This window comes from Novosphingobium acidiphilum DSM 19966 (assembly GCF_000429005.1).
GTDB lineage: Bacteria > Pseudomonadota > Alphaproteobacteria > Sphingomonadales > Sphingomonadaceae > Novosphingobium > Novosphingobium acidiphilum.
Map to the genome: position 1 here is coordinate 1 of NZ_AUBA01000005.1, position 115,077 is coordinate 115,077.

Annotated in this window: 102 protein-coding genes, 6 tRNA genes and 1 pseudogene (1 of these 109 only partly in view); 47 read left to right on the forward strand and 62 right to left on the reverse strand. The window is 64.2% G+C overall.

All coding sequences use genetic code 11. The annotated features are described in order from the left end of the window. Positions 1–326, reverse strand: a 326-nt coding sequence (locus tag G404_RS18210; protein WP_036520568.1) for a transposase, incomplete at its 3' end; no start/stop codon positions are given. A 93-nt stretch (positions 327–419) separates the two neighbouring features. Here G404_RS18210 and G404_RS18215 point away from each other — a divergent pair. From G404_RS18215 to G404_RS0105465, 3 genes and pseudogenes are all read left to right on the forward strand, one after another. After that, positions 420–1,097: pseudogene (locus G404_RS18215) on the forward strand (pyruvate dehydrogenase complex E1 component subunit beta); the annotation flags it as partial. A 142-nt stretch (positions 1,098–1,239) separates the two neighbouring features. Then, positions 1,240–1,650 (forward strand): hypothetical protein, encoded by a 411-nt coding sequence (locus tag G404_RS0105460; protein WP_245584407.1) that lies wholly within the window; start codon positions 1,240–1,242, stop codon positions 1,648–1,650. A 59-nt stretch (positions 1,651–1,709) separates the two neighbouring features. After that, positions 1,710–2,183 (forward strand): EF-hand domain-containing protein, encoded by a 474-nt coding sequence (locus tag G404_RS0105465; RefSeq protein ID WP_028640185.1) that lies wholly within the window; start codon positions 1,710–1,712, stop codon positions 2,181–2,183. 4 nt (positions 2,184–2,187) lie between these two features. On the opposite strand, the gene trmFO is transcribed toward G404_RS0105465, so the two are convergent. After that, positions 2,188–3,498, reverse strand: coding sequence for a methylenetetrahydrofolate--tRNA-(uracil(54)-C(5))-methyltransferase (FADH(2)-oxidizing) TrmFO (gene trmFO / locus G404_RS0105470; protein WP_028640186.1), 1,311 nt, complete (start codon positions 3,496–3,498; stop codon positions 2,188–2,190). A 65-nt stretch (positions 3,499–3,563) separates the two neighbouring features. On the opposite strand from trmFO, the gene G404_RS18220 reads away from it, so the two are divergent. After that, complete coding sequence (locus G404_RS18220) at positions 3,564–4,220, forward strand: lysoplasmalogenase family protein (RefSeq protein ID WP_156906212.1); 657 nt, start codon at positions 3,564–3,566, stop codon at positions 4,218–4,220. Here the strand turns inward: G404_RS18220 and G404_RS0105480 are convergent. Both G404_RS0105480 and gyrA read right to left on the reverse strand, forming a co-directional pair. Further along, positions 4,175–4,528 (reverse strand): DUF952 domain-containing protein, encoded by a 354-nt coding sequence (locus G404_RS0105480; RefSeq protein WP_028640187.1) that lies wholly within the window; start codon positions 4,526–4,528, stop codon positions 4,175–4,177. The genes G404_RS18220 and G404_RS0105480 overlap by 46 nt on opposite strands. Continuing rightward, complete coding sequence (gyrA, locus tag G404_RS0105485; protein ID WP_028640188.1) at positions 4,525–7,284, reverse strand: DNA gyrase subunit A; 2,760 nt, start codon at positions 7,282–7,284, stop codon at positions 4,525–4,527. The genes G404_RS0105480 and gyrA overlap by 4 nt, the downstream gene beginning before the upstream one ends. A gap of 375 nt (positions 7,285–7,659) precedes the next feature. On the opposite strand from gyrA, the gene G404_RS0105490 reads away from it, so the two are divergent. After that, complete coding sequence (locus G404_RS0105490; RefSeq protein WP_028640189.1) at positions 7,660–8,982, forward strand: hypothetical protein; 1,323 nt, start codon at positions 7,660–7,662, stop codon at positions 8,980–8,982. A 65-nt stretch (positions 8,983–9,047) separates the two neighbouring features. Here the strand turns inward: G404_RS0105490 and G404_RS0105495 are convergent, their stop codons facing one another. After that, positions 9,048–9,701 carry a carbonic anhydrase gene (locus G404_RS0105495; protein ID WP_028640190.1) on the reverse strand — a complete coding sequence of 218 codons (654 nt, stop codon included), beginning with the start codon at positions 9,699–9,701 and terminating at the stop codon, positions 9,048–9,050. Between the two features lie 112 nt (positions 9,702–9,813). Between G404_RS0105495 and lipA the strand changes: the two genes are divergently transcribed. Together lipA and G404_RS0105505 are read left to right on the forward strand one after the other, a co-directional pair. After that, positions 9,814–10,764, forward strand: coding sequence for a lipoyl synthase (gene lipA, locus G404_RS0105500; RefSeq protein ID WP_028640191.1), 951 nt, complete (start codon positions 9,814–9,816; stop codon positions 10,762–10,764). Position 10,765: 1 nt separating this feature from the next. Then, positions 10,766–11,245, forward strand: coding sequence for a type II toxin-antitoxin system RatA family toxin (locus G404_RS0105505; protein ID WP_028640192.1), 480 nt, complete (start codon positions 10,766–10,768; stop codon positions 11,243–11,245). Here G404_RS0105505 and G404_RS0105510 read toward each other — a convergent pair. From G404_RS0105510 to G404_RS0105520, 3 genes are read right to left on the reverse strand one after another with little or no spacing between them, the layout of a single operon-like run. Then, complete coding sequence (locus G404_RS0105510; RefSeq protein WP_028640193.1) at positions 11,188–11,709, reverse strand: CinA family protein; 522 nt, start codon at positions 11,707–11,709, stop codon at positions 11,188–11,190. The genes G404_RS0105505 and G404_RS0105510 overlap by 58 nt on opposite strands. Before the next feature lie 18 nt (positions 11,710–11,727). Beyond that, entirely contained in the window at positions 11,728–12,300 is a 573-nt protein-coding gene (locus G404_RS18225; protein ID WP_051280250.1) for a hypothetical protein, read from the reverse strand. Between the two features lie 14 nt (positions 12,301–12,314). Further along, complete coding sequence (locus tag G404_RS0105520; protein ID WP_036520570.1) at positions 12,315–13,484, reverse strand: bifunctional 2-C-methyl-D-erythritol 4-phosphate cytidylyltransferase/2-C-methyl-D-erythritol 2,4-cyclodiphosphate synthase; 1,170 nt, start codon at positions 13,482–13,484, stop codon at positions 12,315–12,317. Between the two features lie 81 nt (positions 13,485–13,565). Between G404_RS0105520 and dusB the strand changes: the two genes are divergently transcribed. From dusB to hflX, 7 genes are all read left to right on the forward strand, one after another. Continuing rightward, complete coding sequence (gene dusB / locus G404_RS0105525; protein WP_028640195.1) at positions 13,566–14,594, forward strand: tRNA dihydrouridine synthase DusB; 1,029 nt, start codon at positions 13,566–13,568, stop codon at positions 14,592–14,594. A 42-nt stretch (positions 14,595–14,636) separates the two neighbouring features. Beyond that, on the forward strand, positions 14,637–15,743 hold the full coding sequence (locus tag G404_RS0105530; RefSeq protein ID WP_028640196.1) for a two-component system sensor histidine kinase NtrB: 1,107 nt from the start codon (positions 14,637–14,639) through the stop codon (positions 15,741–15,743). Further along, entirely contained in the window at positions 15,740–17,170 is a 1,431-nt protein-coding gene (locus G404_RS0105535; protein ID WP_028640197.1) for a sigma 54-interacting transcriptional regulator, read from the forward strand. The genes G404_RS0105530 and G404_RS0105535 overlap by 4 nt, the downstream gene beginning before the upstream one ends. 150 nt (positions 17,171–17,320) lie before the next feature. Then, on the forward strand, positions 17,321–19,534 hold the full coding sequence (locus G404_RS18230; protein ID WP_036520607.1) for a HAMP domain-containing histidine kinase: 2,214 nt from the start codon (positions 17,321–17,323) through the stop codon (positions 19,532–19,534). 11 nt (positions 19,535–19,545) lie between these two features. After that, positions 19,546–20,937, forward strand: coding sequence for a nitrogen assimilation response regulator NtrX (ntrX, locus tag G404_RS0105545; RefSeq protein ID WP_028640198.1), 1,392 nt, complete (start codon positions 19,546–19,548; stop codon positions 20,935–20,937). A 187-nt stretch (positions 20,938–21,124) separates the two neighbouring features. Next, on the forward strand, positions 21,125–21,709 hold the full coding sequence (gene hfq, locus G404_RS18235; protein ID WP_028640199.1) for an RNA chaperone Hfq: 585 nt from the start codon (positions 21,125–21,127) through the stop codon (positions 21,707–21,709). 57 nt (positions 21,710–21,766) lie between these two features. Next, a complete protein-coding gene (gene hflX / locus G404_RS0105555; RefSeq protein ID WP_028640200.1) occupies positions 21,767–23,113 on the forward strand; it encodes a GTPase HflX in 1,347 nt (448 codons plus the stop codon). Between the two features lies 1 nt (position 23,114). On the opposite strand, the gene mazG is transcribed toward hflX, so the two are convergent. Continuing rightward, positions 23,115–23,882: a nucleoside triphosphate pyrophosphohydrolase gene (mazG, locus tag G404_RS0105560; protein ID WP_028640201.1), complete on the reverse strand. Its 768-nt coding sequence runs from the start codon at positions 23,880–23,882 to the stop codon at positions 23,115–23,117. A gap of 216 nt (positions 23,883–24,098) precedes the next feature. Between mazG and G404_RS0105565 the strand changes: the two genes are divergently transcribed. Genes G404_RS0105565 through G404_RS0105575 form a run of 3 tightly spaced genes read left to right on the forward strand, consistent with a single transcriptional unit; the run spans position 24,099 to position 25,801 of the window. Continuing rightward, complete coding sequence (locus tag G404_RS0105565; RefSeq protein WP_028640202.1) at positions 24,099–24,281, forward strand: hypothetical protein; 183 nt, start codon at positions 24,099–24,101, stop codon at positions 24,279–24,281. A 26-nt stretch (positions 24,282–24,307) separates the two neighbouring features. Beyond that, positions 24,308–24,655, forward strand: coding sequence for a hypothetical protein (locus G404_RS0105570; RefSeq protein WP_028640203.1), 348 nt, complete (start codon positions 24,308–24,310; stop codon positions 24,653–24,655). Between the two features lie 3 nt (positions 24,656–24,658). Beyond that, positions 24,659–25,801 (forward strand): glutathionylspermidine synthase family protein, encoded by a 1,143-nt coding sequence (locus G404_RS0105575; RefSeq protein WP_028640204.1) that lies wholly within the window; start codon positions 24,659–24,661, stop codon positions 25,799–25,801. Positions 25,802–25,825: 24 nt separating this feature from the next. Here G404_RS0105575 and G404_RS0105580 read toward each other — a convergent pair whose 3' ends face one another. Beyond that, positions 25,826–26,596 (reverse strand): hypothetical protein, encoded by a 771-nt coding sequence (locus G404_RS0105580; protein ID WP_028640205.1) that lies wholly within the window; start codon positions 26,594–26,596, stop codon positions 25,826–25,828. Further along, complete coding sequence (locus tag G404_RS0105585; protein ID WP_156906213.1) at positions 26,596–27,030, reverse strand: hypothetical protein; 435 nt, start codon at positions 27,028–27,030, stop codon at positions 26,596–26,598. The genes G404_RS0105580 and G404_RS0105585 overlap by 1 nt, the downstream gene beginning before the upstream one ends. Positions 27,031–27,152: 122 nt before the next feature. On the opposite strand from G404_RS0105585, the gene G404_RS19775 reads away from it, so the two are divergent. Further along, a complete protein-coding gene (locus tag G404_RS19775; protein WP_051280252.1) occupies positions 27,153–27,569 on the forward strand; it encodes a VOC family protein in 417 nt (138 codons plus the stop codon). 75 nt (positions 27,570–27,644) lie between these two features. Here the strand turns inward: G404_RS19775 and G404_RS0105595 are convergent, their stop codons facing one another. Genes G404_RS0105595 through G404_RS0105635 form a run of 9 tightly spaced genes read right to left on the reverse strand, consistent with a single transcriptional unit; the run spans position 27,645 to position 35,863 of the window. Beyond that, positions 27,645–27,866 carry a hypothetical protein gene (locus G404_RS0105595; protein WP_028640207.1) on the reverse strand — a complete coding sequence of 74 codons (222 nt, stop codon included), beginning with the start codon at positions 27,864–27,866 and terminating at the stop codon, positions 27,645–27,647. Continuing rightward, the gene (locus G404_RS0105600; protein ID WP_028640208.1) at positions 27,863–28,630 is read right to left on the reverse strand and encodes an MBL fold metallo-hydrolase; all 768 of its coding nucleotides are present in this window, start codon (positions 28,628–28,630) and stop codon (positions 27,863–27,865) included. The genes G404_RS0105595 and G404_RS0105600 overlap by 4 nt, the downstream gene beginning before the upstream one ends. Further along, on the reverse strand, positions 28,627–29,403 hold the full coding sequence (locus G404_RS0105605) for a TatD family hydrolase (RefSeq protein ID WP_028640209.1): 777 nt from the start codon (positions 29,401–29,403) through the stop codon (positions 28,627–28,629). Before G404_RS0105605 ends, G404_RS0105600 begins: the two co-directional genes overlap by 4 nt. Continuing rightward, complete coding sequence (gene metG / locus G404_RS0105610) at positions 29,403–30,980, reverse strand: methionine--tRNA ligase (RefSeq protein WP_028640210.1); 1,578 nt, start codon at positions 30,978–30,980, stop codon at positions 29,403–29,405. The genes G404_RS0105605 and metG overlap by 1 nt, the downstream gene beginning before the upstream one ends. A 37-nt stretch (positions 30,981–31,017) precedes the next feature. Then, positions 31,018–31,971: a DNA polymerase III subunit delta' gene (locus tag G404_RS0105615; RefSeq protein ID WP_028640211.1), complete on the reverse strand. Its 954-nt coding sequence runs from the start codon at positions 31,969–31,971 to the stop codon at positions 31,018–31,020. Continuing rightward, a complete protein-coding gene (gene tmk / locus G404_RS0105620) occupies positions 31,965–32,588 on the reverse strand; it encodes a dTMP kinase (protein WP_028640212.1) in 624 nt (207 codons plus the stop codon). The genes G404_RS0105615 and tmk overlap by 7 nt, the downstream gene beginning before the upstream one ends. Beyond that, positions 32,585–33,769 carry a D-alanyl-D-alanine carboxypeptidase family protein gene (locus tag G404_RS0105625; protein WP_028640213.1) on the reverse strand — a complete coding sequence of 395 codons (1,185 nt, stop codon included), beginning with the start codon at positions 33,767–33,769 and terminating at the stop codon, positions 32,585–32,587. Before G404_RS0105625 ends, tmk begins: the two co-directional genes overlap by 4 nt. 38 nt (positions 33,770–33,807) lie before the next feature. After that, positions 33,808–34,824, reverse strand: coding sequence for an SPOR domain-containing protein (locus G404_RS0105630; protein WP_028640214.1), 1,017 nt, complete (start codon positions 34,822–34,824; stop codon positions 33,808–33,810). Next, positions 34,808–35,863 (reverse strand): lytic murein transglycosylase, encoded by a 1,056-nt coding sequence (locus tag G404_RS0105635; RefSeq protein WP_084601074.1) that lies wholly within the window; start codon positions 35,861–35,863, stop codon positions 34,808–34,810. Before G404_RS0105635 ends, G404_RS0105630 begins: the two co-directional genes overlap by 17 nt. Positions 35,864–36,025: 162 nt before the next feature. Between G404_RS0105635 and G404_RS0105640 the strand changes: the two genes are divergently transcribed. Together G404_RS0105640 and G404_RS0105645 are read left to right on the forward strand one after the other, a co-directional pair. Continuing rightward, positions 36,026–36,115: transfer RNA gene (locus G404_RS0105640), tRNA-Ser, on the forward strand. Positions 36,116–36,284: 169 nt separating this feature from the next. Continuing rightward, entirely contained in the window at positions 36,285–36,494 is a 210-nt protein-coding gene (locus tag G404_RS0105645) for a hypothetical protein (protein WP_028640216.1), read from the forward strand. Between the two features lie 24 nt (positions 36,495–36,518). Here G404_RS0105645 and G404_RS0105650 read toward each other — a convergent pair whose 3' ends face one another. Together G404_RS0105650 and G404_RS0105655 are read right to left on the reverse strand one after the other, a co-directional pair. Then, entirely contained in the window at positions 36,519–37,625 is a 1,107-nt protein-coding gene (locus tag G404_RS0105650) for a mandelate racemase/muconate lactonizing enzyme family protein (RefSeq protein WP_036520572.1), read from the reverse strand. After that, positions 37,625–39,247: a GMC family oxidoreductase gene (locus tag G404_RS0105655; RefSeq protein ID WP_028640218.1), complete on the reverse strand. Its 1,623-nt coding sequence runs from the start codon at positions 39,245–39,247 to the stop codon at positions 37,625–37,627. Before G404_RS0105655 ends, G404_RS0105650 begins: the two co-directional genes overlap by 1 nt. A gap of 107 nt (positions 39,248–39,354) precedes the next feature. On the opposite strand from G404_RS0105655, the gene G404_RS0105660 reads away from it, so the two are divergent. From G404_RS0105660 to G404_RS0105675, 4 genes are all read left to right on the forward strand, one after another. After that, positions 39,355–40,248 (forward strand): LysR family transcriptional regulator, encoded by an 894-nt coding sequence (locus G404_RS0105660; protein ID WP_028640219.1) that lies wholly within the window; start codon positions 39,355–39,357, stop codon positions 40,246–40,248. Positions 40,249–40,365: 117 nt separating this feature from the next. Further along, positions 40,366–42,567 (forward strand): putative bifunctional diguanylate cyclase/phosphodiesterase, encoded by a 2,202-nt coding sequence (locus G404_RS18245; RefSeq protein WP_051280253.1) that lies wholly within the window; start codon positions 40,366–40,368, stop codon positions 42,565–42,567. Between the two features lie 266 nt (positions 42,568–42,833). Beyond that, a complete protein-coding gene (locus G404_RS18250; protein WP_156906214.1) occupies positions 42,834–43,325 on the forward strand; it encodes a hypothetical protein in 492 nt (163 codons plus the stop codon). Then, positions 43,312–43,731, forward strand: a complete 420-nt coding sequence (locus tag G404_RS0105675) for a Spy/CpxP family protein refolding chaperone (RefSeq protein WP_028640220.1) — start codon at positions 43,312–43,314, stop codon at positions 43,729–43,731. The genes G404_RS18250 and G404_RS0105675 overlap by 14 nt, the downstream gene beginning before the upstream one ends. Before the next feature lie 74 nt (positions 43,732–43,805). Here the strand turns inward: G404_RS0105675 and lpdA are convergent, their stop codons facing one another. The 5 genes from lpdA to G404_RS0105700 all read right to left on the reverse strand — a co-directional run bounded on the left by lpdA (position 43,806) and on the right by G404_RS0105700 (position 50,766). After that, positions 43,806–45,218, reverse strand: a complete 1,413-nt coding sequence (lpdA, locus tag G404_RS0105680) for a dihydrolipoyl dehydrogenase (protein WP_028640221.1) — start codon at positions 45,216–45,218, stop codon at positions 43,806–43,808. 1 nt (position 45,219) lies between these two features. Further along, a complete protein-coding gene (locus tag G404_RS0105685; protein WP_051280257.1) occupies positions 45,220–45,636 on the reverse strand; it encodes an acyl-CoA thioesterase in 417 nt (138 codons plus the stop codon). 14 nt (positions 45,637–45,650) lie between these two features. Further along, a complete protein-coding gene (locus G404_RS0105690) occupies positions 45,651–46,913 on the reverse strand; it encodes a pyruvate dehydrogenase complex dihydrolipoamide acetyltransferase (RefSeq protein WP_028640223.1) in 1,263 nt (420 codons plus the stop codon). A gap of 213 nt (positions 46,914–47,126) precedes the next feature. Next, entirely contained in the window at positions 47,127–49,409 is a 2,283-nt protein-coding gene (locus G404_RS0105695; RefSeq protein ID WP_245584408.1) for a ribonuclease R family protein, read from the reverse strand. Positions 49,410–49,485: 76 nt separating this feature from the next. Further along, positions 49,486–50,766 carry a M28 family peptidase gene (locus G404_RS0105700; protein ID WP_028640225.1) on the reverse strand — a complete coding sequence of 427 codons (1,281 nt, stop codon included), beginning with the start codon at positions 50,764–50,766 and terminating at the stop codon, positions 49,486–49,488. Positions 50,767–51,028: 262 nt separating this feature from the next. Between G404_RS0105700 and G404_RS0105705 the strand changes: the two genes are divergently transcribed. Continuing rightward, positions 51,029–51,841 (forward strand): DUF2189 domain-containing protein, encoded by an 813-nt coding sequence (locus tag G404_RS0105705; protein WP_028640226.1) that lies wholly within the window; start codon positions 51,029–51,031, stop codon positions 51,839–51,841. 57 nt (positions 51,842–51,898) lie between these two features. On the opposite strand, the gene G404_RS0105710 is transcribed toward G404_RS0105705, so the two are convergent. From G404_RS0105710 to radA, 7 genes are all read right to left on the reverse strand, one after another. After that, positions 51,899–53,452 (reverse strand): aminoacyl--tRNA ligase-related protein, encoded by a 1,554-nt coding sequence (locus G404_RS0105710; protein WP_028640227.1) that lies wholly within the window; start codon positions 53,450–53,452, stop codon positions 51,899–51,901. Positions 53,453–53,500: 48 nt separating this feature from the next. Continuing rightward, positions 53,501–54,055: a polyhydroxyalkanoate synthesis repressor PhaR gene (phaR, locus tag G404_RS0105715; RefSeq protein ID WP_028640228.1), complete on the reverse strand. Its 555-nt coding sequence runs from the start codon at positions 54,053–54,055 to the stop codon at positions 53,501–53,503. A 93-nt stretch (positions 54,056–54,148) separates the two neighbouring features. Then, positions 54,149–55,195, reverse strand: a complete 1,047-nt coding sequence (locus G404_RS0105720; protein WP_028640229.1) for an alanine racemase — start codon at positions 55,193–55,195, stop codon at positions 54,149–54,151. 2 nt (positions 55,196–55,197) lie between these two features. Beyond that, positions 55,198–56,805 carry an MFS transporter gene (locus G404_RS0105725; RefSeq protein ID WP_028640230.1) on the reverse strand — a complete coding sequence of 536 codons (1,608 nt, stop codon included), beginning with the start codon at positions 56,803–56,805 and terminating at the stop codon, positions 55,198–55,200. 34 nt (positions 56,806–56,839) lie between these two features. Further along, positions 56,840–57,262: an iron-sulfur cluster assembly scaffold protein gene (locus G404_RS0105730; protein ID WP_028640231.1), complete on the reverse strand. Its 423-nt coding sequence runs from the start codon at positions 57,260–57,262 to the stop codon at positions 56,840–56,842. 10 nt (positions 57,263–57,272) lie between these two features. Beyond that, a complete protein-coding gene (locus G404_RS18255; RefSeq protein WP_084601078.1) occupies positions 57,273–57,914 on the reverse strand; it encodes a CvpA family protein in 642 nt (213 codons plus the stop codon). Positions 57,915–58,034: 120 nt separating this feature from the next. Then, positions 58,035–59,399, reverse strand: a complete 1,365-nt coding sequence (radA, locus tag G404_RS0105740) for a DNA repair protein RadA (RefSeq protein ID WP_028640232.1) — start codon at positions 59,397–59,399, stop codon at positions 58,035–58,037. A gap of 702 nt (positions 59,400–60,101) precedes the next feature. Between radA and G404_RS0105750 the strand changes: the two genes are divergently transcribed. From G404_RS0105750 to G404_RS0105775, 6 genes are all read left to right on the forward strand, one after another. Then, positions 60,102–62,855: a TonB-dependent receptor gene (locus G404_RS0105750; protein WP_156906215.1), complete on the forward strand. Its 2,754-nt coding sequence runs from the start codon at positions 60,102–60,104 to the stop codon at positions 62,853–62,855. A 140-nt stretch (positions 62,856–62,995) separates the two neighbouring features. Further along, a complete protein-coding gene (locus G404_RS0105755; RefSeq protein WP_084601058.1) occupies positions 62,996–65,050 on the forward strand; it encodes a tetratricopeptide repeat-containing sulfotransferase family protein in 2,055 nt (684 codons plus the stop codon). Positions 65,051–65,181: 131 nt separating this feature from the next. Continuing rightward, positions 65,182–67,821 carry a TonB-dependent receptor gene (locus G404_RS0105760; protein ID WP_036520621.1) on the forward strand — a complete coding sequence of 880 codons (2,640 nt, stop codon included), beginning with the start codon at positions 65,182–65,184 and terminating at the stop codon, positions 67,819–67,821. A gap of 106 nt (positions 67,822–67,927) precedes the next feature. After that, positions 67,928–69,067, forward strand: a complete 1,140-nt coding sequence (locus tag G404_RS0105765) for a TIGR03364 family FAD-dependent oxidoreductase (RefSeq protein WP_245584409.1) — start codon at positions 67,928–67,930, stop codon at positions 69,065–69,067. Then, positions 69,067–69,888 carry a phosphonoacetaldehyde hydrolase gene (gene phnX, locus G404_RS0105770; RefSeq protein ID WP_028640238.1) on the forward strand — a complete coding sequence of 274 codons (822 nt, stop codon included), beginning with the start codon at positions 69,067–69,069 and terminating at the stop codon, positions 69,886–69,888. The genes G404_RS0105765 and phnX overlap by 1 nt, the downstream gene beginning before the upstream one ends. Next, a complete protein-coding gene (locus G404_RS0105775) occupies positions 69,885–71,174 on the forward strand; it encodes a DUF5690 family protein (protein ID WP_051280258.1) in 1,290 nt (429 codons plus the stop codon). Before phnX ends, G404_RS0105775 begins: the two co-directional genes overlap by 4 nt. Positions 71,175–71,224: 50 nt before the next feature. Here G404_RS0105775 and msrA read toward each other — a convergent pair whose 3' ends face one another. The 5 genes from msrA to efp form a co-directional block, all read right to left on the reverse strand. Further along, on the reverse strand, positions 71,225–71,869 hold the full coding sequence (gene msrA, locus G404_RS0105780) for a peptide-methionine (S)-S-oxide reductase MsrA (RefSeq protein WP_036520574.1): 645 nt from the start codon (positions 71,867–71,869) through the stop codon (positions 71,225–71,227). 14 nt (positions 71,870–71,883) lie between these two features. Further along, positions 71,884–72,357, reverse strand: a complete 474-nt coding sequence (msrB, locus tag G404_RS0105785; protein WP_036520623.1) for a peptide-methionine (R)-S-oxide reductase MsrB — start codon at positions 72,355–72,357, stop codon at positions 71,884–71,886. A gap of 183 nt (positions 72,358–72,540) precedes the next feature. Continuing rightward, positions 72,541–72,624, reverse strand: a tRNA-Leu gene (locus G404_RS0105790). A 38-nt stretch (positions 72,625–72,662) separates the two neighbouring features. Further along, positions 72,663–73,487, reverse strand: coding sequence for an inositol monophosphatase family protein (locus G404_RS0105795; protein WP_028640242.1), 825 nt, complete (start codon positions 73,485–73,487; stop codon positions 72,663–72,665). 4 nt (positions 73,488–73,491) lie between these two features. Beyond that, positions 73,492–74,055, reverse strand: coding sequence for an elongation factor P (efp, locus tag G404_RS0105800; RefSeq protein ID WP_028640243.1), 564 nt, complete (start codon positions 74,053–74,055; stop codon positions 73,492–73,494). A gap of 106 nt (positions 74,056–74,161) precedes the next feature. Here efp and G404_RS18260 point away from each other — a divergent pair, with 106 nt between their 5' ends. Continuing rightward, positions 74,162–74,575: a hypothetical protein gene (locus G404_RS18260; protein ID WP_245584410.1), complete on the forward strand. Its 414-nt coding sequence runs from the start codon at positions 74,162–74,164 to the stop codon at positions 74,573–74,575. A 4-nt stretch (positions 74,576–74,579) separates the two neighbouring features. On the opposite strand, the gene thiE is transcribed toward G404_RS18260, so the two are convergent. Continuing rightward, positions 74,580–75,230, reverse strand: coding sequence for a thiamine phosphate synthase (gene thiE / locus G404_RS0105810; protein WP_028640244.1), 651 nt, complete (start codon positions 75,228–75,230; stop codon positions 74,580–74,582). Between the two features lie 120 nt (positions 75,231–75,350). Beyond that, positions 75,351–76,259: a fructose bisphosphate aldolase gene (locus G404_RS0105815; RefSeq protein ID WP_028640245.1), complete on the reverse strand. Its 909-nt coding sequence runs from the start codon at positions 76,257–76,259 to the stop codon at positions 75,351–75,353. Between the two features lie 249 nt (positions 76,260–76,508). On the opposite strand from G404_RS0105815, the gene G404_RS18265 reads away from it, so the two are divergent. After that, entirely contained in the window at positions 76,509–77,054 is a 546-nt protein-coding gene (locus G404_RS18265) for a TlpA family protein disulfide reductase (RefSeq protein ID WP_051280260.1), read from the forward strand. Here the strand turns inward: G404_RS18265 and G404_RS0105825 are convergent. From G404_RS0105825 to tkt, 3 genes are read right to left on the reverse strand one after another with little or no spacing between them, the layout of a single operon-like run. Then, positions 77,044–78,240, reverse strand: coding sequence for a phosphoglycerate kinase (locus tag G404_RS0105825; RefSeq protein WP_028640246.1), 1,197 nt, complete (start codon positions 78,238–78,240; stop codon positions 77,044–77,046). The two genes, G404_RS18265 and G404_RS0105825, sit on opposite strands and share 11 nt — an antisense overlap. Before the next feature lie 51 nt (positions 78,241–78,291). Continuing rightward, complete coding sequence (gene gap / locus G404_RS0105830) at positions 78,292–79,299, reverse strand: type I glyceraldehyde-3-phosphate dehydrogenase (protein ID WP_028640247.1); 1,008 nt, start codon at positions 79,297–79,299, stop codon at positions 78,292–78,294. A gap of 18 nt (positions 79,300–79,317) precedes the next feature. Next, complete coding sequence (gene tkt, locus G404_RS0105835) at positions 79,318–81,288, reverse strand: transketolase (RefSeq protein ID WP_028640248.1); 1,971 nt, start codon at positions 81,286–81,288, stop codon at positions 79,318–79,320. Positions 81,289–81,590: 302 nt separating this feature from the next. Here tkt and G404_RS0105840 point away from each other — a divergent pair, with 302 nt between their 5' ends. From G404_RS0105840 to G404_RS0105855, 4 genes are all read left to right on the forward strand, one after another. Beyond that, positions 81,591–81,791 carry a hypothetical protein gene (locus G404_RS0105840; RefSeq protein WP_028640249.1) on the forward strand — a complete coding sequence of 67 codons (201 nt, stop codon included), beginning with the start codon at positions 81,591–81,593 and terminating at the stop codon, positions 81,789–81,791. Continuing rightward, on the forward strand, positions 81,788–82,177 hold the full coding sequence (locus tag G404_RS0105845) for a cell division protein ZapA (RefSeq protein WP_028640250.1): 390 nt from the start codon (positions 81,788–81,790) through the stop codon (positions 82,175–82,177). The genes G404_RS0105840 and G404_RS0105845 overlap by 4 nt, the downstream gene beginning before the upstream one ends. A gap of 206 nt (positions 82,178–82,383) precedes the next feature. Next, on the forward strand, positions 82,384–83,001 hold the full coding sequence (locus G404_RS0105850) for a 5-formyltetrahydrofolate cyclo-ligase (RefSeq protein WP_028640251.1): 618 nt from the start codon (positions 82,384–82,386) through the stop codon (positions 82,999–83,001). A gap of 2 nt (positions 83,002–83,003) precedes the next feature. Next, positions 83,004–83,240: a DUF2842 domain-containing protein gene (locus G404_RS0105855; protein WP_245584411.1), complete on the forward strand. Its 237-nt coding sequence runs from the start codon at positions 83,004–83,006 to the stop codon at positions 83,238–83,240. Between the two features lie 26 nt (positions 83,241–83,266). On the opposite strand, the gene G404_RS0105860 is transcribed toward G404_RS0105855, so the two are convergent. Next, positions 83,267–83,343: transfer RNA gene (locus G404_RS0105860), tRNA-Asp, on the reverse strand. Between the two features lie 30 nt (positions 83,344–83,373). Then, positions 83,374–83,450, reverse strand: a tRNA-Asp gene (locus G404_RS0105865). 189 nt (positions 83,451–83,639) lie between these two features. Here G404_RS0105865 and G404_RS0105870 point away from each other — a divergent pair. Continuing rightward, positions 83,640–84,338: a hypothetical protein gene (locus G404_RS0105870; RefSeq protein WP_028640253.1), complete on the forward strand. Its 699-nt coding sequence runs from the start codon at positions 83,640–83,642 to the stop codon at positions 84,336–84,338. 12 nt (positions 84,339–84,350) lie between these two features. Here the strand turns inward: G404_RS0105870 and G404_RS0105875 are convergent, their stop codons facing one another. The 4 genes from G404_RS0105875 to thyA form a co-directional block, all read right to left on the reverse strand. Then, the gene (locus G404_RS0105875; RefSeq protein WP_028640254.1) at positions 84,351–85,613 is read right to left on the reverse strand and encodes a dihydrolipoamide acetyltransferase family protein; all 1,263 of its coding nucleotides are present in this window, start codon (positions 85,611–85,613) and stop codon (positions 84,351–84,353) included. A gap of 28 nt (positions 85,614–85,641) precedes the next feature. After that, positions 85,642–86,667, reverse strand: a complete 1,026-nt coding sequence (locus G404_RS0105880) for an alpha-ketoacid dehydrogenase subunit beta (protein ID WP_028640255.1) — start codon at positions 86,665–86,667, stop codon at positions 85,642–85,644. Beyond that, positions 86,664–87,977, reverse strand: coding sequence for a thiamine pyrophosphate-dependent enzyme (locus G404_RS0105885; RefSeq protein WP_245584412.1), 1,314 nt, complete (start codon positions 87,975–87,977; stop codon positions 86,664–86,666). The genes G404_RS0105880 and G404_RS0105885 overlap by 4 nt, the downstream gene beginning before the upstream one ends. A 107-nt stretch (positions 87,978–88,084) precedes the next feature. Then, entirely contained in the window at positions 88,085–89,014 is a 930-nt protein-coding gene (gene thyA / locus G404_RS0105890) for a thymidylate synthase (protein ID WP_425411618.1), read from the reverse strand. A 191-nt stretch (positions 89,015–89,205) separates the two neighbouring features. Between thyA and G404_RS0105895 the strand changes: the two genes are divergently transcribed. Next, positions 89,206–89,282: transfer RNA gene (locus G404_RS0105895), tRNA-Pro, on the forward strand. 183 nt (positions 89,283–89,465) lie between these two features. Here G404_RS0105895 and petA read toward each other — a convergent pair. The 3 genes from petA to recG all read right to left on the reverse strand — a co-directional run bounded on the left by petA (position 89,466) and on the right by recG (position 92,926). Then, positions 89,466–90,041, reverse strand: coding sequence for a ubiquinol-cytochrome c reductase iron-sulfur subunit (gene petA / locus G404_RS0105900; protein WP_036520576.1), 576 nt, complete (start codon positions 90,039–90,041; stop codon positions 89,466–89,468). A gap of 275 nt (positions 90,042–90,316) precedes the next feature. Then, entirely contained in the window at positions 90,317–90,754 is a 438-nt protein-coding gene (locus G404_RS0105905) for a DUF3429 domain-containing protein (RefSeq protein WP_028640259.1), read from the reverse strand. Positions 90,755–90,868: 114 nt separating this feature from the next. Then, a complete protein-coding gene (recG, locus tag G404_RS0105910) occupies positions 90,869–92,926 on the reverse strand; it encodes an ATP-dependent DNA helicase RecG (protein WP_028640260.1) in 2,058 nt (685 codons plus the stop codon). A gap of 128 nt (positions 92,927–93,054) precedes the next feature. On the opposite strand from recG, the gene G404_RS0105915 reads away from it, so the two are divergent. From G404_RS0105915 to G404_RS0105925, 3 genes are all read left to right on the forward strand, one after another. After that, positions 93,055–93,321, forward strand: a complete 267-nt coding sequence (locus G404_RS0105915) for an FAD assembly factor SdhE (RefSeq protein WP_028640261.1) — start codon at positions 93,055–93,057, stop codon at positions 93,319–93,321. Between the two features lie 22 nt (positions 93,322–93,343). Then, on the forward strand, positions 93,344–96,823 hold the full coding sequence (gene mfd, locus G404_RS0105920) for a transcription-repair coupling factor (protein WP_028640262.1): 3,480 nt from the start codon (positions 93,344–93,346) through the stop codon (positions 96,821–96,823). A gap of 257 nt (positions 96,824–97,080) precedes the next feature. Further along, positions 97,081–97,632, forward strand: a complete 552-nt coding sequence (locus tag G404_RS0105925) for a hypothetical protein (protein ID WP_156906216.1) — start codon at positions 97,081–97,083, stop codon at positions 97,630–97,632. Between the two features lie 59 nt (positions 97,633–97,691). On the opposite strand, the gene G404_RS0105930 is transcribed toward G404_RS0105925, so the two are convergent. Continuing rightward, complete coding sequence (locus G404_RS0105930) at positions 97,692–99,056, reverse strand: GGDEF domain-containing phosphodiesterase (RefSeq protein ID WP_245584413.1); 1,365 nt, start codon at positions 99,054–99,056, stop codon at positions 97,692–97,694. 54 nt (positions 99,057–99,110) lie between these two features. On the opposite strand from G404_RS0105930, the gene G404_RS0105935 reads away from it, so the two are divergent. The 3 genes from G404_RS0105935 (at position 99,111) to G404_RS18270 (ending at position 100,839) form a co-directional block, all read left to right on the forward strand. Further along, positions 99,111–99,893 (forward strand): NAD kinase, encoded by a 783-nt coding sequence (locus G404_RS0105935; RefSeq protein WP_028640265.1) that lies wholly within the window; start codon positions 99,111–99,113, stop codon positions 99,891–99,893. Between the two features lie 87 nt (positions 99,894–99,980). Then, a tRNA-Asn gene (locus tag G404_RS0105940) sits at positions 99,981–100,055 on the forward strand. Positions 100,056–100,233: 178 nt separating this feature from the next. Further along, positions 100,234–100,839 carry a hypothetical protein gene (locus tag G404_RS18270; protein ID WP_156906217.1) on the forward strand — a complete coding sequence of 202 codons (606 nt, stop codon included), beginning with the start codon at positions 100,234–100,236 and terminating at the stop codon, positions 100,837–100,839. 126 nt (positions 100,840–100,965) lie between these two features. Here the strand turns inward: G404_RS18270 and secA are convergent, their stop codons facing one another. The 4 genes from secA to G404_RS19785 form a co-directional block, all read right to left on the reverse strand. Then, positions 100,966–103,704, reverse strand: coding sequence for a preprotein translocase subunit SecA (gene secA, locus G404_RS0105950; RefSeq protein WP_028640266.1), 2,739 nt, complete (start codon positions 103,702–103,704; stop codon positions 100,966–100,968). Positions 103,705–103,803: 99 nt separating this feature from the next. Continuing rightward, a complete protein-coding gene (locus G404_RS0105955) occupies positions 103,804–104,064 on the reverse strand; it encodes a hypothetical protein (protein ID WP_028640267.1) in 261 nt (86 codons plus the stop codon). Between the two features lie 81 nt (positions 104,065–104,145). Then, a complete protein-coding gene (locus G404_RS19780) occupies positions 104,146–104,775 on the reverse strand; it encodes an energy transducer TonB (RefSeq protein ID WP_169719689.1) in 630 nt (209 codons plus the stop codon). Between the two features lie 58 nt (positions 104,776–104,833). After that, entirely contained in the window at positions 104,834–105,529 is a 696-nt protein-coding gene (locus G404_RS19785; protein WP_169719690.1) for an energy transducer TonB, read from the reverse strand. A gap of 115 nt (positions 105,530–105,644) precedes the next feature. On the opposite strand from G404_RS19785, the gene argJ reads away from it, so the two are divergent. After that, entirely contained in the window at positions 105,645–106,871 is a 1,227-nt protein-coding gene (gene argJ / locus G404_RS0105970; protein WP_028640268.1) for a bifunctional glutamate N-acetyltransferase/amino-acid acetyltransferase ArgJ, read from the forward strand. Positions 106,872–106,891: 20 nt separating this feature from the next. After that, entirely contained in the window at positions 106,892–107,671 is a 780-nt protein-coding gene (locus G404_RS0105975) for an inositol monophosphatase family protein (RefSeq protein WP_036520636.1), read from the forward strand. A 35-nt stretch (positions 107,672–107,706) separates the two neighbouring features. Here G404_RS0105975 and trxA read toward each other — a convergent pair whose 3' ends face one another. The 4 genes from trxA to G404_RS0105995 all read right to left on the reverse strand — a co-directional run. Beyond that, positions 107,707–108,027: a thioredoxin gene (trxA, locus tag G404_RS0105980; protein ID WP_028640270.1), complete on the reverse strand. Its 321-nt coding sequence runs from the start codon at positions 108,025–108,027 to the stop codon at positions 107,707–107,709. Positions 108,028–108,099: 72 nt separating this feature from the next. Further along, positions 108,100–111,579 (reverse strand): double-strand break repair helicase AddA, encoded by a 3,480-nt coding sequence (addA, locus tag G404_RS0105985; protein WP_028640271.1) that lies wholly within the window; start codon positions 111,577–111,579, stop codon positions 108,100–108,102. After that, a complete protein-coding gene (gene addB / locus G404_RS0105990) occupies positions 111,576–114,554 on the reverse strand; it encodes a double-strand break repair protein AddB (protein WP_028640272.1) in 2,979 nt (992 codons plus the stop codon). The genes addA and addB overlap by 4 nt, the downstream gene beginning before the upstream one ends. A gap of 4 nt (positions 114,555–114,558) precedes the next feature. After that, positions 114,559–115,077, reverse strand: the 3' portion of a protein-coding gene (locus tag G404_RS0105995; RefSeq protein WP_211230739.1) for a nucleotidyltransferase family protein. The gene runs 234 nt beyond the window's last position; 519 of the gene's 753 nt are visible here — the last part of the coding sequence; its start codon lies beyond the right edge, outside the window — the gene reads right to left on this strand; its stop codon occupies positions 114,559–114,561.

The window sequence follows — 115,077 nt, forward strand, 5'->3', positions numbered from 1 at the left end:
ATCACGGCCTGCCCACCCACGATCCAGCGCATCGCCGGGTCAGCGCCGAGCCGGTCGGCGTCGTTGACGTCCTCGTAGCCTGCGAGCCGCCCGAAGACTGATTGCCGGAACTGCGCCATCAGGCTGTGCCTGCCATTCCGACCCGTCCTGCTGTCAGTCAATATCTCCCCGGCCATCCCTGTCAGGCCCAGCGCGTCATCAAGTTCGCGAAAGGCCAGCAAGCCGGCATCCGACGTGATCCGCGATCCGTGAAACTCCAATCTCAGGCGGCGGTCAAAATCGACCCGCAAATCACCCGTTTCCGTTTCACCCGCCGGGTGCGTCATAAAATCAGCCCTCAAGACCGCCCATCATGCTGATATTGCTACACTATACCACCGAAATTGCCAGATTTTTCCATTCCAATCTGGGAAATGTGGGATTACATGTCGGGCGGACAGATGCGCTGCCCGATCGTGTTCCGCGGACCCAACGGTGCTGCGGCACGCGTGGGTGCCCAGCACAGCCAGAACTATGGCCCGTGGTATGCCGCCGTTCCCGGCCTGATCGTGATTGCACCCTATGACGCGGCCGATGCCAAGGGCCTGCTCAAGGCAGCGATCCGCAGCGAAGACCCGGAGGTGTTCCTTGAAAACGAGCTGGTCTATGGCCGCAGCTTCGACGTGCCGCAACTGGACGACTTTGTCCTGCCGATCGGCAAGGCGCGGATCGTGCGGCCCGGCACCAGCGTGACCATCGTGACGTATTCGATCGGGGTCGGCATGGCGCTGGAAGCCGCCGAAACGCTGAAGGCCGAAGGCATCGATGCCGAAATCGTCGATCTGCGCACGCTGCGCCCGCTCGACAAGGCCACCGTGCTGGAAAGCCTGTCGCGCACCAACCGCATGGTCGTGGCCGAAGAAGGCTTTCCGGTGTGCTCGATCGCGTCCGAAATCATCGCCATCGCGATGGAAGAGGGCTTTGACCATCTCGACGCGCCCGTGCTGCGCGTGTGCGACGAAGACGTGCCGCTGCCTTATGCGGCAAACCTTGAAAAGCTGGCGCTGATTACCCCTGCCAAGATCGTCGAGGCGGTGCGCAAGGTGTGTTATCGCTGATCCGGCGGCGCAGGAATGGCTGTCGCCGCCCGAACGGCTGGCGATAGCCTATGCGCCGCGCCAGGTTCGTCCGGCCTGGACCGGCTTGCTGGCGTTGGATCACCGGCTTGCCGACGCGGCACGGCCGGGCCGCGATGCGATCATGATCCAGCTGCGCCTGGCGTGGTGGCGCGATCGCCTGGGCGAACCGTGCGCGCGATGGCCAAAGGGCGAACCGCTGTTGCAGCGCCTGACCGCGTGGGACAGCGAACGCGCCGCATTGGTTGCGCTGGTCGACGGGTGGGAGGCTCAGGTTGTCGGCGAAGACGGCGGCGTGGCGCTTGAGCATGCGCGGGCAGGGGCCATCGTGGCGCTGGCACGCATGGCCGGCATCGCCCAAAGCCCGGCGATTGCCCACGCGGCCGGCGAATTCGTCAAAGGCCACGCCATAGCGATCCGCGTGCCGCGCGCATTGCGGCCGCTGATCCTGCTGCACCATTTCGAAACCACCAAAGACGCAAGCCCCTGGCGCATCATGCTGGGCGCGCTGCGCAAAGGATGGCTTGGGCGTTAACGCCAAATCGGCCTGATCTCGGGCTCGTCATCGGTCACGCCGCCGCCTATCGCTGACGGATGGATCGGATCGTCATCGGGGCGCTTGGCGCGCTGCTGCTGGTCGCGGCAGGCGTGTTCTGGTGGCAGGGGCGCGCCGCCACCGATGCGGCCCCGCCGGTGGCACACCTTGCGCCGCCACAGGCGCCGCGCAGCGGTGCCGCAGACGAGGGCCTGCCCGAGGCGGATGCCGGCGATGCAACCGGCCCCGATCTGCCCGAAGTGCCCGAGGAAACCAAAGAGCAGAAACGGTTCGACCGGCTCGACCGCGATCACGACGGCAAGATCACCATGGCCGAAATGCTCGGTCCCCGCGCAAAGGAATTCCGCAAGCTGGACACCGATGGCAACAATCTGTTGACCTTCAACGAATGGGCGGTGCGCACGATCAACCGCTTCAAGGCCGCCGATCGAGGCGGCAAGGGCTATCTGACCCGCGACGATTTTGCCACGACCCGCACCAGACCCAAAGCGCCCGCCTGCACCTGCAAATAGCGCGTCAGGCCAGCCAGGTCGTCAGATCGGCCTTGGCGCGCAGCGTATAGGCCTCTTTGCGCTGTTTTTTCTTCACGTCGGCCGGTGGCGGCGGAAACAGACCGAAATTGACATTCATCGGCTGATAGGTCTCGGCCTCTGCATCTCCGGTGACGTGGCTTAGCAGCGCGCCCAGCGCGGTGGTGCGCGGCGGCGCAGTCCATGCGCGTCCGCCCAGTTCGGCGGCCGTCATCAGCCCCGCCATCAGCCCGATCGCAGCGCTTTCGACATACCCTTCGCACCCGGTGATCTGCCCGGCAAAGCGCAGGCGCGGATCGCGCAGCAAGCGCAGCTGCCGGTCAAGCACGCGCGGGCTTTGAATGAAGGTGTTGCGGTGCAATCCGCCAAGCCGGGCAAATTCTGCATTCTGCAGTCCCGGAATGGTACGGAACAGGCGCACTTGTTCGGCGTGCTTCAGCTTGGTCTGAAACCCGACGATGTTCCACAACGTGCCCAGCTTGTTGTCCTGGCGCAATTGCACCACCGCATGGGGCCAACGCCCGGTGCGCGGATTGTCGAGCCCCACCGGCTTCATCGGTCCGAACCGCAAGGTGTCGAGCCCGCGCGCGGCCATGACTTCGATCGGCATGCAGCCTTCGAAATAGGGGGTATTGGCCTCCCATTCGCGGAATTCGGTCTTGTCGCCGTCGAGCAGTCCCTGATGAAACGCGCGGTATTGTTCCTCGTTCATCGGGCAGTTGATGTATGCGGCCTCGCCTTTGTCCCAGCGCGATGCTTTCCAGCAGATATCCATGTCGATGCTGTCGTGGTGGACGATCGGTGCGATCGCATCGAAGAACGCAAGCGCATCGGCGCCAGTGGCAGTGCCGATGGCGGTGGCGAGCGAAGGCGCGGTCAGCGGGCCTGTCGCAATGATCACGTGACCCTGGTCAGGGATCGCATCGATCCGTTCACGCACCACGGTCAGGTTGGGCAGGCTGGCCAGAGTTTCCTCGACCGCGGCCGAAAACACATCGCGATCCACCGCCAATGCCGATCCGGCGGGCACTTGCGCACGCGCTGCGGCGGCCATGATCAGGCTGTCGCAGCGGCGCATTTCGTGGTGCAGCAGGCCGACCGCGTTGCTGGTATCGTCGTCAGACCGGAACGAGTTGGAACAGACCAGTTCGGCCAGCCCCGTGCCCTGGTGCGCCGCGGTCATGTCTCCGCCCCCGCGCATTTCCGAAAGCCGCACCTGGATCCCGCGCCGGGCCAGTTGCCACGCCGCTTCTGTTCCGGCCATTCCGCCGCCGATGATGTGTACCTGATGTGTCATGAAAAGCCCTTGGCACCGGACGGTTCCGTGGGCAAGATGCACTCGGGGACGACAGGGGCGCCGATATGTCTTTTCGCAAAAATCGATGGCTGTTTGTCAGCATACTGTTCGGTATTGCATTCGCGCTGTTTGGTCCGATGGTCCCTGCCGGCCCGCTGCACATGGCGTTCAAGGGTGCGGCCGTGGCAACTTTGGCGCTGTACACGTTTGAACGCTCCACCAGTGTCAGCCGGCCTATCGGCATGGTGCTGGTGTTCGGGGCGCTGGGGGACATGCTGATCGAGATCGATCTGAGTCTGGGCGCGCTTGCCTTTCTGGCGGGGCATTGCTTTGCGTGCTGGTTCTATATCACCAACCGCCGGCGCCTGGCGTGGTATGACGGGGTCTATGTGGTGATGGTCCTGGCGGCGATCCCGGCGTTGACCAGTGTAATCCTGCCCGATCAGGCGGGGGTCCTGGCCTATTCGTTCAGCCTTGCCGCGATGGTTGCCAGCGCGTGGTGCAGCCGTTTCCGGCGTGATCTGGTGGCGCTGGGCGCGGTGCTGTTCGCGATGTCAGACCTGCTGCTGTTTGCGCATCTGGGGTTGCTGTCGGGCAAACCGTTCGTCGATCTGTTGGTCTGGCCGCTGTATTACGCCGGGCAGGCGCTGATCGCGGTGGGCGTCGTGCTGCGGGTTCAGCTGATGCTGACCGCATTGGCGGCATCGCGCGCCAGCGCCTGAACGGTCAGCACGGCTGTCATCGGGATCACGCCATAGACATGCGGGAACAGCGCGCCCCCACGTGACGGCTCCCACCGCACCAGGTCGCCCAGCACGGCCAGATCGACATGCACCACGCTCAGATCGGCCTGGCCGGCAAAATGCTTGTTCACCGTTTCGGTCAGCTGCGCTGCGGTCGACAAGTGGATATAGCCATCGGCCAGATCGACCGGCGCGCCGCTGAATTCGCCACCGGCCTGCCACTGCGCCCACTGCGGCGCGGTCAGCACCTTGTAGGCGACAGCGGGCAGGGCGGGCGACGGGCTCATTCGCCCGTCGCCTGTGCCTCATCACCATCGATGGCGGCGCCATCGACGCCTGCGTCGTCGACAGCCGTGTCATCCTCATCCGGCTCTGCCAGACGTGCGGCGCTGACCACGTGTTCGCTGTCCGAGACATTGAACAGGCGCACGCCTGCGCTGCCCCGGCCGATCACCCGCAGGCTCGACAGCGGCAGACGGATCAGCTTGGCCTGGTCGGTTACCAGCATCAGCTGGTCGGCCTGGACCGTGGGGAAACTGGCCAGAACCGGCCCGTTGCGCTCGATATTGTCGATATTGGTGATGCCCTGGCCGCCGCGCCCGGTGCGGCGGTATTCATAGGCCGACGACAGCTTGCCATAGCCGTTGGCGCAAACCGTCAGGATGAACTGTTCGTCTGCGGCCAGTGCGGCAAAGCGTTCTGCGGCGATCGTCGGTTCGCCCTCGCGTTCGGCCTTCCACGGGGCAAAGCGCAAGTATTCGTCGCGCTCTTCCTGATCGCGCAGGCCGGTGCGGTGCAGCACCGACAGCGAAATGACTTCGTCGCCGTCCTTCAGCACCATCCCGCGCACCCCGGTCGAGGTGCGGCTTTGGAATTCGCGCACATCGTCGGCGGCAAAGCGGATGGCTTTGCCCTGGCGGCTGGCCAGCAGCACGTCGTCGCCTTCGGACAACAAGGCCACGCCGATCAGGCGATCGGCATCGTTCTCTTCGAACTTCATCGCGTATTTGCCGTTCGAGGGAATGTTGGCAAAGGCGTCCATCGCGTTGCGGCGCACATTGCCGAGTGCTGTGGCAAACATCACGTCCAGCTTGCCCCATTCGGCCTCGTCTTCGGGCAGGGCCAGCACGGCGGCGATCGTTTCGCCCTGGTCAAGCGCGGGCAGCAGATTGACCACCGGGCGCCCGCGTGTAACCGCGCCGCCTTCGGGCAGGCGCCACACTTTCAGGCGATAGACTTTGCCCGCGGTCGAGAAGAACAGCACCGGGGTATGCGTGCTGGCCACGAACATCGTGCCAACGGCATCCTCTTCCTTGGTGGCCATTCCGGCACGGCCCTTGCCACCGCGGTTCTGCGCGCGGAACGTGGAAAGCGGGGTGCGCTTGATATAGCCGTCAAGCGTGATGGTCACGACCATGTCTTCACGTTCGATCAGATCTTCATCGTCGATGCCGTCGGCCGCGGCGGTGATTTCGGACACGCGCGGCGTGGCAAATTGCGCGCGTACCGCGTTCAGTTCGTCGCGCATCACGCCATACAGCTTCTGCCGGTCGGCCAGGATCGACAGGAATTCGGCAATTGCCTTGGCCAGCGTTTCCAGCTCTTCGCCGATTTCGTCGCGGCCCAGCGCGGTCAACCGGTGCAGACGCAGATCAAGGATGGCGCGCACCTGCGTTTCCGACAGGCGATAGCTGGCGGCATCGCTGGCCGCATCGTCCTCGATCGCTTCGACCAGTTTGATGTAGGACGCGATTTCGCCCATCGGCCAGTCGCGTGTCAGCAACGCTTCGCGCGCGATCGCAGGGTTGGCCGAACCGCGGATGATTTTCACCACTTCGTCCAGATTGGTAACCGCGATCACCAGCCCGAGCAGGATATGCGCGCGATCGCGCGCCTTCATCAGTTCGAACTTGGTCCGCCGCGTGATCACCTCTTCGCGGAACCGGACAAAGCTTTCGATGATGTCCTTCAGGTTCAGCGTTTCGGGCCGGCCGCCGCGAATCGCCAGCATGTTGGCCGGAAAATTTGACTGCGCCGGGGTGTTGCGCCACAACTGGTTGAGCACGACTTCGGGGGTGGCATCGCGCTTGAGGTCGATGACCACGCGCACGCCTTCGCGGTTGGATTCGTCGCGGATGTCGGCCACGCCTTCGATCCGCTTGTCCTTGGCGGCTTCGGCGATCTTTTCAACCAGGCCCGACTTGCCCACCTGATAGGGCATCGAGGTCAGCACGATCGACCGGCGCCCGCGCCCCTCTTCGACAATGTGCCGCGCGCGCATGATGATCGATCCGCGCCCTTCGGTATAGGCCTTGCGCGCGCCATGCGTGCCCAGGATCAGCGGTGCCGTCGGGAAATCGGGCGCGGGGATGATCTTGATCAGATCGTCGATGCTGATCAGCGGATCGTCCATATAGGCCAGGCAGCCGTCGATCACTTCGCCCAGGTTGTGCGGCGGGATATTGGTCGCCATGCCGACCGCAATGCCGCCGGCGCCATTGACCAGCAGATTGGGAAAGCGCGCCGGCAGCACCTGCGGTTCGTTTTCCGACCCGTCATAGTTGGCCTGAAAGTCGACCGTGTCCTTTTCGATATCGCCCAGCAGCGCATCGGCCACTTTGGCCAGACGCGCCTCGGTATAGCGCATCGAGGCTGGCGGATCGGGGTCCATCGATCCGAAGTTGCCCTGACCGTCGATCAGCGGCAGCCGCATCGACCAGTCCTGCGTCATGCGCGCCAGCGCGTCATAGATCGCGCTGTCGCCGTGCGGATGGTATTTGCCCATGCAATCGCCGACGATACGCGCCGATTTGCGATAGGGCTTGCCCGCGGTAAATCCGTTTTCGTGGCTGGTCCACAAGATGCGCCGATGCACCGGCTTCAGCCCGTCGCGCACGTCGGGCAATGCGCGGCTGACGATCACGCTCATCGCGTAATCGAGATAGCTCGACTTCATTTCATCGACGATGTCGATCCGCTGGAATTCCGGTTCGCCGGAGGGGCCAGATGCGGTGGGAACTGGGGGATTGCTGTCGTCGCTCAAGGCCTGGGCGCTTTCATGGGTGCAAAGTGTACGTCTTGCAAAGCTTCAAAACCGGCCGCGCGCCTCGACAGGGCCGAAGGGCGCGCATCCGGGATGGATCAGACCCTTGGCCCTAGACCCTCGTCCGGGCGATGGCCAGTCGGGGTTGCCGCAGATGGCGCTTTTTCCACATTTCGCTGCGCGCAAGGCAAGGCGGCGTGCGACGAAACGCCGTTCAAATGCGGTTCACCCCGTACGGCATAGCTGTCTCGTGTTGCAAAGGGCTGCAAACCGCGCCAAACGAGCGACAGAAAAACATCACGGGGACAGGAAACGGACGGGGCATAGGTGCCCGCACCGCGACAGGTCCCTTTTCCAACACGGAGATTTACGACAATGCGGGCTCATTTTGCTTCTTTCGGCCGGACGACCGTTGCCGCTGCCGCGCTCGCCATCGCGTCGCTGGTCGTCGCCGCGCCGGTGATCGCCAAGGACAAGGAAAAAGAGGCCCCCAAGGTCACCAATTCCGCCGAGTTCAGCAAAGTTGCAGGCCCGTTCCAGAAGACCTTTGGCGAAGTCCAGGCGAAAAAGGGCAAAATTGCCGATGCCGATTTCGCTGCTGCGGCGGCCGCGCTGGTTCCCGAACTGGCAAAGCTCGAGCCCAATGTGAAGTCGCCGCTCGATCGCCTGATCTTTGGCGACTGGCAGCGCCAGATCGGCACCTGGACATCGGATAACGCACTGATGACCAGGGGCCTGCAGAACATGCTCGACAGCGGCCAGTTGCAGCCCAATCTGGTTGCCACGGTCAGCGCGATGCTGGGGCAGATGGCTTATGTCGCCAAGGACTATCCCACCGCGATCAAGGTGCTGTCGCCGTTGATGGCAAACCCTGCGGTCGATGATGCGGTGCCGCAAATGCTGGCCGAATCCTATGCGTCGTCGGGCCAGCCCAAGCAGGGCCTCGATGCGCTGAAATCGGCGATTGCCGCGCGCAAGGCTGCGGGCAAAGACGCTCCGGAAGAATGGTATACCCGTGGCAATCGCATTGCCTATGCGGCCAAGCTGAACGCCGAATCGACCGAATGGGCGCTGCTGCTGGTTGCTGCGTATCCGTCGCCGATGAACTGGCTGGGCGCCACGCAGCTGGTGCGCAATGGGGCGTCGAACTTTGGCGGCCCGGAAGAACTTGATGTCAGCCGCCTGATGGATCAGACCGGCGCGCTCAAGCTTGAACCCAAATATGTCGAACGCGAATATGTCGCCTATCTGCAGGCGATCGATGCGCGTCGTTTCCCGGGTGAGGCCGTGCGCATTGCCGAACAGGGCATCGCCACCGGCGCGCTGAAGGCCGACGACACCTTCGTCAAGGATTCGCTGGCGCAGGCCCGTCCGCGCGTGGCCGCCGACAAGGCGTCGCTGCCCAGCCTGGCCAAGGAAGCGGCTGCTGCGCCCAGCGGCAAGGTTGCGGCAAACGCGGCCGACACGCTGTTGTCATATGGCGAAGCGGCGCAGGCCGACACGCTGTACACGATGGCGCTGGCCAAGGGCGGGATCGATGCCGAAAAGGATCGCGTGATGACGCGTCTGGGTATCGCCCAGATCGACGAAGGCAAATATGCCGAAGCCAAGGCCACGCTGGCCAACGTGGGTGGCCCGCGTGCCGCCATCGCACAGCTTTGGGCGATCTATGCCGACCAGAAAGCAGCCGGCAAATAATCCGGACGCGCAAGCCACAATTACACGACGGCGGCACCCCACCGGGTGCCGCCGTTTTTCGTGGGTCAGGACACCGGCTGAAATTCGCCGGTCGTTTCGTCCAGCAGATGCAGGACGCCGTCGCTTATCGCGAAAAACGCGCCCGTCAGGCGCAGCTTGCCGCGCGCTTCCTTGGTGCTGACGCAAGGGAACGTGCGCAAATTGGCAAGGCTGGTGCGCACCCCGGCCAGTTCCATTGCGCGTTCGGCAACGCGGCCGGTGGTGCCGTACTGGGCCACGACCGGCAGGCGCGCTTCGTCCAGCAAGGCAATCCAGTCGGCGATGAACCCGCCCTGGCCGGGTTCGGTGCCTTGCAGGCTTTGATTGAGGGCCGCCTGGCAACCGCCGCACATGCCGTGTCCCAGAACGATGATCTCGTCGACTTTCAGCACTTGCACCGCAAATTCCAGCGCGGCCGAAACACCGTGGTGGCCGGGTGCGTTTTCGAACGGGGGCACCATCGCCGCCACATTGCGCACGACGAACATTTCGCCCGGGTCGGTGTCAAAGATCTGCGCCGGATCGACCCTGCTGTCGGAACAGGCGATGATCATCACGCGCGGGTTTTGCCCTTCGCCCAATTCGCGCCAGCGTTCGAGCTTTGGCGTCCAGCCGTGCTGGCGAAACCGGCGATAGCCGTCGATCAGGTGGCCGAGTTCGGGGGATACGGAGTCGGTCATGGTGGATGGCACCCTCTGTCGCAGTGGGGGCTTCATGGCGGCAATGGCCCCCTTGCGCAAGTGTGACAGGCAGGGCTGGAATTTTGCGCGCCGAACGCCTATTTGCCAGCGCATGACCGTGCTTTCCAATGCGCCTGCCGCATCCGACTCTGCCGAAACCGCGCCGGTGCGCCAGCGCAAGCCCGACTGGATCCGCGTCAAGGCGCCGACCAGCAAGGGCTATGGCGAGACACGCCAGCTGATGCGCGATCTGAAGCTCAACACCGTCTGCGAAGAAGCGGCATGCCCCAATATCGGCGAATGCTGGACCAAAAAGCACGCGACGGTGATGATCCTGGGCGATGTGTGCACCCGCGCGTGCGCATTCTGCAATGTGAAGACCGGCATGCCGCGCAAGGTCGATAGCACCGAGCCCGGCCATGTGGCCGAGGCGGCGGCGCGGCTGGGGCTGCAACACATTGTCATCACCTCGGTCGATCGCGACGATCTGCCCGACGGTGGTGCAGGCCAGTTCGTCAAGGTGATCCGTGCGCTGCGCGAACAGACGCCGCACACCACCATCGAGATCCTGACCCCCGATTTCCGTGGCAAGATGGTGCCCGCGGTCGAGGCGATCGTGGCGGCCGGCCCCGATGTCTACAACCACAATCTGGAAACCGTGCCGCGGCTTTATCCGACGATCCGGCCGGGCGCGCGGTATTACGCATCGCTGCGCCTGCTTGAAGAGGTCAAGCGGCACGACCCGCGGGTGTTCACCAAGTCGGGCGTGATGCTCGGCCTGGGCGAGGCGCGGCTTGAAGTGCACCAGGTGATGGATGACATGCGTTCGGCCGGGATCGATTTCCTGACCATGGGGCAATATCTGCAGCCCACGCCCAAACACACCCCGGTGATCGAATTCGTCAATCCCAAGGCGTTTGCCGCCTATGGCGCGATCGCGCGCGCCAAAGGTTTCCTGCAAGTCGCCGCGAGCCCGCTGACCCGGTCAAGCTATCATGCGGGCGACGATTTTGCCCAGATGCGTGCCGCGCGCGAAGCGCAGCTGGCCAAGGCCGCGCGCTGACATGCCGCACATCGCCGAAACGCGCCATCTGCCCTGGTCGCCCGAACAGATGTTCGACCTGGTGGCCGATGTGAAGCGCTATGGCGAATTTCTGCCCTGGGTTGTCGGCACGCGCATCCGGTCGGACGATGGCGAGGAAATGGTTGCCGACATGCTGGTCGGATTCAGCGCCTTGCGCGAAAAGTTCACCAGCAAGGTGCACAAGCATCGCCCCGGCGCGATCACGGTTGAATACCTCGACGGGCCGATGAAGTCGCTGTCGAACACCTGGCACTTTGCACCCGACGATCGGGGCGGCTGCCGGATCGAGTTCGAATGCGATTTTGCCTTTCGCAACGCGCTGTTCGAAAAACTGGCCGGGCAATATCTCGATCGTGCGTTCCGCAAGATGGTCGGCGCGTTCGAGACGCGCGCGGCCAAGCTTTACGGCGCCGATGACCCGTCGGGCAGCAGCAGTTCCAGCGCCACCAGCGCGGCCTGACGACGCACTTCGGCGCGATCGCGCGCCTCGGCAAACAGCTGGGTTTCGGCCTGCGCGCTTTCGGGATCGTCACCGCGTCGCGCCACGGCAAACACCACCGTGCCCACAGGCTTTTGTTCGGTCCCGCCGTCGGGCCCGGCAATCCCGGTGATCGCAACCGCAATATCGGCGCGCGAATGCGCCAGCGCACCTTGCGCCATGGCCCAGGCCACAGCGACCGAAACCGCCCCGAAGGTGTCGATCAGGTCTTCCGACACGCCAAGCGTTTCGATCTTGGCTTCGTTTGAATACGTCACGAACCCGCGATCGAAGACAGCCGAACTGCCGGCTATTTCGGTAAGCGCGGCAGAAACCAGCCCGCCGGTGCAGCTTTCTGCCACCGCGACCGTGCGCCCGATGGTGCGGTTGGCAGCAATCACGCGTGCGGCCAGGCCGACCATGTCGGGGGGGAGCAGGCTATCCATGGGAAAAGGGTGTCCTTGTTACGGCTTTGGCGCGGGCAGGGTGATCGATACAGGCTCGCCAAGGCAGAACATACCATGGTTTTTGGGATTCTTGCGCTTGGTATCGCGATCAAATGCTTCGGCAAGCACGGTGATCAGTCCGGCCATGTTTTCCGGTGGCAGCGGCGCCAGCAAATGGACGGCCTGGTCCCAATTGCTGCAATCGGCGGGTTTTACCGCCTGTTTGATCATCTGCTTGGCCATACCCGCCACAAACGGCTTGAGCGCGTCATCGGGCAGGTTGCGCATCGCGGCCGGCACATTGGGGATCAGCGCGAGCGCGCCGCGCGCCGAAATCCACGCCTGGGCCTGCAGTGCACGATAACGCGCGATCAGGGCGGGCCCTTCGCTGGTCAGATAGCCTGTCGCACCAAGCGCGGGGCGGCACACTTCGCCAATGCCTTCGATCACGTCGGGCAGAACAAACAGCGCGGCATTCCTGAACTGATCGCGGGTGATGCACGTGCGCTGCTGTTCCTGCGCTTGCGCGGCAGTCGCCGTCGCCATGGCGATCAGCGCCACGATGGCAGCCATCTTGCTGTTTGCGTGCATCCCTCAGGCTCCTTTCAGGGGTTGTTCGGCTGGCCGATTACGGTGGCGATGGCCTGCGCCGCGATGCCTTCGCCGCGGCCGGTCAACCCCAGTCGTTCGGTGGTGGTGGCCTTGACGCTGACGCGATCGAGCGCGACGCCCATGATGTCGGCAAGCCTTGCCCGCATCGCGGCCTTGTGCGGGCCAATTTTCGGTGCTTCGCAAATGATCGTCACATCGACATTGGCAATGGCATGCCCCGATTGGCGGACCAGCGTCGCAGCATGGGCCAGGAACCGGTCAGACGATGCTCCTTTCCATTGCGGGTCGGTCGGCGGAAAATGATCACCGATGTCGCCTGCGGCAATTGCCCCCAGCAGCGCATCTACCAGTGCGTGGATCGCCACATCGGCGTCGCTGTGCCCTGCAAGCCCCTGCGGATGATCGATTTTCACCCCGCACAGCCACAAGTCTTCGCCATCTGTCAGACGATGCACGTCAAACCCCGACCCCGTCCGGCACATCATCGGTCTGTCCTCGAAATCGCTGGCAAAGGTCACCTTGCGCAAACGCTCGTCGCCCGAAACAAGCGCGATGGCAAGCCCTGCAGCCTCGGCCACGGTGGCATCGTCGCCTGCCTCATCGGCGTGCGGCCACGCGCGGTGCGCGGCCAGGATCGCGTCAAAGCGAAACGCCTGAGGGGTCTGGACGCGATACAGTCCGTCGCGTGGGACCGCCGCCTCGCGCAAACCGTCGCGCCCGCGCGCCACGCTGTCCACCACCGGCAGCACCGGGATCGCGCCGGGTGCATCGGCCAGCGCAGCCACCAGCCGTTCGATCACCGCTGGCGGCAGATCGGGCCGCGCGGCATCGTGGATCAACACGGGATCGGTCACCGCATGCATGGCCAGGTGGTCGAGCGCCGCCTTGACCGAAGCCTGTCGCGTGGCGCCCCCGGCCACCAGCACGATCGGGGCAAGTCCGGCCAGCGCGGTTTCGGCAATGGCGCGATAGTCTTCGGGTATGGCCACGATCAGCGGCGCTGCCCCTGCGGCCAGCAATCGTTCGACGCTGTGACGCAGCAGGGGTTTGCCGTGCCACGCCGCAAACTGCTTGGGCATCTGGCCCCCGGCGCGAAGGCCACGGCCTGCGGCAACCACGACAGCGCAAAACCGGCGCGCGAAAGGGGGAGGGGACTGGTCCATTGTCGATGCCCCTTACAAACTTGCCCTGGCGCCGACAATTGTCTAACGCGTGCCTGTTTTTTAGGCACGAGCACCCGATCCATGACCGAAGTCCCCGCACCGCCTGTTCTTGCCCCTATCCAGGTCGGCCCCGTGCGGATCGATTGCCCTGTGGTGCTGGCACCGATGACCGGTGTGTCGGACCGGCCGTTCCGCCGGATTGTGCGGCAATACGGGTCGGGGCTGAACGTGACCGAAATGATTGCCAGCCCGGCGGCCATCCGCGAAACGCGCCAGTCGATCCAGAAATGGGCGTGGGACCCGATCGAGGACCCGGTGTCGATGCAGCTTGTCGGGTGCGAACCGTCGCAGATGGCCGAGGCCGCGAAGCTGTCGGAAGATCGCGGTGCGGCGATCATCGACATCAACATGGGCTGCCCGGTGCGCAAGGTGGTCAACGGCGATGCCGGATCGGCACTGATGCGCGATGTGCCCCTGGCCGCCGCACTGATCGAGGCCACGGTCAAGGCGGTCAACGTGCCGGTGACCGTCAAGATGCGCATGGGCTGGTGCCATGACAGCCTGAACGCCCCGGAATTGGCCCGGATCGCGCAGGACCTGGGCGCGCGCATGATCACCGTGCACGGGCGCACGCGCAACCAGATGTACAAGGGTTCGGCCGACTGGAGCTTTGTGCGCCGGGTAAAAGATGCGGTGACCATCCCGGTCATCGTCAACGGCGACATCTGTTCGGTGGGTGACGTGGCCGAGGCCATTGCACAAAGCGGCGCCGATGGCGTGATGATCGGACGCGGCAGCTATGGTCGCCCGTGGTTGCTGGGTCAGGTCATGCACTGGCTGCGCACCGGCGAAGTCCTGGCCGATCCGACGATCGGCGAACAGTACGCCGTGATCGTGGCGCATTATCACGACATGCTTGACCTGTATGGTGAAGTGACCGGGGTCAACATGGCGCGCAAACACCTGGGCTGGTATACCAAGGGCCTGCACGGATCCGCCGAATTCCGCAACACGGTCAATTTCATCGACGACCATCGTGCGGTCCTGCACAGCCTGGCCGAATTCTACGCCCGGTTTGATCCGGCGGACGAACGCCGCGTGGCGGCCTGAGTGCCTGCTGCAGCCGTGACCGATCCGAACGCCCCATTCGGCATGGCGCATGACAGGCCCGACTTGCGCACGGTGATTGCCAGCCTGCCGCAGGCCCTGCTGATCTTGGCACCCGATCTGACGATCGCTTCGGTCAATCCTGCGGCGGAACACCTGGTGGGGCAGGGCGCCAGCCGCGTGCTTGGCCGATCGCTGCACCAGTTGCTGGCGTTCGAAGAACAGCTGATCATCGATCGCCTGGCAGATCGTGAAGCCCATCTGGTGGCACGCGGGTCGCTGGTGCGCATTCTGGATCAGCCGCCGCGTCAGATCGACGTGATGACCGCGCCTGTGCTGAATTTTCCCGGCTGGCAGATTGTCGTGCTGCAAGAACCCGTCGGGGTCGAGGCGCTGACCTTGGGTGCGCTTGATGAAGGCGATGGAGCGGGGGTGCGCGCACCCGAAATCCTGGCGCACGAGATCAAGAATCCGCTGGCCGGTATCCGGGGGGCGGCGCAATTGCTGCATCGCCGGCTCGATGCGGGCGACCGCGCGCTGACCGCGCTGATCACCAGCGAAGTGGACCGCATTGCCAAGCTGATCGACCAGATGCAGTCGCTCGGCCGCCGCAGCACCGAACCGGCCGTGCCGTGCAACCTGCACGAAGCCGCGCGCCACGCCCAGGCAATTCTGGCCGCGGCGCGGCCCGACAGCAGTGGCAGCGATCTGGTGATCGAAGAGGAATTTGATCCCAGCCTGCCGCCGATCAGCGCCAACCCCGATGCGCTGGTGCAAGTATTGCTGAATCTGATGGCCAATGCCCGCGATGCCTGCGCCGGGGTCGATCATCCGCGCATCATCGTGCGCACGCGCTTTGCCAGCGGCATCCAGGTGCATCATGGCTCTGGCGGCAAAGTGTTGCGTCTGCCGATCGAACTGCGCGTCAGCGACAATGGCCCCGGGATCGCCCCATCGGTGCGTGATCACATATTCGAACCGTTCGTGTCGAGCAAGAAGCACGGGCAGGGGCTGGGGCTCGCGCTCGTCCAGAAACTGGTGCGCGATATGAACGGCCGCGTCACGCACGACCGCGACGAGGGCAAGGGCATCACGCATTTTCGCCTGCATCTGCCGGTGGCAGGATCGGTGCCGACGGGGGTGCACGCATGATGCCGACAATCCTGCTGATTGAAGATGACGCCTCGATCGCCACCGTGATCACCGCGGCGCTTGCCGCCGAAGGCTATGGCGTGGCGCACAGCGACAGCATCGCCGGGCGCGACCGGCTGCTGGCCGATGGCCAATATGCGCTGATGCTGACCGATGTCATGCTGACAGATGGCGACGGTATCGAGACCCTGCCCGATGTGCGCGCGCGGTATCCGGATTTGCCGGTGATCATCCTGTCGGCCCAGAACACGCTCGACACCGCGGTCCGCGCCAGCGACACCGGCGCGTTCGAATATTTTCCCAAGCCGTTCGATCTTGACGAACTGGTCGCGGCGGTGCGGCAGGGCATCGGCCAGTCGGGCGCGGCGGCACGCGACGAGGACACCGATGCCGAGACGCAAGGCCTGCCGCTGGTCGGGCGCAGCGCGGCGATGCAGGCGGTCTATCGCATGATCACGCGCGTGTTGCGCAACGATCTGACGGTGCTGATCCTGGGCGAGTCCGGCACCGGCAAGGAACTGGTGGCCGAAGCAATCCACCAGCTGGGCAACCGTCGCGCAGGCCCGTTTGTCGCGGTCAACACCGCGGCCATTCCTCACGATCTGATCGAAAGCGAACTGTTCGGGCATGAAAAGGGTGCCTTTACCGGCGCGATTGCCCGCCAGATCGGCAAATTCGAACAGGCACGCGGCGGCACGCTGTTTCTCGACGAAATCGGCGACATGCCGGTCGAGGCGCAGACACGTCTGTTGCGCGCGTTGCAATCGGGGCGCGTGCGCCGAGTGGGCGGCAGCGATGATGTGGTGCTTGATTGCCGGATCATCGCCGCCACCAATCGCGACCTGGTGCCGTTGATCGCGGCGGGCCAGTTTCGGGAAGATCTGTATTACCGGCTGGCGGTGGTGCCGATCGCGCTGCCGCCCTTGCGCGACAGGCGCGACGACATCGAACCGCTGGCGCGCCATTTCCTGGCCATGGCCGCCGCCGAGGGTTTGCCGCGCCGCCAGTTGACTGCGGCCGGCGCAGCCTTGCTGGCGCGTCAGGCATGGCGCGGCAATGTGCGCGAACTGCGCAATCTGATCTACCGCCTGGCGCTGATGGCCCGCGACGACACCATCGATGCGGCGACGATCGAACCGATGCTGGGCAGCGATACCGCGGCACCGCAGCGGCCGGTGGATGACGAAGGGCCACAGGATCTTGCCGGTGCGCTGGACCGGTGGCTGACCGACCATGCGCCCGGACCCGGCCAGGTCTACAACGCGGCTCTGGCCGCTTTCGAACGGCCGCTGTTCCTGCATGTGCTGGGCCGCACCGCGGGCAACCAGCTGCGCGCAGCCCAAATTCTGGGGATCAATCGCAACACCTTGCGCAAACGGCTGTCGGACCTGGGAATTCATCCCGACGATCATGCAGTTCGCGGCTAAGCACGTTCGCTTCATCGCGCAAAACGGCACCGCCCTGTAAAATCTCTTGCTTTTGGGCAACAGGGGTGTTGTTTGGCGGCAACTATGGTTGGTACGCTCGCAGGTAAATTGCCCAGTCGGGCTCGGCGCTTGCCGCGCTGGTGGCGGCGGCTGCTGGTGGTTCTGCGCCGGGCCAACGTTTTCCTGTTGATCGAAACGATTGCGGCGATCGCGCTGGTGATGATGGTCACGCTCAGCGCCTATGACCTTGATCCGCAATCAACGCCGGGCAATATCCTGCTTCCGGCCAAACTGACGTCGACCCTGCTGATCGGCACGTTGGTTCCCGCGCTGACCCTGATCGTGCTGTTCGGGCGGCGTATCGCGCTCAAACGCGCCGCGCGCGATATGCTGGGCAGCAGCGGGCGGTTGCATGTGCGGCTGGTCTGGCTGTTTTCGCTGATTGCGGCGGTGCCCACGCTGCTGGTCGCGATCTTTGCCTCGCTGCTGTTCCAGCAAGGTGTGGAATTCTGGTTTTCCGACAATTCGCGCGGCATGCTGGAAAACGCCAACAGCCTGGCCAAAGGCTATTACGAAGACAAACTGCGCGACGTGGGCAAGGAAAGCCTGGCGATGGCGGGCGATATCCGCAGCTATCTGGCGCAGGCCCCGATCACCAGCCAGGAATTTGCCGAAGGCTATTCGTGGCAGGTGATCAGCCGCAAGCTCGATGAATCCGCGATTGTCGAACGGGGCGAAGATGGCGCCTTGCGGACCGCGGCGATCGTCGATCCCAACCGCAACGACGATCGCCAAAGGGTTACCGCTGCCGAAGTGCAACGCATCGCGCGCGGCGAACAGGTAGTGGTCAACGCCTCGGCCGAAAAGATCGAGGCGGTCACCACGATCGACCGGGCACGCGGCATCTATCTGTATGTGGCGCGCAATTCGGACCAACTGGCGCTGATCCAGTCGAAACGCGCCAGTTCGGTGCTGTCGGCCTATGACATGCTAACCCGTCGGGCGCGCGCGTTGCAGGTGCAGTTCAACCTGGCTCTGTTGGGCATTTCGCTGGCACTGGTCATGCTGGCGGTGTGGGCCGCCTTGCGAATTGCCGACCGGCAGGTGGCGCCGCTGATCGAGCTGGTATCTGCCGCGCGCAAAGTGGGCAGCGGCAATTTTGCGATGCGCGTGGCATCGGGCAAAGGCACCGACGAGGTCGGCATGCTGGCGCGCGCGTTCAATCGCATGACCGCGCAGCTTGAAACCCAGACACAGGCGCTGGTGCGGGTCAACGCGCAGCTTGATGTGCGGCGCGCGTTTATCGAGGCGGTGATCGAATCGATTACCGCCGGGATCATCTCGATCGACCGCGATGGCAAGATCCGCCTGATCAACAGTTCTGCCCAGAAACTGCTGGGCGATGACCGCGGCGGCAACGCGACCGGCACGGCGCTGGTCGCATTTGCCCCCCAATTTGACACCCTGTTGGCCAGCGGCGAACCCAGCGGCATCGTGCATCACGCCAAAGGCGGCGATCTGCTGACGCTGGCGGTCAAGGTTACCCAGGACGCCAACGGCCATGTGGTGACGTTCGAGGATATCACCCGCCAGCTGGTCGATCAGCGCCGCGCGGCATGGTCCGATGTGGCGCGGCGCATCGCGCACGAGATCAAAAACCCGCTGACCCCGATCCAGCTGGCCACCGAACGGCTGAAGCGACGTTATTTGCGCCAGATCACCACCGATCCCGAATTGTTCGAGGAATTGACCGCCACGATCATTCGCCAGGTGGGCGATCTGCGCAAGATGGTCGACGAATTCTCGTCGTTTGCGCGGCTGCCCAAACCGGTGTTCCGCCACGAAGATGCGGGCGAACTGGTGCGTCAGGCGATTTTCCTGCAGGAAATTGCGCATACCGCCATTGCGTTCAGCTATACCGGCCCAAGCAACGAACCGTTCGAGGCCGATCGCCACCAGTTTGGCCAGGCGATGACCAATGTGCTGAAAAATGCGGTCGAAGCGATCGAAGCGCGTGCCCGGGTGGAAGATATCGACTACAAGGGGCGCATCACGGTGAACCTTGATGCCGACGCGGCCGCGATCACCATCAGCGTCATCGACAACGGTATCGGCCTGCCGGCAGAGCGTGACCGCATTCTCGAACCCTATGTCACCACCCGCGAAAAGGGCACTGGCCTTGGCCTGGCGATCGTCAACAAGATCGTCGAGGAACACGGCGGCGAAATGGCCTTTGCCCCGGCGGGCGAAGGCGGCACGCGCATGACGATGCGTTTTGCCCGCGCCCCGCAGGCAACCCCCGGCGACACCACCGACCTGACACGAACCCAGGCGTTTGCATCCACCCCCGAAGCGATGCGTTAAAGGATTTTTGAATGGCGCTTGATATCCTGATCGTCGACGATGAACGCGACATCCGCGAACTGGTTGCGGGCGTGTTGAGCGACGAAGGCTATTCCTGCCGGGTCGCGGGCGACAGCACCGCGGCGCTGGCCGCGATCGATGAACGCCGCCCCAGTCTGGTGCTGCTCGATGTCTGGCTGCACGGCAGCCCGATGGACGGGCTCGAAGTGCTGGACGAGATCAAGAAGCGCGAACCTGCGCTGCCGGTGCTGATCTTTTCGGGTCACGGCAATATCGATACGGCGGTGTCGGCGATCAGCCGCGGCGCCATGGATTTCATCGAAAAGCCGTTTGAGGCCGAACGCCTGCTGTTGCTTGTGGAACGTGCCACCGAAACCGACCGGCTGCGTCGCGAAAACGCCCGGCTGCGCCGCGATTTCGGGATGTCGGACGAATTCACCGGCAATTCCTCGGCCGTCAACGCGGTGCGCGCCACGCTGAAGCGTGTGGCCCATACCGGCAGCCGTGTGCTGATCACCGGGCCCGCGGGATCGGGCAAGGAGGTCGCCGCGCGGCTGTTGCACAGCTGGAGCGCGCGCACCGACAATCCGTTCGTCACGGTCAATTCGGCACGGATCACGCCCGAACGGTTCGAACAGGAATTGTTCGGTGAAGAGGCCGATGGCAAACTGGTGCGGGCAGGGCTGCTCGAAATGGCCGATGGCGGCACGCTGTTTCTGGATGAAGTGGCCGACATGCCCGCCTCGAGCCAGGCGCGTATTTTGCGCGTGCTGACCGAGCAGGCGTTTGTCCGGGTGGGTGGGCACCGCCAGATCCGGGTCGATGTGCGCGTGGTATCGTCCAGTTCACGCCCGCTGGAAAAGGAAATTGCCGAACGCCGGTTTCGCGAAGACTTGTTCTACCGGCTGAATGTCGTGCCGGTGACGATCCCGCCGCTGGCCGAACGGCGCGATGACATCCCGTCGCTGATCGATCATTTCTTTGCCCGCTTTGCCAGCGAACAGGGCCTGCCGGCGCCGGGTGTGGCCTCGGAAGCGATGGCCGCGCTGCAAAGCTATGACTGGCCTGGCAATGTGCGTCAGTTGCGCAATGTCGTGGAACGCACGATGATTCTGGCGCCGCGCGGCCGGCTGGCACGGATCGAGGCGGACATGCTGCCGACCGAAATCCTCAGTACGCCGCTGGTGGGCGACAGCAACACCGCATCGCTGATGGGAGCCCCCCTGCGCGAGGCGCGCGAGAATTTCGAACGCGAATATTTGCGCGTCCAGATTCGCCGGTTTTCGGGGAACATTTCCAAGACGGCGAGCTTCATCGGCATGGAACGCTCTGCGTTGCATCGCAAACTCAAGCTGCTGGGCATGGCCGAGCGGCGCGAGGACGAAGAGGACGACGCAGGCTGAGGCGTTGCAAAGGGTGGAATGCTGAACCAGTTCGCGGTTTACGCGCGCCGGGTCTCGACGTTATAGGATGATGAATAGCGGTGTCAGAGACGGAATCGGATGAAATCCAGGTGCCGTCGCTGCGCCAGATCGCGAAGGTCCCGTGCAGGCGGGGTCCAGCCAAGACAAACAACAGGAGTCAGCCAAGATGACCGGACGCACGCTTACCGCACGGCCCCGCACCAAGGCCGAAGATGAACAGGACGCTGCCGCCGCTGCCGCCGCTGCAACACCTGCGGTGGTTGCCACGGGCCTGAAGGGCCAGAACCTTCAGGACGTGTTCCTAAATCACCTGCGCAAGAACAAGATCCCTGTGACCATGTTCCTGGTAAAAGGCGTGAAGCTGCAGGGCATCGTCACCTGGTTCGACAATTTTTCGATCCTGCTACGCCGCGATGGCCAGTCGCAGCTGGTCTACAAGCATGCGATCAGCACGATCATGCCGGGTCAGCAGCTTTCGGTTGCGCATTTCCAGGCCGGACCCGACGAGGGCAATCGCAAGCGGCTGTTGCAGGACGTGTTCCTGTCGAGCGTGCGCGATGCCGGCGTGCAGGTGACCATGTTCCTGGTCAATGGGGTCATGCTGCAGGGCAAAGTTGCTGCCTATGACCTGTTCTGCATGCTGCTTGAACGCGAAGGCTATGTGCAACTGGCCTACAAGCATGCGGTTTCGACGATTCAGCCGGCAGGGCATGTTGACCTGTCGGGCGACTGGGACGGCGAAAACGCCTGATCGTCTGGCCCCTGATCCGTTTGCCAACCCCCAGTCCGGTGCGCTAGGCGCAGCGGCATGAGTGGATTTGAATTCGGACGCAACCCCGAGGATATCAAGGGGGATGTCACGCGCGGCGCGCCCACGCTGATCGTGCTTCCCGACTTGCGCCAAAGGGGCAGCCAGGGCCTTGATGCAGAGGCCCGGCTGGAAGAGGCGCAGGGACTGGCGCTGGCTATCGGGCTGGACGTCGTCGACAGCTTTGCCCTGCCGATCCGCGCGGTGCGTCCGGCCACGCTGTTTGGCGAAGGCCAGGTCGACAAGATTGGCGTGGCCTGCGAACAATCGGGCGCCGAACTGGTGGTGGTCGATGGCGCTTTGTCGGCGATCCAGCAACGCAATCTGGAAAGCAAGCTGAGCCGGAAGGTGATCGACCGCACCGGTTTGATCCTTGAAATCTTTGGCGAACGCGCCGCAACCGCCGAAGGGCGATTGCAGGTGGAACTGGCGCATCTGGATTACCAGGCCGGGCGTCTGGTGCGATCGTGGACCCACCTTGAACGCCAGCGCGGCGGCTTTGGCTTTCTCGGTGGCCCCGGCGAAACCCAGATCGAGGCCGACCGTCGCCTGATCCGCGACCGTATGGCGCGCATCCGCCGCGAACTCGAACAAGTGCGGCGGACCCGCAGCCTGCATCGTGAACGGCGCCAGCGCGCGCCCTGGCCGGTGATTGCGCTGGTCGGTTATACCAATGCTGGCAAATCGACGCTGTTCAACCGGTTGACCGGGGCAGACGTGATGGCCGAAGATTTGCTGTTTGCCACGCTTGACCCGACAATGCGCGCGATCCGCCTGCCGGCGGTGGACAAGGCCATCCTGTCCGACACGGTCGGGTTCATTTCCGATTTGCCAACGCAGCTGGTGGCTGCGTTTCGCGCCACGCTGGAAGAAGTGACCGCGGCCGATATCATCGTCCACGTGCGCGATGTGGCCAACCCTGCCAGCGCCGAACAGAAACGCGAAGTCGAAGCGATCCTGGCCGATCTTGGCGTCAATGCCGAAGATGGCCCGCAGGTGCCGATCATCGAGGCCTGGAACAAGATCGACCTGCTGCCCCCCGACGAACGTGCCCTGCGCGATGATCTGATCGGGCAGGGCGTGCCCGACGTGCCCGCAGTGCCGATTTCCGCCGTGAACGGCGAAGGTGTCGATGTGCTGGTGGAACGGCTGGGTATCGTGCTGACCGGCGAAGCGCGGACGCTCGATCTGACCGTGCCGATGGCCGACGGGCAGAAACTGGCCTGGCTGCATGCCCATGGCGAAGTCCTGTCCGAACGTGTTTCAGAAGATGCCGCGGGACTGCCCGCATCGCGCTTGCGCGTGCGTCTGACCCCGCGCGAACTGGGCCGCTTTTACAGCCTGTAGCTTATTCGCTGCGCTTGACCGCCTGCCACAGTGCTTCTTGCGCATCGAGGTCGTGTCCGGCCAGTGTGCCGCCTGCCAGTGCCTCCATCGCGCGGAACCGCCGTTCGAATTTGGCATTGGCACGGGCCAGCGCCTCTTCGGGGGCGATGCCGTGCGCACGCACGAGATTGACCGCAGCGAACAGCATGTCGCCCGCCTCTTCCAGGCGGTGTTCGGGGGTCTCGGCCGCGGCCAGCTCGGCGGTTTCCTCCACCAGTTTGGCCGCAGGCCCGGCGGGATCGGGCCAGTCGAACCCGACCCGCGCGGCGCGTTTCTGCAGTTTTTCCGCACGCATCAATGCGGGCAGGGCCAGTGCCACGCCGTCCATGGCGCTTTGTGCGCCTTTGGCTGCGCGCTCGGCCGCCTTGGCATTTTCCCAGCGTTCCTCGCGCGATTGGCCGACATTGTCCGCGCCACCGAAGATATGCGGATGCCGCGCCTCCATCTTGTCGGAAATGGCATCGGCGACATCGGCAAAGGCAAAATGTCCCGCCTCTTGCGCCATGCGGCTGTGAAACACCACTTGCAGCAGCAGATCGCCCAGTTCTTCGCGCAACGCATCCATATCGTCGCGCGCAATCGCGTCGGCCACTTCATAGGCCTCTTCAATGGTATAAGGCGCGATCGTGGCAAAGTTCTGCGCCAGATCCCATTCGCAGCCGTGGTCGGGATCGCGCAGGGCCGCCATGATTGTCAACAGCCGTGCAAGCGGATCGGTGGTGGTGGTCATGCCGGGCCCTGTGCAATTGGTGTGTGGCGATCGCTGGCAAGGTCGACGCGATTTGGCAAGCCCGAGGGCAAAGCGATTGCGTTGCCGCTTCGCCAGATTGGTCGCATTACCGGGCATGAACGCTCATTTTGGCGGCATTTCCGGTCGAATTGCGCGTGGCATTGGGTGCATGATCGTAGGAAATCCATCCTGCCAGGCACCAGGGACGCCCCGGCCATGAACCACGCACCTGCCCAATGCAGCCAGGGACCGGTCGAACAGGTGCTGGGCCTGCTCGAACAGGCGCTGACCATCCTTGACAAACACGGCCTGCCGCTTGCTGCGGCCAAAGTAGACGAGGCACGCTGGGCCGTGCACCGCGCCAGCGGCAACGTGGCTTGTCTTTCGCGTCGGCGATAGGTTAATCTCGGTGCAAGGGGGTGCCGATGCGCAGGAAACCGGAAAGACGTTCGCTGGTCATGCTGGCAGGAGTGGCGGCAACCATGGCAGGGTGTTCATCGCATGACGATGGTCAGTGGCGTGTGTGTGCCGATGCGCAGGGACGGCGCTTGCCCGATATCGCCTGCCAGCAGAGCGGCAGCTATGGGCACGGCGGCGGAGGCGGCTGGGTGTTCATCAACCGCACGTATTCGGCGCCACCCGTGGGCCAGGTCGTAACCGGCGGCACACGCAGCGCGGCTGGCCAGGCCTATTCGGCCCCGGCCGAAGGCATTGCGCGCGGCGGTTTTGGCAGCACGGGCGAGGGCGGCGCGGGACACGGCGCCGGGGAATAGGTCATGCGCCGACAGACGATCGTACCGCGCCACGACTGGCAGGCCAAAGTCGAAGCGTTGGGGCTGATCTGGCACAGCACCGCTGGCATGCCCTATTGGGGCGAAGATGCCTGCTATACGCTGACGAGCGCCGAGATCGATGCGATTGCGGCCGCCAGCGAAGACCTTCACCAGATGTTTGTGGCCGCGGGCGACCATGTCGTGCGGCACAATCTGTTTGCGCGTTTCGGCATTCCCGACTGGTGCATACCGCTGATCGTCGATGCCTGGGAAAACGAGCCGCCCGCGCTCAACTATGGGCGGTTCGATCTGGCCTTTGATCGCAACGGTGTGCCGCGGCTGTTTGAATACAATTGCGACACGCCAACCTCGCTGGTCGAAGCGGCGGTGGTGCAATGGCACTGGAAGGAAGAGGTGTTTGCCGGGTCAGATCAGTACAACCGCATTCACGAGGCGCTGATCGAACGATGGCAGGCCATTGCACCCGGTCTGGCATCACGGCTGGTGCATTTCGCGCATGTGCCCGACACCGCGGGCGAAGACACGCTGACCACCGCCTATATGATGGACCTGGCGCGCGAGGCGGGCCTGGATGTTGCGCCGTTGGTAATGCGCGACATCGGCTGGAAAGCGGGTCCGCAGGGCGGATTTTTCGATATGGCGGCACGGCCCATTGCCACCATGTGCAAACTGTACCCCTGGGAATGGCTGGTGGCTGAAGAATTCGGCCGCAATATCGCCGCCGATCCAAGCGGCACCTGCTGGATCGAGCCGATCTGGAAAATGCTGTGGAGCAACAAGGCGATCTTGCCGATTTTGTGGCAATTATACCCCGATCATCCCAATCTGCTGGGCGCCAATTTCGACGCGCCGCCGCAGGGGCTTGACCACGTGATCAAACCGATGCTCGGGCGCGAAGGCGGCAATGTGACGATCATCAAGGACGGGCAGGTGCTCACCACCAGCGATGGGCGCTATACCGGGCCGGTAATCTATCAGGAATTTTGCGACGCACCCGATTACGACGGGCGGTTCCCGGTGCTGGGCAGCTGGATGGTCGATGGCACCTGCGTCGGGCTTGGCATCCGTGAGGGCGGCCGCATCACCACCAACCGAGACCTGTTTGTGCCGCATGTGATGGATTGACCGCGCCGCGGGCGTTTTGTCGATTCAGGGAAGACGATGACCGGACGCCACATCGATGACTGTATCGCGATCGTAATCGAGCACGCCGGGGATCGGCGGCAGGCGATCGATCAGGGCGCCGAAATAGTTGGGCATCTTGCCCGTCGCGTGAAACCGTGCGGGGGTAATCGTCACGCCCTGCAACCGATCGCCCGGCGGCACGATGCCCGGCCCTGGCGGGATCAGCGCAAAGGGGCGGTTGCCCGCCGGATTGGGCGGCAGGGGCGTGCCATCCCAATCGTCGTTCAGCCGGATGCGGCCGATATCCACCACCTGGCCCGCGCGCGCATCGAATTGCACGGTGCCAAGGCAGAAACAGGTTTCGGCGTCACCCGGCCCGCTCAGCCACATATGGCCATAGATCACGTAAGACCCGGGCCGCACCGCGATCAGATAGAGATATTGCCCATCCTGTTTGTCAAACACCGGGCCCATGGTGGTGTTGATGAAATTGTACAATTCAAGCGGCGGCAGCTGGAATTCCGCCTCGGTCAGGTCCGGGTTTTTGGATTGGGCACGCACCAGTTCAAACGCGCGGTTTGCCTCTTGCTTGGCGCGTTCGGCCTGGGTTGGAATGCGCAGGAACCGCATCTCGCTTTTCTGGGCAAGGCGGAACAGCACATAGGACAGCGTTGGATTGATCTGGACCGGCCCGCTGCCGCCGATCTGTTCGGCCTGGGCGATCTCTTGCGCCCGGGCCGTGCCTGCGGCCGATACGATGGCGGCAAGCACCGCAACGCTTTGCATCCAGCGCATTATTTCAGCTCCGGCTGCGCGGGCAAGGGGCCGGATGCGGCGCGGGCCTGCTGAATGACCATTCGCGTGCGCTCGGCCTCGGTCGGTTCCGGTTTCACCGCGTCGGAATTGAAGCTCTGCCAGATCGCCCGTGGCAGGCCATAGCGTCGATACCCCTTGTAGCCCATGCACACGCGGAGATTGGCCTTGCGCGTCATAAGCTGGCGCGATCCGCTGAACATGCCGAAATCGGTCGCCCGCGCAAAATTATCGCATTCCATGATGTCGGCCAGTGCCTGCGCAAACGACGTCTCGGTGCGATGAAAATAGAAATACTTGTCAAAATCCTGCGCGGCCGCGGCGTCGGGCGTAAATGTCAGGGAAGGGGGATCATAGGGATCGGCAGCCTGCCCCAGCGCCGGTTGCGCCAGAACGGGTATTGCGGCCAGCGCCACAATCAGACAGCATCTTGCCATATCATCCCCTGTCCCCGAATATATGCCCGCGACAACGTCGAACAACCGACACGGGAAAACAAGCGCAAATCACGCGCCCGACCAGAACGGAGCGATGCAGAATGATTCGCACGGCCATCAGCACGCTTGTCATGTGCGCCATGCCGGTCCTTGCCCATGGCGCATCCGTGCCAGCCCCGATCGTGTTCTTCGATATTGCCGGGCCAGACGCCGCCAGACAGGCGGCATTCTACCGCGCGGTGTTCGGATGGCAGATCAGGCCTGGCGGCACGGTTTCGGTGCCTGTCAGCGGTGGCAGTCTGGCAGGGGCGCTGCGGCAGGATCCGGCGGACAAGATTGTTTATCTCGGGGTCGACGATATCGACGCAACTTTGGCGCAGGTCGAGGCGCACGGCGGCAAGATCGTGCATCGCGGGTTTGCCGTCAAAGGCGTCGCGGTGCTTGGCCTGTTCACCGATCCAGCAGGCAACAGCATGGGGCTGGTCGAGATGAAGGACGGCAAGCCGGTCATTCCCTGACCATCCGGACCTCGGTTCGATAATAATGATTATGTTAAATGAAGCACGGACCGGTGCGATCCAAGCGTGCCCCCTTCACAAGCCACCGGGCTTGTAATGCTGGAACGCCAACGCGGCCGCGGCGATGATCACCGCCCATGCAACTGCCATCCACAGCAGTGCCGGCCACGCCGATCGCGGAACGCGCGACACGCGCCCCGCCATCGCTGCGATCACCAATGTCAGCGCCATGGCGATGCCCACCATGCGCACCCAGTCATCGGTGGTGAAATCGCCGAACGCGTGAAACACGGTCATACCACGCGCTCCAGCCCGTCATAGCCAGGCTCGATGTGACCAGGCAGCTCTTCACACAACGCGTGATAATCCATCGATTTATCAAGATGGGTCAGGATCGCACGCCCCGCGCGGGTGCGCTCGGCAAATTCGATCGCCATTGCCAGATGCGCATGTGTCGGATGCGGATTGCGCCGCAAGGCATCGACCACCAGCACATCGACACGGTCGAACAGCGCCACCATGTCCTCGGTAATTTCGCTGAAGTCTGTTGCGTAACCGATTGATTTTCCTCCCTGATCAAACCGATATGCGGTCGACATCGCCGGGCCGTGGGGCATTTCGCAATGGCTGATGCCGATCCCTGCAACGATCCGCACCCGATCCAGATTGTCGATGTTGCAGATCGTGGGATAGCCGTGCTGTCCGGCAAAGACATAGCCAAAGCGCATGCGCAGGCGCCGCACGGTTTCATCCGAGCCATAGGCGGCGATCGGCGCCGCACGGCCCATGCGCAAGGCGCGCAAATCGTCGATGCCGTGTGTGTGATCGGCATGGTCGTGCGTCCACAGCACCGCGTCGATCCGGCCGATGTCGGTGGCCAGCAATTGTGTGCGCAGATCGGGCGGTGTGTCGACCAGCAACCGCGCCCCGTCATCGCCTTCAACCACGATCGCCACGCGGGTGCGGCGGTTGCGTGGTTCGGCGGGATCGCATTCGCCCCAGTCGTTGCCGATGCGTGGCACCCCGGTCGATGTGCCCGATCCAAGCATGATCAGTTTCACAGTGCAGCCTTTGCAAACAGCGTGCGAAAATTGGCGCCGGTTGTCTCGGCCAGCGCCTCGACGGTGACACCGCGCAATCCGGCAACGCAGGCAAGCGTATCGGACACAAAGGCCGGTTCGCACACCTTACCGCGATGCGGTACCGGCGCCAGAAACGGCGCATCGGTTTCGACCAGCAGCCGATCTTCGGGTATTTGCGCAGCAAACACCGCCAAGTCTTTGGCAGATTTGAACGTAACGATGCCCGACAACGAAATTGTCAGGCCCAGATCAAGCACCGCCTGGCCGAAATTGGCCGAGGCGGTGAAACAGTGGATCAACGCGGGAAAGGCCCCCTTCCCCATTTCGTCGGTCAGGATTGCCAGCGTATCATCCTCGGCATCGCGGGTGTGGATGACCAGCGGCAGGCCGGTATCGCGCGCCACGCCGATATGCGTGCGAAACAACGCCTGTTGCACCTGTCGGTCCGAATGATCGTAATAATAATCGAGCCCGGTTTCACCGATCGCGACCACGCGCGGATCACGCGTCGCCTCGGCCAGAACGGCCGCACCCAGGTCGGCATGGTCGTCGGCCTCGTGCGGATGGATGCCGACACTCGCCCAGACATCGGTGTGACGATGCGCAGTGGCGATCACCGCGTCCCATTCGCTTTGACGGGTGGAGATGTTGACAAATCCACGCACGCCGCGCGCCCGTGCGCGGTTCAGGATTGCATCCTGATCCTCGACCAACCCCTTGTAATTGAGGTGACAATGCGAATCGATCAGCATCAGGCCACAGCATCCTGCAGATCGAGTTCGATCCGCGGAAAGGCGCCAACTGGTGCGCATAGGCGTTCGCCGGTGGCCACGCGGGCCCAATACCAGTCCGCCCGGGCCAGATCGGCAATGCCACGCTGGTCAACCGGAATACCAAGTTGATCCAGGATCTTGTGCGCGGTTCCAGGCACCACCGGCAGGATCGCGATGGTCAGATCGCGGATCGCCATGAACAGCGTACAAAGCACCGCGCGCATCCGGTCGGGATCGGTCTTGCGCAAGGCCCAGGGGGCCTGTTCGTCAACATAGGCGTTGCAGGCAAACACAGCGCGCATCCACGCCTCGATCCCGGCCGAGAAGTTCAGCGCGGCAAATTCGCGCGGCAATTCGTCGCGTGTCGCTTCTGCCACCAGTGCCAGCAGCGTGTCGTCTGCCTCGGTGCTGGCAAATGACGCGATCTCGCCGCCGCAGTTCTTGAAAATCATCGACAGCGTGCGCTGCACCAGGTTGCCAAAGCTGTTGGACAGTTCGGCGTTGCACCGCAACGCAATCGCCTCGGTCGAATAGGACCCGTCCTGCCCGAACGCGATTTCGCGCATCAGGAAATAGCGCAGCGGATCCACCCCGAAACGCGCCGCCAGATCAAGCGGATCGGTCACGTTGCCCAGCGACTTTGATTCCTTTTGCCCGCGATTGAGCAGGAACCCGTGGCCAAACACCGATTTGGGCAGCGGCAGCCCCGCGCTCATCAGGAACGCCGGCCAATAGACGGTGTGGAACCGCACAATGTCCTTGCCGATCAGATGAAGATCGGCCGGCCAGAAGCGTTTGAATTCCTCTGTTTCGTCGGGCCATCCCAATCCGGTCAGGTAATTGGTCAGCGCGTCGACCCAGACATACATCACGTGCGCCGGAACATCGCCCTCGTTGGCCGGCACGCGCACCCCCCAGTCAAAACTGGTGCGCGAAACCGACAGATCGCGCAGCCCGCCTTCGACAAACCGCATGATCTCGTTGCGCCGGCTTTCGGGCCGGATGAAATCGGGATTGTCGCGGTACAGCGCCAGCAGTCGTTCGCCATACTTCGACAGACGGAAAAACCAGCTTTCCTCAACGGTCCATTCAACCGGGGTGCCCTGCGGTGACAGCCTGGCTCCGCCCTCGCCCGCGATCAGTTCGCTTTCATCGTAATAGGCCTCGTCACGCACCGAGTACCAGCCTTCGTAGCGATCGAGATAGAGATCGCCGCTGGCCTGCATCCGCCGCCACAATTCCCGGGTGGCGGCATGGTGGCGCGGCTCGGACGTGCGGATGAATACGTCATGTTCAATATTCAGTCCCGCGCACATATCCTTGAAATGTTGCGCCATTTCATCGGCAAGCTGCTGCGGGGTCACGCCCAGCTCGCGCGCCTTTTGCGCCATTTTCAGACCGTGTTCGTCGGTGCCCGTCTGCAGCCGCGCATCACGCCCGACCGAACGCATGAACCGCACGATCGTGTCGGCGGCAATGGCTTCGTAGGCATGGCCGATATGCGGGCGGCCATTGGGATAGGATATCGCGGTGGTAACGTAATACGGTTCGCCCATCGGGACGGTCACTTCCTGTTTGGCGCCGATCGTGTGATCAACTCGCCCGTGCCCTAATACGCGCCACGCCTGCCAGCAAGGTACCGATTTCGAGCATAAGCAGCCCGGGATCATAGTTGTAGGTGGGCGCCTCGCGCGCCAGCACGACCAGCGCGGCATGTGCGTCGGCCAGTGCGGCGGAATCGTGGCTGCCGCCCATCGCATCCACCAGCACCATGCGCGCCGCGGTCAGCGCTGCCATCTGGCGATCGCGATCGGGTCGTTGGCCAATGATTGCCGACAGGCCTGCGCGCAATGTCATGTCGGCATCGCCCCGTGCGACGATCTGCCGCATGATCTGCCACGCCTTGCCCAGATCCTGTTCGGCAAAGGCCAGCGCCGCGCCGGGCGAACCCGAACCCACCGCAATCGCCGCCTCGCGCGTCAGCGGATCAAGCGCCGGCGCCTGCGCATCGAGGGCGCGGCCCAGATCGGCAGCCTCGAGCGTCTGAAACCGCAGCACCTGGCACCGCGAGCGAAGTGTCGGCAACAGGCGCCCGGGCTGGTGCACCACCAGCAGGAAAAATGTGCCCTGCGGGGGTTCTTCCAGGCTTTTCAGCAGGGCATTGGCCGATCCCTTTTCAAGCAGATCGGCGGCATCGATGATCACCGCGCGCCGCGAGCCCAGCGTCGGTCGGGTCACCAGCCGGCGCTGCATCGCGCGCACCTGGTCGACGCTGATATTGCGCTTGGTGGCATAGGGGCGTCCGTCGTCGCGCTTTTTCACCTCGTCTTCATTGGCGGGCAGCGGGGTCAGCCACAGGATGTCGGGGTGTTGTTCGGCGGCGGGCTGCGGCACGCCGGTCTCTGCGACCAGTTCGATGGCCGCAGCGCGGGCAAAGGCCGCTTTGCCCAGGCCTTCGCGTCCTACCAGCATCCAGGCGTGGTGCATGCGCCGACCGGCGCGCGCGGCATGCCATTCGCGCCAGACCGGCTCGTGACCGATCAACATGCGTCGATCGCTGCGATCACGCGCGCGTGCACCCGTTCGGGCGTGCCGGCTGCGTCGACCAGCGCAAAGCGATCGGGTTCGGCATCGGCATATCCGCGAAATGCGGCGGCGACGCGCGCGTGATAGGCTGCATCGCGCCCGCCGATCCGATCGCTATGCCCGCGATCGCGCGCGGCCAGGCGCTGGGTCACCAGTGCCGGATCAAGCTGCAACACCACCGTGCGGTCGGGCAGCAGGCCCTGGCTGCCGATGCGGTGAAGCGTCATCAGATCGGCATCGTCAAGCCCGCTGCCCCCGCCCTGATAGGCGCGGGTGGAATCGATATAGCGGTCGGTCAGCACCCAATCGCCACGATCGAGCGCCGGGCGGATCAGCCGCGCCACGTGATCGGCGCGCGCGGCGGCAAACAGCAACGCTTCTGCCCGCGGCCCCCAGCCTTCGCCCGTGGTGTCGAGCAGCATCGCGCGAATCGCCTCGGCACCCGCGGTGCCGCCCGGCTCGCGCGTGGTAACAACGCCGTGGCCGCGTGCGCGCAAGGCATCGGACAACAGGCGCAATTGCGTGGATTTGCCCACGCCTTCGCCGCCTTCGAGCGCGATGAACCGGCCGCGTGTCATGGTTTGAACAGGGCGGCAAAGCCGTTGCGCAGCCGGTCGAGCATCCCGCCCCTGGCAATATCGGCGCCCGCCACCAGTGGCAGCCGGGCAATCGGCTGTCCGGGCGCGCGCACGATCAGGCTGGCCACCTCTTCGCCTTTGGCAATGGGCGCGGTCAGCGGGGTTTTGTAACGCACTGCCAGCGTGTATTGCGCCGCCGCACCATGCGCCACAGTCAGGCCATAGGCCCGCGGGGTCACCAGTTCGACGCTGCGCGCGGCACCGCCCTGCACCGGTGCAACAGCGACTTTTGCGCCGGCGGCCAGGATCGGATGTTCATCCCACGCGGCAAAGCCCCATTCGGCCAATTGCCGTGACTGCTCGGTGCGCTCGATCGGGCGCGGATAACCGCCCAGCACAAACAGGACGCGCCGGTCTGCGCGAAGCACCGACCCGACAAAGCCATAGCCCGCTTCGCCGGTAAAGCCGGTCTTCACGCCATCGGCGCCAGGCGTATGACCATAAAGCGGGTTGTGATTGGCCTGCGCGATGCCGTTGAATTCACCGCGTTCATGGCCATAAAACCGGTGATAAAGATCGGGATGCCGCGTGATCAGCGCCATCGACAGCGTGGCCAGGTCGGCCGCCGAGACATACGTCTGCCCCTGATCCATCCACCCGTTGGGCGTGTTGTAATGGGTGTCGCGCAGGCCAAGCCGTCTGGCCGCATCGTTCATCATCGCCGTAAAGCCCGGCACCGATCCGGCGATCCCCTGCGCCAGCACGATACATCCGTCGTTGGCCGAAACCGTCACGATCCCGTCGAGCAGTTCGGCAACGGTGGTGTGGCTGTTTTCCCCCAGGAACATCGTGCTGCCCACGCCGTGCCACTGCCGGAATGTGGGCGAATCCATCACGAACGTCTGATCCAGCTTCAGCTTGCCCTGACTGATCAGTTCAAACGCGACATAACTGGTCATGATCTTGGTCAGCGACGCGGGCACAAACCGGCGATGCGCATCGCGCGCAAACAGCACGCGCCCCGAATTGACGTCGACCATATAGGCGGTCGGTGCGGTGATTTCGGGCATCACCGACGGATTGACCGAAGCGGCAGGCCCGCCTCGCGCCGCGACGGGTGCAAAAGAGGCGGGCGCGATCAGCGCACACAGGGCGACGGCAGACAGGAACAGACGTTTCATTCGCGGGCGTAGCAATCTTCTGGCTGGGCTGCCCCCGATCAATCGTGGTGCAGGATTATTGCCCCCGCATAGCCCGACTGTTTCGCCTTCGCCAGTGCGGCCCTTGCCTGATTGTCATCACCTGCCGGAATTCGCACCCGCCACAGCTTTCCCGCAGGTTCGACGTTGCCGCCAACCTGCTTTGCGGCCTTTTCCGCGCGTTCTTTCGATGCAAACGCAGCAACCTGCACCACCAGCGGCCTGGCGGCTGCATGCGCGGGCGGTGCGGCCGGTGCAGGCTTTGGCGGGGCCGGTTTCGCCGGGGCCGGATTGGGTGTGGCAGGCTTTGTTGTCCCAACCTTGGCTGGCGCAGGTTTGGCTGCTGCAGGTCTGGGAACAGCGGGCACAGGGGTTGGCGCCGGTGGCGGCGCGGGTGCGATGGTCCTGGCGGGCATCATCCGGGTGGTGACCTGTGGCGGTGTGCTTGACAGCGTGGCGGATGGCGGCTCGCCGGGGGTTGCAGGTGTTGCCACCACCAGCTTGCGGCGCAGTGCTGCGCGCAGGCCCGGCGGGGTTTCCATCCGGTCGGGGGCATGGCCACCACTGCGCAAAAGCGCGCGTTCGGGCTCGGGCGGATTGACGCGCCGCACGCGCACCGGCGCATCGGTGCCGGCAGGCAGGCCCAGCTGTGCCCAGGCCGCGGGCGACAGTTCGACCAGTTGTTTGCCGTTCATCGGCCCGCGCCGGTCAAGCCGGACCAGAATGGTGTGCCCGCTGTCGAGCGAAGTAACCTCGACATAACACGGCAGCGGCAGCGAATGGTGTGCGCCGCTGATGCCTGTGCCCTCGGTGCCGGCGTGGGCATAGCCGACTGCGTCGTAGTTCAGCGTGTCGGCAGGCGTATAGGTCACGCCGCCGACCGCATAGGCGTCACCCACTGTAATCGGATAGTCCGCCTCGGGCCCGGCCGATGGCGCGGCCGGCGCAGCGCGATGCGCGGCATGCGCGCCTGCGGGATACAGCGCCAGGGTGGCAAGCGCTGCCATGACAGACGCGCGGTTAGTGATGGATTTCATCGGCCAGCAATCCTACCGAAAGGGCGTAATAGTTCGAACAGTTGTAATCGAGGATAACTCGATAATTTCCGGTTAGCAGCCAGGCGGGGTGACCTGGCCCATCGGGTTCGAACAATGTCGCCTGCATGCGATCGTCGGGCCATGCTGCGTGCGCAGGCAAAATTCCGGCCGCGCGCCATTCGGCGATCGTGCGCCAGCGCGAATGGCGCATGAACACTTGCGGACAGCGCGGGCTGACCAGGCGATTGGCCATGGCGGTACGATCAAACCCTGCAGGGATGGTCACGCCGATCCCCCAGGGCTCGCCCCGCCGCCACCCCGCATCGCGGAAATAATTGGCGATCGAGGCCAGGGTATCGGCGCGGTTGGTCCAGATATCGGCCAGCCCGTCGCCATCGGCATCCTGCGCCACGCGCAAATAGACGCTTGGCAGAAACTGCGGATTGCCAAAGGCCCCGGCCCAACTGCCCTGCAATTTCGCGCGCGGCACCCCGCGATCGATCATTTTCAGCAGGGCGATGAATTCACCCGAAAACAGCGTGCGCCGCCGCCCTTCAAAGGCCAGCGATGCGATTGCGCGCGGCAGATCGTAATTGCCGGTAAAGCTGCCGAAATTGGTCTCGTGCCCCCAGATCGCCAGCACGATCGGCCCGGGCACGCCATAGCGCGCCTCGATCCCGGCAATCAGCGGACCCGACGCGGCATAGATCGCGCGTCCGCGGGCGATGCGGCCGGCATCGACGTGGGTGCGGCGATAGGGTTCGAATCGCGGCGCATAGGCAGGTGATACCCCGGGCTGTGCGCGATCGTGGTGCACCACGTCGGGATCATAGGTCAGCCCGTCGATCACCGCATGGATGGTCGCGTCGCTAACCCCTTCGGCGCGTGCGCGTTGCGCCAGCGTTTGCATGAACGCGGTAAAAGTGATGGGCGCAGCAGGCACGATGGTGCCCGCGGTGCTGGCATTCTGTGCCCGCGCGTCGGGCAATCCGGCACCCACGGCCAAGGCCAGCGCAAGGCATGTCATCAATCTGATCATGCCCAACCTTGTCGCACAGCGCTTGCCCGCTGTGAATCCCCCATCTGCGCCGGCCGACAATCCGGGACCGCATAAAAAACCCTTGCCATCGCTGTGCGCAACAGTATCGACGGCCACCTGCAAAAACAGCCCCCCTGCCGCAAAGGTGCGACGGGCTGCGATGGACAGGTGGCCGAGTGGTTTAAGGCAGCGGTCTTGAAAACCGCCGTGGGTGCAAGCTCACCGTGGGTTCGAATCCCACCCTGTCCGCCAAAATGATAGGGGCCGGCGCGTTAACGCAGGTCCCGAACCCACGCGACAACCGGCACAATCCCGCCTGATCGCAACAGATTGCGCGATTGTGCCAAGGTGCCCGGCGCCACTTGCTGACATTGATCGAGCATGGGACAATCGCACTTGCGTCAGATCAGGAGTGTTCGCGATGGGTGCGTTCGAAACGTGGGTGGATTCGGTTGCGCAGGGCGCCGCCACGATGAGCCAGCGCAACCTCAAATGGGTCGAAGCCAACGGTGGCATCGACACGCTGGTCGCGCTGGCCACCGAAAAGGGCGTGCATCTGGTCCGGCTGACCGATGACAAGGGCAATGATGTGCTTGCCGCCAGCCAAAAACCGTTTGTCACCCTTTGCTAGGCAGCGTTCGCGCTGCAGTCAGGTTCAGTCGCGTTCGGTAACCTGATAATGCGCCCGATCGAGCCAGTCGGGCGCAATTTCGACACCCCAGCCCGGCTCGTCCGTCACGTTGATGCAGCCATCCTCCACACGGAACGGATCGTTGCGGAACAGGCCGTATTGCCAGGGGTAATAGTCTTCGCGTTCGATCGAAAGTTCCAGGTATTTGCCCGCATTGGGGATCGCAGCCAGAAGATGCGCGGTGCACATCGTCACGAGTGACAGGTTGGCGCTGTGCGGGGTTACCGGAACCCCGGCGGCGCGCGCCAGTTCGACCACTTTGAGCGTGCGCCAGATCCCGCCCATGTACATGACGTCGGGCTGCACGATATCGACCGCGCGCATGTCGAGCATGCGTTTCCACACGTTCAGATCGCAATCCTGTTCGCCGCCGGTCACATCCAGATCGAGTGCTGCGGTCACTTGCGCGGTCTGTTCCAGTTCCCAATAGGGGCATGGTTCTTCGAAATGGGAAATGCCTTCCTGTTCAAGCAAACGGCCCACTTCGATCGCGCGCGCCGGGCTGAAACCGCTGTTGGCGTCGACCAGTTTGGCGACATCGCCCCCCAGTGCACGCGCCACCACCGGCACCACGGCCTCGGTACGGCCCGGCCATTCGTCGCTATCGCGCCCGCATTCGGCACCGACCCGCCATTTGAACGCATCAAACCCCAGTGTATCGCGCAAATGCTGCAACCGGCGCGCTTCGTCTTCGGGGGTGATGTCGCGCTTCATCGACGAGGCATAGGCGCGCAGCTTTTTGGGTCCTCCGCCCAGCAGCGTGGCCACCGGCACCCCTTCGCGGCGCCCGCGCCAGTCCCACATCGCGGTGTCGAGCCCGGCCAGCGCGCGGCAGCGGTATGAACCGGGATACTTGTGTTCGCGTTCCTCGACGATCCGCACCGCACCTGCGATATCGCAGGCGTCGTGGCCCAGCACCCAGGGGGCGACCTGGCGGTGAAAGATCTGCGCAGTGATGTCGGCGTTGTAGGTCGATGTCTGGCCCCAGCCGATACCGCCATCGGCCGTGGTCAGACGCACCATGGTCACATCGGGCGTGGCAAAGGTTTCAAGGCGGGCAATGGCCGTCATCACGATGCTCCGTAGAGGGATGTCAGAATGATCTCTGCCCCGCGCCACGCGGTCATCACGGTGGGCGCATGGGTGTTGGCAGAGGTGATATTGGGAAAGATCGAGGCATCGATCACGCGCAGGCCTGCCACGCCATGCACCCGCAATTGGGCATCGACCACCCCGCCCCGATCGACCGGCGCCATGCGGCAGGTGCCGCACAAATGGTGGACGGTGCCGCTGCGCGCGCGAAAATCATCAAGGATCGCTGCATCGTCGGCGCCTTCGGGGGTAAACCCATTGGGCGCAAGCGTGATGGCACGGACAGCGGGCGTGCGCGCCAGTCGTTCGATCACCCGCGCAGCCGCGATCACGTCGGCGTGGTCGCGCAGTGTCGTCAGGTAATTGGGCACGATCCTGGGCGGGGTTTGCGGATCGGATGCGCAGATTGCGACATGGCCTTGTGATGTCGGTCGGCAGGCGTTGAACCCGATGATGAACCCGGCCCAGGGGTCGGGCCGGGTCAGCTGTTTTTTGCCGGCGGTGCCGCGCGAATAGCTGATCGGATTGAAATAGAGCTGAATATCCGGGCGCGCGGCCTGCGGTGTGCTGCGCACCAGGCCCCCGATCTGGTTCATGCTCAGGCTGAGCGGCCCGGTACGGTTCAAAAGATAGCGGATACCCGCCGCCACTTGGCCCGCACGCGTGCCCAGTTGCTGGTTCAGCGTCGGCCGGTTGGCCTTGTAATGGTAATCCAGCCCCAGATGATCCTGCAGGTTTGCGCCCACCGCCGCGTTGGCAACGCGGACCGCAATCCCGGCATCGCGCAGCATGTCGGCCGGCCCGATGCCCGATCGCATCAGGATTGCCGGTGAACCGATTGCACCTGCGCACACGATCACTTCGCGCCGCGCGCGCGCCTCAAGCCATTGCCCGCCCCGCGCATAGCGCACGCCCGTGGCGCGGCCCTGTTCGATGATCACCCGATCGATCAGGGCACCGGTGCGCAACACCAGGTTTGCGCGTCGCAACGCAGGCCGCAGGAACGCATCCGCACTCGACCAGCGGCGCCCGCCGCGCGTGTTGATCACGTACGGTGCGACCCCTTCGCAAGGGTCGGCATTGAGATCATCGATAACCGCAAATCCTGCCTGCTGCGCGCCGGCCATAAAATGCCGGGTGATCGGGTGATGGTCGCCTGCGCGCGATTCAACCCACAGCGGACCCGATCCGCTGATCGCGCCGCTGTCGGCCTTGCGCCGTTCGAGCGCGGCAAACGCAGCCCAGGCCGATGCCGCGTTCCAGCCCGGATTGCCCGCTTGCCCCCAATCGTCATAATCGGCCGGCAGTCCGCGGCACCAGACCATGGCGTTGATCGAGCTTGAGCCGCCCAGCACTTTGCCGCGCGGGTAATAGGCCTGGCGCGCGCCGGTCTGCGGATCGGGTTCGGACCGGTATTTCCAGTTCACGCGCGGATCGTCAAACGTCTTGCCATAGCCGATCGGGGTTCTGATCCAGAAACGACGATCGGTTCCGCCGGCTTCGAGCAACAGCACGGTGCCGCCCTGCCCCGCGGTCAACCGCTCGGCCACGACACACCCCGCCGACCCCGCGCCCACCACAATGAAATCGAACGTGTCCAATGCGTCTGAACCTTTGTTCCGTCCCGATCCGAACGCTGCCAGCTTGGACACCGTGGTTCAAACAATATAAAAGACCCGTTAGGCCCATAATCTTTTTAGCGAAAGTCATGTCAGACCCCCTGCTCCACCTGCCATGGATCCGCACGTTCGATGCTTGCGCACGGCATCTGAGCTTTGCCCGCGCGGCGCAGGAGCTGGCGCTGACGCCGGCGGCGGTGGGGCAGCACATCCGGAACCTGGAAACCAGGCTGGGCTTTGCCCTGTTTGAACGGCTGCCCCGGGGCATCCGCCTGACCGGGATCGGCCGCACCTATGCCCCGATGGTTGCTGGGCTGCTGAACGATTTTTCGGCGGCCACGGTTGCGTTGTTCGGGATGCAAGGCGAAACGTCGGTCACGCTGCGCTGCGCGGCGAGTTTTGCCAGTTTGCGGCTGCCCGGCATCCTGCATGCCTTTTGCCAGGCCTATCCCGAAATCCGGGTGCAGGTGCACACGTCGATCTGGAACGACAATCCCGACAACGCCCGCGCCGAACTGGAAATCCGTTATGGCACTGGCCAATGGCCCGACTACGAGGTGAACGCGCTGTCGCAGGGCGTGTCGTATCCGTTGTACCCGCCAGGTACGGACTTCGGACCCGACCCCGGGACAACGCTGCTGGCCATGGCGCAGACTGCGCCGATCCACATCCTGGGCATGGAAAACCTGTGGCGCAAACTGACCGATCAGCTGGGTTGGCCTGGCACCACCATCCAGGCACGCTGCACCGTGGATACCTCGGCCACTGCGATCGAGCTGGTGGCGGCAGGTGCGGGCTGTGCGATCATCGATGCGCAATTATGCCGGCTGCACCTGGCGCGCGGATGGGTGGTGCGGCCGCATGACATCGTGCTCCACCACGACCAACGCCATTACATCCTGCTGCCGCGCAGCCGCATCGCGCCGCGCCCCGCCGTCATTATCTTGCGCGACTGGATCCGCACCGTGATGCAGCAGGGCTGACCGCAGCCGCCTGCCGAACCAGCGGGCAAAGCCGCGTCGTGGCGGCATTTTACCTATTTGAAAGATACCGCGTGTTAACGCACCGGCTGACAGATCTTTCATGAAGGCATACCCTGCGTGGCCAGCATCTATTCCCGTTTCAAGAACCAGAGTGCCACCGCACCGGCGCGCGCTGCGCCTGTGCAGTCACACGATCTGGTCGGCTTGGCCGCGGAAGACATGTGCAGCACGTTCGAAGCGTTGAACCTGGGCGGGTTCTGGTCGACCGATGCCGAGGGGCGCATCACCTACCTGACCAGGACATTGGCTGCACCACTGGCGCACAGCGATACGCCGACGGGCAAGGATTTCCTCAGCCTGTTCGTGGCGCCGCGCGCCGGCATCGACGGTCAGCGCACATTGCCCTTCGTCTTCGCGCGCAAGGGCCGCTTTGAAGCGGTGATCGCACGCAGCGAACACGGCGATGTCGAAACGCTGTGGTCGGTATCGGGCGAACCGATGGCTGACGCAATCGGCCAGTTCAGCGGTTTTCGGGGCCACATCGTCGATGTTACCCGCGATCGCCAGACCGCTGCAGAAGCCTCGCAACTGGCGACGACCGATGCCTTGACCGGGCTGTCCAATCGTCGCCGGATGACCAGCGTGCTGGAACGCACTTTCGCTGCGTTTGCGCCGCAACGCCGGCCTTGTACGGTGATGCTGATCGATCTCGACCGCTTCAAGCAGGTCAACGATACCCTGGGCCATGCCGTGGGCGATACGCTGCTCAAACAGGTGGCCCAGCGCCTGATCAAGGTGGTGGGTGACAAGCAGCGGATCTGCCGGCTGGGTGGCGACGAATTCCAGATCATGATGCCCGATGTCGAGGATCGCGGGCGGCTGGGGGATCTGGCGGGCCAGATCATCACCATGCTGTCGGAACCTTATTCGATCGAAGGCAATCGCTGCACGATCGGCGCGTCGGTGGGCATCGCAGTCAGCCCCTACGACGGCGAAACCGTCGACGACGTGGTGCGCAACGCCGATCTTGCGCTTTATGCCGCCAAACATTCCGGGCGCGGGCGTTTCCGGTTCTATTCGACCGAAATGCTCGAAACCGCCGAACAGCGCCGGCATCTCGAAGAAACGATGCACGATGCCCTGATCAATGGTGAATTCGAACTGCGCTATCAGCCGCTGGTCAACATCGCCAACCACAAGGTCGTCGGCACCGAGGCGCTGGTGCGGTGGAATCATCCCGAACGCGGGCTGATCTCGCCGGCGTTGTTCATCCCGATTGCCGAAGAATCGACCATGATCTGCCGCATCGGCGAATGGATCCTGCGCAAGGCATGCGAGGATGCGGTCAAATGGCCGTCTTCGATCCGGGTGGCGGTAAACGTTTCGCCGGTCCAGTTTGCCGACCCCTTGTTTCCCAATGTTGTGGCAATGGCGCTGTCGGCCACAGGGCTTGATCCCGACCGTCTGGAACTCGAGATCACCGAAAGCGTGTTCCTGCAGGAAGGCGAAACCACCGACGCCATGTTCAAAACGCTCAAGGGCCTGGGCGTGCGGCTGGTGCTGGACGATTTCGGAACCGGCTATTCCAGCCTGGCCTATCTGAAGAACGCGCCGTTCGACAAGATCAAGATCGACCAAAGCTTTGTCCGGGGTGCCACCAGCAATGCCAATCGCAATCGCGCGATCATTGCCGCGATCGTGACACTGGCGGCGGCGCTCGACATGGATACGATCGCCGAAGGGGTCGAAACCTTTGACCAACTGGACATGGTGCGCGATCTGAAGATCAGGCAGGTCCAGGGCTATATCTTCAGCAAACCGGTGCCGGTCGAAGACCTGTTCAAAGACGTGCCAGCCGACGAATGGGTGATCGAGCCCGAAGGCCCGGCCAAACAGCGTCACGAACGGCGCGCGATGTTCCGCGCGATCGGGGTGATCCACGAAGATCATTATTACCCGGTGACGCTGCGCAACCTGTCGGTATCGGGCGCGCTGATCGAAGGGCTGCTCGATGTGCCGCTGGACACCGTGTTCATGATGGATTTCGGCGAAGGCCAGTTCGAAATGGCAACGGTGGTGCGGTCACGCGATTCGAGCCAGGGCATAAGGTTCGGACGCGAACTGGTCAGCGACGGCAACGGCGGGCTGTGTACCCGGCATCGCTTCATGCAGCACCACCTGGTTGCCGCCGGTGTGCCCCGCAACACCGAGGAATTCCTGACCAAGCAGGCCGGCCTTCTGGCCAGTGGCAGGATCGGTATGCCGCGGTTTGCCATCGCCAACCGCAGCGCCAAGGGGCTGCGCACGCGTTCGGTGTGACACAGGCATTCCGTGGGCAACACCGCCCCGGCCCCGGCCGATGGGCGCATCGTGCGTTTGCCCACACGCGGCATGCCCCGAAGGGAACGCGCAAGGTTTGGGCAACCAGTCAGCCGCCGTTCAGCAAAATATGGTAATTTCGCATTCAGGAACGGTGTCTGCGTGTTGGTTTCGCCTTGCCTTTGCGATCGGTCTGGCGTCATCTGACGCGGGACCTCGGCAGCAGGGCGTCAGCGGGTCTGGCGCCGTCGGGAAAGGATTTTGCGATGAAACTTCTCTCCAGCTTGATCGCGGCAGCAGCGCTTGCTGTCGTTCCGGTTGCAGCCCACGCCGGCGGACATCCCGGTGGCGGCGGCGGCGGTGGCCACGCCGGTGGCATGCATAGCAGTGGCGGCGCCCGGGCCGGTGGCGGCTATCGCGGCGGCGGTTTCCATGGCGGATATTACGGCGGCTATCACGGCGGCGGCTATTATCACGGCTATCGTGGGCATTATGGCTATTACGGCCCCGCGTTCGGCCTCTATCTCGGCTATTGGTCGGATCCGTGGTTCTGGGGTTACCCCTATGGCTATTACGGCTATCCCTATTACCCCTATTACGGCGCGACCGTGGCGCCGGCACCTGCGCCGGGCGATGCCCCGCCGATGGCCAACCAGCCCGCACCGCAGGCGGCCGCACCGCAAGCGCAGGCCTGTGGCAACTGGCAATGGAACGAAACCGAAAAACGCTATCACTGGGTGACCAATGGCTGCAATTGAGGCGCGTCCGGGTTTCAAGCGGCTGGTTCTGACAGGCGTCGGTGTTGCAGGTCTGATGTTTGCAGCACATGCGCAGGCGCAGACCACCCAGCAGTCACCGGTCGAAGTTTTGCACCAGGCGCTGCAACTGACCTCTTCGCAGGAAGGGGCGTGGCAGGTGTACCGCAGCGCATCGGACATTCCCGAGCAGGCCCAGGCGCGCCGTCGCGCCGCTTCGGGCCTGTTCCGCACGCTTGATTCGCCGCATCGCATGGATCTGGTCGAGGCGGAAATGCAGCAGGAACTGATCGATCTGCAACGCCAGTCGCGTGCGCTGAAGGCGTTTTATGGGGTATTGACCCCGGCACAGCGCGCGATCTTTGACGCGCGCACCATGCCCCCGGCCGGCGATACGTCGCAATACTGAGCGCCGGGTGAAACAAAAAAGGGGCACTGCCGGCACACCCGGCAGCGCCCCTTTTTTTTCGCGCCAGACGGCCGTCAGATGTGCAGCGCCCGGCCATATGCGGCCAGCACCGATTCATGCATTGCCTCGCTGACCGTGGGATGCGGGAACACTGTGTGCATCAATTCGGTTTCGGTGGTTTCCAGCGTCTTGCCCACGACAAAACCCTGGATCATTTCGGTCACTTCGGCGCCGATCATGTGCGCGCCCAGCAGTTCGCCGGTCTTTGCATCGAACACGGTCTTAACAAAGCCCTCGGCCTCACCCAGCGCGATCGCCTTGCCATTGCCGATCAACGGGAACGTGCCCGCGCGCACGGTGTATCCGGCGTCTTTTGCCTTGGCCTCGGTCAGGCCGACGCTGGCGATCTGCGGGTGGCAATAGGTACAACCCGGGATATTGCTGCGGTCCATCGGGTGGGGATGGACGTCTTTGTTGCCAAGGTCGGCAGCGATTGCTTCGGCCACGATCACGCCCTCGTGGCTGGCCTTGTGCGCCAGCCATGGACCCGGCGTCACGTCGCCGATCGCCCACACGCCCGAGGCGCCGGTGCGGCCATAGCCGTCGATGGCGATGATGCCGCGGTCGGTGGTCACGCCCACCGTTTCCAGGCCGATGTTTTCGGTGTTGGCAACAATTCCCACCGCGACGATCACATGGCTGAACGTGTCTTCGACAGTCTTGCCGTCCTTGCCCTTGATGCGCGCCTTGACGCCGCCGGCCCCGACATCGATCGATTCGACGCCTGCGCCGGTCAGGATCGTCATGCCCTGTTTGGTCAGCGCTTTTTCCAGGAACGCCGACACATCGGCATCTTCGACCGGAACGACGCGATCCATCATCTCGACGACCGTAACTTTCGAACCCATGTCGTTGTAGAAACTGGCGAATTCGATGCCGATTGCACCCGAGCCGATCACCAGCAACCTGCTCGGCAATTCCCGGGGCGTCATCGCGTGGCGATAGGTCCACACGCGGTTGCCGTCGGCTTTGGCAAAAGGCAGATCGCGCGCACGTGCCCCGGTGGCGATGACAATGTTCTTTGCCGTCAGCACTTCGGTGCCCTTGTCGCCGGTCACTTCCAGCGTGCCGGGGCCCTTCAGCGTGCCGGTGCCCATGAACACGGTGATCTTGTTCTTCTTCATCAGGTGCGTCACGCCCTGGTTCAGCTGTTTGGCCACCCCGCGCGAACGCGCCACCACCGCGCCGATGTCGGCGCGCACGTTGTCGGCGGCCAGGCCGTAGTTTTTGGCATGCTGCATCTGGTGATACACTTCGGCCGAACGCAACAGCGCCTTGGTCGGGATGCAACCCCAGTTCAGGCAGATACCGCCCAGATTCTCGCGCTCGACAATGGCAACTTTCAGACCGAGCTGTGCGCCCCGGATCGCTGCCACATAGCCGCCGGGGCCAGAGCCCAGCACGATCATGTCAAAGGTGTCAGCCACATCAAACTCCCTGCGTGGATTGCGGCAGCGGGGGGACCGGCCGCGGACGGCGATCTTCATCGATCGCCACAAAGATAAAACGCGCCTCGGTCACCCGTTCGCGCTCGTAACCGGTGCGCGCACGACGCCAGGCTTCGATATCGATCACCATCGATGTGCGCCCGACCGAGGCCAGCACGGCATAGACCGAAACTTCGTCGCCGATATGCACCGGCTTTTCGAATGTCATGGCCTCCACCGCGATCGTCGCGGCGCGTCCCTGGCAATGACGCGCGGCAGTGATACCCGCAGCCATGTCCATCTGTGCCATCAGCCAGCCACCAAAAATGTCCCCGGCCGGATTGGCGTCGGCCGGCATCGCAGTGATGCGGATTGCCGGCTCACCAGCGGGACCATCAACCGCGATCGGGTCGTTCATGACCGCTGCGCCCGTCAGGCAACCAGCGCCAGCGGGTTTTCGACCAGCGCCTTGAACGCCTGCATCATTTCGGCGCCGTCGGCACCATCGATCGCGCGGTGGTCAAAGCTGCCCGTGGCCGACATCACGGTTGCCACAGCCAGCGCACCGTCCACCACATAGGGCCGTGCCTCGCCCGCGCCTACGGCCAGGATCATCGCCTGCGGCGGATTGATCACCGCGTCGAACTGCTTGATCCCGAACATGCCGAGATTGGACAGGCTGGCGGTTCCGCCCTGGTATTCATGTGGCTGCAGCTTGCCATCGCGCGCCTTGGCGGCCAGCGCCTTCATCTCGGTGGCGATCGCCGACACCGACTTGGCCCCGGCATCGACGATGATCGGGGTGATCAGGCCCGAGGGGGCCGCCACCGCCACCGAAATGTCGGCGCGTTTGAAGCTGCGCAATTCATCGCCGGCAAAGCTGACATTGCACTTGGGCACCTGCACCAGCGCCTTGGCCAGCGCCTTGATCAGCAGATCGTTGACCGACAGCTTTACGCCCGATGCCTCAAGCGCGGTGTTGAGCTGCGCGCGCAGCTTGAGCAGGGCATCAAGCCGCACGTCGACCGTCAGATAGATATGCGGAATGGTCTGTTTGGCTTCGGTCAGGCGGCGCGCGATCGTCTTGCGCACGTTGTTGAGCTTCGCCGCCGTATAAGGAATGCCAAAATCGGGCACTGGCGCGGGTGTTGCGGCGGCAACAGGCGCGGCCGCCGGTGCTGCGGCTGGCGCCGCAGCCGGTGCGGCTGTGCCTTCAAGATCGGCGCGCACGATACGGCCATTGGGGCCGCTGCCCTTGATCGTGGAAAGATCGATGCCCTTTTCCGCGGCAAGGCGCTTGGCCAGCGGGCTGGCGATCACGCGATTGCCGGCCACGACCGGTGCCGCAGCCGGAGCTGGAACCGGAGCCGGCGCGGCAACCGCAGAAGCCACAACCGGCGCCGGGTTGGCCGCAGCGGCAGGCGTCGGCGCGGCGGCGGGTGTTGCATCTTCATCTTCACCGGCAATCGTTGCGATCACCGCGCCGACCTTGACCCCTTCGGTGCCTTCGGGAATGTCGATCGATACGACCACACCTTCATCCACTGCCTCGAATTCCATCGTTGCCTTGTCGGTTTCGATTTCGGCAAGAATGTCGCCCGATTTCACCGTGTCGCCGGCCTTGACCAGCCATTTGGCAAGCGTGCCTTCTTCCATGGTCGGCGACAGCGCAGGCATCTTGATGGCAATCGGCATGGCGGAGTTCCGTTCTGGTGTAGACATTTGCCATTATGGCGTGTGGCGTGGCGAATAATCGCCATTATGGTTAAAAACAGACCTTTTCAGGTTATGCACCATTTCGCCACACCACAGCCCCCGGTCAAGAGGCTTGGTGCGCCTGCCGCATACGAATTATGGCATAGGCCGATATGGATATGCGAACGGCCAGCCGGAACTGGTCCGCGCCGCCTAGCGCTTTCGGCCCTGATGGCGAATGTTGCCCGGCCTGCCGCGCTTGCCCGCCAGATGCTGTCCCGGGCGTTTGCCCTCGAATGGCGCACGGCCGGCCAGGTGGCGGCCGCGCCGATCAATGCCGCCTGCCCCCGCTTCGATCTCGACAGGTTCGAATTTCAACGCCCCGGTCAGCGGATTGGCCTCGGCCAGACGCAGCTTCATCAGCATGCCGATGGCAAATTCGGTACCGGTCTCTTCGCCGATCAGGCGCTGGGTTTTCTCGTCATAGCCAAAGCGTTCCGCACCCAGCGTCGACACCGGAACCAGCCCATCGCCGCCCAGGCCGATGATCGTGGCAAACACCCCGAATTTCTGCACCCCGGTCAGACGCGTATCAAACACTTCGCCGACGCGTACCGACAGCCAGGCCGCAACATAGCGATCGATCGTATCGCGCTCTGCCTCCATCGCGCGTCGCTCGGTCTTGCTGATGGCATCGCAGATCCGCGCCAGATCAACACGATCACGATCGGCCAGGCCCGAGGTGGCCGGCACACGAGCCTCAACCGCTGGGCGCGGCTGTTCCAGGCCATAACCGTCCACCAGCGCCCGGTGGACCAGAAGATCCGAATAGCGCCGGATCGGCGACGTGAAATGGGCATAGTTGCCAAGACTGAGCCCGAAATGCCCGGCGTTGCGCGGACCGTAATAGGCCTGGGTCTGGCTGCGCAGAACCGCCTCCATCACCAGCATCTTTTCCGCTTCGTCGGTCACATCCTTCAACGTGCGGTTGAACAGCGATGGCGTAATCACCTGCCCCAACGACAGCTTGCGCCCGAATGTGGCAAGATAATCCTTCAGCGCGATCAGTTTTTCACGGCTCGGCGGTTCGTGAATGCGATAGACCACCGGGGCAACCTTGGCCTCCAGCGCCTTGGCCGCAGCGACGTTGGCCGCGATCATGAAATCCTCGACCACGCGATGCGCATCAAGCCGTTCGCGCACCGCAATTTCGGCAATCCGCCCGGCCTCGTCCAGACGCACGCGGCGTTCGGGCAGTTCCAGTTCCAGCGGATCGCGCGCTGCGCGCGCCTTGGCCAGCAGATCCCATGCGGCCCACAGGTTTTGCAGGTTTGCCCCCGCTGTGCCGCCATCGATACGCGCCTGCGCATCTTCATAAGCGATCACTTCGGCAATCTGCACGCGCGCGCGGCTGAAACGCCAGGCGGTGACCCGGCCCTGCGGATCGATCGTCAGATGGCACGCCATTGCCGCGCGCGGTGCATCGGCCTTCAACGAGCAGACATTGGCGCTCAACACCTCGGGCAGCATCGGCACGACGCGGTCGGGAAAATAGACCGAATTGCCGCGCTTGCGCGCTTCGCGATCGATCGCGCCGCCTGGCCGCACGTAAAAGCTGACATCGGCGATGGCGACCACCGCGCGAAAACCGCCTTCGCCATCGGGTTCGGCCCAGATCGCATCGTCGTGATCACGCGCATCACTCGGGTCGATTGCAACGATCGGCAGGTGCGTCAGGTCTTCGCGCGCGTCGTCGCTCAACGGCAGCGTCGCGGCGCGTTGCGCCTCGTCCAGCGCATCGCCGGCAAAGGCCACGGGAATACCGTGCTTGTGGATTGCAATCAGGCTGAATGCGCGCGGCGCCAGCGGATCACCCAGCACCGCCGTCACTTTGACGCCGGCATGCGGCGATCGGCTGGCGGGTTCGGCCATGACCAGTTGCCCCGCACCGGCGCCGCCCAGATCGGCGATCGGCACCGCATTGCGCACGCGCTTGTCTACCGGAGCGAGCCATCCCTTGCCCGCGCCGTCGAATTCGACCACGCCCAGCACCTGTTCACCTTGCGAGGGCAGTTTCTTGATCGGGAATGCGGTCCACCCGCCATCGGTTTCCTCGTTGCGCGCCAGCACGCGGTCGCCCACGCGCAAGGCAGCGCCATCCTTGGTTGCGTTGCGCCCGCCCTTGCCGCGCTGTTCGATCACGCGCAGGCGCGGCGGCGCGCTGCCATCATCAGGCTGCCAGTTGTCGGGAACTGCAACAGGTTCGCCATCCTCGATTTCGATCACGCGCAGCACCGACACGCGCGGCACCCCGCCCATGCGGTGAAACGCGGTGCGGTTGCCGTCGATCAGCCCTTCTTCGGCCATGTCTTTCAACAAGGCTTTCAACGCGATCTTTTCGGTGCCTTTCAGCCCGAACGCCTTGGCAATCTCGCGCTTGCCCGCAGGCTCGGCACTGGTGGCGATGAAATCAAGCACCTGTTGGCGCGACGGCATGCCCTGGGGCAATCTTTCGGGGGAATTTTTGCGGATCATTGCCTGCGCAATGCGCGCGCCGGGACGCCTTTGCAACCTAGAACCCGCCCCCCGGCAGCGCCGATGCGATCGGGCTGGCGCTGCCATCGGCGGCAATCGCGCTGACCCCGAAGAACCAGTCATCGGCGCGCACGCCGTCAAGCCGGACTGTCGTGCCGCTGGTGGTCAGGACTTTCTCCTCCCAGCCCGGCGCATCGGTGCGACGGCGCCACACGGCGTAGCCTTCGGCACCCGGGACAGGCTTCCAGCTGAGCGTGGTAAAGGTTTGCACAGCACCCTTGGTATCGGCGGTCGGCGCAAGCGGGGCAGCAGCCAGCGCCGCCAGCGCGCGCACGTTCAGCCGGGTCACCTTGGCAAGATAGGCGAAATCCATCTTGTCGATGGTGTCGCCATAATCGTGCCCGTCGGCCTTGCGCACGTCCTGATGCTGCGCGTCATAATTTTCGACCGCGACGGTAAAGCGCACCGCCGGATAGCCCGCCTCTTCAAAGGGCAGGTGATCGCCGCCGCGCCCCATGCGATCGGCACGCCAGATCTGGCGCACCGCCAGCGCCGGATCGGCAAGCCCGGCGATATAGCGCGACAGATTGCGCGACGGGCTGTCATTTTCGCCACCGTTCAACCGCTGTGCCTCGGCCAGCGCCGGGGTGGCGTTGCCCCGCGGGCCTTCGGAAAAAACCCGAACATGCGTATGGTCGACCAGGCCGTCCGACCCGCGCGAATTGCCGACGATATCGTTGTTGAGCACGGCCTTGACCGTCCAATGCTGCGCGCGGGCATAATCGGCCAGCAGCTTGCCGCCATACAGGCCCTGTTCTTCGCCCGAGACAACCGCATAGACAATGGTTCCGGCAAAATGTCGGTGGCACAGCACGCGCGCGGATTCGAGCACCAACGCCGTGCCCGAGGCATCGTCATTGGCCCCCGGTGAATCGCCGGTGGCATCCAGCGGGTCGCTGCGGCGGCTGTCGAGGTGGCCCTCGACGATCACCACCTCGTCAGGACGCTCGGTACCGCGCTGGATCGCCAGCACATCCATCAGCCGGGTTGGTTGCGGGACACGCTTGCCCGTTATCACGGTCTCGGGCTTCACGATTGTGACGGCATCCCCGCAGCTTTCGCGGAAATCTGCCTCGGCCCAGGTGCGTGCCGCGCCGATCCCGCGTTTTGGATCATCCTGCGTCGACAGCGTGTGGCGCGTGCCAAACGCCACCTGACGTTCGACGCGCGCTTTCAAACGCGCTTCGGACACGTCATCGGCAGGCGCGGCCAGGGCGGGGCCCGCGACAAGCGCAAGGGCGTAAAAAGCGGTTCGCATCGGCCATGCCTAATGCCAATCGGCCCGCGCTTGAAGCAAAAACGTGGCTCGCAGCGGCGCCGGCGTGCGCATTTGCACCACATTTTTTCTGTGCAGATCAGCGCCACAGGCGTACACGTGTTGCATCAGGCTTTGCGACGATCCGACCTCGTGACTTGCTTTGCACTTTTGCCTTATCGATCCCGGTTGTCGTTGCACGCCCGATCACACGCCCGCGTGAAGCGCATCCCCGCTTTGCGAAAGAGGCGCGAGGAGAGCGCATATGGCAATCGCACACCCGGCTGGTGCGTCACCAGCGATCCATGACATTGAAATCCGTTCGCTTGGCCTGCAGGATCTGCGGGTTTCCCTGGCACAGGGCTGGCACGATTTTCTGAACAAGCGGGGTGATCTGCTGTTCCTCGGGTTGATTTACCCGGTGATCGGCCTGCTGGCCGCGTTGGTGGCGTCGAACAGTTCGGTTCTGCCGCTGGCGGTGCCGGTGGCGGCAGGCGCGGTCCTGCTGGGGCCGGCCGCGGCCAGCGGGTTCTACGAACTGGCGCGGCGCCAGGAACTCGGCCTTGATTCCAGCTGGCGTCATTTTCTCGATGCGCAGCGCGGGCCCACGGCCGATGCGCTGATGACGCTGACGGCCATGCTGGGCCTGCTGTTCCTGGTGTGGATCCTGGCTGCTGCGGGTATAACTTTTGCAATGATCGGCGTGCGGCCCTTCGACAGCGCCAGCGCCTTTGTTCAGGCCGTGCTGACCACGCGGCAGGGTTGGGAAATGGTCATTGTCGGCAATCTGGTGGGGCTTGGCTTTGCCATTCTGGCGCTGGCCATGTCGGTGGTGTCGTTCCCCATGCTGGTCGATCGGCCGGTGGGCGTGCGCACGGCATTGCGCACATCGCTGCGGGTGACGGCCAAAAACCCGATGACGGTCGCGGCGTGGGGCTTGATCGTGACCGGCATGCTGGTGCTGGGTGCTTTGCCCGCACTGGTCGGTCTGGGTGTTGTGCTGCCGGTGCTGGGCTATTCGACCTGGCACCTGTACACGCGCGCCGTCGTCCGCCCGGCCGATGCGAGTGCGGCCTGACGTCAACGGCCACGGCGGCATCGCGCCCGTTCCAGGGCCCGATGCCGCCGTGTGATGTCAATAGGCGCGGGCGACCAGGATGGTTTCCACCGCCGGTTCGCCGGTAAACGGGCACATGCCGGCAGGCTTTGCCGCGTCCATCGGCGTGTTGCGGATGGTCAGTTTGAGCGCCTTCAACTGTTCGACCACTTTGTCGAGAGCAGCGCCGGTCGGGCGCGACCAGCCCAGTTCCACCCAGCCCGGCGCCAGCGCCGATTGTTCGCGTTCATCGGCAAAATAGGCGGTCAATCCGGCCAGGTCGGTGATCCCGCGTTGAATCCGCGCATCGCGCCACGCGGTCGCCGCGGCATGAAGCGCATTGCCATAGGCCACGATTTCGGCCGTGGCCGCGCTCAGGAACGCATCACGGTCTTGCCCCTGGAAATCGACCTTGCCATCATCGCGCCACAGCCGATCGCGGCGCAGCACCGAGACCTGTCCGTTTTCAGCGTCGCGTCCGCCGATTTCCAGCACCAGCGGCACGCCCTTCTTGACCCAGGCCCAGCGCTTGGCCGTGGCCTTGCCGGGTCGTTTGTCCAGCAGCACGCGCACGCGTTCGCCATAGACGGTCTGCACAGCCAGCGCGGCGCGAATGCCTTCGCAATAGGCAAGCAATGCCTCGTCCCCGTCGTTGTCGCGCAGCATCGGCAGGATGACCACCTGGTGCGGCGCAACCTGTGGCGGGGTCTGCAACCCGTCATCGTCGCCATGGGTCATGATCACCCCGCCGATCAGGCGCGTCGATACACCCCAGCTGGTGGTGTGACACAGTGCCTGCTGCCCCTGCTTGTCCTGATAACGGATGCCCGCAGCGGTCGAAAACGTGGTGCCCAGATAATGCGAGGTGCCCGCCTGCAGCGCCTTGCCATCCTGCATCATCGCCTCGATCGAATAGGTATCGACCGCGCCTGGGAACCGTTCGTTTTCGGGCTTGGCACCTGCCACCACGGGCATGGCCAGCACGTCTTCGGAAAAGCTGCGGTACATTTCGAGCGCGCGCAGCGTTTCAACCATGGCATCGGCCTCGTCCGCATGCGCGGTATGGCCTTCCTGCCACAGGAATTCGCTGGTGCGCAGGAACATTCGCGTGCGCATTTCCCAACGCACCACGTTGGCCCACTGGTTGGTCAGCATCGGCAGATCGCGCCACGACTGGATCCAGCGCGCCATCGCCGCACCGATTACCGTTTCGGATGTCGGGCGCACCACCAGCGGTTCTTCCAGCTTTGCCTCGGGATCGGGGATCAGCCCGCCCTCACCATCGGCGATCAGGCGGTGATGCGTGACAACCGCCATTTCCTTGGCAAAGCCATCGACGTGCTCTGCCTCTTTGGCAAAAAACGACAAGGGGATGAACAGCGGAAAATAGCAATTTTCGACGCCCGCATCCTTGATGCGCTCGTCCATCAGTTTCTGGATGCGTTCCCAGATACCATAGCCCCAGGGCTTGATCACCATGCAGCCGCGCACGCCCGATTCCTCGGCAAGCTCGGCTTCGGCGATCACCGCCTGGTACCACTGGGCAAAGTCTTCGGCGCGCGTCACGGGCAGCGCATGCTTGATCTTGGTCATGCGCCACCGGTTAGGGGGATGGACAGATTCGGGCAAGCGCCTGCGGTGTTACTTCACCAGCTTGTCGAGCTTCTTCTGCATTTCCTCGACCTGGCTGCGCAGCGTCGACAGCTCGTCGGCATCGGCAGGCGGCGTCTTTTCGGCGGTGGCCGCTGGCGCGCCGGGCACGAACGCGGTAGCGGCAGCCTTGAAGATTTCCATGTTGCGCTGGGCAATCTGGGCCAGCGGATTGGCACCGATGCTGTCTTCGATCGCCTTGCGCAGCTTGGCCTGGTTTTCGCGGAAATGATCCATCGACGCTTCTAGATAGCCGGGCAACAGCGCCTGCATCGAATTGCCATACATCGAGATCAGCTGGCGCAGGAAATTTGTCGGCAACATCTGGCTGCCGCCGGCCTCTTCGTCCATGATGATCTGGGTCAGGATGGTGTGGGTCAGGTCCGAGCCGGTCTTGGCATCGATCACTTTGAAATCGATGTTGTCCTTGACCATCTGCGCCAGGTGTTCAAGCGTGATATAGCTGCTGGTGCGCGTGTTGTACAAACGCCGATTGGCGTACTTCTTGATGATGACCGTCTCGCCGTCTTTTGCCGCATGTGCCATCGAGTCACGTCCCGCCATTTATGGTTATTGGCCAAGGTTAGCAGGCGCAGCATGGGCAATGCAACAAAAGTCGTATTGCGGTTTGTACAGACTTCACTTTCTTGCGAAACGGCGGTGCAACACAGTCAGCAATTCATACTGTGACAGGCCGCTTTCAACCGCTGCCCTGCGCAAGTCGTAATCGAGCGTCAGCCAGTCGCCCTCGTGCAGATCGGGCGCCAGGGTCAGGTCGATTGCGGTCAGATCCATCGAGACCCGCCCGATGACTGGCAGCTTCGCGCCGTCCAGGCCGAACGACCCCCGGTTGGACCAGCACCGCAGATAGCCGTCGGCATAGCCCAGCGCGACCACCCCCACACGCATCGCGTGCGGCGCAACAAAGGTGGCATTGTAGCCCACAGCATCGCCCGCCACCAGATCGCGCAACTGCAGCACGGCGGCTTGCGGTCGTGCGACCTGCCGCACGACACCCTCCATTTCGCGGCGCACCACGCCGCCATACAGGGCTATCCCCGGACGGGTCAGATCGGCATGATACGCCGCGCCCAGCGCAATCCCGGCGCTGTTGGCAAGGCTGTAACGGCGCGCGCGCACCAGCGCCCTGGTTCGGGCAAACCGTTCGAGTTGCGCCGCATTTTGCGCAACATCCTCGTCCGCGCTGGCAAGATGGCTGAGGCACAGGTCAATATCCAGCCGCCCCAGCATCGGATCGCCAAGGTCCTGCATCGCCAGACCCAGACGGTTGATCCCGGTATCGACCATGACATGGCAGGGCCCGCCCCCTGCCGCCAGCCAGCGCGCCACCTGGGCCAAGGAATTGAGCACCGGGCGCACGCCTGTTGCCAGGGCAAAAGCCACATCGGCATCGGCCATCGGGCCATGCAGCACTGCCACTTGCGCCGCGGGCACATGCGCAATCACCTCGGGCACTTCGCACCAATGCGCCACAAACCAGTTGCGGCACCCCGCCTCGGCCAGCACCGGCACGACCTGGCCCACGCCAAGGCCATAGGCATCAGCCTTGACCGCGGCGCCCGCGCGCGCCGTGCCGCTCATGGCATCCATGGCCCGCCAGTTGGCGGCCAGGGCGTCGGTGTCGATCTGCAAACGCAGCGGCGATGGGGGCAGTGGAGGCAGCATGATCACCTTGTTTCGGGCAATCGGACATGACGCAATCCGATCACCGCAATCGGCAGCGCCATAAGCACGACGCACCAGGTATACCAGAGCCCTGCATAAGGATTGCCGGTTTCCGCCACGATCAGCCCGGAAATGAACGGCAGGAACCCGCCGAAATAGCCGGTGCCGAGATGATACGGGATCGACATCGAGCTGTACCGGATGCGCGGCGGAAACATTTCGACCAGTATCGCCGCCGACGGACCATACGTTGCCGCAGACAGCGTCATTGTCACCACAATGCCAAACACGACACCCGCCATGCCCCACAGCGATGGCCGCACCTTTTCAAGGTGATAGTCCACCGCCGCCAAAGCTGCGCCAAGTGCTGCCTGTCGCTCCGGCCTGGCGGCGGCAACCCAGCGATGCAGATCAAGCGGCACTGCGCCGGCGTGCAGGGCCAGTGCCGGCGCCTGCGCCACATGATACCGCATGCCCATTGCGCTCAGGTCAGCCAGCAGCCGCGCGCAAGCGGTATGCTGATCCGCAGCAAATGGATCGTACCGGCAATCGGGCCCCGACACGACCAGCGGCACCCGCGCCGACAACGTGTCGAGCACCGGATTGGCGCAATACCCGATCAGCCAGACCGCCGGAAACAGCAGCAGCAGCGCCGCGACGTAGCCGCCCACAAACGGCGCCGTCCGGCCCAGCCTGTCCGACAGATGGCCGAACGCGATCATCAGCGCCATGCCGAACAGACAGGCGACAGCCATCAGCAATTCGGCGGTGGTGTCTTCTACCCGCATCGCCGATTTCAGGAACGCCAGGTTGGAAAACATCGCGGTATACCACAGCACCGTGCCCCCCGCGGTGATCCCGAACAATGCCACCGCAATCCGCCGCCGGTTTCCGGGGTAGGTCATGCTTTCCTTCAAGGGATTTCCGGCCACTTCGCCTGCCGCCTGCATCGCCTTGAACACCGGGCTTTCCGACAGTTTCAGCCGCATCCACAGCGAAATCGCCAGAAGGCCAAGGCTTAGCAGGAACGGCACGCGCCAACCCCACGTTGCCCAGACCACCGGCGGCAGAAACGTCTTGCAAAGCAGGATCACCACCAGGCTCAGCAAAAAGCCGCCGCCCACGCTGGCCTGGATAAAGCTGGTGTAGAAACCCCGCTGTCCGGCCGGGGCATGTTCGGCCACATAGACCGCAGCGCCGCCATATTCGCCGCCCAGCGCCAGGCCCTGCAGCACGCGCAGCGCAATCACCATGCCCGGTGCAGCCAGGCCAATGGACGCCGCAGACGGCACCAGTCCCACCCCGGCGGTGGCCACGCCCATCAGCACGACCGTGATCAGAAAGGTATATTTGCGGCCCAACCGGTCGCCCAGGTATCCAAACAGCACCGCGCCCACCGGGCGAAATCCAAAGCCCACGGCGAACACCAGCCAGAACAGCAGGGTCGACAGCATCGCGTTGCCCGATGGAAAGAACGCCTTCGACAGGATCGGGCCCAGCGTGCCGTAGATGAAGAAATCGTACCATTCGAACACGGTGCCCGCCGATGATGCCGCGATCACCAACCGCATATCCGCCGTGCCCGCCACATCGTGCCGATCCTGCGCCATCCCCACCCCCGTCAGGCCGCAGTCGATGCGTTCCCTATCGCTTCAATGCCTCAAGTGCGGCATCCCACGCCAGCACGATTGCACCGTGGCGCGACGGATACGCACGGGCCTTCGCAATCACGCCCAGCCCCGGCCATGCTGGCAGGTCCCCCTCACCCGCCAGCCACAGACCCAGCGCCGCGCGTGCAGCCGCAATGTCGGCAAAATCCCGCCCCGGCGCGCCCTGGGCAAAGGCAAAGGCTGCGGCCTGTCCGATGGCGCAGGCATGCGTGCGGATGCCAAGATCGACAACGTGCCCCGTCGCGTTGAGGGCAAACCCGATCGCCAGTGCACTGCCGCAGGTGCGTGACCGCGCCTCGCCCTTATGGGGCAGGCCGTCGTTCCACGGCCAAGCGGCAAGGCCGGTCGCGGCGGCAAGCACGTCCGAGGTGTAGAGCGTGGCGGGGCGGGTTGCCATCACGGCGGGCTTATTGGCTGTCGGCGTGGTGACGGTGCGATCGGCGCGGTGGGGCATGCACCGGCTGGATCGTGCCGGCATCGTCATCCTTGCTGGTGTCATCGGCGGTTGCGGCATCGATCGCGGCACCTGTGGCCCGGGTCCGTGCCGATTGAACTGCTTCGCTGCGGCGATGCCCGACCATCGTCATCAGTTCGTCGCTGGCAGCATTGAGAAACGGATACGTGCGCCCGTCCTTGATCCAGTCCGGCCGGCCCTTGGCGCCCCACACCACGTCATAGGCAAAGACCAGCAGCGAAAACGCCAGGACCATGATGACAAAGCCCTTCAACGCACCGAACCCGAACCCGAGCACGCGGTCGACCGGGCCAAGCACCGAACGCCTGCTGGCGCTGCCCATCTGCCGCGCAATCAGCTTTGTGCCGAAAAACGGCACTGCCAGCAGGATGAAAAACGCGATCACCCCTGCGCCGGTTTCGTTGTGAACCGTGCCGACCAGCAATCCGGTCAACGCCGCATGCCCATAATGCACCGCCAGCAACGCCAGGCACCATGCCGCCAGCGACAGCACTTCCTCGACAAAGCCGCGAAAGAACCCGGCAACCGCGGCAAAGCCGACAACGCCGAAGACGATATAGTCAAAGCCGCTCATGCGATCGATTTGATCCTGGCGGCGCATCGCGATGCGCCCAGGGCCGGGCCCATCAGGGGGAACCCGGACGGGGCGGCGGGGTCAAACGCGCGGGGCAATGGATGGCACATCGCCAACGACCTAATCGGACCCAATTATGCGGTCAACGAGATTTGGCAGCAGCGTCAGCGGCGTGTGCCGCGCGCCGCCATCGGCATCGGCCCCGGCCGGGCCGAAGGTGCGGGCAAAGCCCAGCTTGGCAGCCTCGCGCATGCGGATCGCGGCATGCGCAACATTGCGCACTTCGCCGGCCAGCGACACTTCGCCAAACCACGCCGCCTCGGCCGGCAAAGGCTTGTCCGCCAGCGCCGACACCAGCGCCGCCGCCACCGCCAGATCGGCAGCGGGGTCGGTCAGGCGATAGCCGCCTGCCACATTCAGATAGACTTCGGCAGACGAGAAATTCAGCCCGCAGCGCGCTTCGAGCACCGCCAGCAACATCGCCAGCCGACCGTTGTCCCACCCCACCACCGCGCGGCGCGGGGTTGCCCCGCTGGCCAGACGCACGGTCAGCGCCTGGATTTCGACGAGCACCGGCCGCGTGCCTTCAAGCGCTGGAAACACCGCGCTGCCCGGCACCGGTTCGTTCCGGCCCGACAGAAACAGCAGCGACGGATTGCCCACTTCCTCAAGCCCGGCGCCCGCCATTGCAAACACGCCGATTTCGTCGACCGCGCCAAACCGGTTCTTGAGCGCGCGCAGGATCCGGTATTGATGGCTGCGTTCGCCTTCGAAACTCATCACCACATCGACCATGTGTTCCAGCACGCGCGGGCCCGCGATCGTGCCGTCCTTGGTCACATGCCCCACCAGCACGACGGCCGCGCCGCTGTCCTTGGCATAGCGGATCAGTTCAAAGGCGCAGGCGCGCACCTGGCTGACCGTGCCCGGCGCGCCTTCGATCTGGTCGGAATGCATGGTCTGGATCGAATCGATCACCACCAGCGCGGGCGTGGGCATGCCGACCAGCGTGGTCAGGATATCGCGCACCGACGTGGCCGAGGCGAGCAGCAACGGCGCCTTGCCCAGCCCCAGGCGCCCCGCGCGCAGCCGCACCTGATCCGACGCCTCTTCGCCGCTGATATAGACCGCACCGCCGCCGGCCTGTGCCATATGCGCCGCGGCCTGCAGCAACAGCGTCGATTTGCCGATCCCGGGTTCGCCCCCCATCAGCACCGCCGAGCCTGCGACCAGCCCGCCACCCAGCGCACGATCGAATTCAGCCAGACCGGTCTGGCGGCGCGGAGGCAGTTCAACCGGATGATCGAGCGGGACAAAGCGCACCTGCCGCCCCCCGCCCGACAGGTCATGGCGCGCCGAAAACACCGTTTCGGGGGCCTCTTCGGTCAGGGTGTTCCATTCGGCGCAATCGGGGCATTGCCCCTGCCAGCGCGTGGTGACGCTGCCACAGGCCTGGCAGACATAGCGACGTTTTGGTTTTGCCATGGCGCACGCCTAAACCGAACATTTCATGAACACAAGCCGGCTGCAATCGCATCTGGTCGACGCTCGCGACGATTCGCTGGGCATCGGGTGTTGCGCGCAACCCACAGGCGATCCGCCTTTTTTACGCAGCGATGCATTCAAGGTCCGGCGGGGTGCGCCGCAACGCCCCGCCAACCGGGCACCGCTTGCGCGATTGCGCGGACCATCAATACCCAACCGGCGCATGATTTGATCCGGATCAAATTGCGGCGCACGCGCCGGATCAAGCGATCGCGCGACCGGTACTTATACAGGCGGCTTTGATCATGGCGTTACTGCGGATTTTTCCAACACCGGTACGCGGCAACGTGCAGTAAAACCGGGGTCCATTCGTGGCGTACTGGCGCGGATCGTTGTCGAAAAATGTTTTTGGCATTTTTGTTGGAAAATATCTTGGCCGAAGGTCACGCGATTTTCAGACAATCGCGCATGTCATAGCCCCCTCATAAATTCTCATAATGCCTTGTATGATCGCAAGGCGCCCGGCATAACCCACTGTAGGGAAAGACAGCGCCATATCGACTGTCTGCCCAACCGACCGGAGACGGCGCGGGGAGATGCAACCGGGGGGATGCTGTTTTGCCAATGCAAGACCGCCCCAACCCCGATCAATCGCCCCCCTTTGGTCCTGTCGGTCGGTTTGGCTTTGCCCAGGGGGGTAGTATGAAGACCAGTATCCAGATGCTGAAATTCGGTTTGTTTGCAGGCTCGGCGCTGATGGCGCTGTCCGGCACGGCACGCGCACAGGCGCCTGCTGCCGATGCAGTGACCGCGCCGACCAATTCGGGCGAAATCATCGTGACCGCGCAGCGTCGTGACCAGTCGCTGCAGGACGTGCCGATGACGCTGCAGGCGCTCAACGCGGATTCGCTGAGCAAGCTGAACGTGACCACGTTCAACGATCTGCTGAAATACACCCCCAACGTAACCTTCGGGAACAACGGCCCCGGCCAGGGCGCGATCTTCATGCGCGGCCTGTCCGCCGGTTTTGCCGGTGAACAGTCGGCCGGTACCATCGGCGGCTTCCCCAACGTGGCGCTGTATCTTGATGACCAGTCGATGCAGTTCCCGGCGCACAACGCCGACGTCTATGTTGCCGATATCGAACGCGTCGAAGTGCTTGAAGGCCCTCAGGGTACGCTGTTCGGCGGCGGTGCGCAGGCCGGTGCCGTGCGTTACATCACGGCCAAGCCCAAGTACGACCGCATCGAAGGCAAAATGGAAGGCAGCTTTGGCGGCACCGCCGGTGGCGCAGCCAATGCCGCGTTCAACGCGATGATCAATATCCCGATCGTCAAGGATCAGCTGGCCATTCGCGCAGTGATCTATGACGATCACCACGGCGGCTATATCAACAACGTCTATTCGACGTTCACGCGTCAGCCGACCGACCTGGGTTCGTACTATGTGGCCTACGGGAACAACCACAACACCCTGACCCCCGGTCAGCAGACCAACGCGGGCCAGTACAACAATGCCCAGCAGGTGCAGAAGAATTTCAACCCGGTCGACTATGTCGGCGGCCGCGTCGAACTCGGCTGGAAGGTTGCGCCCGACTGGGATCTGCTGCTGACCGAATCGTATCAGAAGCTGGACACCAAGGGCACGTTTGCCACGCAAACCTACAGCGATGACTATCAGCCGCTGACCGGTCTGTCGTCGACGCTGTTCGTGCCGCAGTACAGCACCGACGATTACTGGAACACCGCCTGGTCGCTGAACGGCAAGGTTGGCGATTTCAAGGTGATCTACACCGGCGCCTATATGGCGCGCCACATTTCGCAGCAGGGTGATTACACCAACTACGCGCGTTCGACCTATGGCATCTTCTATCAGTGCACCAACGCCGGAAACTATTACTTCGGTCACTATGGCAGCGCACCGTATTGCTATGCGCCGACCGGGTACTGGACCGACAACATCCGCACCACGCACCAGAGCCACGAATTCCGCGTGACCACGCCGGAAGGCAAGCGGGTTCGTGCAATCCTGGGTGCCTACTATGAATCGTTCAAGATTCAGGACAACCAGGATTGGGATTACAAATCGATCCCCACCTGCAGCCAGTCGCAGACCCCGGCGCAGATCGCCGCATCGGGCAGCGTTTGCCTTGGCCTGGTGGCGCCCAACCCGAATGCCACGCTCAACGTTCCCGGCCCGCGCGGCCCGAACGTGGCCTTTGGTGAAGACACCCAGCGTGGCTACAAGCAATACGCAGCCTTTGGCTCGGTCGATTTCGACATCACGTCGAACCTGACCCTGACCGGCGGCACGCGCTATTACAACTACAAGGAATACGAGACCGGTTCGGTCTACAGCTCGTTCAACATCGCCTGCTATCAGGTTCCGGTCTGCGCGACCGGGTCGAACCTTGATGCCGACAACTTGCACGTCACCTACCACGGCTTCAAGAGCAAGGGTGTGATCACCTGGAAGCCGGTTGAACACACCATGATCTACGGTCTGTTCAGCCAGGGCTTCCGTCCGGGTGGCTTCAACCGCGGCCCTTCGGCGCGCGTTGAGGACCCCACTCTTCCGTATCTCACTGCAGGTGGCGCAGGGAGCGCGACAAACACGGGCAATGGCAAGAACTACCAGCTTTTGGTCTCTTCGGGCTATCGCCCGGACACGCTGACGAACTGGGAAGCCGGTCTCAAGACCGATCTGTTTGACCGCAAGATGACCTTCAACCTGTCCGGTTACTACATGATCTGGCAGGATACGCAGGTCGGGTTCTTCAACCCCTCGGCCGGCTTTGGCAACACCGCCTTTGCCACCAACGGCCCCAACTATCACATCAAGGGTATCGAAGCGCAGGTCGTGGCGCGTCCGATGACCGGGCTGTCGATCCAGGGTTCGGGAACGTATAACGACAGCACGCAGTCCAACTCGCCGTGCTTCATCGCCAACAACCCCACCGCGTCAACATATGGCCAGTGCATCACCCAGGTTTATTCTGGCAACGTGAACAGCCCGAAGCCGGTCCAGAGCCCGTTCGGCAACGTCGGCGATGTCACGCCGTTCAGCCCGCACGTCCAGGCGAACATCCGTTCGCGCTATGACTGGGCCGGCAAGGCGGATTTCAACTGGTTCGTTTCGGGCGGTGTTTCGTACACCGGCGCGATGTACAACGAACCGGCGACCTATCCGTCGGGTGACGTGGCCGGCAACGGCAGCGTCGTTGGCCCCAACGGCATCATCGTTCCGGGCACCACCGTGCTGCGTTACAAGATGCCCGGTTACGCGCTGGTCGATGCGTCGTTCGGGTTCAGCCACGACAACTGGACGGTCACGCTGTATGGCGAAAACCTGACCAACAGCCATGCCAGCACGTTCACCAACTCGGCCGAATTCATCAAGACCTCGATCCCGGTTCGTCCGATGATCTATGGCGTGAAGATCAGCACCAAGCTCTGATCGACACGGGTGCCAAGGCAACAACGGGGGCGGCGCGTCATGCGCCGCCCTTTTTGTTTGCGGCATCGCCCGAAACCCGCATGCACCCGTCACAAAACTCGCTTTGACAACGACACGGCAATTGCCGACAGGATCGCGCCATGGCCACGCAAACCACATCGCCCAGCCCCGCCCCCGCCGCACTGTCGCCGCTGGAGGCCGAAGTCACCCGCCTGTTCGCGTTGCAGGCAAAGGATGATTACCGCGGTGCGCTCGACGGCGCGAGCCGCCTGCTGCAGACCCATCCGGTCAATCGCGATCTGCTGCTGATTGCCACGCATTGCCTGCGCATGCTGCAACGCACCGACGACGCGCTGGCCATGGCCAACCGCATGGCCGAGCATCATCCGCATTTCAGCCAGATGTATCTCGAACGCGGGCTGTGCCACGTGGCACGCCGCGATGCCCCCAATGCCATCGCCGACTTGCGCATGGCGGTGGCGATCAATCCGGCGCTGCCCATGGCGTGGCGCATGCTCGACGGGCTGTGCCGCATGACCGGCGATACCGCCAATGCGGCGGTCGCGGCACGCCATGTTGCCCATCTGGCCAGCATTCCCCCGCCGGTGGTGCGTGCCAAGATCCTGTATGGCGATGGCGAAATCGACCAGGCCGAAATGATGGTCCGCGAATTCCTGCTGAGTTTTGGCGATCATCCCGAGGGCATGCGTCTGCTCGCGCAGATCGGGTTCGACCGCAATGTGCTCGACGATGCCGAAACGCTGTATGCCGGCGTTCTGGCGATGGTGCCCGACCATCACGAAGCCCGCAGCGAATATGTCCAGACGCTGATCGCGCGGCACAAGTTCCCGCAGGCGCGCGAGGCGCTGGCGCCATTGCTGACACTGGCCCCCCACGATGCCGCGCATCGCACCCAGTCTGCCACGATCACCGTGGGCCTGGGTGATTTCGATGCGGTGATCCCGATCTATCAGGACCTGTTGTCCGAAATTCGCGACAGCGATGTCGACGCCGCCCCGCGCCGGGCCGATCTCAATTTGTGGCTGGGTCATGCGTTCAAGACCATCGGCCGGGTGGACGAGGCAATCGCCGCCTATTGTGCGGCAACCGAGGCCCGCCCCGATTTCGGCGATGCCTGGTGGAGCCTGGCCAATCTCAAGACCTATCGTTTTTCCGAACAGGCGATCGCGGTGATGCGCGAACGCCTGGACGATCCGCAGACCCGCCCGAACGAACGCATTCATATTGCCTTTGCGCTGGGCAAGGCGCTGGAAGATCACGGCGATCATGCGGCGTCGTGGGCGGCGTATGCGCTGGGCAACGAGCTGCACCGCGAAGCCAATCGATATCACCCCAAGGTGTTTGAAACCAACACTGCCGAGCAGCGACGGGTGTGCACCGCGGCATTCTTTGCCGAACGTGCCGACTGGGGTATCGCCGAGGCCGATCCGATTTTCGTTCTGGGCCTGCCGCGGTCGGGCTCGACGCTGATCGAACAGATCCTGGCCAGCCACAGCATGGTCGAAGGCACGCAGGAATTGCCCGACATCCAGCGCATCGTGCACGAATTGCAGGGGCGCGAAATGGATTTCGACAATCCGCGCTATCCCGCGGTGCTCGACACGCTCGATGCCGCCACCATCCGCCGGTTTAGCGAACAGTACATGGCCGACACGCGCCCCCACCGCGCACTTGGCCGCGCCTATTTCATCGACAAGATGCCCAACAATTTCCGGCATATCGGCCTGATCCACCTGATCCTGCCCAACGCCACCATCATCGATGCGCGGCGCAATCCGATGGATTGCTGTTTTTCCAATCTGAAGCAGCTGTTCGCGCAAGGCCAGGAATTCACCTATGGCATCGACAATATCGCGCGCTATTACAGAACCTATCTCGATCTGATGCGCCATTGGGATGCGGTGCTGCCCGGTCGCGTGCTGCGCGTGATCAACGAAGACCTGATCGACAATTCCGAGGGGCAGATCCGGCGCATTCTGGATCACTGCCGCCTGCCCTTTGAGGAATCCTGCCTGAATTTCCACCAGACCCGCCGCAGCGTGCGCACCCCCAGTTCGGAACAGGTGCGCCGCCCGGTAAACCGGGACGGGGTCGACCAATGGAAGCCCTATGCGCAATGGCTTGGCCCCTTGCGCGATGCGTTGGGCGACGCCCTGGAGACATGGCGGGCGTAGCGCCCTGATGACCAATTGATGACAATTCCGGGGCGAATCGCTCGGTCGTGTAACATTGCTTCGTCATAGCCCCCGTCATGCACCGGTCGGACAACACGACCGGACGTGACAACGCCATCAGGGGGCCTTTCATGACCAACACTACCCGTTCGCTCAAGATTGCGCTGTTCGCCGGCTCTGCGCTGGTTGCGCTAAGTGGAACCGCGCGTGCTGCCGATGCCCCGGCGGCGCCTGCCGCCAGCGAAGCCGCACCTGCGGCCGGTGAAATCGTCGTGACGGCAACGCGGCGCAACGAATCGATCCAGAATGTGCCGATGACGCTTCAGGCGTTCAGCGGCGATGCACTGGGCCAGATCAACGTCACCAATTTCAACGATCTGATCAAGTATACCCCCAACGTCACGTTCGCCAGCAACGGCCCGGGCCAGGGCGCGATTTTCATGCGCGGCCTGTCGACCGGTTTCGCCGGCAACCAGTCGTCGGGCACGATCGCCCCCTTCCCCAATGTCGCGCTGTATCTTGACGATCAGTCGATGCAGTTCCCCGCGCGCAACGCCGACGTCTATGTCGCCGATCTGGAACGCGTCGAAGTGCTCGAAGGCCCGCAGGGCACGCTGTTCGGCGGTGGCGCCGAAGCAGGCGCGGTGCGTTATATCACTGCCAAGCCCAAGCTGAACAAGTTTGAAGGCCACATGGAAGGCAGCTTTGGCGGCACCGCCAGCGGCGGCGCGCCCAATGCCGCCTTCAACGCCACGATCAACCTGCCGGTGATCAAGGACACGCTGGCCATTCGCGCCACGATCTATGACGATCACCACGGCGGCTATATCAACAACGTCTATTCGACCTTTACCCGCCAGGCGAGCGATCCGGGCGCAGTCAGCTACGGGTTCATTCCCAGCGCGACCAACCAGTCGAACAACGGCCAGTACAACAACGCCGACCAGGTGAAGAAGAACTACAACCCGATCGATTACATCGGCGGCCGGGTCGAGGCGCTGTGGGATATCGTGCCCGACTGGAACCTGCTGGTCACCGAAAGCTATCAGCGCGTCGATGCCGAAGGCACCTTTGCCGCATACCCGACCGGTTCGGATTTCCAGCAACTGGGCGCATTGCAGACCACCACGTTCTCGCCGTCGTACAACATTGACAGCTACTGGAACACCGCCTGGACGCTGAACGGCAAAGTCGGCGATTTCAAGCTGATCTACACCGGTGCGTACATGACGCGCAATGTGGCCGAACAGCAGGATTATTCCAACTATTCGCGTACAGCGGGCGGCATGTACTATCAGTGCACCGGCTCGGCCACCGGGTTCGGTTCGGGCGCCAGCTATTGCTATTCGCCCGTGGCCAACTGGAACGACCAGATCCGCAACACCCACCACAGCGAAGAACTGCGCGTGCAAAGCCCCGAGGGCAAGCGTATCCGCGCGATCGTCGGCGCCTACTGGGAAGATTACAAGATCTACGACGTGATGCGGTTCAACTATACCACGATCCCGGGCTGCACCGCCGGTCTGATCACCGCAAACGCAGCCTGCGTCGGGCAAGTTGCAACCTACCCCGGCGCCACCGCCAACCAGCCCGGCCTGGAACCGGTCGGCACCACCTTTGGTGAAGACACCCAGCGCGGCTATCGCCAGCTGGCGTTCTTTGGCTCGGTCGATTTCGACATCCTGCCGAACCTGACGCTGACCGGCGGCACGCGCTATTACAACTACAAGGAATACGAGCTCGGTTCGCAATACCAGACCTATACCGATTGCTACCAGGTTCTGGCCTGCCCGATTGCCGGGGGTGGCAATCACAACATCGACGCCGACAACGACCACGTCACGTATCACGGCTTCAAGAGCAAGGCCGAACTGACCTGGAAACCGGCCGACCACACGCTGGTCTATGCCGTGTTCAGCCAGGGCTTCCGTCCCGGCGGGTTCAACCGTCGCGGCTATTACATCCTGAACGACCAGAACGGCGTGCCGCAGTATTTCCGCCCGCTGGTGTACAGCCCCGACCAGCTGACCAACTGGGAAGGCGGGATCAAGACCGACCTGTTCGACCGCAAGGTGCAGTTCAACCTGTCGGGCTATTACATGGTGTGGAACAACCCGCCGATCGGCGTGTTCAACCCCGCCGGCGGTTATGGCAACACCACCTTTGTCACCAATGGGCCCAGCTATCACGTCAAGGGTTTCGAAGCCCAGCTGGTGGCACGTCCGGTGACCGGCGTGTCGATCCAGGGCGGCTTTACCTACAACGACTCAAAGCAGTCGAGCGCGCCGCTGCTGACCGTGAACAACCCGCTGTCGGTGAATTATGGCCAGCAGCTGACTTCGTATTACAAGGGCGGCAACCAGATCAACGTGCTCAGCCCGTTCGGTTCGATCGGCAGCGTCACCCCGTTCAGCCCGCACGTGCAGGCCAACCTGCGCGGCCGGTATGACTGGCAGGGCACGGCCGACATGGCGTGGTTTGTGAGCGGCGGGATCACCTATACCGGCGGCATGTGGAACCAGCCTTCGACTTATCCTTCGGGCGATGGCGTGGCGGTTCCGGGCACCACGATCCTGCGTTACTACATGCCGGGCTATGCCCAGCTTGACGCGCAGCTCGGCTTCAAGCGGGATAACTGGTCGGTGTCGCTGTTCGGCGAAAACCTGGGCAACGCGCATTCCTCGACGTTCACCTCGTCGGCGCAGTTCATCAAATCGACCGTGCCGCTGCGTCCGCTGACCTACGGCGTGAAGATCGGGACCAGCTTCTAAGCGCTTGTCAGGCAACCTTGCCTGACACAGACACAGACGGGGCGGCACCGGCAACGGTGCCGCCCCGCACTGTTCGGGGGCATGAATTCCCCGCAAAGCCGGGGAGATGGCGGCGATAATGGGCAAAGTCTATGATCTGGCAGTGATTGGCGGCGGGGTGATCGGCCTGGCGCACGCGATTACGGCGGCACGCCAGGGCAAGCGGGTCGTGCTGATCGAGCGCGAGCGGCGCGCCAACGGCGCCTCGATCCGCAATTTCGGGTTTATCACGGTAACCGGGCAGGAACGCGGGGCATCGTGGGCGCTCGCGCGCCGCACCCGCGACGTGTGGGATGATCTTGCCCCACGGGCCGGCATCGCGGTGGAACACCGTGGCCTGTTGGTCAGCGCGCGCTCGCCCGAGGCGATCGCGGTGATCGAGGCATTCCTTGCCACCGAAATGGGCCAGGGCTGCGATCTGATCACGGCCGATGCGTTTCGCCGCGCAACCTACGGACTGGGTGGCGCAGATCTGCACGGGGCACTGTACAGCCCGCACGAAATCCGCGTGGAATCGCGCGATGCAATCCCGCAGCTGACCCGCTGGGCGCACGAGGCGCTGGGGGTCGATATCCTGACCGAGACGGTCGCCTTTTCCAGCCTGCCGCCAAGGCTCGAAACATCGCGCGGGGTGATCGAGGCGGGGCATGTGGTGGTCTGTCCGGGCGATGATTTTTCAACGCTGTGGCCCGACCGCATTGCCGCCTATGGCCTGCGCCGGTGCCGGCTGTCGATGCTGCGCCTGGCCGATCCGGGCTTTCGCCTGCCCGCTGCATTGATGAGCGACCTGTCGCTGACGCGTTATACCGGTTATGCCGCCCTGCCCGAGGCCGCGGTGCTGAAGGCCAAACTGATCGCCGAACAACCGCGCCATTATGCCAACGGCGTGCATCTGATCGTGGCCCAGGGTGCCGACGGATCGCTGATCGTGGGCGACAGCCATCATTACGACGATCTGCCGGGCCCGTTTGCCCCCGCCAGCGCGGAACACGACATTCTGGACGAATATGCGCGCGCCTTCGGCCGTGCGGCGCCGCCGGTGCTGGAACGCTGGGTCGGCACCTATGCATCGGCCGATGATCGCACCTGGCTGGTCGATAGCCCCGCCGAAAACGTGCGGCTGGTGATCGTCACCGGCGGGACCGGAGCATCGACCGCGTTCGGCATTGCCGAACAGGTCCTGACCAATCTGATGGGAGACGCGTGATGACATTCGCGGTGAAGGCGGTGATTTTCGACTGGGCCGGAACGATGGTCGATTTCGGCTGCAAGGCCCCGGTCAACGCACTGCGCGAAGTGTTCGCCGAACACGGCGTGCCGATCAGCGAAGCCGAAGCCCGCGCCGACATGGGCAAGGCCAAATACGATCACGTGACCGCGCTGCTGTCCGAACCGGGCGTGGCGGCACGCTGGACCGCGCATTTTGGCACAGCGCCCCAAACCGCTGACATCGATCATATCTATGCCCTGGTCGAACCCGCGATGGTCGATGCGGCGCGACACGCTGCCGCCTTGATCCCGGGCGCGCGCGATGCGTATGCCGAATTGGTCCGGCTGGGCATAAGGGTCGGCTCGGGCACCGGCTATACGCCGGAAATGATGTCCGCGATCCGCGCGGCGGCGGCGGCGCAGGGTTACACGCCCGATGTCGTGGTCTGTGCGGGCGATACCCCCAGCGGCCGCCCTGCCCCGCACATGACCTGGGCTGCGTTGATCGCGCTCGATGTGTGGCCCGCCTGGGCTGCGGTCAAGGTGGACGATGCGCCGGTGGGCATTGCCGAAGGGCGCCATGCCGGGTGCTGGACTGTGGGCGTTGCCGCATCGGGCAATGCCATCGGGCTGGATGCGGCAGAGCTTGCCGCACTCGATCCCGATGATCGCGCCGCACGGATCGCCGCCGCCGGCGTGGCCCTCCGCGCAGAAGGGGCCGATTTCATCATCGACGACGTGTCGCAGCTGATCCCGGTGATCCACCAGATTGCGGCCGCCATCGCTGCGGGGCATCGTCCGGGCAGCGTGACTGCATGACCGGCCCCGGCCCGGTTGTCGCCTTGCGCCACTGGCTTGCACGCGCGCCATCGTGGGTGTTTGCGGTCTATGCCGGGACGATGGCCTTTGGCACCTATTTCAGCATCTATGCCTTTCGCAAGGCGTTTGCGGCGGCGCATTTTGCGGGCCTGCCGCCGGTGCTGGCGGTCGATTACAAGGTGGCACTCGTGATCGCGCAGGTCATGGGCTATGCGCTGGCCAAGCTGATCGGGGTGCGGGTCATCGCCGAACTGCCGGCGCACCGGCGGATTGCCGGGATCGTGCTGCAAAGCCTTGTCGCCGAAGGTGCGCTGGTCCTGTTTGCGGTGATCCCGGCCCCCTGGAACATCGCCGCGATGTTTGTCGATGGACTGGCTCTGGGCATGATCTGGGGCATGGTGTTCGGCTTTGTCGAGGGACGCCGGACATCCGACATGATCGGCGCGATGCTGTGCGCCAGCTTTGTGATTTCGTCGGGCGTGATGAAATCGGTCGGCACACTGGTGCTGGTCCGGCACGTTGCCGGCGAATGGTGGATGCCCGCGGTAACTGGTGCGCTGTTTGTGCCGGTGCTGGCGCTGTGCCTGTTCGGCCTGGCCTCGTTGCCACCGCCTGATGCCGCTGACATTGCGGAACGCGTCAAGCGCGTGCCGATGGACGGGTCGGCGCGCGCGGCGCTGATACACCGGTTTGGCCCCGGTCTGCTGGCGCTGGTGCTGCTGTATGTGCTGCTGACCGCGTTGCGCGATTTCCGCGACAATTTCTCGGCGGAAATCTGGGCCGAGCTCGGCCTTGGCGGCAAGGCAGAGCTGTTTTCGCTGACCGAATTGCCGATCAGCGTGATGGTGCTGGTGGTGCTGGCCTCGCTCAACCTGATCCGCGACAGCCGCCGGGCGCTCGTGGTCAATTTCACGCTGGTTGCACTCGGGTTGGCGCTGGCAGCGGGCTGTTCGCTGGCATTCATGGCGCACTGGATCGGCCCGGTGCTGTGGATGACGGCGCTCGGCGGGGGGCTGTACCTGGCCTATACGCCGTTCAACGGCATGCTGTTTGACCGGCTGGTTGCAGCCAGCGGCAGCGTCGGCAATGCCGGATTCCTGATCTATGTCGCCGATGCGGGGGGCTATGGCGGGTCGGTGGCGCTGCTGCTGTTGCGCAACGTGCCCGGACTGCGCCTGCCGTGGACGCAATCGCTGATCGATGCCGGGATCGCCTGCGGCACGCTGGGCATGGCGCTGATGATCTGGGCTGCGATCTATTTCCGGCAAAAACTGGCACGGAACTGACCAGCGGCACCTGCCGGCCAATGCACAATGCACAGTTTTTGCGTGTTATTTTATTGATAATATTGCGGAAACTTTGCCCGCAAATGCGCCACCCGTTCCACATCCCAGCGGCGTATATAGGGATGGTCGGGATGTCGCTGCATGAAGTGCTGGTGGTATTCCTCGGCCGGGTAGAACCGCCCGGTCTCGATCCGGGTGGCGATCGGCGCCTTGAACACATGCGCATGGTCAAGCGTTGCGATGTACTGCTGGGCGATCGTCCGCTGCGCCGGGTTCAGTGGAAATATCGCCGAGCGATAACTTCGCCCCTCGTCGGGATACTGGCCGTTCACTTGCGTCGGATCGTGCGCCACGGCAAAATAGATCTCGAGCAGGCGGCCATAGCTGATGACACGCGGATCATACTGGATGCGCACCGATTCGGCGTGATTGGTGGTTTCGGTCGATACCGTCTGATAATCGGCTTGCGCCTGCGTGCCGCCGGTATATCCGGCGGTTACCGCCTTGACGCCTTTCACGTGCTCAAACACGCCCTCCATGCCCCAAAAGCATCCGCCGGCCAGAACCGCGATTTCGCTGTTGGCTGCGGTCGGGGCCTGCGCGGGCGGGTCTGGAAACGGCGCGCCGGTGGCAGCCGTGCCGGGGCCGCCCAGCGTAAAGGCCATGGCGGCGATCGCGGCAGCACCTGCTGCCATAAGCACGGCCCGGTTCACGCTGCACCTGGATGAAACACAAGGGCCACGCCATTCATGCAATAGCGCTTGCCGGTGGGCGCCGGGCCATCGTCAAACACGTGCCCCAGATGCCCCTGGCAGCGCAGGCAGTGCACCTCGGTGCGCGGCAGGCCGATCTCATAGTCGGTGCGAGTGGCAACCGCATGCGCCAGCGGCTGCCAGAAACTGGGCCAGCCGGTGCCGCTGTCGAACTTGGTCCGCGAACTGAACAGCGGCAGGTCGCACCCGGCACAGGCAAAGCGGCCGCCCCGGTGTTCGTTCAGCAAGGGGCTGGTGAACGGCCGCTCGGTATCGGCATGCCGCAGCACTTTGTAGGCCGCAGGGCTGAGTTTTTGCCGCCATTGCGCATCGCTGAGGGAAAAGGGCGCAGCGGCCCGCGCCAGCCCGGCCACCGCGGTTGCGGCACCTGTCATCAGCATGGCCATGATGGAACGTCGATCGAAAGACATGATCACCACCGTTGGTTACTCCGGACCGGCGCGGGGGGATGCGTCGGCATGACCAGTTCGCAACAGGCCATGATCCGGTTACAGCCGCTCGCAAACAAAGCGCCTGATCAACCAGCGGTATTGCAGGTGTGATATGAAGCCCAGATGACCGGGCGTGCAGAACGCCCGATTATCCGAAAAAAGTGGTGCCCCTGGCCCGACTCGAACGGGCACGGATCTCTCCATCCGATTTTGAGTCGGACGCGTCTACCATTCCACCACAGGGGCACACTGGAAAGGACCGCTAGCGGACCTTTCCGTGTGGATCAACCGGCCTTGTTCGCCGTTGCAACCAATTTCAGCAGTTTTGCGTGCAGGCTGTCATTGCCGGCCAGCACCGTTTCGGCGCAGATCGACGCCGTACGCCCGCGAAAGTCCGACACGAACCCGCCCGCTTCGCGCACCAGCAGGCACCCGGCGGCCGAATCCCAGATCGCCAGGTCGGTTTCCCAAAACCCGTCGAAGCGCCCTGCGGCAACCCAGGCCAGGTCAAGCGCCGCAGCCCCGTTGCGGCGGATGCCGGCGACGCGCGGGCCCAGTTCCTGATAAATGCGCATCCACTGCACCGCATCGCCGCGGTTGGAAAATGGAATGCCGGTGCCGATCAGCGCTTCATCCAGATGGCGACGCGCCGAAACGCGCAGCCGCCGGTCATGCAGCCAGGCCCCGCGCGATTTTTCCGCCCAGAAGCTTTCATCGGTGATCGGCTGATAGACGATCCCCGCGATCACGTCGCCCCAGCCCGACCCGTCGAGCAACGGTTCCTGCACCGCGATCGAGATCGCGAAATGCGGAATGCCGTGCAGGAAATTGGTCGTGCCATCCAGCGGATCGACAATCCAGCGCGGGCTGCGCGGATTGCCTTCGATCGTGCCGCCTTCTTCCATCACGAAACCCCAGTCGGGACGTGCGGCAAGCAGTTCGTCATAGATCGTGCGTTCGGCGTGCTGGTCGGCCTTCGATACGAAATCGCCGGGCCCCTTGCGGCTGACCTGAAGATGTTCGACTTCCCCGAAATCGCGGCGCAGACGCGTGCCGGCCTTGCGGGCGGCACGTTCCATCACGCGAATCAGGCCTGAAATGGCTGCCATCCGATCAGCCCACTTTGCCGACGTAGCTGCGCTCGTAGACGTCGACGATGATCCGCGTGCCGCTGCCGATGTGCGGCGGCACCATCACGCGTACGCCGTTGTCAAGGATCGCCGGCTTGTAGCTGGAACTTGCGGTCTGGCCTTTCACCACGGCGTCGGCTTCGACGATCGTGGCTTCGACCTGGTCGGGCAATTGCACCGAGATCGGGCGTTCGTCATACATTTCCAGAAGGACAGTCATGCCGTCCTGCAAAAATGCCGCGGCATCGCCCAAAAGATCAGATGGCAGTGTGATCTGGTCGTAGGTTTCCACATCCATGAACACCAGATCCTCGCCCTCGGCGAACAGGAACTGAAAATCCTTGGTATCGAGCCGGACCCGCTCAACGGTGTCCTGCGACCGGAAACGCACGTTGGTCTTGCGCCCGTCGATCAGGTTTTTCATTTCGACCTGCATGAACGCGCCGCCTTTGCCGGGCTGGGTGTGCTGGGTCTTGGCAACTTTCCAGATGCCCTTTTCGTATTCCAGGATATTGCCCGGACGGATGTCCACGCCGCTGATCTTCATGATGGAAAGAGCCTTGCCTTGCAGGTTACGTTGGCGGCCCTTAGCCGCTGGCGACGATTGCTTCAAGTCACAGGCGTGTGGTAGCGCGTGTGCCGTGATGAACCGCATGTCCCCCCTGCTTGTCTGGCCCGCGCTTGCGGCGCTGATCGCCCTATCCGCCACACCCGCGCATGCCGCCCCCGGCGGATTGTTGCGTGTGCTGCTGAAGGGATACTGGATCTGCGAAACCCGCGGCGACGCGGAGTCCGCACCGGTGCCGCAGCCGCAGGACAGTTTTCGCGTGCTGGCCGATTCGAGCTATCGCACCAACGCCGGCGGCAAGGGCACGTATCTGTTGCTTGGCAACGATCTGACGATGACCGGTGGGCCGTTTCGCGGACGCCGCTATATCCTGGTTGGCCAGGGCATCGTGCATCCGCTGGACAGCGCCGGCAAACGCAGCAGCAGCCGCTGCGTCCGCCAAAGCGGTGCGGCGACTTCGGGCAGCGACAGCGAAGAAACCGACGCGCCCGGCGGCTGACCGATCAGGCGCTGGCCTCGCCGCGCAGCGCGCTGCCCATGGCAATGGCTTGTGCGAATTCGGCAACCGCGCGCGCTTCGTCGCCGCTCCACACCGCATGGCATGTTGCCAGGAAATCGGCACCTGCGGCCACCAGCGGCACGCAATTGGCCGGGGTAATGCCGCCGATCGCGACCACCGGCAATTCGAACAGGCCTGACCACCAGCGCAACAGATCAAGATCGGCCGCGTGGCTGGTAACCTTGGTTTGCGACGGAAAGAATGCGCCGAACGAAACATAGTCCGCCCCGGCTTCGCCCGCTTCCATGGCGAGGTGGCGGCTGTCCATCGCGGCCACGCCGATTTGCGCGTCGCGGCCAAGCCGCGCACGCGCGTCCGCAACATCGCCATCGTTCTGCCCCAGATGGACCCCATCGGCGCCAAGCCGTTTGGCCAGGCTGATCGAATCGTTGACGATAAACGCCACATCGCGCGCTGCGCATATTTCCATCAGCGGCTCTGCCAATTTGACCGCAGCGTGTTCGTCGACATCCTTGATGCGAAACTGGAACGCAGCCACCGGCCCCGCCTCGATCGCGCGGATCAGGCGTTCGGGAAAGGCACCCGCCACATCGAGCGGCGATATCAGGTAAAGCTGGCAACCGGGTACAGTCATGCACCCGCGCTAGAGCAAAGCGACCGCTTTGCAAATCCCCAACGGGAAACGCCCCTTCCCCGGTTTGTCCGGGGTAAGGGGCGTGCCATTTCCCATCCTCATCGCAACGTCGAACCGCGTTTATGCGGCAACCGGCACCGTCTTTTCGGTTGATGCCGTATAGATTTCATCGATCGCCTGCCCAAGCGACGCGTCAAATTCGGCGTCGGTCATCGTGACGCGCAGATCATCGAGCAGCGCGCGGCTGAAGCTGGCAATGATCCCGGCATTTTCGGCCAACTGCACGCAGGCCTCGGCGCGCGCAAACCCGCCCGACAGCGCCACCACGCGCAACACCGCTGGATGCGCGACCAGCGGATCGAACAGCCCCGGAACCACCGGCAGCGAAAGCTTCAACATCACGCGAATACCCGGCGGCAAAGCATTGAGCGAGTTAAGGATTTCGTCGCGCAAAATGGCGTCGCATTGGGCACGAGTGGCGCTCGTGATGTTCACCTCGGGCTCGATGATCGGCATCAGTCCGGCGGAAAGAACCTCTTGCGCCAACGCAAACTGCTGCGCAACCACGCTGGCGATCCCGATGGGATTGGCCGAATGGATTACCGAACGTTCCTTGGTGCCGAAGACGCCCAGCCCCTTGGCGCGGGCCAGCAAATCAGCCAGACCGGGGATCGGCTTCATCAGCTGGACGCCATCGGCCTGATCCTCGAGGCCCTTGTCGATCTTGAGGAACGGCACCACGCCCTTGGCATCGAGCGCGGCGGGCACGGGTTCGCCGTCAACCAGGCCGTCCATGGTGCGTTCGAACAGTATCGCGGCAATAACCTTGTCACCGGTGAACGCGCGCGACTTGATGATCCGCACGCGCATCGCGTGGATCAGGCCGAACATCTGGTCGTCGGTCGACCAGGCATCCGCATCGATGCCATAGCCCTTCAGCGCCTTGGGCGTGGACCCGCCCGACTGGTCAAGCGCGGCGATGAAACCTTTGCCTGCGGCTATTTTGCGGGTCTGTTCTGCATGGTCCATGGGTTTTCGTCCGTGCCTTCCTCGTTGCCCGCGAACCCGACAGCCGCTGCACGATCGGCGCGGCCGGCCTGGCCCGCGCATACCTATGCGCGCAGGTCGCTCTAGCCGGTTGTCGGTTGCAGCGCAACATGGGGATCAAGCCCTTTTTCAAGGATTTTGACATCGGCCGTGCCCGTGCGGGGTGGTGCTTGACCTTTGCGGCGAAATGCGGCGTGATCGCTGCGTCGAAACCACAGTGGAACAGTCCCGATGCGCATGCTTTTTCTGTCGATTCTGGCGTTGATCGCGGCCCCCGGGATGGCCCTGGCCGCAGCACCGACCGTGGGACAGATCGCGCCCAACGCCCAGGTCCAGACTGTCGCGGGGCAAAAATTCGATCTCGCTTCGCTGCGCGGACGGGTGGTGGTGATCAATTTCTGGGCAACATGGTGTGTGCCCTGCCGCAAGGAGCTGCCGCTGCTCGATGCCTATTATCGTGCGCAGAAGGATCATGGCCTGATCGTGCTGGCGGCGACAACCGAGGATTCGGTGCCCGAATACCAGATGAAGACGCTGTTCGCGATGCTGGCGATCACGCCGCTGCATCGCCTGCGCGGGCCTTATGCGCCGTTGGGGGCGGTGCCGACCAACTTCATCATCGATCGCGCAGGCGTGGTGCGCTATGCGCGCGCCGGGGCATTTTCATTGTCGGAACTGAACGATCTGCTTGTGCCACTGCTGCAACAGCCCGACCCGTCTGCGGCTGGAACCACAACGGCGTCTGCTGCGGCCCCTGCCCTGCGTCTCAGCCGTTAAGCGCCGCCACACCCGGCAATTCCTTGCCTTCCATCCATTCGAGGAAGGCTCCGCCCGCGGTCGAAACATATGAAAAATCACCCGCCACCCCGGCGTGGTTGAGCGCGGCGACGGTATCGCCGCCACCCGCCACCGAAATCAGCGCGCCTTCCTTGCTCAGCGCAGCGGCAGACCGCGCCAGCGCCACGGTTGCGGTATCGAACGGCGCAATTTCAAACGCCCCCAGCGGCCCGTTCCACACCAGCGTACGGCAGGTTTTGAGCACGTCGGCCAATGCTTCGGTTGCCTGCGGTCCGACATCGAGGATCATCTCGCTGGCGGCAACTTCGTGGACATTGGTCGTGCGCAGCGAGGCCGGATTGGCGGCGAATTCGGTGGCGACGAGCGCGTCATAAGGCAGATGGACCGTGCACCCGGCCTGGTCTGCGGCGTCGAGGATCGCCTCGGCGGTGTCGGTCAGATCGTGTTCGCACAGCGATTTGCCGACATCCACGCCGCGCGCGGCCAGGAACGTGTTGGCCATGCCTCCGCCGATGATCAGATGATCGACCTTGGTCACCAGGTGGGTCAGCACGTCAAGCTTGCTCGACACTTTGGCCCCGCCGACGACCGCTGCAACCGGGTGCTCGGGCTTGCCCAGCGCCTTTTCCAGCGCTTCCAGCTCGGCCTGCATCGCGCGGCCCGCGTAGGCCGGCAGGACATGCGCCAATCCCTCGGTTGAGGCATGCGCACGGTGCGCGGCGGAAAACGCATCGTTGACGTACAGATCGCCAAGCCGGGCCATCGCGGCCACCAGTGCCGGATCGTTCTGTTCTTCACCCTTGTGAAAGCGGGTGTTTTCCAGAACCGTGATCGAACCGGGCGCCAGCGCGGCCACCGCACGTTCCGCCTCGGCACCGGCACAATCGGCGATAAAGCCGACCGGGCGGCCGAGCACCGGCTGCAGCGCGGGCACAACATGGACCAGCGAATTGGCATCGCTGCGTTCGCCCCCGGGCCGCCCGAAATGCGCCAGCACCAGCACGCGCGCGCCCTTGTCGGCCAGTTCGGCCAGCGTGGCTACGGTTGCGCGCAGGCGCGTATCATCGCTGACCTGGCCATCGGCCATCGGCACGTTGAGATCTTCACGCACCAGCACGGCCTTTCCGGCCAGATCGGCAATATCGTCCAGTGTCTTGAAGGTCATCTATCGCGCCCCGGGGGTAATCCTCCCCGTTATGGGGAGGATGCTGTCGTATCAGATCAGGCCGCCGATCACGCCGGCGGTGTCGACCATGCGGTTGGAAAAGCCCCATTCGTTGTCGTACCACGACAGGACGCGCACGAGTTTGCCATCAAGCACGGTGGTTTCCAGGCTGTCGATCGTCGACGACGCCGGATCGTGGTTGAAATCGATCGAAACCAGCGGTTCGTCGGTATAGGCCAGCACACCCTTCAGCGCACCTTCGGCTGCGGCCTTGAGCAGTGCGTTGACTTCGTCCCGGCTCGTATCGCGCTTGGGCGTGAACGTCAGATCGACGACCGAGACATTGGGCGTCGGCACGCGGATCGCCGACCCGTCAAGCTTGCCCTTCAGTTCGGGAAGCACTTCACCCACGGCGCGCGCGGCACCGGTGGTGGTCGGGATCATGCTCATCGCCGCGGCGCGGGCACGGCGCGGGTCCGAATGGATCTGGTCAAGGATCTTCTGATCGTTGGTATAGCTGTGGATCGTGGTCATCAGGCCGCGTTCGATACCGATCGCATCGTTCAGCACTTTGGCAAACGGCGCCAGGCAATTGGTGGTGCACGATGCGTTCGACACGATCAGGTGATCGGCGGTCAGCGCGTCGTGGTTCACGCCATAGACCACGGTCAGATCGACATTCTTGGCCGGCGCCGAAATCAGCACGCGCCTGGCGCCTGCATCAAGATGCTTTTGCCCGCCTTCGCGGTCGGCGAAAAAGCCGGTGCATTCCAGCGCAATGTCGATGCCGTCGGCCGCATGCGGCAGCTTGGCCGGATCGCGCTCGGCGGTCACCTTGATCCGCTTGCCGTCGATGATCAGGTCGTTGCCGTCGACTTCGACCGTGCCCGGATAGGCACCATGCACGCTGTCATGGCGAAACAGGCGCGCATTGGCGACCGAACTGCCCAGATCGTTGATCGCCACAAGTTCCAGCCCGCAATCGGGGCGTTCAAGAATGGCGCGCGCCACATTGCGACCGATGCGTCCGAAACCATTGATTGCGACTTTGGTCGCCATGTTCAATCTCCTGTAAGCTTAGGCGAGACGAGCAAGAATCTGCGGAACGATCTTGTCTGCGGTAAGGCCGAAGTGATCGTAGAGTATATCGGCCGGAGCCGAGGCACCAAAGCTGTCGATGCCGATGGTCAGGCCGTCGCAGACGTATTTCTGCCAGCCGGTGGTTACCCCGGCCTCGATCGACACCTTCAGGGCGTCAGCGGGCAGCACTTCGCTGCGATAGGCGGCAGGTTGCGCATCGAACAGTTCCCAGCACGGCATCGACACCACATCCGCACCAATGCCCCGGGTTTCAAGCATCTGCGCCGTCTTGACCGCGATTTCCACTTCCGATCCGGTGGCGATCAGCACGACCTTGCGCGCGGCACCTGCTGCGATCAGGCGATACGCGCCCTTGGCGCTCTGGTTGCCGGTGTCGCTTTCGCGCAACTGGGGCAGGTTCTGGCGCGACAGCGACAGCACCGAAGGCGTGTTCGGGCTGGCCAGCGCAATCTGCCAGCATTCGGCGGTTTCGATGACGTCGGCCGGGCGGAACACATGCAGATTGGGGATCAACCGCAAGCTCATGACGTGTTCGATCGGCTGGTGAGTCGGGCCGTCTTCCCCCAGCCCGATCGAATCGTGCGTCATCACATAGACCACGCGGGCATGCTGCAGCGCCGACAGACGGATCGCATTGCGGCAATAATCGGAAAACACCAGGAACGTGCCGCCATAGGGAATGATCCCGCCATGCAGCGCCGCGCCGTTCATGGCTGCTGCCATGCCGAATTCGCGGATACCGTAATGGACATGGCGCCCACCGTAAGCCTGCTGCCCGAACGAGGGGGTCGCCTTGACTTTGGTGAACACCGATCCGGTCAGATCGGCCGAGCCGCCAAACAGTTCGGGCACGATCGGCGCCAGCACATCGAGCGCAAATTCCGATGCCTTGCGCGTTGCGACTTTGCGCGGGGCGCTCAGCCAGTTGGCAAAGGTGGCTTCGGCCTCGGCCAGATCGGGCAGATCGCCGGCCATGCGCCGGTCGAATTCGCCACGCAGCGGATGGGCGGCGGTGCGGCCCTGCCACGCGGCATGCGCCGCCTGCCCGCGCGCGCCGGTCGCATGCCAGGCCGCCAGAATCTCGGCCGGCACTTCAAACGGGGCCGAATCCCAGCCCAGGTGCGCGCGCGCGGCGGCAACTTCGTCAGCACCCAGCGGGCTGCCGTGGACGTTGTGGCCACCCTGCTTGTTGGGCGCGCCTTTGCCGATCAGCGTGCGGCAGGCGACAAGCGATGGCCGCGGATCGGCGGCCGCTTCGCCCAGCGCACGCGCGATATCGGCAAAATCATGACCGTCGCAACTGGCCACATGCCAACCGCTGGCGCGATAGCGCGCGGCGACATCTTCGCTGGTCGACAGGCTGGCATCGCCGTCGATGGTGATCCGGTTGTCATCCCACAGCACATTCAGCCGGCCAAGGCCCAACGTTCCGGCCAGGCCGACCGCTTCGTGGTTGATGCCCTCCATCAGGCAGCCATCGCCCGCGATCACCCAGGTCTTGTGATCGACCAGGTCATCGCCGAACACCGCATTCAGGTGGCGCTCGGCCATGGCCATGCCGACGGCCATCGCCACACCCTGGCCCAGCGGGCCGGTGGTGCATTCGATGCCGGGGATCAGGAAGTTTTCAGGGTGCCCCGCACAGACACTGCCCAATTGGCGGAAATCGCGGATGTCGCCGATCGTCGGGGAATCATAGCCCGACAGATACAGCAGCGCATAGATCAGCATCGAGCCATGCCCGGCCGACAGCACAAACCGGTCGCGATCGGCCCAGCGCGGTGCGGCGGGATCGAATTTCAGGAAATCGGTCCACAGCACGGTCGCGACATCGGCCATGCCCATCGGCATGCCGGGGTGGCCTGAATTGGCGGCCTGGACGGCATCCATGGCAAGCGCGCGGATGGCGTTGGCCATGGGTGCCAGCGCATGGGTTTCACGGGTCATCTTGGTGGATCAACCTTTCCGGGCCGGGCTGTCCAAAACGGGCGCCCGCGCGATCTGTCTGATTCGGCCCGCGCCTCTTGGGACAGGGCGTCCCCCCCGTCAAGGCCGCGGCCAGACCAGTGGCAGGCGGCCTGCGACGGCACGCCCGTGGCGACGTGTGCATTCCTATGCATTGGCGGAATTGCGCGCGATCTGTCAACCATGGTGAACGCGATCTGGATCGCCCTGCGGGACAACACGCACACCATCCCCGGCCCCCCGCCAACGCTTGCACAGACCCACCGATGTGCTAGCGAAGCACAATGACCACTCCAAGCCTGGACCATGACCTTGACCGGATCGCGCATGCGCTCGACCGGCTTGAACGCGCCGCCGGCGCGCGCGAGGCAGAAATTGTCGAGATGACCGCGCTCAAGGCGCGTCACCGCCGCCTGAAAGACACGGTCAGCACCGAGCTGCAACAGCTTGACCTGCTGCTAGCCAACCTGCCCCAAAAACCATGAGCGAACCAGCCAACGTCAACATCACGCTGACCATCGGCGGCCGCAAGCATGTGATCGCGGCCGCCCCCGATCAGGAAGCGCACTTGCGCATGCTGGCCGGGATGATCGACGAACGCGTGCGCAAACTGGGCATGGCCGCAAACCAGACCGAGGCACGGATGCTGCTGATCGCAGGCCTGGTGCTGGCCGACGAATTGCACGCCGTGCAAATCGCCAAGCCAGCCCCGGCCGCCGTGCCGGCTGCGCCCCCGGCACCGCCACCACCCCCCGCCCCGGCACCCGAAATCGCGCAGATCGACTCGGCGGTGCTGGAACGCGTCGCAGCGCTTGCCGATCGGGTGGAAAAGCTTGCCTTGCGTCTTGAGCAATCGGACGCAACACCCTAGATAAGGGATGACGGGTTCTGCCCGGTACGAGCCGCATGAATATCCCTGAGGCTATAAGCAATCCGCGGGGGCTATCCCTGGCCGGGACCCTGGTCCCGGACACATGGTCCCCACCTGACGTTACGCGTCAGAGGATTTTCCGAGCAAACGACCCATGGTGGGCCCGTCACCCATTTCATGCACTGGATTGAAGGGTTCCGATCGCGGTGAGCGAAGGCGAACACGCCCGATTGGCCAAGCCCGCGTTGCGCAAGGCCCTGCGCGAGGCGCGGCGCGCGCACGTGGCAGCGCTTGATCCCCGGGTGCGCGCGCTGGTGTTGATGCGCCCGCCTGCCGCCTTGACCGCAATGGTGCCGCCCGATGCCACAATCGGCCTTTACGTTGCTGTCCCCGGTGAAGCGCCGGCAAGCGGGTATGCGCGCCATTTCCACGAGGCTGGGCATACCATAGCCCTGCCCTGGTTTGGCGCCGCCGACAGCGCCATGGCATTTCGCCGCTGGGCATCGCCGCATCTCGACGAATTGCTCGAACCGGGCCCTTACGGCATGGCGCAACCCGCGGCCGACGCGCCCTTGGTCGTGCCCGATGTGCTGTTCGTGCCGCTTGTCGGATTTACCGCCGGGGGTGCCCGCCTGGGCCAGGGCGGCGGACATTATGACCGCTGGCTGGCGGCCCACCCCAAGGTGCAGGCGATCGGCCTTGCGTGGGATTGCCAGTTGGTCGACACTCTGCCGCACGAACCGCACGATCGGCCACTGACCGCGGTGGTGACCCCCACCCGGCTGTTCAGTCCCTTTTTCAAAGGCAGCAACGACGATGTCTGACAATGACCATGCTTGACCCCGACAGTGACCGGTTGCAGCCGACCTGGCGCAAGCCGGCAGGTATCCTCGGGCTGATGATTGCGCTGGCGCTGTATGCCGGGCTGGTCGCGCGGCTGGCCGAACCGATCGGCCGCTTGCCGGTCCTGGCACAGACCGTGGCCTATATCGTGCTCGGCACGATCTGGCTGCTGCCGTTGCGGCGCTTTCTGATCTGGATGGAGACCGGCCGCTGGGGTTGATGCCGCAGCGGCCTGACTGAAAACCATGGCGCGAGTGACGGGACTTGAACCCGCGACCTCCGGCGTGACAGGCCGGCACTCTAACCAACTGAGCTACACCCGCGTGCGCACGATTTTCACCCAAAGCAGGAAATGGCGCGAGTGACGGGACTTGAACCCGCGACCTCCGGCGTGACAGGCCGGCACTCTAACCAACTGAGCTACACCCGCGTTTCCGCTTGGGAGCCGCGCCTCTATGGCACACAATTGGGCCTGTCAACAAAGCTCCCTACTTTTTTTCGCGTGCCCCCACAGGCACCTCGCAAACGCTGCGTCCTGGGCCCATGCCGGTGGACGGCACGACCCTGTCATTCGCCGCCTGGACACAACCCGTCATCCTTGTCGCGTTAAGGAAACAGCTTGGCAGACCCGTTTCAGCCAACGATCAGCACCGGCGATATCCTGGCCGAAGCCGGCGCCCTGTTTGCGCGCAACAGGGTGCTCGTCGTGCTGGCCGCGGCTTTGCTCGCGGGTGAGCTGTTCGCGTTCGATATGCTGCTGCAATGGTTCGGGCTTGGCCGGCCCGGCACCCATGCGCTCTATTCGTTGGCCAACATTCCGCTTCGCCTGCTGACCGACTATACCGTCGCCACGCTGCTGATCGCATCGGAACGGCTCAATCCCCGGCGCTGGTCGATCATGTCACTGCTGTCATATGCGGTGCTGAGCACGCTTGCGGGGCTGGCCATGCTGGCTGGGTTTGCGGCGCTGATCGTGCCTGGCGTGGTCCTGGCGATCCGCTGGTCGATCGCGGGCAATTTTGCGATCGCGCGCGGGCTTGGCCCGGTGGATTCGCTGCGCGCCAGCTGGCGGGCCACGCGCGGTTCGGCCGGCGGGATCTTTGGCGCGCTGGCGCTGGTCGGGATGATCAGCGTGATCGGCGAGTTTGCCCTGTCGGGCCATCTGGGCAGCACCCCGGCGCAGCTGCCGCCGGGCATGGTCATGGTCCGGGATGTGTTCACCGGCCTGACGGGCGCAGCCGGCGCGTGCATCAACGTGGCAATCTACGCGCTGCTGGCCGGCGCGCAGGACAAGACCATCGGCAACGTGTTCGACTGACCCCTGCGCGCGCTACACCAGCAGCAGGCTGGGGCTTTCGATCAGGCGCCGCAGCGCCTGGACAAAACTGGCTGCATCCCACCCGTCGACCACGCGGTGGTCGCAACTGATCGACAGGTTCATCAGCTTGCGCTTGGCAATGCGTTCGCCGCCCAGGCCATCGGGGACAAACATCGGACGTTCGACAATGCGGTTGGGGCCGATGATCGCGACTTCGGGCCGGTTGATCACCGGCGTTGTCGCAACCCCGCCCAAGGGCCCAAGGCTGGTTACGGTCAGCGTCGATCCCGACATGTCGCCCACCGCGATCGTGCCGGCCCGCGCGGCTGCGGCCAGGCGGGCAATCTCGTGCGCCAGCTGCCACAGATTGCGATCCTGCGCATCGCGCACCACCGGCACCATCAATCCGCCGGGCGTCTGGGTGGCCAGGCCCATATGCACGGCACCATGGCGCGTAACCACGCCCGCCTCGTCGTCATAGCGCGCGTTGATCATCGGAAAATCGGGCACGGCACGACAGATCGCACTGATCAGGAACGGCAGCAGCGTCAGCTTGCCCCGCCCGGCATGCGCTGCATTCAGTTCGCCGCGCACCCGTTCGAGCTCGGTCACGTCGATTTCCTCGACGTAGGAAAAGTGCGGAATATGGCGTTTCGATGCGGCCATGTTCTCGGCAATCTTGCGACGCATGCCGATCACGCGGATGGCCTCGTCGGCGCGCGGCGCACCCGCCGGGGCATAGCCGCCGCCAGCGTTGTAGGCGATGAACCGGTCGAGATCGGCGTGGCGCACACGCCCCTCGGGCCCGGGATGCACACGCGCCAGATCGATGCCCAGGTCCCGCGCCCTGGCCCGCACAGCCGGGCTGGCCAGAACCCGCGCGCCCGGCATGGCGGGCGCCGGGGCAATGGGGGCCGGTTCGACAAGCGGTTGCGGCGCGGCCGGGGTGGCGGGCACCGCTGCTGCGACGGGCAGCGGCGGCGCGGGCACAGGCGGCGGTGCTGCGACCCCAGGCGCCGGTTCGGCTGCATCGCCTTCGACCTCGATCACCACCAGCGGCGATCCGATCGCAATGCGGTCCCCGATTTCGCCGCCGACTTCGACCACCCGGCCCGACACCGGGCTTTCCATTTCGACCGTCGCCTTGTCGGTCATGACATCGGCAATCCGGGCATCTTCGGCCACCATGTCGCCCACCGCGACATGCCAGGCTACGATTTCGGCTTCGGCAATGCCTTCACCAATGTCGGGAAGGCGGAAGGTAAAGCGGCTCATGCGCAGGGTTTCCGTGGCTGAATGGAGGTCACGCGGCGATCAGGCGGGCAAACGCCTCGCCAATACGCACAGGGCCCGGGAAATAGGCCCATTCCAGGCTGTGGGGATACGGTGTGTCAAATCCGGTTACGCGCTCCACCGGGGCTTCGAGCGCGTAGAAACAGCGTTCCTGCACCAGGGCCGCCAGTTCTGCACCAAATCCGCCGGTGCGCGTCGCCTCGTGCAGCACCATGCACCGACCGGTCTTGCGCACGGACGCCTCGATCGTTTCGATATCGAGCGGCACCAATGTGCGCAGATCGATCACTTCGGCATCGACGCCCTGGCGTTCGGCCACTTCGCGCGCGACATGGACCATCGTGCCATAGGCCAGCACCGTCACCGCCTGGCCTTCGCGCACGATGCGCGCCTTGCCCAGCGGGATGCGATAATGACCTTCGGGCACTTCGCTGTCGGGATGGCGCGCCCACGGGATGGCGGGTTCGTCGTAATGCCCGCTGAACGGGCCGTTATACAGCCGCTTGGGCTCGAAAAAGATCACCGGATCGTTGTCTTCGATCGCCGCGATCAATAGCCCCTTGGCATCGTGGGGCGTGCTTGGCACCACGGTTTTCAGCCCCGCCACATGGGTAAACAGCGCCTCGGGACTTTGGCTGTGGGTCTGCCCGCCGAAGATGCCGCCACCAAACGGCGTGCGCACCGTCATCGGCGCGATGAATTCGCCTGCCGAACGATACCGCAGCCGCGCGGCCTCGGACACCAGCTGGTCAAGACCGGGATAGATATAGTCGGCAAACAGGATTTCGGGCACCGGGCGCAGGCCATAGGCCCCCATCCCCACCGCCACGCCGATAATGCCGCATTCCGAAATCGGCGTGTCGAACACGCGGGTCTTGCCGTATTTGGCCTGAAGCCCGGCGGTCGCGCGGAACACGCCGCCGAAATAGCCGACATCTTCGCCCATCACGACCACCGTGTCATCGCGCGCCATCATCACGTCGAGCGCATCGTTGATCGCCTCGATCATCGACATGCGTTTGCCGGGCGCGGTCATCGGGCCTCTCCCACATCGGCATCATCGCTCCATTCGGGCCATTTCACCTGGCGTTCGTGGATCGCCTGCGCGCTTTGTTCGATCAGATGCCAGGGCAAGGTTTCGAACACGTCTTCGAACATCGTGCGGAACGGGTGGTGCAACCCGTGGCCCAGCGTGCCGTTGGCCTCGGCCGCGCGCACCGCGGCGCGCACTTCGCCGTCGACTTCGGCATCCATCGCCGCCTGCCGGTCGGCGTCCCATTCGCCCAGCGCGATCAGATGCCGCATCAGTCGGTCGATCGGATCGCCCAGCGGCCATGCGCTGCTTTCGGCGGCAGACCGATACTGCCCCGGATCGTCCGAAGTGGAATGCCCTTCGACGCGATAGGTGAAATGTTCGATCAAGGTTGGCCCGGCATTCGACCGCGCGCGATCCGCCGCCCAGCGTACCGCGGCATAGACCGCCAGCGGATCATTGCCATCGATGCGCAGACCGGCAATGCCATAGCCGATGGCGCGCGCCGCGAACGTGGTGCGTTCGGCGCCGGCAAACCCGGAAAAGCTGGATATCGCCCACTGGTTGTTGACCAGGTTGAACACGACCGGCGCGTTGTAGACCGCTGCAAAGGTCATCGCCGAATGGAAATCGCCTTCGGCACTCGATCCTTCGCCGACGAACGTGCTGGCGATCCGCGTGTCGCCGCGAATGGCGCTGGCCATCGCCCAGCCCACCGCCTGCGGTAGCTGGGTGGCAAGATTGCCCGAAATCGAAAACATCGACTGGGCGCGCGCCGAATACATGATCGGCAATTGGCGCCCTTTCAGCTTGTCGGCGCGGTTGGAAAAGATCTGGTTGACCATGTCTTCCAACGGATAGCCGCGCGCGATGAACATGCCCTGCTGGCGATAGCTCGGGAACACCATGTCATCGTCGGCCAGCGCCAGCGCGGTGCCGATCGAGGTGGCTTCTTCGCCGGTCGACTTCATATAGAAGCTGGTCTTGCCCTGGCGCTGCACGCGCACCATCCGCGCATCGAACGCCCGGGTCAGCGCCATCAGGCGCAGCATGCGGACAAGCGTGGCGGGATCAAGCTTGGGATCCCACGGCCCGTGGGCGCGGTCATCATCCCCCAGCACGCGAATCAGATCCAGGCACAACGGATGCGTAACCGATGCAGCACAGGCCTCGTCGGGTCGGGGTTGGGCACCTGCTTGCGACACTGCGACGGCGGCAAAATCGACCGGGTCACCGGGCCGATGGCGCGGCTCGGGTACGTGCAGGGACAATTTTGGCAGATTGTCCCCGGTCATCGACTTGCCCATACTCATCGACGGTTCCTGCTCCAGACCGGTCCTCGCCGAGACTCGGCAAGCGACGGAATATTTTATGCAGGCGTAATTATATTATAACGTCACGCAAGGGTCAATCTGGCGCCTTACACCGCGACCGGTGCCGACAGATGCCCTTGCGGGTGGTAATCCTGCACGTTGAAATCATCGATGGCATAGCCGAAAATGCTGTCGGGGCGGCGCGTTATCGCCAGCGTTGGCGCGCCCTGCGGCGTTCGCGCCAGCTGCGCCTCGACCAGTTCGGCATGATTGAGATACAGGTGGGTATCCCCACCCATCCACACCAGTTCACCCGGCACCAGATCGCATTGCTGCGCCAGCATGTGGATGAACAACGCAGCACCCCACAGATTGAACGGCAGGCCCAGCGCCACGTCGCAGCTGCGCTGGTACAGCACGCCCGACAACCGCCCACCGGCCACATGAAACTGATAGGTCTTGTGGCACGGCGGCAACGCCATCGCGTCAAGCTGCGCCACGTTCCATCCTTCGACGATATGCCGGCGGCTGCCCGGGTTGGTCCGCAACGACTGCACCAGATCGGCCACCTGGTTCACCCCGCGGTCGCGCTGGCGGAACAGCCCCTCGCCCACCGGATCAAACACCGGCCAGTCCACCCATTGCTTGCCATAGACCGGCCCCAGATCGCCCCAGCGCGCGGCAAACGCCCCGTCCTCGACAATCCGCCGCGAAAACGCCGCACGATCGATGGCATCGCCGGTTTCACGCACATAACGCGCGTGCGGCCAGTCGGTCCAGATTTCCACGCCTTGCGCGCACAGCGTCCGGATATTGGTGTCGCCGGTCAGGAACCACAGGAATTCCCGCGTCGCCGTCTTCCAGAACACGCGTTTGGTGGTCAGCAGCGGCACCTGCCCGTCCGACAGATCGAACCGCAAGCTGGTGCCAAACACCGACCGCGTCCCCACCCCGGTGCGATCGACACGTTCGTCCCCCATCGTCCAGATGCGTTCCATCAGGTCAAGGTATTGCTGTTCGTAATGCGGTCCGGCCATAAGCCCCATCCTAGCCCGCTCGCCCGCACGACCCCAAGCGCAAGCGCGCGCTTTTCTGTGGAACCGCGTAGGTCGCGGCCACTTTTTCCCCGAAAGCCGCATTCCCGGCTTGCCACGCCGAAAACCGCTGCCTATAGGGCGCGCCTGCCTCACAGCCGGGTGGCCCCAAGCCACACGGTTCGTCGATCGGTCGGGGAGTAGCTCAGCCTGGTAGAGCACTGTCTTCGGGAGGCAGGGGCCGGAGGTTCGAATCCTCTCTCCCCGACCAATACATTTTCGAAAAGATCTAGGGGTATGCGACGGCGTCCGACAGGGCGCTTTTCGTGTTTCCCGCGTGACTGGCGGCTTTGGAGAGCCGACGATCGCCGCGATAGCGGCCGGAGCGCACGCGTGCGCCGCAACAGGGGAGCCGTGCCCCTGTTTTTCCCGATGACCCCGCTGGTCGGCGCAATCAGGTCTTTTTGCCGACCAGCACCGATGTCGGCGACGTGAAGACATACGGAGGAACGACAAGGTTTTTGGGCGCCGGACCTTTGCGGATGCGCGCCGCCGTGTCGTAGACCGACCCGTGGCAGGGACAGAAATAGCCACCGAATTCACCCCGGTTTTCACCGGGCCGCGCGCCCAGCGGCACGCACCCCAGATGGGTACAGACCCCCATCGTGATCAGCCATTCCGACATGCCGGGCAACGTGCGCTGGGCCAGTGTCTGCGGATCGCGCAAGATCGACAGCGGCACGGCGTTTGCCTCGGCAATTTCGGCAGCGGTCAGACGCCGTACAAACAGCGGCTGGTTCTGATACATTGCCACGATCGCCTGGCCCGCCGCGATTGCGGAAATGTCGACCTCGGTCTGCGATACGGCAAGCACATCGGCCGACGGGTTCATCGTATCGATCAGCGGCAACGCCACCGCCGCTGCCCCCACTCCGGCCATACTGACCGCTGCGACATTGATGAAATCGCGACGCCTGACCGGCGCAGGGTCGATCATCGCAGCACCATCATTCGCACGATCATCGGCCATCGGCATGTCCTGTCAGCGCACCTGCGACCTGGCCAACCCATAAGACGGGCCGCCATCGCGATGGGCGTTAGACGATGGCGAATGACGATTGCAGCATCGGAAAGTACCCGCCACCCGCTGTCGAGCGCTGCGATAGGGGCATATTAGCAAGGTTGCCGCCAGGGCTTTGCCACGGGCGTGACCTCGTCGAACAAGACCGGGTGGCAGCATTTTTCAGACGCAGCACTGGTCTGCGCCATGCCGACATCGAGGGGGTGATCCTGAAAGCCGCTGCCCTAGTGCGCCATCAATCCGATCGCGAGCGACAGCCCGCCCAGCCCCAGGGACAACCGCCAGCGCAGCGCCATCCATCCGGCCGGCGCAAATCCGGTTGCGCGGTCGATCAGCGGAGATGCCGCGATCAATGCGCCCAGCATGATCAGTTCGGGCCCCGGCCAGGTGTCGCCGACCATCCACGGAAACCACAGCGCCAGCGCGATCAGGCTGGGCAATACGGCCACGGCAAAGACCCAGCGCGGCGCGCGCGGCATCGCCATTGCCCGCCCCCACCATACCCCGCCCAGAAAGCTGAAGATCAACGCAGCATAGCCGAACGCCATCGCCAGTGCGGTCCATTTTTCGGGCCCATCCTTGAGCACGGCCACAAACGCGGCGGCCTGGGGCAGCAACCCTGCATAGCCAAGCAGGCGGGCGTTGTCGGATACGGGTTCCATGCGGCCCGATAGCCTGCCCGGGTTGTTTTTGCCCCTGCCCGCACGGGCAATCGCGCAGATCAGGCAATCAGGCCGAATCGGCCGTTGGGCCGCAATGCCACCGACATGTCGATGTCAGCCACCGCGCAACAATTGCACACCCCAGTCGCGCTCGAACAGATAGAGCAGTGTCCGCGCCGCCTGGCCACGCGGACTGTCGAGCCCGCCGTCGCGTTCCATCAACAGCCGGGCATCGTCGTGGGCAACCGGCAACAGCCGCGCGATCTGTTCAAAATCGGCCACGCGAAACGGCGTATCACCCGATTGCCGCGTGCCGAGCAGCTCGCCCCCGCCGCGCAGGCGCAGATCCTCTTCCGCCAGGCGGAAGCCGTCCTGCGTTTCGCGCATCAGCGCCAGCCGTTCGCGGCCGACCTCGGACAAGGCTTCGCCACGCAACAGCAGACAGGTCGATTTGCCGCTGCCGCGCCCGACCCGGCCGCGCAACTGGTGCAATTGCGCCAGGCCAAAGCGTTCGGCCTGTTCGATCACCATCAGCGTGGCATTGGGCACATCGACGCCCACCTCGATCACCGTGGTCGCCACCAGCAGGCCCGCCTGGCCACAGGCAAAGCGTTCCATCGCCGCATCCTTGGCCTCGGGCCGCAATTGTCCGTGGACCAGTTCGACGCCGTCGCCAAAGCGCAGCTTCAGCGCGGCATGGCGTGCCTCGGCTGCGGCCAGATCCTCGGTTTCCTGTTCGCGCACCATCGGGCACACCCAATAGGCCTGACCGCCCGCAGCCAGATGGCGCCCGACACCCGCGATCACTTCGTCCATTCGCTCGGTCGATACCACGCGCGTGTCGATCGGCTGTCGCCCGGGCGGCATCTCGTCCAGCCGCGACACGTCCATTTCGCCATATTGCGCCAGGGTCAGCGTGCGCGGGATCGGCGTTGCGGTCATGGCCAGGCAATGCGCGGTGGTCCTGGCCTTCTGCGTCAGCAACAGGCGTTGCCCCACGCCAAACCGGTGCTGTTCGTCGATCACCACCAACGCCAGGTTGCGATAGGCCACCGCATCCTGAAAAATGGCGTGGGTGCCGATCAGGATCTGGATCGACCCATCGAGCAGGCCCATCAGCGTGGCTTCGCGCGCCTTGCCCTTGTCACGCCCGGTCAGGATCGCGATCGACACGCCGGTGCCCGCCAGCATCCGGGTCAGCGTTTCGGCATGCTGACGCGCCAGAATTTCGGTCGGAGCCAGCAGCGCCGCCTGCGTTCCGGATTCGACCGCGATCAGCATCGCGTGCAGCGCCACGGCCGTCTTGCCCGATCCGACATCGCCCTGCAGCAGGCGCAGCATCGGCGCGCCCTGCACCATGTCGGCCTCGATCTCGGCAATCGCGCGGGTCTGCGCGCCAGTCAGCGAAAACGGCAGGTTCAACCGCGCGCGCAGATGCCCGTCACCATGCAGCGGCACGCCGCGCCGGGTGCGATTGGCCGCGCGCACCAGCATCAGCGCCAGGCTGTTGGCCAGCAATTCGTCATAGGCCAGCCGATCGCGCGCATCGGCATCCGCCGCCTTGTGCACGCGGATCACCGCCTCGCGCCAGCCAGGCCAGCCTTCGCGCGCGATCAGGCCAGGCTCGATCCATTCGGGCAGATCGGGCAGATGGTCCAGCGCCTGCGCCGCCAGCGCGGCGATCCGCCCCTGGGTCAGGCCATCGGACAGCGCATAGACCGGTTCGGTCAGATGCCCCGCCAGCGCGCCGCTGTCTTGCGCCACATGATCGGGATGGACGATCTGCCGTGTCTGGCCAAACTGGTCGAGGCGGCCGGCGATCCATAGCCGCTCGCCCGGGGGCAGCAGCTTGCGCGCGGTATACGAAGCGCGGCCGAAATAGGTCAGCGCGATCACATCGCCCGCATCATCTTCGGCCAGCACGCGATACGGCCCACGTCCCGCGCTGGCGCGATGTTCGCGCACGGTCAGCGCGATCACGATGTTTTCACCCACCGCCGCTTCGTCCAGCCGCGTCACCACGCGCCGCGACACAAACCGTTCGGGCAGATGATAGGCCAGATCGCGAATGCGGGTCAGGCCCAGCCGTTCGAGCGGACGCGCCAGGCCTGCGCCCACGCCTTTGAGGCTGCCGGTTTCGGCAAACAGGGGATTGAGCAGTTCGGGCCGCATTGCCCAATGGCTGTAACCGGGCCGCCGCGCCAGCGCCACCATCGCTGTGCAATGCCCCACAGGTTCTTGGGCGGCTTGCACCTTGCGTCCATATTGCGACCGCGGATGGATTGGCCTAGGGGCACCGCATGGATGTTACCGACCGCCTTCGCCGTCTGAAATTCCGCGCGTGGCATCGCGGCACGCGTGAGGCGGATTACATGATCGGCTGTTTCTTCGATCGCCACCACGCCACCTGGTCCGAGGCCGAGGTCGCGCTGTTCGAACGGCTGGTCGAAGAAGAAGACGTCGATATCATGGCCTGGGCGCTGGGCACGCAGGCCGTGCCCGACGGGTATGCCGGCCCGATGCTCGACGCGATGCTCCGTCTCGATTACGTGGACATTCCGCGCTAGGCCAAGGCGCGGATCCCCTGTCATGCCCGATATTGCCCGCATCCTTTCGGCCACCGCGCCGCTGACCCTGTCATCGCTGGCGCGCGGAAGCCAGCCACTGGTGCTTGCCGATCTGGCGCGCGCCAGCAAGGGTCGTGCTGTGTTCATCGCCGCCGACGATGCGGCAATGCGCGCCGTGGTCGATACCGCCACGTTCTTTGCCCCCGAACTCGACGTGGTGGAATTCCCCGGCTGGGACTGTCTGCCCTTTGACCGATCGTCGCCCGCGCTGTCGGTCAGCGCGCGGCGGCTGGCCGCGCTGGCGCGGTTGCAGGTCAAACGCAGCGCGCCGCAATTGCTGGTGACGACCGTGGCCGCGGTGCTGCAGCGCGCATTGACCCCGTTTCGCATCCGCGAGGCGACGCGGGTGCTCAAGCCAGGGATGGAGGTCAACCGCGAAAGCCTGATCGCGCTGTTGCAGCGGCTGGGCTATTCGCGCGCCGACACGGTTGTCGATGCCGGCGAATACGCGGTGCGCGGCGGCGTGTTCGACATTTTTCCCAGCGGGCTCGATCACGGATTGCGGCTCGATTTCTTTGGCGACGAACTGGAAACGCTGCGCCTGTTCGACCCCGCGACGCAGCGTTCGGTGCAGCCGGTCGACAGCCACCTGCTGATCCCGGCAAGCGAGGCGCTGCTTGACGAAGGCAGCATCAAACGTTTTCGCAGCCGTTATCGCGAACTGTTCGGCGCCAATGCCACCGGCGATCCGCTGTATCAGGCGATCAGCGACGGGCGGCGGCTGGCGGGCATGGAACACTGGCTGCCGCTGTTTGAAGACCGCCTGGTCACGCTGTTTGACCATCTGGGCGAAGATGATCTGGTGGTGCTTGATTCGGGCGCCGCCAAATCGGCCGAAACCCGCCTGTCCGACATTGCCGATTACCACGATGCGCGGGTCGAATCCGCACGCGCGCAGGCCGGGCATTATCGCCCGCTCGATGCACAGACGCTGTACCTTGACAGCAATGAATTCGAACGCGCGCTGGCGGGATGGCCGGTGCATCGCATGTCGATCTTTGCCGAACCAGAATCGCCGCGCACGATCGATTTCGGTTTTGCCAGCGCGCACGATTTCGCGCCCGAACGCGCAAGCGGCGCCAATGTCTACGAAGCCGCGGCCAGACATCTGTCGGCGCTGGCCACGCGCGGGCTGAAACCGGTGCTTGCGGCCTATTCAACCGGATCGCGCGCACGGCTGGCCAGCCTGATCGGCGATGCCGGCAAAGCGCAGCCGGTCATGGCCGAAACCTGGCAGGATGCACTGGGCATCGCTGCCACCGGCCGCATCGCCGCGGTGGTGCTGCCGCTCGATCACGGCTTTGCCGGCGAAACGCTTGAACTGCTGACCGAACAGGACATCCTGGGCGACCGGCTGGTGCGCAAAAAGCGCAAGCGCAAGGATGCCGATGCGTTCCTGGCCGAACTGTCCGCGCTGACCCCCGGCGATCTGGTCGTGCACATGGAGCACGGCATCGGCCGCTACGAAGGGCTTGAGGCGATCCGCGTGGGCGACAGCCCGCACGACTGTGTGCAGCTGACTTATGCCGGCAATGACAAGCTGTATATCCCGGTCGAAAACCTTGACGTGCTGTCGCGCTATGGCAGCGAGAACGAGGGCGTGGCACTCGATCGGCTGGGCGGCGAAGCGTGGCAGCGGCGCAAGGCCAAGCTGCGCGAACGCATTCTGGAGATGGCCGGGCAACTGATGGCGACCGCCGCACAGCGCGCGTTGCGCCAGGCCGATGCCATCGAGGTCGACCCGGCAAGCTTCGGACCGTTTGTCGACCGTTTTCCGTGGACCGAAACCGACGATCAGGAACGCGCGATCGACGACGTGCTGTCCGACATGGCCTCGGGCAAGCCGATGGACCGGCTGGTGTGCGGCGATGTCGGCTTTGGCAAGACCGAGGTCGCGCTGCGCGCCGCGTTCGTGGCCGCCATGTCGGGGCATCAGGTGGCAATCGTCGCCCCCACCACCCTGCTTGCGCGCCAGCATTACACATCGTTTGTCGAACGTTTTTCCGGGTTTCCGCTGCAGATCGGCCGCCTGTCGCGGCTGGTTGCGCCCAAGGAAGCGGCCGAGACACGCGCGGGCCTGGCCAAAGGCACGATCGACATCGTGATCGGCACGCATGCGCTGCTGTCCAAATCGATCGAGTTTCATCGCCTGGGCCTGGTGATCGTGGACGAGGAACAGCACTTTGGTGTCACCCACAAGGAAAAGCTGAAAGAGCTCAAGGCCGACGTCCATGTCCTGACGCTGACCGCCACGCCGATCCCGCGCACGCTACAGATGGCAATGTCGGGCCTGCGCGAACTGTCGACGATCCAGACCCCGCCGGTCGACCGGCTGGCTGTGCGTACCTATGTCAGTGCGTGGGACGATCTGATGATGCGCGAAGCGCTGATGCGCGAACACCAGCGCGGCGGGCAAAGCTTTATCGTCGTGCCGCGCATTGCCGACATGCCCGACATGGAAGAATGGCTGCGGCTGAACGTGCCCGAAATCCGCGCCGTATCCGCGCACGGGCAGATGAGCCCGAGCGAAGTCGAAGACCGCATGTCGGCATTTTATGACCGCAAGTACGAAGTGCTGCTGTCGACCACGATCATCGAAAGCGGGATCGACATCCCCAGCGCCAACACCATGATCCTGCACCGCGCCGACCGGTTCGGCCTGGCCCAGCTGTACCAGCTGCGCGGCCGGGTCGGGCGCGGCAAGCTGCGCGCCTATGCCTATCTGACCTATCCGCAGAACCAGGCGCTGAGCGAAATTGCCGAAAAGCGGCTGAAAGTGCTGGGCGATCTCGATTCGCTGGGCGCCGGGTTCCAGCTGGCCAGCCACGATCTCGATCTGCGCGGCGCGGGCAATCTGCTGGGCGATGAACAATCGGGCCATGTCAAAGAGGTCGGCTTCGAACTGTACCAGTCGATGCTCGAAGATGCGATCCTGGCGGCCAAGGCCGGCGATTTCACGATGATGCGCGAACGCGGCGCCTTGAACCCGACGATCACGGTCGACGCACCGATCATGATCCCCGAGGATTATGTGCCCGATCTGGCCGTGCGCATGGCGCTTTATCGTCGCATGAACGATGCCGAAGGACCCGACGCGGTCGAGGCGCTGGCCGCCGAAATGATCGATCGGTTTGGCCCCCTGCCCGGCCCGACGCAAAACCTGCTGCGCCTGATCGAGGTCAAACGTCAGGCGATCATTGCCGGCATCAGCAAGATCGACGTGGGCGCAAAAGGCGCGCTGGTCAGCTTTCAAAGCGATTCTTTCGCCGATCCGCTGGGCCTGGTGGCCTATGTGGCGCGACTCAACGGTGTCGCCAAACTGCGCCCCGACAACAAGCTGGTGATCCAGCGCGCCTGGGGCACAGCCGAGGCGCGGCTCAACGGCCTGGTCCAGCTGACCCGCGGCCTGTCCGCCATCGTGCGCAAGGCCGGCAAAGCCTGAGCCTACAGCCGGAGCACGCGTTGCTCCGGCGTGTTCCTGCAAAAAGACCGGAAAATTAAGGCGTTGGCGCAGATGTGCGCAGCGCTGCACGCGGATCGTTGCGCGCGACGGGTCGATCAGTCGCCATATCGGCAGGCCAAGACACCGCACCGCGTGCGCCCCGGAAACCATGAAAATATCGAGCCCGCACAGTTACGTATGAATCCTTAGCGCATCTATTTAAGTAGAATTCCCGAAATAAAATTCTATGCAGCGGCATGCACAATGATTTGAATAAAAAAACCAACAAATTTATTAAACGTAAATTATGGTTTATTGCCACCACAGTATTCATTTACTCGTCTTCACCTGTTTTGGCGAATCCCGCCGTATATGGACCCTTTATTGATGAACCCATAGCTGACGTTGCCAATAACGAATCCGGCGTCGATCCGCGCGCCGCAGAGCGCACGAATGACAGCCAAAGTCTTGAAAACACGGTAACCGGGGCCGCCTGGAACCGGCGGCAGAAATTGCTGATGGGCATGGAGCTGGAATACCAGCTGTTGAACGCGATGGATGCGCTGGAAACCGAAAAATGCATGCATCAAAGATACTGTACGGAGCGCAATCCGATACTTGGGCGCCACCCGACCACAGCCCGGCTTTTGGCGTTCAAACTGGGTGGCGGCATCAGCCACTTCATGCTGTACCGCCGCATCAGCAACACCCACAGCCGCGCGAAGCTGGCCATGGCGACATGGATCGAGATCGTTTCACTCGCAACCCAGGGAACGGTTGTCGCACTCAATTTCAAAAGCGTATTCTGATCCGCAATCGCGCCGGGCGCGGTGCCGACGTTGCTTTGCGCGATGTTTGACCGTCCGGCCTATTGCCGGGCAAGCATCGCAAACGCCTCTGCCGAAACCGGCCCGGCGCGCAAAAATCCCTGGAACAGGTTGCAGCCTTCTTCCGCCAGGATGGCCAGCTGCGCGTCATCTTCGACGCCTTCGGCGATCACTTTCAGATCGAGCGCGCTGGCCATTGCGATCATCGCCGCCACGATCGCGCGATCGCGCGGATCGCGGGCAATATCGCGCACCAGCGATCGATCGAGTTTCAGCGCATCAAGCGGCAAAGCCTTCAACGTGCGGAAATTGGAAAATCCGGTGCCGAAGTCATCCAGCGCAACCTGCACCCCGTCGCCCGCCAGCGTGGTCAGTGCGCGCGCACACGCCTCGTAATCGCCGATCAGCGACTGTTCGGTAATCTCCAGCGTCAACCGTTCGGGGGCAAAGCCGGTCTGCCCCAGCAGCCCCAGCACCGAGCCCGCCACATCGCCCAGCGCGAAATCTTCGGCCGTGATGTTCAATGACATGCGCAAGGGCCGCGGCCACGCCGCTGCCAGCGTCAGTGCGCGCCGCGCGATATGGTGCGACAGCTGCGCCACGTGGTCGCCCCGGTCGGCCACGGCAAACAGCGTCTCGGCCGAAATACGGCCAAAGCGCGGGTGTTCCCACCGTGCCAGCGCCTCGGCCCCCGCCAGCGCCCCCGTGGCACATTCGAATTGCGGCTGAAACAGCACGGTAATCTCGTCGCGGTGCATCGCGCCCAGCAAATCGGCCTCGAGCAGGGCGACGCTGCCGCCGGGCACCGCTTCGCCTTCATCACCCCACAGCACCCGCCACCCGGGCAGACGCTCCAGCATGGCCACCGCCTGCGCCAGGCGATCGATCACGCCTTCGCCGCTGTCGTCCGGGCGCACGTCCAGCAGCGCGATACGCGGCACCAGATGCAGCGCATCGCCCTCGACGGTCAATGCGCGGCCGATGACCCGGCCCAGCGCCTCGGCCAGGTATTGCCAGCGATCGCGGCCCGGTGCGGCACGCGCGGCCAGCAGGAATTGCCCGCCGGCCAGGCGCGCGATCAGCGCATCGGCGGCAATCTCGGACTGGACAAAATCGTCGATGCGGTGCGCCATGTCCATCAGCACCTTGTCGCCCGCGGGCTGGCCATAGGCCAGGTTCACAGTCTGCAGGCGTGGCAGGCTGATCAGCATGGCCTTGACCTCGCCATCCCCCGACGCTGCCTCAAGCCAGGCGCGCGCCGCATCGGCGCCGGCAAGGCCCGTCAGAAAATCGGAAGAGGGATGGTTTGACCTGATCGCGCGCGGCATTGCGCGGCCATAGTCGATGTCGATGGGGAAATCATCCCCGCGCCGCTTTAACCATTGCGCCACATTGGGGCGGCCCATAAACCGTGGGGGACGCGTGACGCAGATCCCTGCCGATCACCGCAAGAGGGGACCATGTCCGAAACGCTGACCCGGCTCGCCCTGGTGGCATCGCCGACCGACCGCGCGCAAGAGGCCGCCGCCGAACTGCGCGCATCGCGCGACTGGGTCGATCTTGAACAGGCCGATGGCGTGGTTGCGCTGGGCGGCGACGGCTTCATGTTGCAGATCCTGCACCAGATGCTCGATGCCGGCCGTATCCTGCCGGTCTATGGCATCAATCTGGGCACTGTCGGGTTCTTGATGAACCGCCTGAAATCCAGCCGTACGCTGGATGAACGCATCGCGCGCGCGCGCCGCATCGCGGTGTCGCCGTTGTGGATGGAAGCCACCACCAATTCGGGCGATGTGCTGACATCGTGGGCGATCAACGAGGTATCGCTGCTGCGCGAAACCCGCCAGACCGCCAAGCTTGAAGTGACGGTGAACGGCAAGGTGCGCATTCCCGAACTGAGTTGCGACGGCATCCTGGTGGCAACGCCGGCCGGATCGACCGCGTACAATCTGTCCGCCAATGGCCCGATCCTGCCGCTGGGGTCGAACATGCTGGCGCTGACCCCGATCAGCCCGTTCCGGCCGCGGCGGTGGCGTGGGGCGATCCTGCCCGAAACCGCCGAGATCGTGTTTCGCGCACGCGAATCGACCAAACGCCCGGTGTCGGTCGTGGCCGACCAGATCGAAGTGCGCGATGTGCGCGAAGTGCGCGTGCGCGCCTGGCCCGAACATCAGCTGACCTTGCTGTTCGACAAGGGCAAGAGCCTGGACGAACGCATTTTCGCCGAACAGTTCATGGTGTGATTTTTTGCACAGGCCATGCGATTTGGGTGCTTGCCAAACCGCAAACGCCTGTTATTAGCGCGCTCCTGCCCCGGGCAACCGGGCCGTTCCCTGATAGCTCAGCGGTAGAGCTCTCGACTGTTAATCGAGTGGTCGTAGGTTCGAATCCTACTCAGGGAGCCATTTTTCACCATAGCGGCAAATTTCCGATCCGGCGTTGATCCGATCCGACGCGACTATATCGCCGGTGGATTTGCCATGGTGAGTTTCCATCGGTCCCGATCCGCACGTGCACTTTGACACAATCGCGCCATTTTGGTCTAACCATCGATAGGCGTTCCAGCCTGGATGGGGGAAATCGATGACGCGCAAAACTATCAGCCTGGGGCTGCTTTCGCTGGCGATCAGCAGCACTGCCCTGGCGCAGCCGACAGCAGCTGTCCCGGCCGCGCCTGCTGCGCCACAAGCCCCGGTTACGGCAACGGTGTTGCCCCCTCCAGCCGACAGCGTTGTCCATGTCGGCACGCCCATTTCGCTAAAATTGTCCGAAGAGATTACGACCAAGGAAAAACGTGCCCGCGTCGGTCAACGCATCAATCTTGAGGTGGCCGTGGCGCTGGAAGTCGCCGGCCATGTGGTAATCCCTGCCGGCACTCCGGCGGTTGGCGAAATCACCGAGGTGCGCAACAAGGGCATGTGGGGCAAGAGCGGGCATTTGACCGCGCAAGTCCTCTATCTGCGGCTTGGCAGTCGTCAAATCCGCATTTCAGGCACATTTGATGAAAAAGGTACCACCGGCACCGGTGGCGTGGTCGCCGCGGTTGTGTTTGTGCCGATTGCCGGTTTCCTGGTGACGGGCACAAGTGCCACGCTGCCCCTGGGGATGCCGGTCAAAGCCTTTATCGATGAAGACTTGCCGGTCGCCTTTACCGGTCCGGCCGCACCTGCACCGCTGGCGGTGCCATAACCATCATCTGGCCCAGCCACGAATGGTGCGGGACACCCCCCCGCCCCGGATCACATCCGGGGCGGGGATGGGTTGCGCGGGCGCGCGCGGTGTTTCGGAGATCGACCCTGGCCGGACGTAGATCGATCAGCCCACCGCGCCGTGGCAGTGCTTGTATTTCTGGCCCGATCCACAGGGGCACGCGGCGTTGCGGCTGATGTCCTGGCCGGCCCATGGGTCTTCTGTCACCTGCCCCGGGGTCTGCCCGCCGATCAGGCCCATCGCCGATGCAGCGCTGGGGATCAGGCGGCTGTCTTCTGCCATGGGCAGCGTATCAAGCTGACCAAACAGCGCGCCGGGCTGCGTCAGGAAATCGGGCAGATCGGGCAAGGTCAGCGGCTCGGGCTGCTGCATGCGGAATTCGGCGGTCATCAGGATGCGCGTCACATCCTCGCGGATCGCCTCGAGCATCTTTTCGAACAGGCCGAACGCCTCCTGCTTGTATTCGTTGATCGGGGTTTTCTGCGCATAGGCGCGCAGGAACACCACCTGGCGCAGCGCATCCAGCGTGGCGAGGTGTTCTTTCCAGTGGTGGTCGAGCCGTTCGAGCAGGATGCCCTTTTCCAGATTGGCCCAGCCTTCGGGATCGAACCCGGCGATGCGCGTTTCCATATAGGCATCGGCCATCGCGCAGATGCGTTCGTCGATCACGCTGGGTTCCAGGTGATCTTCGTGCATCCATTCGTCGATCGGCACGGTCAGGCCCAGCACTTCTTCGGCGCGGGCTTTCAGCATGTCGACCTTCCACTGTTCGGGGTACGATCCGGGCGGGCAGGCATCGCCGACCAGCGCGTTGATCGTGTCCTGGCGCATGTCGATCACCACATCGCCCACCGTGCCCGAATCCATGATGTCGGCGCGCTGTTCGTAGATCACCTTGCGCTGGTCGTTCATCACGTCGTCGTATTCGACCACCTGCTTGCGGATGTCGTAATTGCGCGCCTCGACCTTTTTCTGCGCGATCTCGATCGCCTTGGACAGATAGCGCGAACCGATGGCCTCACCATCGGCAAGGTTGGCGTTCATCATGCGCGAAAACATCGTGTCGGGGCCAAAGATGCGCAACAGATCGTCTTCGAGGCACAAGTAGAACTTTGACAGGCCGGGATCGCCCTGCCGCCCCGAACGGCCGCGCAACTGGTTGTCGATGCGGCGGCTTTCGTGGCGTTCGGTGCCGATCACGCACAGGCCGCCGGCTTCGACCACTTTGTGCTTGGCTTCGGCCACTTCGGTTTCGATCCGCGCGATTGCGGCGTCGCGCTCAGGCCCCGGGGCCAGGTGCGCCAATTCGTCCTCGATGCGGAATTCGGCATTGCCGCCCAGCTTGATGTCGGTGCCGCGTCCGGCCATGTTGGTGGCCACCGTCACCGCGCCCAGCCCGCCGGCCTGTGCCACGATATGCGCTTCGCGTTCGTGGAACCGCGCGTTGAGCACTTCGTGCGGCACGCCTTCGGCCTTCAAAAACTCGGACAGCAATTCGGATTTTTCGATCGACACCGTGCCCACCAGCACCGGTTGGCCGATCTCGTTCTTTTCGCGGATCAGCTTGGCAATCGCGCCGAACTTGTCCCGGGTGTTCTTGTAGAATTCGTCTTCTTCGTCGATCCGCTGCACCGGCACGTTGGTCGGGATCGTCACCACGTTCATCTTGTAGATGTCAAAAAATTCGGGTGCTTCGGTCGCCGCGGTGCCGGTCATGCCCGACAATTTGGGATACATGCGGAAAAAATTCTGGAACGTGATCGTCGCCATGGTCTGGTTTTCGGGCTCGATCTTCACGCCCTCCTTGGCCTCGACCGCCTGGTGCAGGCCGTTCGACCAACGGCGGCCGTCCATCATGCGCCCGGTGTTTTCGTCGATGATGACGATCTTGCCGTCCTTGACGATATAATCGATGTCGCGCTTGAACATCACGTTGGCCTTCAGCGCCTGGTCAAGGTGGTGCACGACCATGGTGTTGGCCATGTCATACAGGTTCGACCCTTCGAGCAGGCCCGCGGCTTCGAGTTCGCGTTCGGCCCATTCGACGCCGTCTTCGGTCAGATTGACGCTGCGCTGCTTTTCATCGGCCTCGTAATAGATCGGGTCGATCCGCTTGATCACCGCATCGACCGAGACATACAGATCGCTCTTGTCTTCGGTGGGGCCCGAAATGATCAGCGGCGTGCGCGCTTCGTCGATCAGGATCGAATCGACTTCATCGACGATGCCGTAATTGAACGGGCGGTGCACCATCATGCCGCGATCATGCTTCATGTTGTCGCGCAGATAGTCAAAGCCAAGCTCGTTGTTGGTCGCATAGGTGATGTCGCTGTTATAGGCGATGCGACGCTCTTCCTCGTTCATATTGGGCACGATCACCCCGACCGACAGCCCCAGAAAGCGATAAATCTGCCCCATCCAGTCGGCATCGCGCCGCGCCAGATAGTCATTGACCGTGACCACGTGGACGCCCTTGCCCTCGATCGCGTTGAGATAGGTCGCCAGGGTCGCCACCAGCGTCTTGCCTTCGCCCGTGCGCATTTCGGCGATTTCGCCACGATGGAGCACGATCCCGCCGATCATCTGCACGTCGAAATGGCGCATGCCCAGCACGCGCCGCGATGCTTCGCGGCAGGTGGCAAACGCCTCGGGCAGGATATCGTCAAGCGATTGGCCCTGGTCGAGCAGATCGCGGAATTTGCCGGTCTGCGCTTTCAGCTCGTCATCGGACAAAGCCTCCATTGCGGGTTCGAAAGCATTGATCTTGCGCACAATCTTGTCGAGCGATTTGACATAACGATCGTTGGACGAGCCGAACAGCGACTTGGCGAATTTGCCGAACATAAGCGGGGTTCCCGAATTGGAATTTGGATGACGGCCGCGCAAAGGATCGCGCCGGGCCTGGGACGTGAGTCGGGGGTGGGCGCAATGCGCCCGCGCGCACTATTCGTGCGGCTGATCGGCGATCGTGGTGCCGCAACTGGTGGCAAAGCCTGCCTCACGAGGGGGCAGTGGCCGGGTCATGTCGATCTGCACCGCCGCACGCGCCATGCGCGCGCGCACCGGGCATGTTGCAGCCGCCGGGGCCACTTCGCCCACAGCGATCTGGGCCTGGCCGACCACTTCGGCCGGCGACGCCGCAACCGCGACATCGCTCAGCGAAAGGCCCGACAACATGGCCAGAAGAACCAGCAGAAAACGCATTGCCGTGCCAGATAGGCGCATTTTGCTTAATGGTCCATTGCCAAAGCGCGCCAGCCTGATGCTGTCCGGTCCGCGCAACGATCAGGGTACGTTGGTTACAACATTGATCTCGGTCTGAACAACATGCCGATTGACCGGTTTGCCCGCCTTGTCGGTCTGACGCGCATAGGGCCCCAGATTGGCGCAGCGGTTGGCTTCTTCGTCTTTCACCAGGTATTCACCCAGTTCACCGCTGCTGGTCAGTTTGCAATTGCTGATCGTACCATCGGCGGCAACATCGTATTCCAGCCGGACTTGTCCCGGCAGGGGCACCGAAAATTTTCCGTCATCGGGCATTTGCCACCGCACGGTGTTGGTATAGCTGCCGATCACGGCAACGCCCTTGGCATTGGTCGCGGGCAGAAAACGCGCGCGTTGCAGCATCAGCTGGCACGTGCCCTGGTCAAGGGCGGCATTGCCGCTTGACGTGCGCACCTCGCATTGCGTCGGCACGCCATCGGCGCCAACCGTCAGCTCGAAACGCACCAGACCTTCGGCATTGTCGCGCAAGGCCGCGACTGGATAATCATCGTCGCTGGCCCACTCACCCGGTCGCCCCGCCGGCCGTGGCGGCAGGGGATGCGCAGCTGCATCGACCGCCTGAACGGTAATGGCAGCCGCCATCGCCAGCACAATCACCTGCCCTGTCCGCCTTGCCCGATTGCGCTTCATGCGTTCCCCCAACCTGTAAACACCCGCCGCAAACGTCACCACCGACACCCGCGCACGATCACGGCGCATCGGTCACATCCACGCGCATTTCTATCCGGACATGCTGTTTGACAGGCTTGCCCGCTTTGTTGGGCAGGGGCGCAAATGCCTGGCGTTTCAGGCAGAAATCACCGCCCATCAACGTTGCCAGCGTTCCGTCGGGGTCGTTTGCGGTGCAATTGGCAATTGTGCCATCGGGCATGACGTCGAGCGCCAGCGCGACCGTGCCCGTGCGCGGCGCCGGTTCGGCATCCTGCGGGATCGCCCAATTCACCGAGCTGCGCCAGGTGCCTGTCGTCGGTTTGCCCTGCGCATCCAGCGGTGGCCGGAATCGCGCACGACGCATCATCACGTCGCAGGTCGCCTGATCAAGATCGGGATAGTGGGTGGTCAGGGTAATCTGGCAATCGCTTGGCATGCCTTGCGCGTCAACGGTCAGCACAAAGCCGGCCCTGCCGGTTTCGTGTCGGCGCAGTGCCGCCACAGGATAGTCATTGTCGCTGGCCCAGTCACCGGGCCTGCCGACCGGGGTCACGTAGCCGCGTGGCGGCGGCGGTGCCGGGGGCGGCGGATAGATCGGCGGTGGGGCAAGCAGTGGCGGCAACGCGCTCTGGCCAAAGGCATCGAGGCCGATCAGCGCCAGCACCAGACCCGCCAGCCGCGCAACAATCCCGGCGTATCGCCGGCGCCGATAGATCGTGAACGGAATGGACACGCACTCTCCTTTGATCAACGCCGCCCGAAGATCACTGCTATTTGTTCCGCTGTCAAAGGCCCGATGCGCAAAAAACCGTCTCCCCCGCCACCCGGCAATCGTCTAGGGACGCGCGATGTCCGACACCGTCTCTCCGCTCGCCCTGCCCTTTCCCGATATGCCGCCGATTGCCGGCGTGCACCTGCACACCGTGCGCGCGGGGTACAAGGATTGGGGACGCACCGATCTGACCTTTGTCGAACTTGATCACGGCACGTCGGTCGCAGGCGTGTTCACGCGCAATCTGTGCTGTTCGTCAGAGGTGGAACTGGGGCGGCGCAACGTGGCGCAAGGGCACGCCCGCGCGCTGGTGGTCAATGCCGGCAATTCCAACGCGTTTACCGGGTATCGCGGGCGCGAGGCGGTCGAGGCGATCATGGACCAGGTGGCCGCTCATCTGGCCTGTCCGTGCGAACAGGTGTTCGTATCGTCCACCGGGGTGATCGGCGTGCCCTTGCCCAAGGACAAGGCCCGCGCCGGGATCGAGGCCGCGCTGACCGCCCCCACGGCGACCTGGGAACAGGCGGCACGCACGATCGGCACCACCGATACCTTTGCCAAGGGCGCTGCCGCCACCGCGATTGTCGGCGGCACCACGGTAACGTTGTCGGCCATCATCAAGGGTTCGGGGATGATCGCGCCCGACATGGCGACCATGCTGGGCTATGTCTTTACCGATGCCGATGTCAGCCCGGCGTTCCTGCAATCGGCGTTGTCCGCGGCCAACGCGCGCACCTTTTCGTGCATCACCGTCGACAGCGACACGTCGACCAGCGACACCGTGCTGGCCTTTGCGACGGGCAAGGCCGGCAATCCGCGCATCGAAAACGCAGAGTCTGCGGGCGCCGACGCCTTTGCCGCAGCCCTGCATGCGGTGTGCCGCCAATTGGCGCATCTGGTGGTGCGCGATGGCGAAGGCGCGCAGAAATTCATCGCCGTACAGGTTTCGGGTGCGGTCGATGATGCCAGCGCGCGGCGTATCGGGCTGGCCATCGCCAATTCGCCGTTGGTAAAGACCGCGATCGCGGGCGAAGATGCCAATTGGGGCCGCGTGGTCATGGCCGTGGGCAAAGCCGGCGAACCCGCCGACCGCGATCGGCTGTCGATCGGCTTTGGCGGCACCTGGGCCGCGCGCGAGGGCCAGCCGCTGGCCGATTATGACGAGGCGCCGGTGGCCGCCCATCTCAAGGGGCGCGAAATTTCGATCGAGGTCGATATCGGACTGGGCCAGGGCCGCGCCACGGTGTGGACCTGCGATCTGACGCACGGTTATATTGCCATCAACGCCGATTACCGGTCGTGATCCGCGCATTCGACGCCGCCATGCGCACCATCCTGACCCGGGTGGCGCAAACCGCAATCCTGCCCCGATACCAGCACCTGACCGCCAGCGAAGTTGCTGCCAAGGCGGTGGACGACATGGTCACCGTGGCCGACACCGATGCCGAAGCGCTGTTGAGCGACGCGCTGTTCCGCCTGCTGCCAGAGGCGGCGATTGTCGGCGAAGAGGCGGCGCACGCCGATCCGGCCGTGCTCGACCGGCTGGGCGACAGCTTGTGCTGGATCATCGATCCGATCGACGGCACCAACAATTTTGCCGCGGGCCGGCCACCGTTTGGCATCCTGATCGCGCTGGCCGAACACGGCGAAACGGTGGGCGGGTGGATCTATGATGTTCTGACCGGACGCCTGTGCAGCGCGCACCGCGGCCAGGGCGCCTGGGTCAACGGCGAACAGGTGCATGCCATGCCCACAGGCGCGACGCCGCCGGTTGCCGCGATTTCGCTGGTGTTTCTCGATCCCGAACGCCGGGCGGCGATGAAGGGCCATGTCGCGCCGCATTACACGGTGGTCGATATCCCGCGCTGTGCGGCGGAGCAGTATCCGCGCATCGTGCTGGGGGTGAACGATGTGTCGATCTTTGAACGCACCTATGCCTGGGACCATGCCGCAGGCGTGCTGTTCGTCAACGAAGCCGGCGGCCGTGCCGCGCGCCCCGATGGCAGTGCGTACCGCGTCGAGCGCCATCTGGACCAGGGCCTGATCGCCGCATCAAGCCCGGCGCTGTTCGATGAAATGGCGCAGCGACTGGCCATGCTGTAACCCCTCCCCCACGGGGGGGGGAGGGTTACAGGCGGTTACAGTACGCTTTCCAGCCAGCCCTTGAGCTGGCTCTTGGGCGCTGCGCCCAGCTTTTGCGCAACCGGCTTGCCGTCCTTGAACAGCACCAGCAGCGGGATCGACTGCACTCCGATGTCGCCGGGAACTTTGGTGTTTTCCATGATATCGATTTTCACGATCGATACCTGGTCGGCCAGTTCGTCAGAGATTTCTTCCAGCGCGGGCGCAATCATCTTGCACGGGCCGCACCAGTCTGCCCAGAAATCGACCAGCACGGGCTTGTCCGAGGCGAGAACGTCTTCGGCAAAGCTGGCATCGGTAACGGCTTTGGTGGGCATGGTCTGAACCTTTTCGTCGTAAGAAGTGGGACACAATCTAGGGTCGCGCGCGCCGCATGCAACCGATGCGGGTCAAAAGGTTTCCTCTGGTGGCAAAAGGCCCAGCTTTTGCGCGGCGATCAGGTCATCGGGCAGGACAAACAGACGCGGCGCGGTGGTATAAAGCAGCGCCGCTTCGATCCGCCGACCGGGATGGATGACCTGCAGCGCTGCAACATAGGCTGCCATCTGCCGCAAATATGCAGGCGCGATCGCTTCGATCCGTTCGGGCGGGCGGCGGTCGGTCTTGAAATCGACAATCCGTATCGCATCGGGTGTGATCAGCAGGCGGTCGATCGTGCCATTGACCATGCGCGTGCCGACCAGTGCTGCGATCGGCACTTCGGCCAGCGACCCGGGGCCGAACACCGTGGCCCAGTCGGGATGAGCCATCACTGCCAGCGCCGATTGCATCAGCGCGTCACGTTCGTCGGGCGGCAGATCACCCGCCATCCGCGCCAGCCAATGGCTTGCCGCATCGCTGCGCGCATCCGGCGCAACATCGGGCAGGCGTTCGAGCAGGCGATGCAGCACGGTGCCGCGCCGCGCGGCTTCGCGCGCGCCGGGTCCGGGCCGTGTCGGGGCGGCAGGGGCCGCGTCTTCACCCAATGCACTGGGCGCAAGCGGGCGCAGCGGGCGTGGTTCCGGACCGACCGGCTGATGCAGATCATCGGGCACGGTGATCGCCGGTGCTGGCGCGGTGACGGGATCGGCGGGTGGCACCGGCGCGGGTTCGCCCATTTGCTGGCGCCGCGACCAGATGAAATCATGGTCGTCGGCGTCAACCGGCATCACTTGGGACAAGGCACCATACCAGCTTTCGCCAGGCACAATGCCCTTGTCGAGCGACCCCAGCGCGCCGGTGATATACAGCCCTTCTTCGGCGCGGGTCATCGCCACATACAGCAGCCGCCAATGCTCTGCGCGCTCTGCGTCCTTGATCGCCTGTTCGGCTTCGCGCACGCGCTCGGGCTTTTCCTCTTTGCGCAACGGGGGCAGCGGCACCATGCGCCCGCCACCATCGTCAAGCGCGATGGCAGAAGGCATGCCGCGATCCGGATCGGCGGTGGCGTCGGCCAGAATGACAATCGGCGCCTGCAGGCCTTTTGACCCGTGCACCGTCATCACCCGCACCAGATTGCTTTGCCCGCCCGCCTCGCGCTTTACATCGCCATCGCCACCGGCAAACCAGTGCAGAAATCCGGCGAGCCCCGGCACGTGGCTGGCGGCGTGCGCCATTGCGGCGTTGACCAGTTCGTCAATCGGATCGCCTGCTTCTTCGCCCAGGCGCGCCAGCAGCGCCTTGCGCCCCTGCCACGGCCCGACCAGGATCCAGCCAAGCAAAGCCGCAGGCGATACGAAATCGGCGCGTGACAGCAGATCGCGCAACATCACCAGCGTGCGGTGTGTCGCAGGCGCCTCGGTTTCGCGCAAGTGATCCCACAGCCGAACCCCGGCCGGGCGATAGCCATGCGCCAGCAGATCCTCCTGGGTCCAGCCGAGCAATGGCGACACCAGCAGATTGGCCAGATTGAGATCATCGCCCGGCTGCACGCAGAATTGCAGCGCCGCGATCAGGTCCTTGACCGCCAGCGGCGCGCCCAGCCGCAGCCGGTCGACGCCTGCCACCGGTACGCCTTCGGCGTGCAGCCGCGCGACGATCAGCGCCGCCAGCGCCCCGCGTTTGCGCACCAGGACCATGACATCCCCGGGCGTCGCGCGGCGCGGTGCCCCTTTGGCCAGGCCATATCCGCGATCGAGCCACAGCTTGACCTGGCGCGCGATCCGCCCGGCCAGTTCGCGATCGGGCTTGGAAAGCCAGCTGTCCTCGCCCCCCGGATCGGGCAGATCATCGGCATCGGCGTCGACCGCCAGGCCCACCGGTTGCCACAGACAGACGACACCGGGAATGGCGTGGCCACGGTGCGGCTCGGGCGGGCTTGGCAGGCCAAAGCGGTCGGGGCCGATGGCCGCAATGGCCGCATCGACAAAACTCAGGATCGGTTGCGCGCTGCGAAACGACCGGCCCAGCCCCAGATCGACCAGATCGTGCGCGGGATCATCGGCGGCCTGCGCCAGATCGCGCAATTCGCGCGCCACGCGCTGTTTGGCGGCCTCGAAATTTTCCGGGCTGGTGCCCTGAAAGCCGAAAATCGCCTGCTTGTAATCACCCACCACAAACAGCGTGCGCGCGCGCGCGTCATCGTCGGCCTGGCCCTGCCCCGATCGGAAATCGCCGGTCACCCCGTCAAGCACGATATCCCATTGCCGGGCATTGGTGTCCTGCGCCTCGTCCACCAGCACGTGATCGAACCGGCGATCGAGCTTGAAGCGGATCCAGTCGGCGGGCGCGCGCTCGGTCAACAGCGCGGCCGCGGCGCGGATCTGGTCGTCGAAATCGATGAACCCCTCGCGCGTCTTGGCCTCGTCCCAGGCCAGCGCAAAACGCCGCCCGATGTTGAGCGCAGGCTCGGCCAGGTCGACCAGCGCCAGCGCGCGGGCCAGTTCGTCTGTCGCATGCAGCGCCTCGCTCACCAGGCCGGCATGACCGGTATAGGACGGGTCGAATTTTTCCAGATTCTTGCGGTACTTGGCTTCGCCCTCGGCGTTGAACAGCGCCTTGGTCAGCGTTGCCGCGGTGGCCGCGCGATCTTCGGGGCTGGCGGCCAGCCATGCTGCAATCGTGCCGATCATGCCATCGGCGCTCTTGGTGCCCCATGCGCGCAGTGCATCGAGACAACGGCTTAGCGCCACCACCGGAAACCGCGCATCGGCAAAACTGTTCGCCAGCAGCGCGGGCCCGGCGTCGGCAGGCAGACCGACCAGCCGGTTGATCCGAGGGCGCAGCGGCGAGGCCCAGGCACCGGGCCCGATCCACAATTCGCTGGCCGCAGCGCAGCGCAGCAGAAACCGCGTCAGGTCGCCCTCACCCATGCGCAGGCTGAGCGCGGCGAGCGCATCGACGAACGCGGTGTCGCCGCTGTCTTCGGCGCGCACCAGCAGATCGACCAGCACTTCGCGCACCAGCAGATCCCGGTCGCGGTCTTCCATGGCGCGCGATCCGGGGCGCAGGCCTGCCTCTTCGGGAAAGGCCGACAGCAACCATTGGGCAAAGGCGTGGATCGTGCCGATGCGCAGACCCCCGCCGGGACAATCGAGCACCGCGGCAAACCGGCTGCGCGCCCGCGCCAGCGTGACCGGATCAAACCGCGCACCGATCGCGTGGAGATGCGTGGCCAGCACGGTTTCCTCCATCCGCACCCAGTCGGCCAGCTTTTCGCCGATGCGCGTTGCCATTTCGGCCGCACCTGCCTTGGTAAAGGTCAGGCACAGGATCTGATCGGGCTCGACGCCGGGTTCGAGCAGCAGGCGCAGCACGCGCGATGTCAGCACCTGGGTCTTGCCGGTTCCGGCCGACGCCGACAGCCATACCGTGCGATCGGGCGCCACCGCGGACATCTGGTTGCCTTCAAGCCGGTGGACTTGCTGGGCCAAAGTCTTTGCCCCGCTCATGCCGGACCTCCGCGACCCAGCCATTCATCAAGCCGCATCAACTGATCATAATCGGAATAGCCCGCCAGATCGGGATTGAGCCGCGCGGTGAACGGTTCGCTGCCCAAAATCCACCGGTCAAGCGCGTCATGCAGATAGGCGCGCGTGATAGCCAGGAATTCGTCGCGCGGGACCCCGCTGCGCTTGCGCCCCTCAAGGATCGGTTCGTCGCGCCAGCCAAAGCAATCGCCCTTGCGCGACAGCGACCAGTATTCGAACGTGCGCGGCGTTCCCGATACCCCGGCAATGCCGCCGTCTGCCGCGATCAGCCCGATCAGCCCAAGCTGCAGCGCAAAGCCGTCGGCCACCATCCTGCCGCTTGGCGGCTTGCCGGTCTTGTAATCGACAATCGCCAGCGTGCCATCGGGCAGGCGGTCGATGCGGTCGGCCCGCGCCTTGATCCTGACCCCGCGCACGGTGGTATCGCCCCACTGTTCAAAGGCCACCACCCGGCGCCCGGTGGCAAGCAAGCTGTGCTGTTCGGTTTCGATCCAGTGCAAGGCTTCGATCAGGCACGGTTGCCACAGCGCGCGCATCAGCGGGTGCGCGCTCATCGCATGCAAGGCGCGCTGCGCAATCGGCACCAGTTCGCCTGCAGGAGCCCCCGCCTTGTGCCATTCTTCAAGGATCGCGTGGACCGCCGTACCGCGCCACGCCGGGCTTGGATCGGCATCGAGCGGATCGAGCGAGGGCAGGCGCAGGATCGCGCTGGCATAGAACTGATAGGGATCACCGCGCAGCCGGTCGAGCGCGGTGGCGGCGATATCGACCCGGCGCTGTTCGGCACTGGGCATCGGTTTCGGCTGCGGACTGGACGGCACCCGATCGGCATGATCAAGCGCGCCCGCCCAGGCCACCGCATCGTTTTCCAGCCGTGTAAGATCGCCCAGCATGGCCCGGATGCGCAGCAGAAAGCGCGAAGGCACCGTCGGCCCTGCGGTGTCGCGCGCGGCATGGCTAAGCACCACTTCGGGTGCGCCAAGCGCTGCTGCAAAGTCATGCGCAGACAGGCCGATGCGGAAATCGGCGCCGGGAATACCCAGCGCGCGCAGCACCGCAGGCGCCAGCACCGGGTCTGATGACGGCGCCGCGGGCCAGGTGCCCTCGACCAGGCCGCCGCAGATCACCAGATCGGCCCGGCTCATCCGCGCCTCGAGCAGACCATAGATGGCAAGCCGGGGATGCCCGCCATAGGGCGGGCGCACCGCCACCTGATCCAGCGCATCGCGCAACAATGCCGGCACTTGCGCCGGGTCCACGGCTGACCCTGCCAGCGCCGCATCGCCCGCTGCAGCGCTCCAGTCTTCAACCCATTGGGCCAGCGCGCGCCCGTCGGCCTCGGCCCACAGCCCCTCGCCACACAGCGCCTCGGCCACGGCAACCAGTTTCGCCAGCACCTCGGCCAGCGGCAACGCCGCATCGCTGTCCAGCAGCGGCGCCAGGATCTGCGCGACATCGTCCCACCAGGCGATCAAGGCCCGATCGGGCCGTCTGGCGGTGACCAGCCGGTCGCGCAAGGCCGACGCCCCCGGGCCCGGTCTCGGTCCGCGCAGCACCAGATCAAGCTGCCGCACCCGGTCGAGCCAGGCAGGTCGCGCCTCTCCCGCGCGGACCAACGGATGGCCCAGCAGCGCGACCAGCGGGACCGGCGCCGCACGTTCGGCCCATACTTCGGCAAGCAGCAGCAGCAATCGGCCCGCCGCGGTCTGCGGCAGCGGCCGCCCGGCGCTGTCATCGGCCGCAATATTCCAGCGTTGCAGATGCGCGATCACGCGTTCGGCCAGGCCGCGATCGGGGGTGATCACCGCAACGCGACGCTCGGGCACGGCAAGCGCCCGGCGCACCAACACGGCAATCGCCAGCGCCTCTTCGCCCGGATTGGCGCTTTCCATCAGGCGCACGCCGGCCAGGCTGCGCTCTTCGGCCGGCAGAGTCGCCCACACGGTGCTTGCCACCGGCGGCAGGAACAAATTCGAAATCGCGCGGCTGCGTGCGGGCGGTGCAGCGGCGGGCCCGGCCCGGTGCCAGGCCATGACTTCACCGCGCGCGATGCCCATGCGATTGAGCAGCAGCTTGAGATGATATTGCGGGTGGGTCACGATATCGCCCCGGCCAAACACCGCGCCATCGGCATCGGGCGCGCCCGCCTGGCCCAGCGCATCCCACACCGCATCGTCGAGCGTCAGATCGAGATCGGGCAGCACCACCGCGCCGCCGGGCAATTGCGAAACCACACGCAACAGTTGCGCCACCGCCGGTGCCGCCGATGTGACGCCCGCTGCGACCACCGGGTGCACAGGCGGCACCATGGTCCAGCGAGCGGCCACCCCGCGCAACAACAGGTTGCGCCGTTCGGGTGCGTCGCAGGCGTCGCGCGCCGCCAGTTCGGCACGCCAGCGCAACAGCACCCGCGCAAACAGCCGGGTGCTGGCAATCCAGTGCTGCGCCAGATCGCCGACCAGACCGATCACCGCAGGGTCCAGCAGCCGGTCAGGCGTGATATCCTCGATCAGCAGACGATCGATCGTTTCGCCCACCCCGCGCGCCAGCCGCAGCAATGCCGCCTCGCCCGGCACGCTGGTGCCGCTTTCCAGCGCGAGTTCCTCGCGCAGCAGCCGGGCCAGCACGAGCAGCCGTACCACCGGATCGATCGCGGCAGGAACCTCCTGCGCCAGAGGATCGAACAGCGTGCCCAGCGTCTCGTCCAGATCAAGATCGCCCACCACCACCATGCGCGGCAGCATCAGCGCCCCGCCGCTGGCGCGCACGAACGCTTCGGTTACGGTGCGCACCGCGCGCTGGCTGGGCAGCAACAGCGTCAGGCGGGCCAGCCCGAAATCATCCTCGCGATATCGCGGGATCAATCCCGCCACCAGCGCATCGGCAAAGCCGCGGTGGGCGGCGATACCATAGATCTGGGGGTGCGCGGGGGCCACGCGGTCAGGAACCGGTCAGCGCGGCTTCGGTCGGGGCGATCATCGCGGGGCTGCCCACTTCGAACCACAGCCCGGTGTGCGACAGGCCGAACAGGCGCCCTTCGTCGATCGCCCGGTCCCACAGCACGCCGGTCGAAAACGCGCCCTCGGGCGCGTCGCGCAGCAGGCGCTGCGACACGATCTGGATGCCGGTATAGATAAACGGTGCCACCCGGCCGGGCTTGCGCCGCGACAGCTGACCCATCGGATCGAGATGAAAATCGCCCAGTCCGGCAAAATTGTTCGCCTGCGCATGACTGACCACCAGCAGCAACGCGTCCATGCGGTCCTCGTCCCAGGCTTCGCTCAGCGCGGCAAAGGCATTGCGCGGGCCATCCAGCCAGATCGCATCGGTGTTGAGGCAAAAGAACGTTTCGGCAGCGATCAGCGGCGCGGCGCGCACCAGCGCGCCGCCGGTTTCGAGCAGCATGTCGGTTTCGTCCGAAATCGAAATCTGCGGCGACTTGCGCCCGGACAGATGCGC

Excerpts from the sequence above, each read along its gene's own strand:
- G404_RS0105460 (WP_245584407.1), top strand. The coding sequence starts at position 1,240 with ATGATCCAGCTGCGCCTGGCGTGGTGGCGCGATCGCCTGGGCGAACCG.
- G404_RS0105465 (WP_028640185.1), top strand. The coding sequence starts at position 1,710 with ATGGATCGGATCGTCATCGGGGCGCTTGGCGCGCTGCTGCTGGTCGCG.
- trmFO (WP_028640186.1), bottom strand. The coding sequence starts at position 3,498 with ATGACACATCAGGTACACATCATCGGCGGCGGAATGGCCGGAACAGAA.
- G404_RS18220 (WP_156906212.1), top strand. The coding sequence starts at position 3,564 with ATGTCTTTTCGCAAAAATCGATGGCTGTTTGTCAGCATACTGTTCGGT.
- G404_RS0105480 (WP_028640187.1), bottom strand. The coding sequence starts at position 4,528 with ATGAGCCCGTCGCCCGCCCTGCCCGCTGTCGCCTACAAGGTGCTGACC.
- G404_RS0105490 (WP_028640189.1), top strand. The coding sequence starts at position 7,660 with ATGCGGGCTCATTTTGCTTCTTTCGGCCGGACGACCGTTGCCGCTGCC.
- G404_RS0105495 (WP_028640190.1), bottom strand. The coding sequence starts at position 9,701 with ATGACCGACTCCGTATCCCCCGAACTCGGCCACCTGATCGACGGCTAT.
- lipA (WP_028640191.1), top strand. The coding sequence starts at position 9,814 with ATGACCGTGCTTTCCAATGCGCCTGCCGCATCCGACTCTGCCGAAACC.
- G404_RS0105505 (WP_028640192.1), top strand. The coding sequence starts at position 10,766 with ATGCCGCACATCGCCGAAACGCGCCATCTGCCCTGGTCGCCCGAACAG.
- G404_RS0105510 (WP_028640193.1), bottom strand. The coding sequence starts at position 11,709 with ATGGATAGCCTGCTCCCCCCCGACATGGTCGGCCTGGCCGCACGCGTG.
- G404_RS18225 (WP_051280250.1), bottom strand. The coding sequence starts at position 12,300 with ATGCACGCAAACAGCAAGATGGCTGCCATCGTGGCGCTGATCGCCATG.
- G404_RS0105520 (WP_036520570.1), bottom strand. The coding sequence starts at position 13,484 with ATGGACCAGTCCCCTCCCCCTTTCGCGCGCCGGTTTTGCGCTGTCGTG.
- dusB (WP_028640195.1), top strand. The coding sequence starts at position 13,566 with ATGACCGAAGTCCCCGCACCGCCTGTTCTTGCCCCTATCCAGGTCGGC.
- G404_RS0105530 (WP_028640196.1), top strand. The coding sequence starts at position 14,637 with ATGGCGCATGACAGGCCCGACTTGCGCACGGTGATTGCCAGCCTGCCG.
- G404_RS0105535 (WP_028640197.1), top strand. The coding sequence starts at position 15,740 with ATGATGCCGACAATCCTGCTGATTGAAGATGACGCCTCGATCGCCACC.
- ntrX (WP_028640198.1), top strand. The coding sequence starts at position 19,546 with ATGGCGCTTGATATCCTGATCGTCGACGATGAACGCGACATCCGCGAA.
- hfq (WP_028640199.1), top strand. The coding sequence starts at position 21,125 with ATGACCGGACGCACGCTTACCGCACGGCCCCGCACCAAGGCCGAAGAT.
- hflX (WP_028640200.1), top strand. The coding sequence starts at position 21,767 with ATGAGTGGATTTGAATTCGGACGCAACCCCGAGGATATCAAGGGGGAT.
- mazG (WP_028640201.1), bottom strand. The coding sequence starts at position 23,882 with ATGACCACCACCACCGATCCGCTTGCACGGCTGTTGACAATCATGGCG.
- G404_RS0105565 (WP_028640202.1), top strand. The coding sequence starts at position 24,099 with ATGAACCACGCACCTGCCCAATGCAGCCAGGGACCGGTCGAACAGGTG.
- G404_RS0105570 (WP_028640203.1), top strand. The coding sequence starts at position 24,308 with ATGCGCAGGAAACCGGAAAGACGTTCGCTGGTCATGCTGGCAGGAGTG.
- G404_RS0105575 (WP_028640204.1), top strand. The coding sequence starts at position 24,659 with ATGCGCCGACAGACGATCGTACCGCGCCACGACTGGCAGGCCAAAGTC.
- G404_RS0105580 (WP_028640205.1), bottom strand. The coding sequence starts at position 26,596 with ATGCGCTGGATGCAAAGCGTTGCGGTGCTTGCCGCCATCGTATCGGCC.
- G404_RS19775 (WP_051280252.1), top strand. The coding sequence starts at position 27,153 with ATGATTCGCACGGCCATCAGCACGCTTGTCATGTGCGCCATGCCGGTC.
- G404_RS0105595 (WP_028640207.1), bottom strand. The coding sequence starts at position 27,866 with ATGACCGTGTTTCACGCGTTCGGCGATTTCACCACCGATGACTGGGTG.
- G404_RS0105605 (WP_028640209.1), bottom strand. The coding sequence starts at position 29,403 with ATGCTGATCGATTCGCATTGTCACCTCAATTACAAGGGGTTGGTCGAG.
- metG (WP_028640210.1), bottom strand. The coding sequence starts at position 30,980 with ATGGGCGAACCGTATTACGTTACCACCGCGATATCCTATCCCAATGGC.
- G404_RS0105615 (WP_028640211.1), bottom strand. The coding sequence starts at position 31,971 with ATGTTGATCGGTCACGAGCCGGTCTGGCGCGAATGGCATGCCGCGCGC.
- tmk (WP_028640212.1), bottom strand. The coding sequence starts at position 32,588 with ATGACACGCGGCCGGTTCATCGCGCTCGAAGGCGGCGAAGGCGTGGGC.
- G404_RS0105625 (WP_028640213.1), bottom strand. The coding sequence starts at position 33,769 with ATGAAACGTCTGTTCCTGTCTGCCGTCGCCCTGTGTGCGCTGATCGCG.
- G404_RS0105630 (WP_028640214.1), bottom strand. The coding sequence starts at position 34,824 with ATGAAATCCATCACTAACCGCGCGTCTGTCATGGCAGCGCTTGCCACC.
- G404_RS0105635 (WP_084601074.1), bottom strand. The coding sequence starts at position 35,863 with ATGATCAGATTGATGACATGCCTTGCGCTGGCCTTGGCCGTGGGTGCC.
- G404_RS0105645 (WP_028640216.1), top strand. The coding sequence starts at position 36,285 with ATGGGTGCGTTCGAAACGTGGGTGGATTCGGTTGCGCAGGGCGCCGCC.
- G404_RS0105650 (WP_036520572.1), bottom strand. The coding sequence starts at position 37,625 with ATGACGGCCATTGCCCGCCTTGAAACCTTTGCCACGCCCGATGTGACC.
- G404_RS0105660 (WP_028640219.1), top strand. The coding sequence starts at position 39,355 with ATGTCAGACCCCCTGCTCCACCTGCCATGGATCCGCACGTTCGATGCT.
- G404_RS18250 (WP_156906214.1), top strand. The coding sequence starts at position 42,834 with ATGAAACTTCTCTCCAGCTTGATCGCGGCAGCAGCGCTTGCTGTCGTT.
- G404_RS0105675 (WP_028640220.1), top strand. The coding sequence starts at position 43,312 with ATGGCTGCAATTGAGGCGCGTCCGGGTTTCAAGCGGCTGGTTCTGACA.
- G404_RS0105685 (WP_051280257.1), bottom strand. The coding sequence starts at position 45,636 with ATGAACGACCCGATCGCGGTTGATGGTCCCGCTGGTGAGCCGGCAATC.
- G404_RS0105690 (WP_028640223.1), bottom strand. The coding sequence starts at position 46,913 with ATGCCGATTGCCATCAAGATGCCTGCGCTGTCGCCGACCATGGAAGAA.
- G404_RS0105695 (WP_245584408.1), bottom strand. The coding sequence starts at position 49,409 with ATGCCGTCGCGCCAACAGGTGCTTGATTTCATCGCCACCAGTGCCGAG.
- G404_RS0105700 (WP_028640225.1), bottom strand. The coding sequence starts at position 50,766 with ATGCGAACCGCTTTTTACGCCCTTGCGCTTGTCGCGGGCCCCGCCCTG.
- G404_RS0105705 (WP_028640226.1), top strand. The coding sequence starts at position 51,029 with ATGGCAATCGCACACCCGGCTGGTGCGTCACCAGCGATCCATGACATT.
- G404_RS0105710 (WP_028640227.1), bottom strand. The coding sequence starts at position 53,452 with ATGACCAAGATCAAGCATGCGCTGCCCGTGACGCGCGCCGAAGACTTT.
- phaR (WP_028640228.1), bottom strand. The coding sequence starts at position 54,055 with ATGGCACATGCGGCAAAAGACGGCGAGACGGTCATCATCAAGAAGTAC.
- G404_RS0105720 (WP_028640229.1), bottom strand. The coding sequence starts at position 55,195 with ATGCTGCCTCCACTGCCCCCATCGCCGCTGCGTTTGCAGATCGACACC.
- G404_RS0105725 (WP_028640230.1), bottom strand. The coding sequence starts at position 56,805 with ATGGCGCAGGATCGGCACGATGTGGCGGGCACGGCGGATATGCGGTTG.
- G404_RS0105730 (WP_028640231.1), bottom strand. The coding sequence starts at position 57,262 with ATGGCAACCCGCCCCGCCACGCTCTACACCTCGGACGTGCTTGCCGCC.
- G404_RS18255 (WP_084601078.1), bottom strand. The coding sequence starts at position 57,914 with ATGAGCGGCTTTGACTATATCGTCTTCGGCGTTGTCGGCTTTGCCGCG.
- radA (WP_028640232.1), bottom strand. The coding sequence starts at position 59,399 with ATGGCAAAACCAAAACGTCGCTATGTCTGCCAGGCCTGTGGCAGCGTC.
- G404_RS0105750 (WP_156906215.1), top strand. The coding sequence starts at position 60,102 with ATGAAGACCAGTATCCAGATGCTGAAATTCGGTTTGTTTGCAGGCTCG.
- G404_RS0105755 (WP_084601058.1), top strand. The coding sequence starts at position 62,996 with ATGGCCACGCAAACCACATCGCCCAGCCCCGCCCCCGCCGCACTGTCG.
- G404_RS0105760 (WP_036520621.1), top strand. The coding sequence starts at position 65,182 with ATGACCAACACTACCCGTTCGCTCAAGATTGCGCTGTTCGCCGGCTCT.
- G404_RS0105765 (WP_245584409.1), top strand. The coding sequence starts at position 67,928 with ATGGCGGCGATAATGGGCAAAGTCTATGATCTGGCAGTGATTGGCGGC.
- phnX (WP_028640238.1), top strand. The coding sequence starts at position 69,067 with ATGACATTCGCGGTGAAGGCGGTGATTTTCGACTGGGCCGGAACGATG.
- G404_RS0105775 (WP_051280258.1), top strand. The coding sequence starts at position 69,885 with ATGACCGGCCCCGGCCCGGTTGTCGCCTTGCGCCACTGGCTTGCACGC.
- msrA (WP_036520574.1), bottom strand. The coding sequence starts at position 71,869 with ATGGCAGCAGGTGCTGCCGCGATCGCCGCCATGGCCTTTACGCTGGGC.
- msrB (WP_036520623.1), bottom strand. The coding sequence starts at position 72,357 with ATGTCTTTCGATCGACGTTCCATCATGGCCATGCTGATGACAGGTGCC.
- G404_RS0105795 (WP_028640242.1), bottom strand. The coding sequence starts at position 73,487 with ATGGCAGCCATTTCAGGCCTGATTCGCGTGATGGAACGTGCCGCCCGC.
- efp (WP_028640243.1), bottom strand. The coding sequence starts at position 74,055 with ATGAAGATCAGCGGCGTGGACATCCGTCCGGGCAATATCCTGGAATAC.
- G404_RS18260 (WP_245584410.1), top strand. The coding sequence starts at position 74,162 with ATGTCCCCCCTGCTTGTCTGGCCCGCGCTTGCGGCGCTGATCGCCCTA.
- thiE (WP_028640244.1), bottom strand. The coding sequence starts at position 75,230 with ATGACTGTACCCGGTTGCCAGCTTTACCTGATATCGCCGCTCGATGTG.
- G404_RS0105815 (WP_028640245.1), bottom strand. The coding sequence starts at position 76,259 with ATGGACCATGCAGAACAGACCCGCAAAATAGCCGCAGGCAAAGGTTTC.
- G404_RS18265 (WP_051280260.1), top strand. The coding sequence starts at position 76,509 with ATGCGCATGCTTTTTCTGTCGATTCTGGCGTTGATCGCGGCCCCCGGG.
- G404_RS0105825 (WP_028640246.1), bottom strand. The coding sequence starts at position 78,240 with ATGACCTTCAAGACACTGGACGATATTGCCGATCTGGCCGGAAAGGCC.
- gap (WP_028640247.1), bottom strand. The coding sequence starts at position 79,299 with ATGGCGACCAAAGTCGCAATCAATGGTTTCGGACGCATCGGTCGCAAT.
- tkt (WP_028640248.1), bottom strand. The coding sequence starts at position 81,288 with ATGACCCGTGAAACCCATGCGCTGGCACCCATGGCCAACGCCATCCGC.
- G404_RS0105840 (WP_028640249.1), top strand. The coding sequence starts at position 81,591 with ATGACCACTCCAAGCCTGGACCATGACCTTGACCGGATCGCGCATGCG.
- G404_RS0105845 (WP_028640250.1), top strand. The coding sequence starts at position 81,788 with ATGAGCGAACCAGCCAACGTCAACATCACGCTGACCATCGGCGGCCGC.
- G404_RS0105855 (WP_245584411.1), top strand. The coding sequence starts at position 83,004 with ATGACCATGCTTGACCCCGACAGTGACCGGTTGCAGCCGACCTGGCGC.
- G404_RS0105875 (WP_028640254.1), bottom strand. The coding sequence starts at position 85,613 with ATGAGCCGCTTTACCTTCCGCCTTCCCGACATTGGTGAAGGCATTGCC.
- G404_RS0105880 (WP_028640255.1), bottom strand. The coding sequence starts at position 86,667 with ATGACCGCGCCCGGCAAACGCATGTCGATGATCGAGGCGATCAACGAT.
- G404_RS0105885 (WP_245584412.1), bottom strand. The coding sequence starts at position 87,977 with ATGAGTATGGGCAAGTCGATGACCGGGGACAATCTGCCAAAATTGTCC.
- thyA (WP_425411618.1), bottom strand. The coding sequence starts at position 89,014 with ATGGCCGGACCGCATTACGAACAGCAATACCTTGACCTGATGGAACGC.
- petA (WP_036520576.1), bottom strand. The coding sequence starts at position 90,041 with ATGGCCGATGATCGTGCGAATGATGGTGCTGCGATGATCGACCCTGCG.
- G404_RS0105905 (WP_028640259.1), bottom strand. The coding sequence starts at position 90,754 with ATGGAACCCGTATCCGACAACGCCCGCCTGCTTGGCTATGCAGGGTTG.
- recG (WP_028640260.1), bottom strand. The coding sequence starts at position 92,926 with ATGCGGCCCGAACTGCTCAATCCCCTGTTTGCCGAAACCGGCAGCCTC.
- G404_RS0105915 (WP_028640261.1), top strand. The coding sequence starts at position 93,055 with ATGGATGTTACCGACCGCCTTCGCCGTCTGAAATTCCGCGCGTGGCAT.
- mfd (WP_028640262.1), top strand. The coding sequence starts at position 93,344 with ATGCCCGATATTGCCCGCATCCTTTCGGCCACCGCGCCGCTGACCCTG.
- G404_RS0105925 (WP_156906216.1), top strand. The coding sequence starts at position 97,081 with ATGCACAATGATTTGAATAAAAAAACCAACAAATTTATTAAACGTAAA.
- G404_RS0105930 (WP_245584413.1), bottom strand. The coding sequence starts at position 99,056 with ATGGGCCGCCCCAATGTGGCGCAATGGTTAAAGCGGCGCGGGGATGAT.
- G404_RS0105935 (WP_028640265.1), top strand. The coding sequence starts at position 99,111 with ATGTCCGAAACGCTGACCCGGCTCGCCCTGGTGGCATCGCCGACCGAC.
- G404_RS18270 (WP_156906217.1), top strand. The coding sequence starts at position 100,234 with ATGACGCGCAAAACTATCAGCCTGGGGCTGCTTTCGCTGGCGATCAGC.
- secA (WP_028640266.1), bottom strand. The coding sequence starts at position 103,704 with ATGTTCGGCAAATTCGCCAAGTCGCTGTTCGGCTCGTCCAACGATCGT.
- G404_RS0105955 (WP_028640267.1), bottom strand. The coding sequence starts at position 104,064 with ATGCGTTTTCTGCTGGTTCTTCTGGCCATGTTGTCGGGCCTTTCGCTG.
- G404_RS19780 (WP_169719689.1), bottom strand. The coding sequence starts at position 104,775 with ATGAAGCGCAATCGGGCAAGGCGGACAGGGCAGGTGATTGTGCTGGCG.
- argJ (WP_028640268.1), top strand. The coding sequence starts at position 105,645 with ATGTCCGACACCGTCTCTCCGCTCGCCCTGCCCTTTCCCGATATGCCG.
- G404_RS0105975 (WP_036520636.1), top strand. The coding sequence starts at position 106,892 with ATGCGCACCATCCTGACCCGGGTGGCGCAAACCGCAATCCTGCCCCGA.
- trxA (WP_028640270.1), bottom strand. The coding sequence starts at position 108,027 with ATGCCCACCAAAGCCGTTACCGATGCCAGCTTTGCCGAAGACGTTCTC.
- addA (WP_028640271.1), bottom strand. The coding sequence starts at position 111,579 with ATGAGCGGGGCAAAGACTTTGGCCCAGCAAGTCCACCGGCTTGAAGGC.